Source organism: Pedobacter sp. AC212 (genome assembly GCF_979258625.1).
On sequence record NZ_OZ409870.1, the window covers coordinates 4,440,704 to 4,556,046 of the forward strand.

Here is a 115,343-nt window from a genome sequence, read left to right on the forward strand (position 1 = left end):
AACAACGATCTCAAATCGAAGGATGATAGCCTGGCTTATAATAATGTACATATCACTAAACGCGAAAAAATATCTGATAGTTTACATGCAATTTCGTCGTACTATTTTATAGAGGATAAACAAAAACTGACTACTGTAATTTGCTTCACCTATTTTAATACCCCCAACCAGCAATTTGAGCGGGAACTTATTAACCTCATTGTAGAAGACAAATTACCTCCCAGTATTTTTGAAGACAATCAAATTGACAGCATTGATTTTGCTGGTAGAAAAATTCAGTTGAGCAACAGCTGCTATTGGACCAATGTAAACACCGTTCAGTGTCCTTATTTAGGAGAAATGAATTGGTCGTTACACCAAACATTGCAAAGTGCAACAAAGGCGATTCAAAATCAACAGACTGTAACTGGATTAAGAAAAGGATTAAAAATTATTTCCAAGACAGAGGTAAAAGTCATTTTTGAAAACACACCTACAACGGCACTAAAAGTTGTTTATGGCTTTACTGGGCTCACCAATTTAGCGGTAAAAACCTCTGGAGGCAAAACGTTAATCGCGTATTATGTTGCCGATAAGGTGAGAGATCATTATGTGAGCTGTGTGATGAGTTTTTGGGATAATGATAAAATATTGGAGAATGGATTACCGCCATTGCTCGATAAAGTGATGCAATTGGGCAAATAGTCAACTTTTCAACATTCACATTTTTCAATAAAACTCCATCTAAATTTTTCCTATTTTCGTGCCGATGGAAAATTTTATTGTTTCTGCCCGTAAATACCGTCCGGCCACGTTTGAAACCGTTGTTGGGCAGCAGCATATTACCGGCACGCTAAAAAATGCCATCAAAAACAATCAGCTGGCCCAAGCTTTTCTTTTTTGCGGTCCACGGGGCGTTGGTAAAACTACCTGCGCCAGGATTTTGGCGAAAACCATTAACTGCACCAATCCTACAGCAGATATGGAAGCTTGCGGAACTTGTGACAACTGCCTGTCTTTCCAAAACGGACACTCTTTTAATGTTCATGAATTGGATGCGGCATCAAACAACTCGGTTGATGATATCCGTAGTTTAATAGAGCAGGTTCGCATACCGCCACAAGCCGGCAAATACAAAATTTACATTATTGATGAGGTTCACATGTTATCTCAAAGTGCATTCAATGCATTTTTAAAAACACTGGAAGAACCACCATCTTATGCTATTTTCATTTTAGCTACTACAGAAAAACACAAAATTCTGCCAACGATTTTATCACGTTGTCAGATTTTTGATTTCAACCGCATTCAGGTTGAAGATATTTCGAGCCATTTGGCTGCAATTGCACAACGCGAAAACATCGCTTTTGAAACTGATGGCTTACACATTATCGCTCAAAAAGCAGATGGAGGTTTACGTGATGCTCTATCGATGTTTGATCAGATTGCAAGTTATGCAAACAAAAACATCACTTATAAGGCTGTAATTGATAATTTAAACATATTAGATTACGATTATTTCTTTAAGCTTACCTCCCACCTAACCGCAGCAGAAGTAAGTGAAACATTATTATTGTTTGATGAAATTCTGAATAATGGGTTTGATGGAAACAATTTTATTAATGGTTTAGCTACACACTTCCGTAATTTGCTGGTAGGTAAAGATGCAGCAACGATCAAACTTTTGGAGGTTAGCGAGAACATCAAACAAAAGTATCTGGATCAATGCAGGCAAACCGAGCTTTCATTTTTATTAACAGCATTAAACCTGGCTAATACTTGCGACTTAAATTATAAAAACTCCAAAAATCAGCGTTTACAGGTTGAACTGGCACTAATAAAAATGTGCCATATTCGATCGGTAGTTCATTTAGCACAGCAACCTTTAAATACGAGTAACACAGCAACTGACGGAGATCAGGATAAAAAAAAAACTAATGTCGTAGCCGAAAAGGCTCCTGAAGTTGAAAGTTCAAAGCTGAAAGTGGAGGCTGAAAATCCTTCGTCAATTGTTTCCAATAAACCTCAAGCTGAAATTCCTTCAAGTATTTCATTAAACGAAAAACCGAAAGAATCTCCTAAACCCAGCATACCATCCGCTACTTCCATTAGCATTAATATCCCGAAAAAAAATGTTGGAACATTAATTCCCTCATTAAATGACTTGGAAAGACTTGCTACTGGAGAAGATGATGGAACGCCAAAAACTGTAACCGGCGAAGCCAGGCAACAGTTTAGCTACGATAGACTATTAGAAGTTTGGAACAGCTACATTCAGATACTTAAGAAAGCTGATAAAATTAATTTGTTTACAATTCTCAATAATTTTGCTCCTACTCTTGTCAATCCAACATTGATTGAAATTTCTGTAGAAAGCAAAACACAAGAACAATTAATTGTTCAGGAGTCAGTCGAATTGATGAACTACCTGAGAAATGAACTTCAAAATTTCGCCGTTGATATTACTTTTAAACAAGTGGAGCGAAAAATTGAAAACAGGCTGTATGGCAATCGTGAAAAGTATGATTATTTGGTTAACAAAAATCCAAAACTCGACGAATTGCGCAAAAGATTTAATTTAGATATTAATCCATAATATGATCATCGCTGAAAAAAAGCTACTATAAAAAGCCTAGTTTATGCCTCCATCGGTTTTGCCTTGCTATTTGGCATTTTCATAGCATTTACAAACGGCATTTGGTATGCACTCATTGCTGGCCCCATTACAGGTGCACTTTGGGGTTTGATGATGTACTTGTTTGTTAACGCTAGAAAAGTAAAAGAGCAAACGATACTTGAAGGTGTTGAAGCCAGCGAGGTTATTTATTCTGGCGGTGCAAATCATTTCAAAAATGCAGAAGCCGTTGGCGGCACATTGTATCTTTTGAGCGATCGTTTAGCATTCAAATCACACCAAGTCAATATTCAAAACCACACCCTCGCCATTAAGATCAACAATATTCAGGATATTATTTTCTATAACACTTTAGGCTTGATACCAAATGGTTTGAAGATTATTTTAAAGGAAGGAGCAGAAGAAAAATTCGTAGTGAATCATCGAGATATCTGGAAAAAAAATATCCAGATTTTAATTGATCAACCCCATTCACAAACCGCATAAAAAAAAGCAGGCTTCATAATATGTATCCTGCTTTTCTGATTATGATTGTGAAGTCAATCAACCATTTTTATGTTTAGCTATTTTAGCGGCGTATCGTTAATGGGATAACCTTCTTCATCTAGATCATCACGGTTATCTTCTGGTGTACGGGCTAAAATTTCGTCCTCTGCATTCAGTCTTACGCTTTCTCCATTATCCACATGCATGCCGAGCTCTTCTAAATTGTCTTCTGCAATGTCCTCATTACTAGCATATTCATCACCAATATAAGGGTTCGCCTCGTCATAGGTAGAATCGTCATCCTTCGCTCCTACTGCCACAGTTTCATAGCCCATCGGGTGATCATAATCTTTATCGGTTCCATTCACATCTAATTCGTAGCTGCCTTTAACCTTATCGTAGGCTAAATTCTCTTTGTTGATTTCAGCGTTTTCTGTTGTGCTATGTATCTTATCTTTTGATCCTTTATTTTCGTTATTTTCCATGTTTTTGTCTCCTATTGTTTTATAAATATACAACAAAGATGCAAAGAGATGGTTTGCAAAACAGTTCTTTATAATTTGAAATCTAAATGGTTAAAAGACTTAGGTTTTCCAATAGTGCAATAAAATCTTCAAAGAAAATTAATAGTGATAATTTACCGGTTTTAATCTTATTCGGTAAGTAGCCAAAATATTTCTTAAACGCACTTGTAAAATGAGTGGCATGTTTGTAACCCATTCTTTTAGAGATTTCTGAAACTGTAGTATCTTCTTCAATCAACATATTTCTGGCCTTTTCCATTTTATGCTGATTAAGATAGGCAAAGACAGTTTTTCCAAACAAGGCTTTAAAATCCCTTTTCAAATTAAACTCATTTGTCCCTACTAAGTGAGCAAGGGCTCGTAGCGAAAGCTGATCTCCGGATTGTTGAATAAGAATTTCCCGCACTTCGTGCATCCTCTCCATCTCTATCTTTTTAAGCTTTGCCGGCGCTTCGCTATTCTGTAGCTGTTCAAACTGTGAGATTTGTAGAGCAAAAAGCTCGATCGCTTTAGATTCAAGCAGTAACTGATCTGAAAATGTGGATTGATCTGAATTGCCTAACTTCTGCAAAATCGCACTGATTTCTGGCGTAATAGGCATATTGATGGTTGATAATACCATTTGACTATCTAAATCTTCATTCAACAGCAGCTTATAGGCAGGATGTTCATGAGGTAGAAATCGTTTTAAAAAAGACTTACTTAGGTTGATGAACAGCATATCATCGGAAGTATCAACCAGTATTCTCGTAGATTTAAAAGCCAATCGAAATAGATTATGTTGTTGGCTTGCTATTTCGACAAACTCATGGTTAGATCCAGATTTAGAAACCTTTATATTTCCCTTCAGCACAAATATCATTTGATAGGTTTCCTTTTCCAATTCATCTGGATGGTTCAACCTGATTTCTATTTTATTCCTATCGTAAATTGAAGTGCTGTAACTCACTTCCATATTTTGATTGTATAAGAATACGTTCTCTACCGCTTGTCGAGATTCTCCTTTTGGCGTTACAATTTCTTCTGATTGCGTCATATTCAGATTTTATCTTTGCGCAAAGTTATTCTTATTAAGACCTATTCTAAAGAAGAATTTAAAAAAGTTACATAATCGATGAAAATATCGCTACTATCCCTATTCTTCCTTTGCTTTTCTATAGTTGCTATCGCTCAAACAGCAACTCTTTCCGGGAAAATCACCAATAATAGCGGACAGCCGATGGATGGTGCAACAGTTATTATCAAAGAGCTTAATAGAAGCACGATGACTGATGAGAAAGGGAGGTACGAATTCAAAGACGTTAAATATGGTAGTTACACACTGTTAATCAGCTCAGTAGTTTCTGAAAAGAAGACGCAAAATATAAACATCAATTCACCAAGCATCGTATTCAATACCAAAGTGAAGGAAAATGTTAATCGCGATTTGCAGGAGGTAAGTATAGCTGGCAAAACCGAAAAACGCAAAATGGAAACCAGTGGTTTTGCAATGTCTATAATCGAAACCAAAGAGGCTTCATTGAGAAACCTCACCACAAATGAACTTCTAGACCGGGCAGTTGGCGTCAGAGTTCGTCAGAATGGTGGCGAAGGATCGCCCATTGAATATAATTTGAATGGCATGTCGGGCAGTACCATCGGTTTGTTTTTAGATGGAATTGAGATATCAACTTACGGCTCTTCCTTTAATCTTAATAATATTCCTCCATCGATGATTGAACGCATAGAGGTTTACAAAGGCGTACTTCCATCTCATTTAAGTGGAAATTACATCGGCGGCGCCATCAACGTGATCATGAAAAAAGATGCCTCAGCAAATAACATAACTGCTGCAGCTTCTTATGGATCTTTTAATACCTACAGAGCAGATGTAAGTGCATTATACCGCAATCAGAAAAATGGCTTTACAGCAAGAGCATCGGGCTTTTACAGTTATTCGGACAATAATTATGAAATGTGGGGAAAGTTTTCAAAATACACTTTGCCTGGCGGAAGAATTATTAGAAACTATCGCACCAAGCGGCCTAATGATGAATTTGAAACCATTGGTGGCCGATTTGAAGCGGGTTTCACCAATGTAAAATGGGCAGATCAATTTTTTATCGGCTACAACATTTCAGATTCATATAAACAAATTCCACATGGGATAACGATGACTAAGCCCTACTTCGGAAGATTTAACGAGTATCAAGCTCATGTTTTAAGCTTGAATTATAATAAGAATAACTTTTTGTTGGATGGCTTGGCACTTACTGTTAATGCAGTTCACAGCAGAAGAAGCACCTATCTGGAAGATACGGTAAGTTTAAAATATAACTGGGATGGAACGCTGCTGGTTAAAAACTCCGAAGGCCCGCCAGAGACCTATGGATATAGTCCAGGAATGGGGCAGCAAGGTGCGGCGGTAATGAGTAATATCGAACGTAAAATTTCCAACATCCGCTCGAATTTAGCTTACACCATCGTGTCTGGCCACCGTGTCTCGTTGAATCATAAATTCGAGCAATCTGACCGGAATGACCAGGACCTGCTGATTCCGGAACGCAGTAAGTGGATTACGCTTAACGGATTGACTACCAATATTTTCGCCATGAACTATGAGGCCGAACTTCTTCGTGGGAAATTGAAAACCAACATATTTGGAAAGTATGCCATCTACAAAACTGACCAGCAAAGACCAATAAGCGAATTAAATGGCATACTAAATTATCAAAACAGCAGCACTACCAGAGATAATAAAGGCTTCGGTGGTACGCTTTCTTTTGAAGCAATTCGCAACGGATTTTTGATTCTATCCGCAGAGAAATCATTTATCATGCCTACTGATAGACATATATATGGTGAACCAGAAAACAATTTGCTGGCTAACCCAAATATTTTGCCGGAATTGGCCATCAATTACAATTTGGGTGGACGATACAACTTTAACACATCAAACCAGCATAAATTCTCTTTGTATGGAAATGCTTTCTGGAGAAATGGTTACGATAAAATTATTCAACAAACCCGTGTAGATCCCGTAATTGAAGGACGTGAAAATCAGGTAGAAGATATCCAGGTCACTCAGTTTGTTAATTTATCAAAAACACAATCTATTGGATTTGAGGCCGAGGTTAATTACATCTATGCTAACAAATTAAACGCTATGGTAAATTTCTCAAAATTCAATTCACTATACAAAGTCGAGCTTGATGAACGCGGAAATCCAAACAGCTTATACAACAAACAGGTTCCGAATGAACCTTTCTTTACGGTGAACGGGAATATTCAGTATCGCTTCGATAACCTATTTCAAAAGAAATCTGTAATGAACGTTTACTACAATGCCGGATATGTAGCCGCTTTTAGTACCATTTGGATTGAATCAGAATGGTTTACTACCCCGAACCAATTTACTCATGATTTAGGAGCAAGTTATCGTTTCCCTACTGGAAAACTGGTTGCGAGCCTAGATTGTAAAAACCTGCTAAATGCTGAAGTATACGACAATTTTGGCGTGCAGCGACCAGGAAGGGCATTTTATTTCAAATTGAATTACACTATAAATAACTTTAAATAAGTATAACATGAAAACTAATTTACTAAAAACCGCACTATTCGGATCAGTATTAGCCATCAGTGCCTTAGCTGGTTGTAAAAAAGATGGTGGAGATTCACCAGAAACTGGTGTTTCGGGACCAGATATTTGGGATAGAAAATTTATAACATTGACTGCTGCTTTTCCAGATGCTGAAGGCACCGCTGGAAATGGTGGTACAAGAGCTTTTGCTATTACGCTTGCACAAGCTGTTGACCCTAACTTCGAAGTAAATGTATTTGCCAATGGATACGGTTTAAGGTCTCAGCGTACTGCCCGTGTACAAAGTTCTCCAAACGGAAACTTTTTATATAACATCCAGTATACAGGTACAGATGGTGGTATCTTCAATAAATATAAAGTAGAAGGCGACAAAAACTTTATAGATACTCGTGAAGAGGTAAACACTGAGCCAATTCTTGGTTCGTCTCCTCGTTGGGTAGTGGCTGGCGACGGCATTGGCATAGGTGTATTTGCATCATCTGTGATTACTGGCGCTCCGGCTACTGGCGCAGGAGCTGATTTTGTTGATGTAAAAAGTACAGCTAAAATTGCAGTGCTGAACTTAAATGATCCGCAAATTACCCGTCAAACAGAGTTTATTATACCTTTTACTGCTGAGCAAACCAAAGCAGGTTATCAAATTGGCCGTATCGATGTACCGGTTTTAAATGCTGCAAAAACCAAAATTTTTATTGGCTGTAATGTGTCTAGAACAGATGTAATTAAGAAATCTGGTGTAAATACTGCTGGTACTGCGCAAACCTGGTCTACAGGGGTAAGAGAATTGGGTACAGCAACCTTAGTTGTTGATTACCCATCGTTAACCAACCCAAAATTGATCTTTGTAGATCCTAATATCAGTAAAGTAAACAACCACTCTTATCGCACCATGACGCAATATGTGGGTACCGATGGAAACGTTTATCAGGCTACAGCAACCTCTGGCGCTCAGATTTTGCGTATCAATGCTTCTAGTAATGAATATGACAACACTTATAATTTCAATTTAAAAACTGCTTTAGGTACTGCCAATAATGTTGCTATTAGTGCTTGGAAATATATTAAAGATGGTGTCGGTATCGTACTATTTACTGAAACAGGCGTTCAGGGTGGATACTTGGCGTTGATCGATTTAAATGCTAAAACTGCTACCAGATTAACTACAGAAAAACAAACCGATGGTGGTTACTCAGGTTTAACTGCTGCTCAAAATGGCGGAACCGCATTAACTGGCACATTCGGTCAGTTTCAAAATATTGGCCTTGCAGGCGATAATGTTTATATTCCAATGACGCCAAACGGTGTTGATGGAAATTTATATGTAATCAATTACAAAACCAAAACAGTTACTAAAGGCGCCAAATTAAAGAATCAATCTGGCAGCTTTTATCTAGGTGCTTACTAGAGAAAAAAAACATTTTTATCAGGGCAATCACTATGGTTGCCCTTTTTTGTTATTTAAATCCTCGCACATTTTCAAATTAAAGTGCCTGATTTTATTTATATTCATAGGATGAATTAACACTCCGATGAATGAACAGTACCTGAATAAATACAGAATTCCTTCTGCAAGATTGCAGACTTGGGATTATGCCAATGATGGCGCCTATTTTATTACGATTTGTACAATGGACCGACGTCATTTCTTTGGCAAGGTGAAGAATGGCGAAATGATACTAACAAATGCGGGTGTAATTGCCGATATTTTGCGGTATGAAATAAAACATCACAACATCAATATCGAACTGGGCGAATTTATCGTAATGCCTAATCATATTCATGGGATTTTGATTTTGGATGGGAATAATGCCGGGGATGATGTACAGACAAGGCATGCCTTGTCTCTAGTGCCACCACACAATCCCCATCCCACCGCCGATATCCCGAAATCTCCTGGACAATCACGCTTTCAAAACCAGGGCAAAAATTCCATATCTTCTATCGTTGGAGGTTATAAATCTGCTGTAACCAAACATTGCAACAGATTGGGCATTGAATTTGGATGGCAAACCCGCTTTTACGACAATATCATCCGGGATAACCGGGCTTTCGAAGCCATTTCTAATTACATTCTAAACAATGCAACTAAATGGGAAATCGATAAATTCCACAGCAAAAAATCATAAAAAAAATCCCCAGCTGAAAAAGATGCAGCTGGGGATTATACTTAAAAGCTTATTTTATAACGATGCTAATGCAGTATTTAATGTCGCACTTGGACGCATTGCTTTACTAGCCAAATCATCATTTGGATGATAATAGCCACCAATTTCCTGCGCTTTACCTTGAGAGCCGATTAACTCTTCTGTAATTTTCGTTTCGTTCTCAGTTAATGCTTTTGCCAAAGGCGCAAATCTTGCCTGCAACTCGGCATCCTTCGTTTGTGCAGCTAATGCCTCTGCCCAATACAAGGCCAAATAAAAGTGAGAGCCACGGTTATCAATTGTTCCCAATTTTCTGCCTGGAGATTTATCTGTAGCTAAGAACTTCGCATTTGCTTCATCCAGAGCATCAGCTAAAACCTGTGCTTTGCTATTATTTTGTGTTTGCGATAAATGCTCTAATGAAGCTTGTAAGGCCAAAAACTCACCTAAAGAATCCCAACGGAGGTAACCCTCGTGGATAAACTGCTCGATATGTTTCGGAGCAGAACCACCCGCACCAGTTTCAAACAAACCACCACCATTCATTAAAGGAACGATAGATAACATTTTTGCAGAAGTTCCTAATTCCAAAATTGGGAATAGATCTGTTAAATAATCTCTTAAAACATTACCAGTAACCGAGATAGTATCTTCGCCTTTACGAATACGCTGTAAAGTAAACTTCGTAGCCTCAATTGGCGCAAGGATGCGAATATCCAAACCTTCGGTATCGTGATCTTTTAAATATTTATTCACTTTAGCAATGATTTCTCTATCATGCGCCCTGTTTTCGTCTAACCAGAAAACAGCAGGGGTTTCAGATAAACGAGCTCTGTTAACCGCTAATTTCACCCAATCCTGAATGGGTGCATCTTTAGTTTGGCACATGCGGAAAATATCTCCGGTTGAAACTTTTTGATCAAAGAAAACTTTTCCATCAGCATCAGTAACGCGAATTGTTCCATTAGCAGTAGCCTGGAAAGTTTTATCGTGAGATCCATATTCCTCTGCCTTTTGGGCCATTAAACCCACATTTGGTACCGAACCCATTGTGGTAACATCAAAAGCACCGTTTGCTTTACAATCATCAATTGTTGCAGTATAAACACCAGCGTACGAGCGATCTGGAATTAGCGCAATCGTATCTTCCGGTTTACCTTCTTTATTCCACATTTGTCCAGAAGTACGAATCATTGCAGGCATAGAAGCATCAACAATCACATCACTTGGCACATGTAAGTTTGTAATTCCTTTATCAGAATTTACCATGGCCAAAGCCGGTCCATTTTCAATTGCCGCAGCTAAAGCAGCCTCAACTTCCGCTTGTTGCGGATTGCCTGCAATTTTTGCATAAACATCGCCCAAACCATTGCGGGTATCAACATTCAATGCTTTAAAAAGATCAGCATATTTAGTGAATACATCAGCAAAATAAACTTCAACAATGGCACCGAAAATAATCGGATCAGAAACCTTCATCATTGTAGCTTTTAAGTGTGCAGATAATAACACACCCGCATCTTTTGCTTCTTTAATTTCTTTGGTAACAAAAGCTTTTAGGGATGATAAACTCAAAGCTGATGAGTCGATCACCTCCCCTGCTTTTAATGGAGATAGCCCTTTTAATTCAGTTACCGCACCGTCTTCGGCCACGAATTCAATTTTAAACTGAGCAGCTTCTGCAACTGTGGTCGATTTTTCCGATCCGTAGAAATCGCCTTCAGTCATACTTACTACTTTAGTTTTCGAATCTGCAGACCACTTACCCATTGAATGAGGATTTTGTTTTGCATAATTCTTAACTGCCTTTGGTGCCCTGCGATCAGAATTTCCTTCACGTAAAACGGGATTAACCGCAGAACCTAAAACCTTTGAATATTTCGCTTTGATGGCTTTTTCTTCTTCAGTTTGTGCGTTATCGGGATAGTTCGGCAGAGCATAACCTTGTGATTGCAGTTCAGTAATGGCATCTACCAATTGCGGAATTGATGCAGATATATTAGGTAATTTGATGATGTTCGCCTCCGGGGTTGTTGCCAATCCACCAAGTTCAGCTAATGCATCTCCAATTTTTTGATCGTCGTTTAAATACTCAGGAAAGTTCGCCAAAATTCTTCCTGCTAAAGAAATATCTCTGGTTTCTACATCAATACCTGCTGATGCGGTAAAAGCTTGTACAATAGGTAAAAGTGAATAAGTAGCCAACATTGGCGCCTCGTCGGTTTTGGTGTAGATAATTTTTGATGTATTTGACATGTTTAAATTGATTTTGCTTTAATAAGTTAAATATTATCTCGATTAAGATTGTAAACCGAGTTTTTTTAAATCGCCTAAAGATAAAATAATCGAATGAATTAAGGAACATTGTAATGTTATTTATAGCATCGATAAGAATGTGGAAACTATTTTTTCTAAAATGATCTAGTTAATGATTTTAGTTTTTTAACTTTCAATTTATCTACTGCAAAATGTTGCTTATTAACAACGGTTAAACCTCCTTGAACTTAATCTAAAATTGATGAAAACGAGATCTAAAACTTCCTTATTTTATCTTTTACTCCTGGTAATTTCATGCAAAGCAGAACTGGACAAAGGAAAATTGCTGCCTAACAAAGATGCTAAAAGTGTTTACGAAACGCTCTATGCCAAAAACAACTATGACGGACAAAGGATAGCTATAGAAGGATTTATAAGCATTCAAAACTGGAGACAAAGAGGCGACGAAATTTACTGTGAATTGGTTGATGAAAAGGGCGAGCATCTTCTTTTCATCAATGTAAAAAATGATAAGAAAAATTCAATCAACCTTGGCAAAACAGGTGATTCAGAAAAGAAAAATAATCTGCACTATGAAGATTATGATGAAAAAAAATCGTTCTCTATCGGTAATGATGGAAAGCATATTCCTTTAGCAAACAAAATCATACTATCCTTCGATATTGTTTATTCTAAATACAAAGAGACTGGTAAATATGTTGTAGTAGAGGTGCCTGAAAAAACCAATGGCTTACCTTTTGAAAAATACATTAAAAAAGGAGACAAACAATTTCTATTTCAAACAGAGAACATCAGAATTGATGAGTCAAAATAAAATTTCTACATTTACTTCAGTACTTCCCTCCAAAAAATCAGCCCTAAATATTTTTATTATTTTACCCTAAATAACTGGTGTTAAATGAATATTCGTTGGTTGATAATGAACATCTCCAACTCATTTACGTTATTATTTAGAAAACATGTATTCAAAAACTTGGCTATTATAACTAATATGAGTGAGCAGACTTTAGAACAACTTTTTAATTCAGCAAATTTCACAGATGCATATGCTAAACTTTTAGCTGGTGAAAAACTTCCGAAAACGCTACAACCCCATCAGAAATCGCAAATATTTGATAATCTCTTCCGCGGCGAGCAATACGACATAATTTTGCATTTAATTAAGGATAAAACTATCGAAACAGATGTTTATGAGTTCGAAAATTTTGATGGAAGCATTTTTCAAACAGTAATCAGGTATTTAAAAGTAGACGGAAAAGGCTTGGAGTTTTTCAAGAATTTCATTTCAAAGTTCGACAACCTGAATGATGAAGTTTCAGCACAAACGTTATTGGGTTTTTTCTTTGAAAAATTGGTGCCTGTTGAGCTAATTCAAATTTTAATTGATGCTGGTTGCGACGTGAATTTCAAAACCAATGCAGAAGAAAGCTACATCCACCAGGTGGTAAAAAACAACCAAAAAAGATTTGATTTAAACGAAGAGCAATTACATGACCTCCAAATAAGTTATATCAATTTATTAATAAAGGAAGGCTTAGAAGTCGATGCACAAAATATAGTGGAAAAAACCCCTTTAATAAATGCGGTTGAATCTAACAAAATACAATTTCTCTCATTCCTATTGGACAATGGAGCCAATCCAAACCATTTAGATAAAACAGGAAATTCGGCTTTCTTTTATGCAGTAACACATTTGCAAAGTATAAAGATGTACGATATCATGCGAGAATTTACACTACCGAATTTTGAGGTGGTAAATAAAAATCAAGTTACCTTATTGTTTGAGTATGTGAGAATGATGTACAATTCGGATACTGAATGTACATTTTTGATTAAATTGTTGGAAGATGGTGCAGATCTTTACCAGCCCTCCGTTTATTACAGTACTGAAACCACACCACTGGATTTAATTGCTGAAAAGCCTGCGGCAATTTTAGAAGCCGTTTTAGAAACCGGCAAAGTGGATGTGAATAGAAATGATAATAAAGGGAACAGTTTACTGCATAAAGTTTGTGCGCAAAACGTTAATTATGAACCTGAAAAAGCCAAAGAAATTTATCGAAAAGTAAAGCTATTAATTGAAAACGATGCTGCTATCACGGCAACAAATGACGAGGATAAAACTGCGTTGATGTTGGCTTCTGATGATAATTTAAAAATAAAAACAGTAGAATTGTTAATGAAAAACGCTCAATAATGTTAGAAGAATCGATACGAAACAGAGATTTTGCCAACACAATTACAGCACTTGCGAACGGTGAAAAATTGCCAGCTGATCTAAATATTCAGGTGAAAGCAATGCTGATTGAAATCTTGATTCAAAACAAGCAATTCGAAATCTTGGAATTGTTTGTACAACAAAAAATTATCGAAACCGATATTTATGAATACGACAGTTTCCAATATAGCTTCTTCGATGTTTTGTTCAATTACAGGGATATCGATGATGAAATAAATGTATTTTTTGACACGTTTATTAGTCATTTCACGAATATAAACGATGAGATAAAAGGTGAAACTTTACTAAGCTTCGCATTTCTTCGCGGTGCTACTTTAAGCTGTATCCAAAGCTTAGTTAATTATGGTTGCGACATTAATTTCATGAATCACGAGGATGAAAACATCATTCATCAATTGGTGAAAGCGAATGTACCACATGGGCTTGGCGGCGATGAATATATTCAACGAATGCATCACTATATCAATCCATTGGCTCAAATGGGATTAAATGTAGATGCGCCAAACATTAAAAACGAAACTGCATTAATTTCTGCGCTCAGGTTTCGAAAGCCATTTTTTATCGATGTACTTTTAGCCAATGGCGCCGATCCAAACCATGTTGATGATGATGGAAACAATGCATTTTACTATGCCATTGTCTGGAATCATGACCTTAATGCTTACTTGAAACTTAGCGAATATGCATCGCCCAATTTAAATGAGATAAACGGTGTGGGCCAAACCGCTTTGTTCAATTACATCACAGAAATTAATTTCGATAGTTTGGAAACCAACCAGGCCATCATTAAGCAGTTGATCAATGATGGTGCAGATTTACAAAAAGCATGTAATCGTTATGGAGAGCAAAAAACAGCTTTAGATATGGCTGCAGGGAAATCTGCAGAAATTATTCAAGCGATTTTAGACACAGGCATTGTTGATATCAATGCGCAAGATGAAAAAGGCAATACTTTATTGCATAAAGTTTGCGCATATAACGTAAATGACGATCATGATAAAGCTAAAGATACTTATCGTAAGGTGAAACTTTTGCTTGAAAATGGTGCCGATGCCAATATTACCAACGATGAAGATCAAACGCCAATGATGCTTGCATCAAATGATAATTACAAAATAAAAACAGTAGAACTTTTAATGAAACAAGCTTAATAGAAAAGAATTATGTCGATGTCATTTATAATTGCCTGCGAAAGCGGTAAACGAAAAATTGCCGAGCTTTTATTGGCCAACAAAGAAGTTGAAGTAGGTTATACCGATGAAAAGGGCAGAACTGCGCTGCACTATGCTGCTCACCGCGGCTATTTGGATTTAGTGCAGATCTTGATCAATGAGGGAGCTGATTTGGACTACGCAGATCACGCAGGTGAAACACCATTTTACTTCGCTTGCTTACAAAAGCAGAAACAAACGGCGCTGTATCTTTTAGATCAAGGCGCAAAAATCGACATTAACGATTATAAAGGAAACAGTCTGCTACACATTACCGCTCAAAACGGACAAATAGAGGTTTTGGAAAAACTATTGGAAAAAGGTTTGGAGGTTGATAAAGAAAACAACGAAGCGCAAACTGCCTTACTTATTGCTGCCAGTTGGCGAAATAAAGAAGTGGTACAAATGCTTTTAAACCATGGTGCCAATATCAACACCACAGATAAAGAAGGAGACTCACCTTTACTTTTTGCAGTAAAATCGAAAAATACGCCAATGGTAGAATTGATTTTGGAGAATGGTGGCAACATCAATCAAGTAAATCATCAGGGCGAATCTGCTTTATTAATTGCCTGTTACGATTCGAACAGAATGCTAACTAAAATTTTGGTCGATAAAGGTGCTGATGTTTTTGTGTCTTCAAAAAATGGCCTCTCTCCTATTTGGTACGCCTGTGCCAATAATCAGAAGGAAATTGTTGAGCTCTTTTTAAATAATGGTGTAAATGTAAATTATGCAAAGCCATTAACCAACAATGATGATTCGATGTATTCTTACCTCGAATGGGTAGAAACCGCTAACAATATTTCCATCTCGGCGAGTTTTTCTTTCAATAGTTCTTATGAATATGGTGGCGAAAGTATGTTACATGTTGCCGCTAAAAGTGGCCATTTAAATATGTTGAAATTGCTTTTAGAGAAGGGTGCCGATGTAAATATTCAAGATGAAAGCGGCAACACTGCTTTGCACTATGCATCTGCAAATGGAAAGAAAGATGTGGTAAAGTTTCTTCTGGAAAAAGCTGCCGATCCTACTATTGTAAATGTTAAGGAGCAAAAAGCGATTGATTATTCAAACATTAAAGGCTTTAATGAGATTACCGAATTATTATTAAAATTTGGACCATCAAACATTTCTCCGCAAGCCACTAAAACACCTGTACAAGAAACCGCTGAACCTGCCAAAAATGATATGGCAAGTAAAAAGCAAGCCTTGCTTGATTTGAAGGAATTGTTGGATGCTGGAATTTTATCGCAAGAAGAATTTGATGGTGAAAAGGCAAAGATTTTAAAGGGATAGTGATATTTGCTTTAGAGTTTGCAATAGTTAAAATCTTCAATAAAACATACAGTACAGTTGCCTCGATAAGTAAATAGCTTATCGAGGCAATACACTAAACCAGCACCGCCAAAACATCTGCTTTAATTTTCTGTTATATTTTTCGTGAAACACATCCCTTTCTCAAAAATACAGATTATGAAAAAACAGATTCTCTACACTACTTTATTTTCAGCCACAGTATTATTCGGCTGCCAATCTAACAAAACATCAGAAAAGCAGGGCGACTCCACCACGGTAAGCACAGAAAATCAACAGGTGAATTTACCAGCTCCAGATACAACAGCGGCTAAAAATAAATTTAGCAAAGTGATAGGTTGGCCAGAGAATAAAATGCCGACAGCACCCGAAGGATTTGTGGTAAGCAAATTCGCATCAAATATTAAAAGTCCGCGGAACACTTACATTGCTCCTAATGGTGATGTATTAATTGTGTTGAGCAACTCCGAACGCAGCACAAAAGAAAAAGTGGCAAATGCGGTTACTGGAAAAGCAAAATCTGAAGTCACTGGCGAAAGTGCCAATACCATTCTATTGTATCGCGATGCGGATAAAGACGGTGTTGCAGAATTGAAAACCACCTTCTTAACAGGTCTCAATCAACCTTACGGTGTAACCATCATTGGAAATTCATTCTATGTAGCCAATACCGATGGTCTTTTGCAATATCCATACAAAACTGGTGACACCAAAATTACGGGCACCGGTAAGAAAATTTTGAGCCTTCCAGCTGGCGGATATAATAACCACTGGACCAGAAATTTAATTGCCAATGCAGATAAAAGCAAAATCTATATTACTGTAGGTTCTGGTAGCAACGTTGGCGAAAACGGAATGGAAAATGAGGTAAAAAGAGCAAATATTTTAGAAATAAATCCTGATGGTACAGGGGAAAAAATTTACGCAAGTGGTTTACGTAACCCTGTTGGTGTAGATTGGGCACCTGGCACCAACATGTTATGGACTGCAGTTAATGAGCGTGATGGTTTGGGCGACGATTTGGTTCCTGATTATATTACCAGCGTAAAACCAGGTGGTTTTTACGGATGGCCTTATGCATACTTCGGTCAAAATGAAGACCCAAGGTTGAAAGGGCAAAAGCCAGAATTGGTGAAGAAAACAATCGTGCCAGATGTGGCAGTTGGTTCGCATACGGCTTCATTAGGATTGGCATTTTATAAGAGCACTAAATTTCCTTCTAAATACCAGGGAGGTGCATTTGTAGGTCAGCATGGTTCTTGGAACCGTTCGGCTTTAGCAGGCTACAAGGTAATTTTTGTTCCGTTTAAGGATGGTAAACCTATAGGCAAACCAGAAGATTTTTTAACAGGTTTTATCGCTGATGTAGATAAAGCAGAAGTTTATGGAAGACCAGTTGGCGTAACCCAAACACCAGATGGTGCAATTTTAGTTGCTGATGATGTGAGCGGTGTAGTTTGGAAGGTTGCAGCAAAGTAATTTAAGTATTGATCTTCACTTCGCAGATTAAAGTTCTACATTAGGGCTTTATCTGCGAATTGCTTTTTATTCCAAATCATCACGTATTGAAATCGTTTCTATTTTTAATTTTAGTAGTTTTTATCTTAAAAGTTGGTGCACAAAATATTCCAATTGATACCGCTAAAAAACTTGAAGAAGTTGTTGTAAAAGGCTACTACAATAAGCAGCCCTTGTTAAGATCAGTTTCAGCGGTAAATTTACTCGATAGCAACCAACTGAAAAACCAGCAACATTCTTCGCTGGTAAGTGCATTCAATTCCGTTACCGGTGTACGGATGGAAGAAAGATCGCCTGGCAGTTATCGCTTATCGCTACGCGGAAGTTTATTGCGATCACCTTTTGGGATCAGGAACATCAAAATTTATCTAGACGAAATTCCACTCACAGATGCAGGAGGAAATACCTATTTAAATTCAATTGATCCTTTGGCTTTGCAATCAGTTGAAATTTACAAAGGGCCTGAAGCTAATATCTTTGGCGCCAATACAGGCGGAGCAGTATTAATTTCTTCAACTGATGAAAATACAAATAAGGTTAACGCAACAGTTACTGCCGGGTCTTATGGATTATTTCATCAAACTGCTCAAGTTCAGCATCAATTTAAAAAATACAGTTTCAGTATTTTCCAGGGTTATCAACGGAGCGATGGATATCGAGAAAATAGCGACATGAGCCGGAAATACTTTCAAACGGCACATCAATTAGATTACAATAAGGGAAGCTTAAAACTTTTTGCATTTTACAGCGACTTAAATTACAATACTCCTGGCGGACTTACCTTTCAGCAGCTGGAGCAAAACCCCAGATCGGCAAGACCCGCAACAGCCACATTACCCGGAGCGATTGCCCAAAAAGCAGGTATATTCAATAAATCAACGCTAGCCGGCCTTACCAATAGCTATCAAATTGCACCAAAATTTAAACATGTCATTTCCCTTTTCACCTCATACACCGATTTCAAAAACCCATTTATAACCAACTATGAAAAACGTTATGAAAGTACATTAGGATTGAGAACTTTCGTTGAATATGCCGAATCGGAAAAAGATGTTAAATGGAATGCACAGCTTGGTGCTGAAACTGCTAAAACTAAAACACAAATTAAAAATTTTGACAATAGCGCAGGCGAGCCTTCCAATCTGCAAGCATTCGACCGGTTAAAAGCGAACCAGGATTTTGCCTTTGCCAGGATAAATTTTGACATTAAGAGAAAACTTTTGTTGGAGCTGGCTACAAGTATTAATTTCTTCAATTATAAATACGAAAGCGTTTTCCCAATTCCTATTGAAGTACAAAAACGCAAATTCCGTAACCAGGTAATGCCAAAAATTGCAGCCTCCTATTTATTAAGTAAGTCAGTTTCGTTAAGAGCATCCGTTAGCAAAGGTTATTCGCCACCTACTATTGCCGAAGTTCGGGCCTCAGACAACAACATAAATAATAACCTCCAAGCCGAGCTAGGCTGGAATTATGAAGCTGGTTTGCGCTTTAACAGTAAAAACAACCGCTTTTATGCGAATGCAAATATTTTTCAGTTCGAGTTACAAGATGCCATTGTAAGAAGATTGAATGCAAATGATACGGAATACTTTATTAACGCTGGAGGAACCAAACAGCAAGGCGTTGAATTGGAAACATCACTTTGGGTTTGGAAAAGCGATATTTCACTGGTTAGCGGCATTCAATTTAGAAGCAATTATACTTACAACCATTTCAGATTTAGGGATTTTCAGAATGGAAATTTAAATTTTTCTGGCAACAGATTGACCGGAGTGCCTGCGAATGTACTGGTGAGCAGTTTGCTGATGGAGTTCAAAAAGAGAATTTATCTTTTTGCTCAGCATAACTATACTTCCGCCATACCGCTTAACGATAGCAATGCTGCTTTTGCAGAGAAATATAACCTCGTAGAAATAAAAACTGGCATCAATAAATTAAAAATTGGAAAACTCGATTCAGATCTTTTTGTAGGAATTAATAACCTGTTTAACCAAAAATATAGTTTAGGAAATGATTTAAACGCAGTAGGTAACCGATTTTACAACCCAGCCGCTGGGATAAATTTCTATATCGGCACCGCTTTAAAACTCTAGTTGCAAATTAAAATTGAAATGCCGATTTGCTAAGCTCAGCATTTCAGTTTTCTTTATGCTAATTGGCTATTTCTATTTCTTGTACCACTAACTCACTTACTACTATATCGGTGGTAAATCTTTTTGAACCATCTTTTGCTTCATAACTTCCTGTTTGCAACCTACCTTCAACGGTAATCTTAGTTCCCTTTTTAATTTGGGCTAAAGCCAATTCTGCTTTAGCATTCCAGAAGGTAAGATTGAACCATTGCGTTTTTTTCACTTCCTCGCCTGAGGAATTTTTGAAATACTCATTAACAGCTAAGTTAACTTTTGCTAGTTTTTGATTTCCTGATAAATTTTTGAAGTCTGCATCTGCTCCTGCAAATCCGCTTAATACTACTTTGTTAATTGCACTTTCCATGATAATAAAATTTAAGTATTGATGTTTAACGAACAATAGTCACCACGACTACCGACAGAACAAAGGTGAGAAGGTGCTCAAAAGTTATTCGGTTTTTAAATAATTATAGTCGGTTATAAACGCTTAAAAACGGATAAATGTCAATAGAAATCAATCGAAATGGATTATTTATTTAGGTAAAATGTAATTAATTAGTATTTTTAAAACATCATCCCGTAATAAACTTAACAAATTATTATGGACCGCTCCTGTTTAGATTGTGGCAAACCTCTTGTAGGTAGGGCCGATAAAAAATTTTGCGACGATGCTTGCAGAAATAATTATAATAATCACACCAAAAGTGATGATACGATTGTAATTAAGAAGATTAACCTGATTTTAAAAAAAAATCGAACCATTTTAGCCTCACTCAATCCAAACGGCAAAGTAAAAACCATGAAAAAGAAACTGGCATCGGCTGGTTTTAATTTCGAATACCATACCCATACTTACCAAACCCAAACTGGCAATACTTATCATTTTTGTTATGAGTATGGCTTTTTATTTTTGAGCGAAGAGGAACTTCTGTTAGTAAAACGCGAAGAAAAGTTGTGGTTATCTTAAGCTCTTAATTTAATAATCCAATCAAATATTCAGATATGGCAACAGTAAATGTTTACCTCACTTTTGATGGCAATTGCGAAGATGCGTTCAATTTCTACCGCTCCGTTTTTGGGGGCGATTTTACATACATTGGCAAATTTAACGAGATGCCCCAACAAGAAGGACAACCCGCTAGGAACGAAGCGGATGGCAACAAAGTGATGCATGTTATGCTTCCAATAAGTAAAGAAACTTGTTTAATGGGTAGCGATACGGGTGGCGAATGGGCAGCGAGCTTTAAACAGGGCAACAATTATTCTATATCTATAAATGCAGAAAGCAAAGCGGAAGCCGATAAACTTTTTGAAGGACTATCTGCGGATGGACAAATAACCATGCTAATGAATCATACTTTTTGGGGTGCTTATTTTGGGATGTTTACTGATCAATTTGGCATTAATTGGATGGTGAATTTTGATGAGAACCCAATGTAACAAATAAGAAGGCTTTAATAACAACTGATAAATTCAAGTAGGTAACTCAAATAACCTATACTATGCATAAAAAATTAATCAAATTTTCTATTTTAATGGTTACCATATTAATCGCTAATATCAATATAATCTTAGCTCAGAATGGTACTACTAAACAAAATCCTCGAACATCAGATGCATTCTATAACCGAGGCAATAAATATTATGAGGATCAGAAATATGATCTGGCCATTGCCGATTACACCAAAGCAATAGCGCTTAATCCTAAATTTTTAGATGCTTATTTAAGCCGTGGTGTTTGTTACAAGAAAAAAGAGCAGTATACTGAGGCATTTGCAGACTATGCAAAAGTTATCCAATTGAACCCAAAAGAACCTGCCGTTTATAAAAATCAGGGTATCATTTACGAAATTCAAAAGAATTATGAATTGGCCGTTATAAATTATACAAAAGCTATTGAATTGGGCGGTAAACAATACCCAGAGTTATACGTTTTTCGGGGTAATATTTATTTTGATTTGGAAAAGCCTGACTTAGCACTTGCCGATTATCAAATGTCCATTAAGTTATTGCCCAAAGATGCCACTGGATATAATAATGTTGGTTATGTATACAGCACTAAGGAGAACTTTAGCCAGGCTATTACATACTATACAAAAGCAATAGAAATTGACCCAAAATATCTTTTGGCTTATACTGGTCGTGCCTATTGTTATGACGCCATCGGCAACACCAAATTAGCAGATCTAGATCGGAAAAAATATAGCGATTTGGGTGGCAAAATTTCGGCCACATCCGCAAACACAAAACGTTCTATTTATCCACAGGGAACTTTTGATGCAGCGCTTGCTCAATCAGCATTAAGCCGCGGTTTATCTAGAATTGAAGGTAGAGCTTGTTCAAAAATTGATAATCGAATATTTACAGCTGCAGGTACTAAAGTCATACTATTCCCTGTTACGCCGTATCTGCAAGAATGGTATGCACTAAGGGAAAAGAAAGAAGGTAAAAAAGCATCGGTTTATATGTCAAAAGAAGCGAATAAATACGCTATTGAGGCATTTACTGATGGGGATGGAAGATTTGCCTTCGAAGGATTAAAACCGGGAAAATATTTTATCCAGATGATCCATAATTTTAATCAACTAAAAACCAACCGAGTTTACACTGGGTCGAATAACAATGGCCAGGTAATAACAAATTATTATCAAGATCAGGATTATGTAGTTGAGCGAAGTGAGCGTGTAGAAAGATTTGTTGAGATTAAAAAAGATGGTGAAATTAAAAAAATAGGATTATCAAAAGGTTTAATTAAAGGATGTGATTGGTAATTACCGCCCCAATCTAATTTTTTGTATGCTCTTTCCAGTGATCTGTAGTAAAAGAATAATATTCGCCCTGCATAAGAATAAACAAGCTAATGAGCGTAATTAATTTATATATTTTTAATTCAGCTAAATCGGTATTGTAATCAGACCTTTTGAAAACACAAATGTAACTAACAAGTTAAGTACAAATGAATCTTAAATGTTTTGCATTTGGTTTAGTGGAAGAAAAACCAAACAGATCGAATTAAAAACTACCAACAATAAGGGTTTTGCTTCTGGCGGGTTCATTACTAAATTCAATGGCAATGCTTCGATTGAACTTTTGTGCAAAGTTGAAGATTTTTGCTTCCCAGCAGTCAGGCAGGGATTGCCCACCATCGCAAAGTCCTGAAAAGTTAGCGGTAATTGCGAACAAGCAAATACACGAAGCTCAGCTTGTATTTTTGCTTCGGGGCCAGGGATGATCGCCAATACCAATGTCTGCATGTTAGCCATCACTTTATAATCATCAATAAAAACGTAAAAAACCGAACAATAATGATAACAACCATAACCAAACTATTCTGCACTTTATCTTTAATATTCTTTGGCTTGAATGTATCTGGTCAAGACAAAGAGGATGTTAAAATCAGTAAAAATATGAAGGAAGCATTGGCAGAACGCTATAAGAACGACAGCCATTACGCTTATATTCAAAGAGAATATTACAAAAAAGAAGAGTGGAAAAAATCTTGGGTGGGCGTAAAATATTCAGAGTTAATTAAAAAATGGGGTGCTCCGTCTCGGTCTTTCCCCGATGGCGATGGTGGAACGGTTTCCGTTTATGAAAACATAAGCAGTTATATCGCTGGTATTTACGAACCTGGGTATATCAAGACAGCTACTAATGGATATGGACAAACGGTAGTGACAGGCAGTAAAAATACGATAGATAGTCGCCATCTTGTTACCAATACAGAAACCACAACCGTTTACGTTGGGAAAAACAATATCATCACAAAAATAGACTGGAGTTATAAAAGCAATTAACCTATTAAATAACGTAAAAATGCTTATAAAAATCTTATCAGTTATTGGCTTTGTAATAGTTGCTACCGCTGCACAATCACAAGAAAAATACTTTGAAATTGTTTTAACCAAAGACGCCTATGGTTTGATGATAAAACCACTTAACAACAAAAAGGAAGTGGTATTACCGTATACAGGGAAATCACAAAAACAACTAATGCTCGCCATCCATCAGTATTTAAAAGAAAGGCCTAGGTTAAAAATAGAAAGTGAAAATAGCGACTATTTATATTATCGAGACTTTGCAACAATTTGTACGATGGAAAAGTGTATGGCAGATTTGGTTGCCCTTACTTACGTTAATATTGTGCCTCAAAATGGGGAGGTAAAGGTAAATCTAGGCATCACATCAAAAATATACTCTAGTATTTTCAATGCCAAACTGAACATCAATCCAGATGATATTGTGGTATCTGAAAATGATGTTCCTTTTAACGAATATGTTTTTGTGCAGGCTTCGAACCAAAAAAAATCTTCTATATACCAAACTGTTAGAGAGCTAAAACTGGCTTATCCAGAAAGCATTTTTGATGCACAAGGGAAAATAGTAAATCCGATGAATAAAGCGACTATCGAAAATTTTTACAGTGGCTATGTGATAGATTTGAAAAATTACCTGGATAAAAATTTGAAGTAATGTTACAAAACTTAGCTAACTAAGAAATAACAGCGAACGGAAAGCTTGCATCAGACGGCATGAATTGAAAAATCAGAGACTTTTAAATTAAACCTTAAGCTGCAACTTTAAACACCAAACAAAAATGAAATATACAACTCTCTCTAAAACCCTCACAACACTAATGTTTACACTGCTAATATCTTTGGCAGGTTTTGGACAACAAAGTAAACCAATAAATTATTTGGGTACCAAAAACACAATAATGTTTGATAATGTGGCTTATCATTTGGCTTGGAGCGCTCACCCATCAGGCAACTATTATAAGCAAGAATATTTAAAACAAGATGACAAAATAGAGAAGTTTAAAAGATTAATTATAGTTGAGGCCTTAACAGGGATGACAAAAATTAATGATGTTGTTGCTGCAAAAGTTGCTGACCTAAAAAAAATGAAAGAAACCAATCCTATTGTGAATTATGAAATATTTGAAAAAAATGGTGAAGTGATTCTCGATTTTTTGGTCAGTACAAATACACCAGACGGGAAATATTTAAGCATAGTAGAAAGAAATGTTTATCGGTATAAATCAATTACAGAAAAGAATGGGCAAAACTGTGTTTTGCTTTTTGCTGTGAGTGATAGGGCTTATGGAAAAGACGCTAACAACTTTATTCTAAAACTTAAAGCACATAGAGTTGAATTAATAAATTTAGCAGGGAAATTTCAACTACCTGAAATAACAATAAATAAATAGATATGGATAAAATTGAAATACCCCTGAATAAAACAAAACTGATATTCAGTGTAGCATTTACATTTTTAGTTGTGTTAACGGGAATTTGGCTTTTTATTGAGGCCGAAGAAACAGCTAAAACTACCGTTTTCCTTTTGTTCCAAAACCCAATGTTAAATCGACTTGTTAGTGTATTAGTGGTTCTAGTGTTTGCCTGGCTTACCTTTTACGGAGCAAAAAAAATCTTTAACAATAAAATCGGCCTTATCATTGATGACAATGGAGTTACGGACAATTCTGGAATTTTAAGCATTGGGTTTATTAATTGGAATGAGATAACAGAAATAAAGACGGCAACCTACGAAAATTCAAAATTTCTGCTTGTTTTTGTTAAAGATCCAGCTATTGCTTTAAACAATGCAAAAGGAATAAAGAAAAAAATGATGGAAGGGAATATGAATAATTACGGAACACCGCTTTCGATAAGTCCGAATACTTTGAAATGCAATTTTGATGAGTTAGAAAAGTTATTACAAGAACGCTTGAAAGAAAAAACAAACTAAAAAAAATTGGCCACAAAATTCAATCATTGAATCTAACTTGATAACAATGGAAACGATCAAACCTGAAACTATTCATACGGCATTTACACAAACATTTTTTCATGGAACCAAGGCCGATTTAAAACTTGGCGACTTCATAAAAGTTGGCTTGAATTCCAATTACGGCAAGCAAACAGAAGCCAGATACATTTATTTATCCGCTACGTTAGATGCAGCGGTTTGGGGAGCCGAACTTGCTTTAGGTGATGGAAAAGAAAGGATTTATTTGGTAGAACCAACCGGTTCTATTGAAGATGATCCAAATTTAACTGATAAAAAATTCAAGGGAAATCCAACTAAATCTTATCGTTCTAAACATCCCTTTAAAGTGGTTGGAGAGGTTACCACTTGGCAAAGCCATCCAAAAGAGCAGGTTGCGGCAATGAAAACAGCGTTGGCTGCTTTAAAGGAAAAGGGAATAGATGCTATTGAAGATTAGTTTGCACATTGTTCCTTAACTAATTATTTCCCTTTCGGGATTTAATAACATCATTACACAAAACGATAATAATATCTGTCAGTCATTTTTGTCAAATGGCAATTCTTGTGAACCTTGATTTATCTATCTTGCACACATGAAACAACTTTTTGATTTTATCTTGAGATTTGGCAACCTGAACCAACAACAAATTGATTTCATTGCGTCAAAATTGTTGGTAGTCGAAATCAAAAAGGATGATTATTTCTCCGAAGCTGGCAAAATTTCCCGACAGGTAGGTTTTATTACAGAGGGTATTTTAAGAGTTTGCTATTACAATAATAAGGGCGAAGAAGTAACCAAATACTTCATTGAAGAAAACAATCTGGTGGTAGATTTAGAAAGTTTTGATAATCAAATTTGTTCCAGCGCTTACGTACAGGCAGTAACCGATTGTAAAATGATGGTTTTTGAGAGAAAAGACTGGTTAGAACTCCTACAAACCATTGTGGGTTGGGATACCATCGTACATAAAATTATTGCAAGAGCGCTGATGTTAAAAGTAGAGCGACGAAGTCCATTGGTATCAGAAGACGGTACAACCCGTTATTTAAAATTTATGGAAATTTACCCAACATTAGTTAACCGCGTACCGCTTTCCTATATTGCCTCCTACCTTGGCATAACCCAATCATCACTAAGTAGGATAAGAAAAAATATACGATAGCTACTTTTTGCCAAATGGCAAATGATTTCATCAATAAAACCTGCAGTTTTACATCATCAAATTAAAAAAGATAAAAATGAAATCAGCATTAATTACAGGAGCAAACAGAAGCATAGGATTGGAAACTGTTAAACAGTTATCTCAACAAGGAATATTTGTTTATTTAGGAAGTCGCTCCCTTCAAAAAGGAGAAGCAATAGCAAATGAACTTGCTGAAAAGGGCTTTCAAAACATTAAGGCCATCGAAATAGATGTTTTAGATACAGATTCTATTATTGCGGCTAAAAATCTCATCGAAAATGAACAGGGCAAATTGGATATTTTGATCAATAATGCCGGCATTCTTGGTGTAAGCCCACAAACAGCCACAGAAACTTCAATTTCGGAAATCAAAGATGTTTTCGATACCAATTTTTTTGGTGTGATTCAGGTTACACAAGCATTTTTACCACTCCTTAAAAAATCGGATAGTCCGAGGATTAGCAACATTACATCTGGTCTTGGATCATTAACCCTTCATAGCGACCCAACTTGGAAATACTATCCGGTAAAAACTGCAGCATACGGTACCTCCAAAGCTGCTTTAAATGCCTACACAATTGTATTGGCTTACGAGTTGAAAGACTTGCCTTTCAAAGTAAATGTAATTGATCCAGGTTATACTGCTACCGACTTTAACCATCATAATGGGCCAGGTACAGTAGAAAGCGCAGCAAGTTTTATTGTTAAACATACCCTTACCGATGAAGATGAACCAACTGGTCAGTTTTACAGTAATGATATTGAAGATGAAACAGGCATAAGCCCCTGGTAAACATCATTTAGTGATGGTTTTGCGTCCAATAGTAGGTGTAACTATTGGACTTTTTATTTTCTTAAGTTCTCTGCATTTTTCTTAACCATCACAATTTTCCATTTTGCACTAAAGATAATTTGACTAATTTTATTTGCAATCTAATCACTATTGCAACCAAATAAAAATGAGCACCACGACTAAAAAGCTATCCGAAGAACAGCGTAACGAACTATTAAATATTTTAAAACAACGCTTCGAAAAGAACATGAATAGACATGAAGGTTTATCATGGGCAGATGTTATATCGAAGCTTGATGCACAACCTGAAAAATTATGGTCGCTTAATGAAATGGAAGTTACTAGCGGTGAGCCAGATATTATTGGTTATGATGAAGAAACTGGCGAGTTTCTTTATGTTGATTGTGCTGCTGAAAGCCCTAAAGCAAGAAGAAGTTTGTGTTACGATTTAAAAGCCTGGGAATCGAGAAAAGAAAACAAGCCACAAAACAATGCGATGGATGTAGCCAGCGAAATGGGAATAGAATTACTAACCGAAGAGCAATATCGCCGATTACAAGAATTGGGCAATTTCGATTTAAAAACCTCCAGTTGGATTAAAACGCCAGAAGAGATCAGAAAACTTGGTGGCGCCCTATTTTGCGATAGGCGATACAACAAAGTTTTTACCTACCACAACGGAGCAGAATCATACTATGCTGCCAGAGGATTTCGTGGCTTGTTGAGGGTTTAAAAGTATAATTTGTCGCAACCACCAATAAAATTTGCCATTTTTACACTATCTATTTATTTACGATTGGTTGTAATTTCAGCTATCAAATTAAGCAAAGAATGAGCAACGTTAACCCAGAAATAGACCAATACATCGCTAACTTTCCGACAGAAACCCAGGAAAAACTACAGCTAGTTAGAGAAACCATAAAGGAAGCCGCCCAAGAAGCCAAAGAAAAAATTAGTTACGCCATTCCTACCTTCGATTTGTATGGAAACCTGGTGCATTATGCAGGTTATAAAAACCATATAGGCTTTTATCCGGGAAACGGCGGCATTGAAGCTTTTAAGGAGGAAATCTCAAACTACAAAAGCGCAAAAGGGTCAGTTCAATTTCCTCTAGATAAACCCTTACCTTTGGATTTAATTAGCAGAATAACCAAGTTTAGCGTTATCCAAAATTTGGCAAAAGCAAAGCTAAAATCTAAAAAATAAACTGAGTGGCACTTAATGGATTTATTTAATACCAATAGAGATCCCGATCAAAATTTATTGCCTCATAGTGGTACCGTAAATTATTTCGGCAAGTTATTTACGCCTGAAATTGCCAACGAATATTTTAACGAGTTAATGCACACCATCGAGTGGAAAAATGACGAAGCTTTTATTATGGGCAAACACATTATTACCAAACGAAAGGTAGCTTGGTATGGCGATGAGGGTTACGCTTACACCTATTCAAATGCCACTAAACATGCGCTTCCATGGACTAATTCTTTATTGGAGCTTAAAGCCATTGCAGAACAAAAAACAGGCACCAAATTTAATTCGTGCCTGTTAAACTTGTACCATAATGGCGATGAAGGAATGGCCTACCACAGCGATGATGAAAAAACTTTGGGAAAAAATACCGCCATCGCCTCTATGAGTTTTGGTGCCGAGAGAAGATTTTTATTTAAGCATAAGCAGACCAAAGAAACGATCACCACTTTTTTGGAACACGGCAGTTTATTGGTGATGAAAGACGAAACCCAAACCTTTTGGTTACACCGCTTACCGCCGAGCAAAAAAGTAACTAAACCCCGAATCAATTTGACCTTTAGAACGATGGTTGTTTAATGAATCATCTGATAAAAACTTTCTAGTTGTTTATTTCATCAGATGAAACCATTAAAGACTTAGTGTTTAAATTCTCTGATGTCTACAATGCGGTCATCATCGGGGTTTGCTTTCAAAAACGAAGTGCCGCGACTGTTTTTCTCCCAGCTATAATTTTGTTGAATCTCTCTCACCATAGTTTCAGAGTTTAACACCTTTGCAGGAACTGGTAAAGTCATAGTTTCACCCGTTAAATAATTTACCTGGTATAACCCTTTATCAACTGCGAAAACAAGTGTCGATTTATCAGCAGAATATAAAATGAAGTTACCCTGAATCAGTTCTGATGGATTTTGTCTTTTAATAGGATAAACCTTTCCACGCACAGTAGCCACCACAAAATCGTTATTTACCACTACCGTTGTCCGGGTGATTTCTTCCAAACCTTTGGCAAAATCTTTATCCTTAGCCCCTTTTGAAGGCATTGATAATGCTACCGCCATTGGTAACCCATCTTTAAGTGTGATGATATAGAATGGCGATATTTTTCCGGCACCATCTGCTATTTGTACCAACACTGCAGTTTTTTGTGAGTTGATAAATCGGGCGTCCTGATATTTCTTGGCCAGAGGTTTCGATCCATCTTGAATGTATAACGCAGTATCTTTTAATTTAACCGTAAAACCACCAGAGCTATCCGGATTCTTATCGTAAACATCTTTAATGGCCAGAATCTTATCCTTGAATTTGGGAAATTCATTAAAATCATCTTGATCAGCAAATGCTTTTGATGTTAGGGTTTTTTCGAGCCCTCCGCCCGTACAACCAAATAAAATAACCGATAGAAAAAGAGCAAATAGTGTGTTTTTCATAAAAAGGAATAGCTTTAATTTTTTGGCTAATTTATCATCTTTTGTTGCTTTAAAATTAAAAGCCCATGAATTAAATTTCTGATTAACAAAAAAAATACATGATTGCATTCTATTGAAAACTAACTAAATTTAGAAAAATGAGTGTTACGATAGAAACAGAAAGGCTAATTCTTCGCGAATTGGAAGAAACTGATGCACAAGGAATGTTTGACTTAGACAGCGACCCTGCTGTACATCAGTTTTTAGGCAACAAACCAGTGTTAACACTCGAACAAAGTTTTGCCGATATTGCATACATTCAGCAGCAGTATATTGAAAACGGCATTGGCCGTTGGGCAGTGATTGAAAAAGATTCCAATCAATTTGTGGGCTGGAGCGGTTTAAAATTAATTAAAGAAACTTATAATAACCATTGTAATTATTATGATCTCGGTTATCGTTTCATCAAGAAATTTTGGGGTAAAGGCTATGCTACTGAATCTGCTCAAGCATCGATGAAATACGGCTTTGAAATCTTAAAACTAAACGAAATTATTGGTATTGCCGATACGGAAAATTTAGCTTCAATAAAAGTCTTAGAAAAATTAGGTTTGCAAAAAATCAACATTTTCGATTACCATGGGAGAGCACATCACTGGTTGAAAGTGGAAAAATCTGAACAGAACTGAAGTTTTTTAAGTAAGCGGAAGGTAACTTGACCTCTCGTCTAAAAAAATCTTCCTCGAGCGATCAATTCCTTACCATTTCCAATTTAAATCTTCCTGATATTGTACATTCACTTTTTTGGCAAGCTCAATTAAATCATTCCTCAATTCGCTAACATTATTTAGTTCACTTTTTGGAATGATTAATCCTTCAAATTTTAATTTAATAAAGAAATAATTCTGAGTTTCATCGATAGAACTAATTTGAGCTAAGAACACATTAGATTGCCCAGCAACGCTTTCGTTATGTAAGTGAGTATCCGTAACTTTCAACTTTACTTCCTTAAAAAATCTACTCTCATACACCTTTACTTTCTTTTTATAATAGTGAAAATAATGTCTTCTCATCCTACCCGAATGAAAAAATGTAATGATTGCCAAAATACAAACAAGCACTAAAGCCATCAGCATTTCTTCTTTCCAAACGAGAAATCCAATGATAATGGAAATAATAAACAAATAGGCTAGCCAAGTTCTGAGGATGATTTGTTTTAGTTTTCCTTCCTTTTTGAAGAAGTACAGATTGGCCTGTAAAAAATCCTCTTCTTTTAAAATATATTTAATGTCAATCACTGTTTTTTATTTATGATAAGCGCTTTTAAGGGTATAATTAAAAATTGTTCAAACCAACCCGTATCAGCTCAAAATTAATTAATCTCTCTATAGTTTAAAATTATAAGGCAGTGAATTTTAGATATTCAGCTGGAACATACACAAATTCTTGACAGCTATTCGGATTAGCAGGGCTTATCATTTTTCAGCCGTTTGTTGGGCAACCCTAAAGCAACGACATCAACTGTAATCTTTGCGCAGTATGGTTTTACAAATTCTTGCCTCAAAGGTAGAATCCAGCTTTCTTAAACCAAACAATATCAATTGCGCAACTATGATCTTGGTTTAGTTTTTGATGTCAATTTTGAAAAATAAAAATCCATGAAAAATTTACTTATTTGTTGCCTGGTAGTGTGCCTATTTAGTGCTTGTTTAGAAAAATTTGACCAAAATAAATTGACTCAAACCAAATGGGAACTCACTGAACTACCGGGTTTAACTTTACCAACCACCGCAAAGGCAACTTTAAACTTCGGCGACAGTTTAAAAGTAACTGGCAAATCTTTTTGCAATAACTATGGAGGCAAGGCAGAGGTGGTTGATAATAAAATTATGCTTAAAAATTTATTTAGCACCAAAATGTTTTGTCAGGAAACCGATGCTGCTGAGCGTGCTTATTTACAAGCAATTAATCAGGTTAATGCCGCAAAAATTGAAAATAACCAACTTACCTTATCAAACGGCACACAAAAGCTGTTGGTTTTTAGTAAAATAGATTAGCAATATTTTAAATATTCAAAAGCCCGAAATGAACCTTTTTTAGTATTTTCGGGCTTTTAGTTTTTATATTGAAACAATGCCATTAAAAATCAACCTGGATTTTAAGTTCTTTTTTGCTACTGCTAGAAATGCTTTTTCTTTGTTTCAAAAAAACGACCCATTACGTTTAGCAGGGGCAACCGCATTTTTCACCAACTTTGCGCTCCCTCCTATTTTGATTATTTTAATCAGGTTGTTTGGGATGTTTACCGATAGACGAATGTTGGCAACTAACCTGTTTGAGCGTTTGGCAAACATTCTTGATGATGACAGTATCCAACAAATTAGATCAACCTTAAGAAACATTCGGGGGGTAGATCAAGCCTGGTACATCACCCTTTTCAGTTTTATTTTTTTTCTTTTCGTAGCTACTACCCTTTTCAACGTGATCAAAAATTCGCTGGAACAAATTTGGAACATCGGGCAAAAAGACAAAAAAGGAGTTTTAAGTACCTTAAAGTCTCGGGCAATTTCTATGATTATTATCCTATTGGCAGGCATTCTTTTTTTTATCGGTCTACTTGCCGATAGTGTTCAAGCCATTATAGGTGCTTATTTAAAAACCAATTCACCTTCATTCGGATTGATTTTAACTTCAATTTTAAATCAGATTGTATTTGTAATTATCGTTACAACTTGGTTTACCATGCTGTTTCGGTATTTAACTAATGGAAGGCCAACATGGAAAGCGGCATTGTCTGGTGGCTTACTTACAGGCTGCTTGTTTACTGCAGGAAAATACATTTTACGCATTTTGTTGCCGCTAAGCAATATCAGTAACATATATGGCTCTGCAGGGTCACTCATTGTAATTATGCTGTTCGTGTTTTATTCTTCCTTAATATTTTACTTCGGAGCATCTTACATAAAGGCTTTAAGCATTGGTCGAGAAACACCGATTATTCCAAAAAATGGCTCTTACGCTTACGAGTTAACAGAAGTGGATACAGAAAAACCGGAATAAAAAAAAGCAAATCTTTCGATTTGCTTTCTTACATGGGATGCTTTTTACTAGAATAATCTGTAACCAAGGCCTACAGTAAACAAATTTAACTTCGTTCCTGGATAACCTGATTTGTTAATTTTTGACAAACCAAGTTCGTACCTTGCTTCCAAACTAAGCTTCTTTATATCTACTCCAGCTCCAAATTGCCAAGCCAAAGCCTGATTTTTAAAATCGGCTCTAAATACGCTTCCCGCAGCTTGACCGAAACTCTGGTTTTCATCAATAATTAAAGAGAACATTGGCCCTGTGTTTAATCTAACGCCAATACCAGCAGCGCCGAACTTTGTACCTATTAACAAAGGCACATCTAAGCTTGTGAAGCGAACTTTGTTTACCTCTCCCGTTGCATCGCTAATTAAATCAGCTTTCTTGCCTGATAAATACAGTTCTGGTTGAAAATGGATTCCCGCTGCACCAATCCTGGCCCAAACTCCGCCATAAAATCCGGCACGGTTATCACTGCTAAAAGTATTCTCCGAATCAAACTTGGAGAAGTTAGCTCCTGCTTTTAAACCAAACTGAAATGAGGGTAAAATTTGCGCACTTGCAAAAAAGCATACCAATAAGAATGCTGCTGTTAAAGATAAAAATTTCATAATAGGGATGATTTAGAGTTCTTAGCTTGTTGCGTTGTTAATAGCTTCTTGTTCTTTCAAAGCATCAACATTGTTTTTATTGCCAAAATTTTCTGTTTTGTTAGCGAAGTAGTCTAAAATAGATACAATCGTATCCAAATTGTCTGCCAGTCTCTGATGCATATCGCCAGCATCTTTTTCTAACCTTGTATCGCCAAGTTCAATATTATCAACTTCAATTTTACCAATCTTTTGAATAAGTGCCTGTTGCGAATTTTGTAAATCCTCAAGTTCACGCACAATCTTTTCCATTAATTCAAACTTCTTTAAAGTATTCATAGCTTTTGATTTTATACTGTTTCCTAATAAACCCCTACCTGTCCATTTTGTTTTTATTCAATTTATTTGGAATTACAAAAAACAACTAATAAATTAGTTTAAAACTTTTCAAGTATGAAAAAAATTATTTTCGTTGCTGTCGGATTGATGTTTAATATCATTGTTTTCGGTCAACAACTGGCGTTAGATAAAGACAAACTATTTGATTTCTATCAAAATCAACGTTATGCGGAAGCTGCGGAATACCTTAAACAGAATTACGGTGAAAATACCGACGACTTGAAAGCCTTAACTCAAATGGGTTATTGTTTTTTGATGGCAGGTAATAATGTGGAGGCAGAAAAATATTATTTAAAGGCCAATTCACTGCAATCTAAAAGTTTGCCTATCCTTTTTAATCTGGCCAGCATTAATAACCGAAGAGGCAATACCGATAAAGCAAAACAGTATTATGGCGAAATTGTGGAAATTGATAGCAATAATTTTATCGTTTACAAGCTTTTGGCTAACCTGTACAACTCTAATAAAGACTCGTTAAAGCGTGTTTATTTATTAAAGGCAAATAAACTCATGCCTACTGATGGCGATGTTGCCGTAGATCTGGCAGAAGTTCATGCCTTATATCAAGATTACGGAAAAGCTTACGAGGTTTTAAATGTTGCGATTAAAGCCGATAATGAAAATTTTGTTTTACAGAGAACGAAACTGCCAATAGCTAATTATCTGAAAAAATATGATGAGGTAATTGTTGCGGGCGAAGCACTATTAAAGATTGGACCAGACGCTGCAGTGATAAAAGATGTGGCAAAAGCTTATTACTTCACCAAAAAATATGATAAAGCAGTTGCGTTGTTTACCCAATTGGAGAAAATGCAGATGCAAAATGAAAACACTTTATACTTTACAACGCTATGTTATCGCTATTTAAAAAACTTTAAAATGGCAGCAATTTATGCTAGGAAAACAATTGAGGAGGGCATTTCGCCCAATATCCCTAACTATTACGCACTATTAGGTTTGGCTTACGAAGAGAACCAGCAATACTCATTGGCAAATGCTGCTTATAAAAAAGGGCTTTTTTTTGATACCAACCCTACTTTGTATTATCGCCTTGCGATACTGTATGATACAAAATTAAAACAGGTTAAAACAGCCAAAAATTATTATAAACTTTATTTAAAAAGCAAACCCGATGTTAAGATAGACGGGCAGGAAATTAAATTTGCACAGGCAAGGATTGAGCAAATGGATTTAACTAAATAAGATCTTCGAAGACCGGCTTTACATGATCCCAAAATTCATCTAAAGCAATAATACGAGGTTTAAAGAAGGAAATAAGATCTGGCCAATGCTGTTGGTTGAAAACACTTACAGCGGTTAATGAAGTATAAATTTGACTTACCGTTTTGCCATAATCGTCGGTAAAATCCTTTGCCCAATCCCATTCCTCATTCATGGTATTAGTAAACATCAGTTTAAATTCTTCAAACTGTTCGAAAATCAAATGCCTGATGTCGGGATCGGAATGGGTAAGCTGAATGGCAATAATCGCTTGGTTGTTGGTCACATCCATTTTAAAGAAGATGTTTTTTACACCAGTTTTGTAATTCACCCAATGTACAGTAGATCCGCTTGCCGATGGAACAGGTTTCATATACTGCCCAAAGCTGATCCAAAATTGTTGCCTTAACCTCGCTGCCTCTTCTTTGCTATACATATTAAATTTATACTGCTGCTACAATCGAAATTATCGTTTATGAAGCAACAGCCTGCAATATTAAAGCATTAATATCTGTATTCAAAATGATAATTTCCTGATCCAATTTTTTCCTTTTTATCGGTTTTCGGCAATATTACAGTAGCCGTTGAGTTAGCCGGAATAGTTACGTCTAATTTAAAAATACCATTTTCTAATGTCCACGATGATTTTACCAAACCATAAACCGTTTCCAGTTCTGCAGCTGCGCTCGATAATTTACCACCAGGTTTTGGAGCAATTAATACCTCCTTATAACCAGGATTTTCTGCAACAGGATTTATGCCTGTTATATTTTTGTACATCCAATCGCCAATGGCACCATATGCATAATGATTGAAAGAATTCATATCTGGTGTTTGAAAAGATCCATCTTGTTTAATACCGTCCCATCTTTCCCAAATGGTAGTAGCACCCATTTTTACTGGATATAACCATGAAGGATAACCTTCTTGCATCAATAAATCGTAAGCTACGTTATCATAACCAAAACGACTTAATACATGGCATAAATACGGTGTTCCTAAAAAACCTGTGGTTAAATGGTTACCATAATCTTTAATATTCTGCACCAATCTTTCTGCCGCTTGTTTCCGGTTTTCTTCTGGTAACATATCGAATTGCAAAGCCAAAACATAGGCCGTTTGCGTATTCGAAGCCAACTTGCCATTTGCAGTCATGTTTTCATTTACATAAGCTTGCTTAATTCTTTTCAGTAGCGCTTCATATTGATTTACATCATCGGTTTTTCCCAAAACTTTTGCTGCGTTGATAAGCAGTTGCGTAGAGTGTGCGTAAAATGTTTGTGCAATCATATACTTATCCGTTACGGCTGCACGGCCATCATTATCATCATTTGGCCGATAAAACAACCAATCGCCGAAGTGCGAACCCGAGTTCCATAAATCATTTTTAGCTACCGATGAAATATAATTTACCCACTTTTTCATACTGGTATATTGAGCGGTTAAAATTCCTTTATCGCCATAGGCAACATACATATCCCAGGGAATTATCGTTGCTACATCAGCCCAGCCTGCCGACCCCGCATCGCGTTTATTAAGCACATTTGGTACTACATACGGCACACTTCCATTTTCCAATTGATCTGCCGAAACATCTTTCATCCACTTGGTAAAAAATCCGGCAACATCCATGTTGTAAGCTGCTGTGGTTGCAAAAGCTTGTGCATCGCCAGTCCAACCCAAACGTTCATCTCTTTGTGGACAATCGGTAGGAACATCAACAAAATTTCCTTTTTGTCCCCATTGGATATTATGCTGCAACTGATTTAACATTGTATTCGAACTGGTAAAATTGCCCGTTTGTTTCATGTCTGAATATATGGCTACTGCTGTGAGTGCATCCGTAGTTAATTCTCCAGGATAGCCATCAATTTTTACATACCGAAACCCTTGGAAAGTAAAATGTGGCTCAAAACTTTGTGCTAAATTATCTTTAAGAATATATTCGTTCGATTGCTTCGCTGAACGCAAGTTGGTGGTATAGAAATTGCCTGCTTTATCCAATACCTCGGCATGGTTTAGCGTTATTTTTGTGCCTGCTGTTCCTTTGGCTTTTAATATTACCCAACCCACCATGTTCTGTCCGAAATCTACCACGGTCTCTCCCAGTGGCGTTTTGAAAATTTTAATCGGTTTAAAGATTTCATGTTTCCTCACGGGAGGACCACTCATCCCCACCAATTTTACTTTATCTTTAGGAAGAATTTTTGTCGCTTTCCATAGTGCGTTCTCTTTGAAACCTACATGATCCCATCCAGCTTGCTCTTTTCGAGCATCGTAAGTTTCTCCATTATAAATATCTGATGATAAAATCGGTCCATTGGAAGTTTTCCAAGTATCATCCGTGATAAAAATTTCTTTGGTTCCATCCGCATAAACAACTTCTAATTGAAAAAGTAAGGCCCTGGTATCACCGTAAAACTTACTTTGCCCTGCGAAACCTATTCTACCTTTATACCAACCATCGCCTAAAGTAACACCAAAAGCATTTAAACCTGTTTTTACAAACTTGGTTAAATCATAAACCTGATATTGTAAATGATCCTGATAACTCGTCCACCCTGGTGCAAAATAGTGGTCGCTTATTCGCTGGCCATTTAATCGAGCTTCATATAAACCTTTGGCTGTAATATAAGCGGTAGCTGTTTTTACTTTCTTGCGAATATTAAATTCCTTTCTAAGCATTGGGCTCGCTAACGAAGTATCTTTACCATCAACAGTTATCCAATTAGCAACCCAATCTCTTTCCGTTAAACCCATTTGAAACCATTGCACTTGCGACCATTTCGATGCATTCCCATGATTGTCTTTCACCCTCACCTGCCAAAAATATTTTGTTTTCGATTCCAGATCAGGACCAGCGTAAGTTACTAGTACAGATTGATCACTCTTTTTAGTTGAAGTCCAAACTCTACTCTTGTCAATCGCTTCGCTTTTCCCTACCCTTATTTCGTAGCTGGTTTGCAATGTATTTTTAATAGCTGATTGCATCTTCCAACTAAACCTTGGTTTGGAATTATCTAAGCTAAAAGGATTTACTAAATGCTCAACAGTTAAATTTTGTACGACGATTTTTTGAGAAAACCCTTCGGCAACAGAAAAAACAAGAACTGTAAAAACAATAAAAAGGCGAGAAAACAGTATGGATAGGCTCATATTGAAATTATTTAAATTTGGCTTTGGTAATACTATAATCCGCATTAAATCAAGGCTAACTGTCCTGTACAGTTATGCATAAAAGAAAAGACTTGGTTTAAATAACCAAGGCCAAGCTTACTAACTAAAATATTACTTTTAATCCTCTATGTTTCTACTTGTTTGCCATTAAACGAGCAACATATTTACCAATAATATCGAACTCCAAATTTACGGTATCGCCAACTTCAACCTGATGTAAATTAGTATGTTCAAAAGTGTAGGGGATGATGAAAACAGAAAATTCATCGGCTTGAGAGTTAACAACTGTTAAACTAATTCCATTTACGCAGGCAGAACCTTTTTCAACAGTTACATTTCCGGCAGAGGCATCATATTTAAACCGATACTCCCAACTGCCATCCAACTCTTCGCGTTTCACGCAAACGGCAGTCTGATCTACATGGCCTTGAACGATATGCCCATCCAAACGGGCATTCATTTGCATACAACGCTCCAGGTTAATTTTGCTCCCTACCTTTAAATAACTGAGGTTGGTTTTACTCAAAGTTTCATCAATTGCAGTAACAGTATGTGTATCTTCAGTTAAGCCTACAACGGTAAGACAAACCCCATTGTGTGCAACACTTTGGTCGATTTTGAGCTCGTGGCTAATAGACGAAGAAATAGTGAAATGAATATTAGTGTGATCGGTTTTGATGGCTTTTACTTCGCCCAGGTTTTCTATAATTCCAGTAAACATTACTTAAAGTTTAATTCTATTTTTTCTCCAATTGGAGGATTCTGCAACTGTGCTATCCAACTTTTTAGCCTCTTTCTTATTGTCAAAAAGCCTGACTGCAACCAGGGCTGCTATCAAGGCTTCTGTCTCGTCGGCGCTTTTAAGGCTTTCGGCATTAAAGTATTTGCCAACAAAGTGAGTATCAAAATCTCCAGTTCTAAACGCTTCATGCTGCATTACAAATTTACCAAAACCCAAAGTAGTTTCGATCCCAGTAATATCATATTCGTCAATTGCCCTGATCATTCTTTGGATAGCTTCTTCCCTATCTTTTCCAAAAGTAATTAGTTTTGCAATCATCGGGTCGTAATAAATCGGTATCTCCATGCCTTGTTCAAAGCCATCATCTACCCTTACACCATTGCCTTTTGGGGTTTTGTACGTTTGCAGCGTACCAATATCTGGTAAAAAATTATTGTTAGGATCTTCGGCATACACACGCAATTCAACTGCATGCCCGTTTATTTTTAAATCTTCCTGATTAAAACTAAGGGCTTCGCCCGATGCGATTTTTATCTGTTCTTTTACTAAATCTATTCCAGTGATCAATTCTGTAACCGGATGCTCTACTTGCAAACGGGTGTTCATTTCCAAGAAGAAAAAATCGAGGTTTTCATCCAAAATAAACTCAACCGTTCCTGCACCGGTATAATTTACAGATCGAGCAACATCAACCGCACACTTGCCCATCTTTTCTCTAATTTCTGGGGTTAGCACGGATGACGGCGCTTCTTCTACCACCTTCTGATGTCTCCTTTGAACTGAGCACTCACGTTCGAAAAGATGAACAATATTACCATGCTCATCGCCCAATACTTGAATTTCGATATGCCTTGGTGAGGTAACATATCTTTCTATAAAAACTGCTCCATCTCCAAAAGCTGAGGTAGCTTCACTTACGGCCAACTGCATTTGTTCTTCAAAAGCATCTACAGATTCTACAATTCGCATGCCTTTACCCCCTCCGCCCGCAGCAGCCTTAATTAAAATCGGAAAACCAACCTCAACAGCTCTTGCTTTAGCTTCCGAAACATCTTTTATGGCCTCTTCTGTACCAGGAACCATTGGGATATTATACTTAAGTGCTGCCGCCTTTGCTGATAATTTATTTCCCATAATTTCCATTGCCTTCGCAGAAGGGCCAACCAATATTAACCCCGCATCGGCCACCTGTTGTGCAAAACCTGCATTTTCGGAAAGAAATCCGTAACCAGGATGAATGGCATCAGCTCCTGTTTCTTTACAAGCCTGGATAATTTTTTCACCTACCAAATAGCTCTGGTTAGAAGGTGCAGGTCCGATAAAAATTGCTTCATCTGCATAGCGAACATGCAATGCATTGCGATCAGCTTCTGAAAAAACAGCCACCGTTTTTATTCCCATTTCCTTTGCCGAACGCATAATTCGCAAAGCGATTTCTCCACGATTGGCGATAAGGAGTTTGGATATTTTAAGCTGTTCTTTATCTGGTATCGACATCTGGCTAGAGTTTATTAAGTTATTTTTTCAGTATCCTTAAAGAAGAATCAATCTGTTATTACAAATGTAAAATTATTTCGATAGCCTCATCAATCATCGATTGATTAAGGTCCAAATGTGTTACCAACCTGATGGTGCTTGCACTTGTGGTATTGCAGTGAAGGCCTTTTTCTTGCAACTGATCAACGATTTTTTGAGCCGATCCTTTCGCTACCTCGAAAATCAAAATATTGGTTTCTACAGGCATAATCGATTTAACATAACTCGTTCTTGCTAAGGCGCCCGCCAATGCTTTCGCATGATCATGATCTTCTTTCAATCTTTCGACATGATGATCAAGCGCATAAATACCTGCAGCAGCTAGAAACCCCGCCTGGCGCATACCTCCACCAAAGGCTTTTCTGATTTTCCGGGCCTTATTAATCATATCTTTCGATCCCAATAATACTGACCCTACAGGTGCACCCAAACCTTTTGATAAACAAATTGATATACCATCAAAATATTTTCCATAGGCACTTGCTTTGTCGCCAGTGGCTACAAGTGCATTGAAAACCCGAGCACCGTCTAAATGCAGCTTTAGTCCTTTTATGTTACATAAGTGATGGATCGGCGCAATTTGATCCAAAGTATAGCATTTCCCGCCTCCCTTATTGACTGTATTTTCCAGAACCACCAGGCTCGAATTTGGGTAGTGAATATTATCTTCGTTTATTTCAGGCTCAATCAATTCAGGCGTAAGAATACCCCGATCGCCATAAAGTAACCTCACCGATGCGCCCGAATGATAGGCAATGCCACCTATCTCATATCGATAAACGTGAGCGGTTTGATCACAAATTACCTCATCCATCGGTTGCGTAAAACATTTAATAGCAATTTGGTTCGTCATTGTTCCCGATGGACAAAATAAGCCTGACTCCATATTAAACATCAATGCCAATTTCTGCTCGAGTGCGGCTACGGTTTCATCTTCCCCGAAAACATCGTCGCCAACTTTGGCACTCATCATCGCCTCTAGCATCCCGGCGGTTGGCTTTGTTACGGTATCACTTCTAAAATCTAAAAATCTGCTCTTCATTTTTGTATGAAATGTAAATATTTTTTTACGGTTAAGAAAAAAGACCAATGCCTTTTCTGGTATAATTTTAAGGTTTTTAGGCCATTAAGCACTGTATATAGTGTATTTTTTACACACTTAATTTTAAACAACAACAAATTGTTAAAAAATTATTAAAAAAAAAGATACAAAATATAAGAGTTTTTATACTTTTATCGTGCTAAAACCAAAAATAAATAAAATGATAGTAATTGCAGACGGTGGATCAACCAAAACAAATTGGTGCTTGATTAACGAGGCCGGCAGAAAAATTTACTTTAACACCGAGGGTTACAATCCATATTTTTCCAAAGGAGAATACATTGTAAAGTCTTTGAATGAAACTCTTCCAGACCACTTGGAAAGAGAAAAATTAACAGGAGTTTACTATTATGGTGCTGGATGTTCTACCCCGGGTAATGTAAAAATTGTGGCTGATGCCATGAAACAGGTTTTTACTAATGCCGAGATTTTTGTTGGTCATGATTTACTTGCCTCTTGCAGAGCACTTCTAGGAAACGAGCCAGGATTTGCTGCTATTTTAGGTACGGGAACCAATTCATGTCTATACGATGGAACAGATATCACATTGAACATCGACTCATTAGGTTACTTTTTAGGCGATGAAGGAAGTGGTTCTTTTATCGGTAAACGCATTTTGGGTGATTACATGAAAGGTTACATGCCAAAAGGATTACGTGAAGCATTTTACGATAACTATGCTTTAACAAATGAGGATATTTTCGACAATATCTACAACAAGCCTTTGCCAAATCGTTTCTGTGCCAGCTTCAGTAAATTCTTATACGATTTTAAAGATAATTATGAAGATTATGCATTTAGCACAATCGATTATGCATTTACCTCATTTTTTGAGGCATTGGTTATTCACTATCCAAACTATAAAGATCACAAATTGAACTGCGTAGGTTCCGTAGGTTACAGCTTCCGCGATATTTTAAGTATTGTAGCTGATAGATACGAAATGGGCGTTGGAAAAATCATCCGCTCTCCTATAGATGATTTAGTGCATTATCACTTAGAACTAGCTCCAAAAAAATAGTTTGGAGTTGGGAGTCTTAAGTCATTCTTTATAAACCAAATAAGCCAGATTTGAAATCTCAAATCTGGCTTATTTGTTAAAAGCGCTCTATTCACACTTTGTCTTTCAACTTTTAACTTTTAACTTTTAACTTAAAAAGATATCTCTTTCCCAAAAAGTTTAGCGTACTTTCTTTTATCAAAACGATACAAAGTGGCAGCTCGGTAAGAAACTCCTTTTTGTTTTTCATCCAATTCCTTCAACACACCAAAACTTACAATTTTCTTCCTGAAATTTCTTTTATCAAGCTTTTTACCCAATACCAACTCATAAACATGCTGCAATTGCGTTAAGGTAAACTTCTCTGGCAAAAGCTCGAAAGCAATTGGCTGATGTTTAATTCTTCGCTTTATTTTTTCTAAACCTTTATCATAAATCTTTTGGTGATCGAAAGCTAGTTTCGGCAAATCGGTAATGGGTAACCAGTTTGCCCTTTTGGCATAAGTACTGATCGGGCGAAGTTCTTTATCGCCACCCAAACGGATCAAAGCATAATAAGCCAAAGTAATTACCCTACCCTGCGGGTGCCTATTAGGATCGCCAAAAGCATAATATTGCTCCATGTAAATGCCACGGAGACCTGTAAGTTCGTATAAAATTCTAGAGGCTGATTGATCTAAACTTTCATCGGCACCAACAATGTTACCGGGCAGTGCCCACCAATCTTTAAATGGTTCTTCATTCCTTTCAATGAGAAGGATTTTTAATTCCTTTCCATCAAATCCAAACAAAACGCAATCTATCGAGAATACTGAATCTAAATGAGGTAAAATTTGTTCCAAGGTAAAATTTAGTTATTTTAAGCAGATAAAGGTATGACTTTCAATATTAAGTAAAAAAAATAAAAAAAATTACTTAGTGTAAAAATTACACACTATATTCGTATCATAGATGGAGCCAAATATTAAAAATATAGCTGTACTTACTTCTGGTGGCGATGCCCCAGGAATGAATGCTGCAATCAGAGCTGTTGTTCGTACCGGAATATATCATGGCATTAACATGTTTGGTGTTATGCAAGGATATCAAGGACTAATAACCGACAATATAAAACCAATGGATGCCCGATCTGTAAGCAATATTTTACACTTGGGCGGAACGATTTTAAAGACCGCACGTTGCCTTGAATTTAAAACTGATGAAGGACAACAAATAGCCTATAATAATTTAAAGAAAAATAATATCGATGGATTAGTGGTTATTGGGGGCGATGGAACTTTTACAGGCGCCAAGAGGTTTTCGGAAACTTTCGGTGTTAAAGTAATCGGTATTCCTGGTACTATTGATAACGACTTAGTGGGTTCGGATTTTACCCTGGGATATGACACTGCCATTAACACCGTTATTGAAGCAATCGATAAAATTCGGGATACTGCAGATGCACACGACCGATTATTTTTTATCGAAGTAATGGGAAGAGATTCTGGCTGTATTGCTTTAAGAAGCTCGATAGCCAGTGGTGCAGAAGCGGTTTTATTACCAGAGAGAGAAACCAGCGTTACCGAATTGATCGATAAACTTGCTTTAGGCGCTGCAACAAAAAAATCATCGAGTATTGTTATTGTTGCCGAAGGACACAAGCAAGGTGGTGCTTATGATATTGCCAAAAAAGTGAAGGAAACGTTTGATCATTACGATACCAAAGTAACCATCCTCGGCCATTTGCAACGTGGCGGAAGTCCAAGTAGTTTTGATAGGATTTTGGGTAGCAGACTGGGATTTGCAGCAGTTAATGCTTTAATTGCTGGAGAAACCGAACAAATGGTTGGCTTAAAAGGCAATGAAATAAAATTAACCAGCATTGCAGAAGCTTTAACGGCACACAGCTTCAAACTGGAACCGGATTTAATGGAAATGACTGAAGTTTTATCTATATAATCATGATAGCAGTAGTTTACAGTGGATCGAGAACAGCATTTTGGAAATTAACCCAAAATGGGCAGGTTGTAGGACATTGCAATACGGCTGGTATTAATCCAACTTTTGTAGATTCAAAAATGCTATTGCAGATTTTGAATAAAAAGGTAGTTTTAGTTAACAACGCTGAAAACATAAAGAAAATTTATTTCTTTGCCGCTGGCGCTTCATCGCCCGGTCGTAAAGAAGAACTTTCAAAAACTTTATCTTCATTTTTTAGGTATAGTAAAGTTTTTGTTGAGGATGACTTATTTGGTGCTGCAAAAGCTGCTTGCTATGATAAGCCAGGAATTGTTGGCATGTTGGGCAGCGGCTCACATTGTGCTTATTTTGATGGCAAAAAACCAATAATGAATAATTTTGGATTAGGCTACATCCTTGGAGACGAAGGGTCATCAAACTATTTTGGAAAAATGCTTCTGAAAGATTTCTTGAGTCAGAAATTGCCAGGTGATTTGGAAGCAAAATTTATTGGAAACTACAATCTAGATCGCCCTCAGATATTAGAAAGAATATACAATAAGCCACATGCGAATATTTTTCTAACTTCATTTTTTGATTTTTTCACTCACAATATTGAACATGAATATATTATCAAGCTAATTGATAATGGATTTGAAAAATATTTCCAAACCTACATCTTACCTACGGTAGAAAAATATGGAAAAGAAGATATCCATTTTGTAGGTAAAGTTGCTGCAGAATTAGAAGACAGACTGCTACTTACCGCAGCAAAACATCAGATTAAAATAAAAACGATTATTAAAGAACCAATACTAAATTTATTAAAACATTACACTAATTAACAAAACAATGAGCAAAATTGGAATAAACGGCTTTGGCCGTATCGGCAGACTGGTTTTCAGAGCTGCCCTTAAAAGAGGATTAGATATTGTAGCAATTAACGATTTAATTGAGCCAGATTACATGGCTTATATGTTAAAATATGATTCAACTCATGGCAAGTTTGACGGAACAATTGAGGTTGTTGATGGAAATTTAGTTGTTAATGGAAAAACAATCCGTGTAACAGCAGAAAGAAATCCGGCTGATTTGAAATGGGATGCTGTAGGTGTTGAAGTAGTAATTGAATCTACTGGCCTATTTTTAACACGTGCAGATGCTGAAAAACACATTGCTGCAGGTGCTAAAAAAGTTGTTTTCTCTGCACCAGCTAAAGATGCTGATATCCCAACTTATGTAATGGGCGTTAACCACCATAAATTAACTGCAGATCAAACTATCGTTTCAAACGCATCATGTACTACAAACTGTTTAGCGCCAATTGCTAAAGTTTTAAATGATAATTTCGGTATTGTAGAAGGTTTAATGAGCACGATCCATGCAGTTACTGCAACGCAAAAAACTGTTGACGGTCCTTCTGCTAAAGACTGGAGAGGTGGCCGTGGTGGTTTCTCAAACATCATCCCTTCATCAACCGGTGCTGCAAAAGCAGTAGGTATGGTACTTCCAGAATTAAAAGGAAAACTTACCGGTATGTCATTCCGTGTTCCTGTTGCCGATGTTTCTGTTGTTGACTTAACAGCACGTTTAGAAAAACCAGCAACTTACGAGCAAATTAAAGCAGCTATGAAAGCAGCTTCTGAAGGTGAATTAAAAGGTGTATTGGCCTATACTGAAGACGAAGTGGTATCATCAGATTTTATTGGCGATGATCATGCTTCTATTTTCGATGCAAAAGCTGGTATTTCATTGAATGATAACTTTGTTAAAGTTGTTTCTTGGTACGATAACGAATGGGGATATTCATCAGCCCTGGCTAAATTTGTGGAATACTACGGTAGCTTGAAATAAATTTAAATAAATATTAAAATTAGGAAAGCGGCAATGTTTCAAACATTAGCCGCTTTTTCTATATAAAAAAATATTTCACTAATAAAATTAAAATTTTTTTACCGAATTTTAGCTCATAAAATTTTTTTTAGCCTATTATTCCGTTTAAAAATAAAAAATACACTATAAAAAGGTCAAAAAATTCTCTCATCCTTAATTTTTAACCTTTAATTAACAATTTGATAGCTTAAACAGATTGAAAAAATCACGATTTAACAATTACTTAACATAATTTCAGCTTATATTTGCATGCAAGTCGTTTTTAAAGCCTCAATCTTTCAAAAAATCAATTGTAAATAAAAAATGACAAAAAAAATACTTAAAAATTTCTTAGTGTATTTTTTACACTATGAATTTTTTTACTATATTTGTAGAGTAATAAACGGAACGATGTTTGTTTACAATTAAAAAGATAAAAACATCCTTACTGAAACTTAGGTTTCGAATAGGATTTAAGACAAAGCCTGGCTCATAACAGGTTTATATTTGGTTAGAAAAAAAGGAGACGCTTGGATGAGGTCTCCTTTTTCTTTTACAGCAAATTCCAAATAGCTGATTGATTTTTTTTACAGACAATATTCCTAATAATCGTTTAGGATTATAAACAAGAACAGCTTGATAAGCTTTAACTAAGAGTTAGCTTTTGAAAGATTGATATGTTTTGCTGCAATTTGATTTATCCAAGTAAACAGCTTGATCTTGTTTTTATCATAAGCCGGAATTGAATACCAAACTTCAATAAATACATTTTCCAAAACCACCGCTGCCTTGTCTTGATCGACACAAGCTCTGAGTATAGTGCCGTAAATAGCAGAAGCATATTTATGATAGAGCATTTTAAATGCACCATCTTCTTTTGCTCTTAACCGATCTGAGAATGCCACTTCATCGGATAACCAAACTTTGAAGGTTTGATCTGATTCGTAATCCTGAATTTCGGTAGTTGACAACTGCATTTTGTAGGGCTAATAAACTGATAACACAGTGATGCCTATATTGTTCTTTGCTGCTCAGAGAATCAAACAACTGGTTGGAATACAACCTAAACGACTAAACTTCGCCGTTGAATGGAGCGCATTATTTGTTGCTAAATTTAAAAGCAATCAAAATCCAGAAGTATTTAGAGATGATTTGTACCTTTGCCCAGAATGAAGATCTTAATCTATTTATTGAGCTTTATAATCCTCAGTTTATCCTGCATCAATTGTGAGGATGTTATGGCTATGGTTAGTCATTCTGAAATATCGAGCGCCAGTATAGAAAAATCTAAAGGCATAACTGAGCAAGATAATTGCTCTCCTTTATGTACCTGCAACTGTTGTGGTCAGCTTTTGATAGCCAACGTTCCGGTTTCTATTCCAAAAACACTTAAAAGATCAATTCCGAAAAAAGAGTCAAGCTCCTACAATAGTAATTTCATTTCCAGCTACGTACAAAATATCTGGCAACCGCCAAAATTGAATAATCACTTTAACGGGTAACCGTTGAATTCAGGACTACATCCATTTATTCAATTTTAGAAATACATCAATGCGAAAAATAATTTTATTGTTCTGCACAGTTTTGTGCATTACAACTGCCTATGCACAGAATTCATTTAAAATAATAGTTAAGAATAAGGACACCAAAGGCGCTTTGAGTGATGCAACGATCTTATTAAAAAACACCACTTTTGTTGTTAAAACTTCAGCCGATGGCATAGCAGTACTCAACAATATCCCAAATGGGAAGCAAACACTGATTATCAGAAATGTCGGTTTTCGGGAACAACAATTAGCACTTCTATTCCCTAATAATCAAGATCAACCATTGGAAATTTTAATGGAAGAAGCTGATGAGGAACTTGAAGAGGTGATTGTATCTTCTACCAGAACAAGCAGAACTATCCAAAATACGCCTACCAGAGTAGAAACCATCGAACTGGAAGAAATAGATGAGAAAAGCAATATGCGCCCGGCAAATGTGTCCATGATTTTGCATGAAAGTACCGGTATTGCAGTACAACAAACCTCGGCAACAAGTGCAAATGCCAGCATTAGGATCCAGGGTTTGGATGGGAGGTACACCCAACTTTTGAAAGACGGTTACGCCAGTTTTGGAAATTTTGCCAGCGGATTGAGCATCTTAGAAATTCCGCCGCTGGATCTAGCCCAGGTTGAAATTATCAAAGGTCCATCTTCTACCCTTTTTGGTGCTGGTGCAATTGCAGGTGTAGTCAATTTTATATCAAGGTCTCCGAGAGAAAAGGCCGATCTCAATTTCATCCTTAACCAATCTAATGTTGGGCAAACCAATATTGGTGCTTTTAGCATGCAGCGAAACAAAAAAATTGGCTACAGCCTACTTGCACTTAGTAATTTTCAAAAGGCATACGATGTAGATAAAGACGATTTTACTGAGCTGCCAAAAACCAGTGATTTCACCATTCACCCTAAGCTGTTTATTTATCCAAGCGATAAAACCACCATCGTTATTGGCAATGCGTTTACAAAGAGTGAAAGAACTGGAGGAGACATTTTTGTAGTCAACGATGGCGTTGATGCGAATCACCGTTATTTTGAGGCTAATAATACCACCCGAAATACCACGACACTAGATTTCAGCTATCAAACTGCAGAAAAAGATTTGCTAAAAGTAAAAACTAGTTTCAATTATTTTAAACGTGGAATAGCCATTCCCGATTATAAGTTTAATGGGGTGAACTATAACTCGTACACTGATATTAGTTATTTAAGAACTTTGAAAAATCAAAGTTTAATTTTTGGTGCTAATGTGGTTTACGATAAATTTAATGAGCAAGATCAAACGCTTTTTAAAAAGGATTTCACAACCAGAACAGCTGGTGTTTATGTACAACACACCTGGGATGTTTCGGATAAGTTTAAGTTGGAAAGTGGTTTGCGGGCCGATTTCGTTAACTACTTTAACGCCAATTATAGTGAAGATGAGGTCTTCGTTTTACCCCGCGTATCTGCACTATATAAATTTGATGATCATTGGAGCTCGAGAATTGGCGGTGGATTAGGCTATAAAACGCCTACCCTCTTTACCGAACAAACAGAAACTTTCCAATATCAAAACCTTCAAGCTTTAAACAATGTAAAAGCAGAAAGAAGTTATGGTGGAACCGCCGATGTGAACTATAAAACAAGCATAGGTGAAGACTGGCTACTTAGCTTCAACCAGATGTTTTTTTATACCCGAATTAATAATTCTACTATTCTGTTGCAAGAGACTAATGGTAACTTCTATTTTGATAATACCAAAGCACCCGTTAGAAGTTTAGGATTTGAAACCAATGCGAAAATAATTTTCCATGAATATTTTAAACTTTTTGCGGGTTATACTTTTACTGATGCAAAGGCCGATTATCTACCCGTAATTCAGAATATTAGATTGCTACCAAAAAATAAACTTAACCTGGCTTTACTTTATGAAAAGGAAGGAAACTTTAAAATGGGTTTAGAAGGTTATTTTACCGATAAACAATATTTATACAACAACCAACAAACTAACGCTTTTTGGGAGTTTGGTTTTATGGCCGAAAAGATTTTTGGAAAGTTTTCAATTTTTATAAACGCCGAAAATTTTACCGACACCAGGCAAAGCAGATATAAAAGTGTAGTTAACGGATCGCACCTGAACCCTACGTTCGACGATATCTGGACCCATACAGAAGGTAGAACATTCAATGGCGGCATCAAGTTTAAACTATAATATTTTATTTACAGGAATAAACTTGTAACTATCAACTCTTATCGTATCTTTGCACCCTCCTTGGAAGCTTCCACTCCAAGGATTAAGAAAGCCTTTCAGCAATGAAAGGCTTTTCTTATTTAGGCGTTTTCTTCATCTAAAGCTTTATATGCTCCTATTTACTTTTAAAAATGGTAACAGCCAGCGGTGGTAGCGTAATATCAATCGAATACTCTTGATGATTATAGCCAACAACGTTAGGCACAATATCTCCCCTATTATTGATGCCACTCCCGTAATAGATGATATCATCAGAGTTAAATATTTCCTGCCATTTGGTTTTAAAAGGCACACCGATACGATAGTTTTCCCGTACTACAGGGGTAAAATTCAAGGCAATTATTAAAGTATCTTTCGCCTTTGGTCCCTTCCTCATAAATGCAAAAACCGATTCGTTTGCATTATCGGCATCCAACCATTGAAAACCTTCATAACTAAAATTAAAATGATATAAGGCGGGCTCTTTCCGATACAGGAAATTTAATGCTTTTACCGTTTCTTGCATCCCTTTATGTGGTGCATATTGAAGCAAATGCCAATCTAATGATTTAGTAAAGTTCCATTCATTGGTATCTGCAAACTCATTGCCCATAAAAAGCAACTTTGCTCCTGGATGGGTAAACATGTAGCCGTAAAGTGCCCTTAAATTGGCGAATTTCTGCCAATCATCTCCAGGCATTTTATACAGCATAGGCGATTTACCATGAACCACTTCATCATGCGAAAAAGGAAGCATGAAGTTTTCGGTAAAAGCATAAGTCATGCTAAAACTCAATTGATTATGGTGGTGCTTTCTACCCAGTGTATCAACCTTGAAATATTTTAAGGTGTCATTCATCCAACCCATCATCCATTTCATACCGAAACCTAAACCACCCGCATGAACCGGATGGGTAACTCCAGGATATGTGCTGCTTTCTTCGGCGATAGTTTGAACCCCTTCGAAATCACCATATACAGCCACATTAAGATCTTGAAGAAATTTAATTGCGCCAAAATTTTCAGGGCCGCCTTGATCATTTGTTGCGGCATCACCATCCTCACGAGAGAAGTTGAAATACAGCATCGATGCCACCGCGTCAACACGCAATCCGTCGGCATGGTACTGATCCAGCCAAAATATCGCATTGCTAATTAAAAATGAGCGCACTTCAGGCCTGTCGTAATTAAAAATATAAGATTTCCAATCGGGATGAAAACCCTTACGCATATCAGCATGCTCATATAAGTGTGTTCCGTCGAATTCATAAAGGCCATGTCGATCTCCAGGAAAGTGCGATGGAACCCAATCTAAAATCACCGCAATATTCGCTTTGTGAAGCGCATCAATCAGATACATCAAATCTTCAGGTGTCCCGTAACGGGAGCTTGCACCGAAGTAGCCCGTTATTTGGTATCCCCAACTTGGAAAGAAAGGAAACTCCATAACCGGCATTAACTCTACATGGGTAAAACCCATTTCCTTAATATATGGAACCAATCGGCCCGCAACCTCTCTGGCTGTTAACACCCTTTCAGGATTGCCCGGATCGCGTTCCCAAGAGCCTAAATGCAGTTCATAAACCGAGATAGGCTGATCGAGTGCATTAAGCTTTGGCCTTTTCGCCAACCACGATTTATCTTTCCAGGTATAATCGGTATCCCACACAATAGATGCCGTTTGGGGCGGATGTTCCCATTTACGGGCATAAGGATCGCCTTTTAAATGTTCAGATTCATCAAATCCTTTAACAAAGTATTTATATACATCGCCTTTTGCCAAGCCAGGAAGAAAACCTTCCCAAATGCCCGATTTATCCCAGCGTTTATTTAATGGATGAGCCGTATTATTCCAATCATTAAAATCTCCAACAACACTTACTCTTGTAGCATTAGGCGCCCAAACGGCAAAATAAGTTCCAGCGGTTTTCTCTAAAACAACAAGATGAGAACCCATTTTTTCATACAACCTAAAATGCTTACCGACCAAGAAAAGATCAATATCATAATCGGTAAACAGACTGTGTACCCAAACTGATTTACTGGTGTCGATTTTTGTTAAAGCTGCTTTTTTATCTGAAACTTTCTTTGTTTTTGACATAATCTTTTTGGCTAGACGTATTTAGATGTGAGATCGGAGTTAAAACCCCCAAATAATCATTAGCCCCAAAAACTAAACAGCATTTGGGGCTAAAAGATTTAAAGACTTAGAATCTGTATTTCGGCAAATGTTTTAAGGCACTTAAAGTGGAGAACATTTTTATCATCAGTATAAAAATCAGTTACCTCTTTATTATCCACTATAATTTTTTTCACCTTAAATTTAACACCCATTACATTACAAGCATAAAACTCATAATTAGGTGTATACAAGCCTTCTATCCGTTGATTAACTTTCAAAAGTTGGTTATCTGCTTTAACAGTAAACTTTTTCTCCAAATAAATATCTTGCTCAAAGGCAAAAGTATCGCCGTGGTCTTCATACATGTATGAGTTCACTTCGTAATCGCTTTGGTAAATATTTAAAGTTACTTCTGTGATTGATTTCTCGTCGACATACTGCATCACCGGATATTCTGGAATAACCGAACCTGCTCTTACAAACATTGGCATACTATCAATTTTCGCTTCCACCGTGTATTCGTTGCCACCATCTAACACTTCATTTGTCCAGAAATTATACCAGGTTCCTTTTGGAAGATATACTTTCCTTGAAATTGCGCCTTGCTCCAAAACAGGGCAAATCAACAATTTATCTCCATAACAAAATTCATCCTGACGGAAACTGTTACTGATATTTTCTTGCTCAAGCATCACTAGTGGACGCAATATTGGAAATCCATAACGGTGATGTTCCCAGAAAACGGAGTACAGGTAAGGCATTAAACGATACCTCAACTCAATAAATTTTCTATTGATATCTTCAAAGAATTCGCCAAAGCTCCAAGGTTCACGTTCTGCGGTATCGCCTGCAGAGTGTGCTCTCATAAAAGGAGAAAAAGTACCCAACTGAATCCAGCGGGTGAATAATTCGCCATCAGGTTCCCCACTAAAACCGCCAATATCGGTTCCGCAAAAAGGAACGCCAGAAACCGATAAACGCTGGCATTGAATATTACCAATTTTTAAATGTTCCCAGGTGGCAATATTATCACCAGTCCACACGCTGGCGTAGCGCTGCATACCAGAATAACCAGCACGGGTGATGGTAAAAGGACGTTTATTGCGCATCAGCTTTTTCAAACCTTCGTAGGTTGAACGCACCATTTGCATACCGTAAACATTATGTGCCTTGCGGTGCGAGCCACGGTAACCGTCGTAATTGTGGCGAACATCGTTAGGGAAAGTGCCCGAACCAAAAACTGCAGGTTCGTTCATATCATTCCAGAAACCCGCAACGCCCATATCAACTAATTCTTCATATAATTTGCCCCACCATTTCCGCACTTTAGGATTGGTAAAATCAGGAAACTGGCAACGGCCCGGCCAAACATGGCCTTCCATAAAATAATCATCGCTTCGGCGGCAGAAATATTTATTGTCCTTACCTTCTTTGAAAACCCAATAATCATCATCCACCTTAATTCCCGGATCGATCATCACTACAGTCTTAAAACCATCATCAGAAAGTTCTTTGATCATTCTGCGTGGATCGGGGAAATATTTTTTATTCCAGGTGAAACAACGATAACCATCCATATAATCGATATCCAAATAAATGGCATCACATGGGATTTTACGGTCTCTAAACTGTTTCGCTATTTCTTTTACTTTAGTCTCAGGGTAATAACTCCAGCGGCACTGTTGGTAACCTAAAGTCCATTTTGGCGGCATAGGATGCGTACCCGTTAAACTTGCATAACGTTTAACCACATCCATGATATGTGGACCATGGATATAATAGTATTGCAATTCTCCCCCATCTGCCCAAAAACTCGTTTTAGAAACATCTTCGCCACCAAAATCGAAATACGATTTGAAGGTGTTATCAAAGAAGATTCCGTACGCAGCCTGATTATGAAGTCCGATGTAAAAAGGTATTGTTCTGTAAAGTGGATCCTGGTTCCAGCCGAAAGAATAAGCATCGGTGTTCCAGTTTTCGAAACGGCGGCCACGTAAATTGAAATTACCCGATTTATCACCTAAGCCAAAGAAGTTTTCTTCGGGATGGCATTTTTTCGTGGCATAAATATAGTAGCCTCCAAAATCGGTGTTTTCTTCCCAGTGCATAGAATTTGCCTCATCAACCATCACCAAGTTGGTAATGTTATCATAAAATGAAACATGAAAATTGGCTTTTTCTATTTTACAAGTAACCGAATGGGTTGATACGGTGTAATGATCTTCGTGCTCCTGCATTTTAAATACAGAAACTTTTTGATCTACTTCAGGCACTGCGTAAGAAAAATCGTCTAAAAATACACCATGTGGCGCCAGGCGAACGCGAATAATTTCGTCACTCACTACCCGAATTTCTACTTTAGCATCACCATCTGAAAAATAAAAACGGTTACCTTCTTTCTTAACTTTCTTTACTGTGCCAAGATATTGTTTAACAATAGGCTTAACAGATATATCAACTGGGTTATTTAGATGCTGTATTTCTTGTTCCTTATCGATCAGATCACTTACCTCGTTTATTTTGTCGTTATTCTCTTCCATCCTTATTTATTCAAAAATTTAATTTAATAGCTCTTAAACTGGGATGTGCTTAAGAAAGTACTATAATACAAATATTTTATAAAAAGGGGGTATTAAATAATAAATAAAAAGCCCCCGAATATTAATATCCGGGGGCTTCATGAAAGCGAACATTTTTAATCCCTATGGATTGAAAGAGAATGCCAAATAATATATAGCACCCGCTGCTGGGTTACCATAAGATGTAATGTAATATTTGTTCATCACGTTAGAGCCTCCCAATTTGATAGACGATTTTACCGATGGGATTTTATAACTCACCTGCGCATCTAAAGAGCTGTAAGCTGGTACATCGCCTGAGGCAAATGAAGAGTTCCAATAAAATTTATCTTGCCAACGGTAAGACAAGTTAAAACCTACGTTTTTAATAATTTCTTTATTTCCAAAACCCAGGTTGAAGCGAACTTTTGGTGTATTAAAATCGTTAATATAATTTACCGGAAGATCGCCAATTTGATTGTATGAAACGTTTCCACTAAAATTGTAGTTACCCACTAAATAATCTAACCCTAACGCCGCACCATAAGAAGTAACTTCCCCTTCAGCATTTACCGGAACGCCAAACTTTACAAAAGTTGGACTGGCTAAGGTGCCCACGTTCTGGTAAACATCTACAGCGGTAATAAAATCTTTGTAAATATTATAATAACCATAAGCATCAATCAATAGGTTCGGCAAGATTAATCCTTTGTAACCTAACTCATAAGACTGCACACTTTCCGGACGAACACCTCTTGCATCGAAAGTATATTGCTGCAATAAAGCAGGATTTGGCGTGCCTGTTGCGGCTGATGCCAAGAACGCACGGTAACTCACATCGGTAAAGGCTTTGTTGGTATTCAAATTGTATTTACCGAACATCACTTCTGGCAAACCACCAATTAAACGTTGAGAACCGCCTCCAACTGATAAATCAATGTATTGATTTTGAGTGGTTGGATTGCGATAACCAGTTTGGTAAGAAGCCCTGATGTTATTGTTTTTAGCTACAGTGAAAACCCCGGTAATACGTGGGGTAAAACGGCCTTCGAAATTCATGCTTTTATCATAACGACCGGCAAAAGTAAATTTCACTTTATCGTTAAATAGTTTTTTACCTATTTGAGCGAAAGCGCCATATTCATTAATGTCGATAGAACTGGTTAAATCGTTAAAGATTGTTCCTGCCGAATTTAAATCGTACAAACGATATGAAGCACCCACTTGAAACTCTACCACATTGTTAAAGGCATTGGTAAAATTGTACATTCCTTCGTAGTGGTATAAATTAGACTTATCATCAAACTTAGCACCGTAAACACCGCTACCAAAATTAGTTGCGCTGATGTTGGTGTTCATAATATTTTGTTTAGCCGTTTCAAATTGCGGGCTACCTGGCTCAAATCTACCTTGGTTAGCTACACCTCTTGCAGTTACATGGGCAGCAGCATCACTTTGTCCGGCGGCTCTTGCACCTACGTAATTACCAATATATTGTGGGAACCAAGTGGTTGATGCTTTAGAAACCTCATTAATATAACTTCCTAAAATTGATGAAATGTATGAATCGCCTGAACGTTCTTGCGTGGTGTACCCTTTAATAGAGAAATCTTGCCCTTTAACCTCTAATTTGTACTGACCAATATTGAAGTTTCGCAATGAGTAACGATCGGAACCTGTATAAACCGAAGTTCCCGTTCCCCAGTTTGCCTGTGCAACTGCTTGAATGGTATTGGTGATGTTGTAATACATCGCACCAGAAGCTTTCAACGATTTGGTATCATAATCTACCAAATCACGCTCATTGTAACCTGTCCTCGAGACATTTTGATCTGGAATTAAGTTTGCTTTTAAGCCAACATAAAATGGAAGATAATTTTGTACCGCAGGACGTAAGCCAGCTGGCAAACCAGCCAGAAAACCTGCCTGTTGTGCCGCATTAGGAATAGCTGCCCCAAAAGCACCATCCATCAAAGCTTTAATATTTGGTATAGCACCACCAGAACCAGCATTGATTCCTGATATAGTTGCATTTTGAACGCTTAAAGCTACATTACGCATATTCTGACTCACCTCATCGCCATAAACATTTATTCCATCATAGTTGGTATCACTATTTCTATCACCTGATTTGGCTGTTCTTGCATTGCGATCAAAGTTCGAATAGTTGGTTCCCATCCAATCCTTTGCTTGTAAAAACGAGAAAGCCGCTTTAACACCAAACTTATTGTTCCATGATTTTGCTAAACGAACATCCAATTGGTTAAAAGGCTGTACGCTGCTGTTATCGTCATTTACGTGGTTAATGCCTGTTTTGTATTGAAAACTAGCACCCTGATATTTGAATGGATCTTTAGAAGTCATTAATAAAGTACCATTAATACCGCCAGCACCATATAAAGCGGATGAAGCTCCTGGTAAAAGTTCCACATTATCTACATCAAGTTCCGTAATACCCACAATATTACCAACCGAAAAGTTCAAACCTGGCGCCTGGTTATCCATTCCATCGATGTATTGATTGAAACGGGTATTACCATTTGAGTTGAAACCACGTGTATTAATGGATTTAAAGGTTAAGCTTTGCATGCTACTTTCTACACCTTTCATGTTGTTCAAGGCATCGTAAAAAGATGGTGCTGCAATTTCTCTAATCGAAGCAGCGCTCATTCGCTCAATGGAAACTGGCGATTCTAATATACGTTCCGGAGTTCTCGATGCAGAAACCACCACATCACCTCCTAAAACTACAGCGGCTTCCAATTCAATGTTAATTCCGGCAGTGTTGCCAGTTACCTGACGCTCTACTGTGCCATAGCCTACATAAGATGCCACTAAAGTAAATGGCACTTTGGCAGATGTACTGAAAGAAAAACTTCCATCACCAGATGATGCAGTACCACCAGTTTGACCTTTTATGGTTACACTTACTCCAACGAGGCCTTGTTTTGATTCCTTATCTTTAACGGTTCCACTAACCGTGATGTTCTGTGCCTTTGCCGCAATATTTATTGCAAATACAAAGAATAACACATACAAGATTTGTGTAAAGTTCCTACTCATAAATGATTAAAATTTGGTTAGTTGTATTATTAGTTAGGATAAACTTAAATGCTTTTTTTGAATTAAACAAATTATGTTTGCATAATAATTTCGATTCATTTTTTAATTTGGATTGATAATCAGTTTGTTGTATTTTCATTCAATTAAAATCACCATTTTACTTTATCTTAGTCACCTGATAGTTTTCAGCTAACCATTATTTATGAATAAAATTAAAGCTCTATTCTGTGTAATAATCCCCATAACACTTGCCTTTTTATTTAATACGAAAATTGGCCAAAACCCACCGCTGCTGAAATTTCTGAACCCTTTTATGGGGTTTTGGCAAAATGCTGAAAACAATCATTTTATTTTCAATCATAAAGCAAAAATTAAAGGCGCAATTGATAAAATTGAAATCGTTTTTGATGACAGAATGATCCCTCATATTTTCGCCCAAAATGATCACGATCTTTATTTGGCACAAGGTTACGTAACGGCCATGCATCGCCTTTGGCAAATGGATTTTCAAACGCGTTTTGCCGCAGGAAGAATTAGTGAAGTGGTTGGAGAAAAAGCAATTGAAGTTGATCGTTACCAACGTAGAATGGGCATGGTTTATGGCGCTGAACATTCGCTAAAAGGAATGATGGCTGACCCAAAAGCAAAAGAAATGATTTTAGCTTATACCGAAGGCATCAATGCTTATATCAAAACGCTTTCTCATTCTAATTATCCTTTGGAATATAAGTTACTGGATTTTAAACCTGAAAACTGGACGCCTATTAAGTGCGCCCTGTTATTAAAACAAATGTCGGCCGTTTTGGCAATGGGTTCCGACGAGTTTTACATGACTAACATCCTGAAAAAATTTGGCCCAGAAGTCACTAAAGATCTTTTTCCTGATTATCCTTTTAAAGAAGACCCGATTATTCCCGTGGGTACCAAGTGGGATTTCACCCCTTTACCAACCCCAAAAACGCCTCAAAGTTTTACCGATGCTACCACAGGCGATGTAAAAACAAAAGAAAAAATTGAAGGTATCGGAAGTAATAATTGGGCACTTTCTGGCTCGAAAACGGCTTCTGGATATCCAATTCTAGCCAATGATCCGCACTTGGATTTAACGCTTCCATCTATCTGGTACCAGATTCAGCTACATGCACCTGGGGTAAATACCTATGGCGTTTCTTTACCTGGTGCACCAGGAGTAATTATAGGTTTCAACCAAAAAATTGCCTGGGGCGTAACCAATGTTGCTGCCGATGTGCTGGATTTCTATCAGATTAAATTCAAGGATTCATCCCACAATGAATATTGGTACAATAACAAATGGAACAAAACAACCAGGCGTTTAGAAAACATCAAAATCCGTGGAAGCAAAGATGAAATCGATACGGTTTATTATACGCACCATGGTCCCGTAGTTTACTTTCAAAAACCTAAATATGGCAGAGCCGATAACGTGCCCGTTGGAGATGCCTTGAGATGGATTGCACACGATCGGTCAAACGAATTGATGACTTTTTATTATCTGAATCGAGGAAGTAACTATAACGATTACCGCAAGGCACTCACTTTTTATACCGCACCAGCTCAAAATTTTGTGTTCGCCAGTATAGATAACGATATCGCCATTACACCAAATGGAAAATTTCCACTAAAATGGAAAGAACAAGGTAAGTTTATTTTAGATGGAACCGATCCGGCTTATGATTGGCAGGGATGGATTCCAGCGGCTCAAAACCCAACAGTCAAAAATCCACCACGTGGTTTCGTAAGTTCGGCAAATCAATCCTCAACCGACCCAACTTACCCTTATTATATCAACTGGGAATTTGCGCCTTACGAAAGAGGAAAGAGAATTAATGATCGCTTAGGCGCCATGAGCAAAGCAACGATGGATAGCATTAGGTTAATGCAAACCGATAACTACAGTATTTTGGCTCAAAACGTTCTGCCTGCAGTCGTACCGTTGTTAAACCCAGAAAGTTTAAATGCGACACAAAAAGAAGCCTTGAGCTATATAAACAAATGGAGCAAACGTTATGATGCGGATGAAATTGCAGCCAGCGTTTTTGAAATATTCACCAAGCGTTTAGCTTACAATATCTGGAATGATGAATTTGTAGTGAAAGGCATTCCGATGCGTTATCCTTCGAGAGACCGTACCGTGGAAATGATTCTAAAAGAACCAAATGCCAAGTGGTATGACAACATCAACACCAAGCAAAAAGAAACACTTCCTGATTTGGTAAACGACGCCTTCAAATACAGCTGTGATAGCTTAGAACGCCGTTTTGGCCCGATAAATAAAGATTGGCGATGGAGCAATGTAAAGCAAACGAATGTACCACACCTGGCGAAAATTCCAGGTTTCGGTTCGAAAATTCTCCAAATTGGAGGAGCAAAAAGCACCATTAATGCCATCAGTGAAACCAACGGACCATCATGGAGGATGGTGATTGAACTAGGTAAAACGCCAAAAGGTCATGGTGTTTACCCAGGCGGTCAATCTGGAAATCCGGGTAGTAAATTTTATGATAATATGGTGGATACCTGGGCAAGTGGTCAGCTGTATGACTTGTTTTACATGCAAACTCCTGACGATCAATCTGGAAAAATAATCTCTCGTTTAAAAATTTCAAAATAGTTTAAAATGGTATTTATCGTTATCGTCATAATTTGTTTTTTACTTCAAATGATTGCGCCTTGGTGGGTAATTATTGTAGTTGCGTTTGCCACCTGTGGCATCATCGGTAAAACAGCCAAAATTGCTTTCTGGCAATCTTTCTTTGCCATTTTTTTGCTGTGGATTGGCTATGCTTTATTTAAAAGTTTACCTAACGACAACGTTTTGGCGGGTCGCGTTGCAGTAATGACAGGAATTAAAATTTGGTGGGCGCTACTATTAGTTACCGGAATATTAAGCGGATTGGTTGCCGGCATCAGCGGTTTTTGTGGCTATCATTTTAGAATGGCCATGCTTGCTAAAAAAACTGACGAGAAGTTAGCATAATGCTTCGTACTTTTGTAGTGTGATGCTGCTTACTGAAGATATCTTTTCAATACACAATGATGATGAGTTTAGTGCTCATGCTTTGTCCGTTTTTAACCACCAGGTTACGCATTGTGAAATTTACAGGCAATACGTTCATCATTTAAAAGTTGATGTGGCGGAAGTAAAGCGCCTGGAAGAAATTCCCTTTCTTCCCATCAGCTTTTTTAAAACGCACAGTATTTTAAGCAGTCAACTTCCTGTTGAAATCACTTTTAGCAGCTCGGGAACCACTGGAATGATTCAAAGCAGTCATCACGTAACCAATGTTAAACTATATGAGCAAAGCTATCTACAAGCTTTTGATCAATTTTACGGAAACATTCGCAATTATTGCTTTTTAGCCTTGCTTCCCTCCTACCAACAGCGGTCGGGCTCTTCGTTAATTTATATGGTTAATGATTTAATCGAAAAAAGCAACCATCCTGAAAGCGGTTATTTTCTTTATAACCATGATGATTTGTACCAAACTTTGCTTGCCCTTAAAACGAAGAACCAACCAACTGTTTTAATTGGCGTAACCTATGCCCTACTTGATTTTATTGAAAATTACGATATCGATTTCCCTGATTTAATTGTAATGGAAACCGGTGGAATGAAAGGAAAACGCAAAGAAATGGTTCGGGAAGAGTTGCATGCACAATTGACTCAAGGTTTTGGCGTACCCACTATCCATAGCGAATACGGAATGACGGAATTGCTGTCTCAGGCTTATTCTTTAGGAGACGGTATTTTCAACTGCCCCAAGTGGATGAAAGTTTTGATTCGTGATACAAATGATCCATTATCTTTAGTGCAAATCGGAAAAACCGGCGGCATTAATGTAATCGATTTAGCAAATATCAATTCTTGCTCTTTTATTGCTACGCAGGATTTAGGCAGAGTAAACAGCGACGGCAGTTTTGAAGTTTTAGGTAGGTTTGATAATGCCGATATTAGAGGTTGTAATTTGTTGGTGCAGTAACTAAGTTTTAAATCTTTTATCAAAAACGAAGTCTCTTCTGTTTACAAGCTTAATTTTTTTACTATCTGGATGGTTAGGATTGATAATAAAATTAAATTCTTCCTCCAATATAATGGATGGAACCTTCATCAACAGATAAATTCCATCGCGAACAAACATATCGCCTATTTTTTTTAGTTCATCCGCTTTCTGAGGATCTCTCCAATCCTCAGGCAAATCAAAAATGCTGATGTCATATATTTTATCATCTGGTACATCAAATGTAGCAAGAACAAAAGGGCGGTCTACTTGCTCTGGACTTAAATGCACTAGCACTTCCATTACTGCCATGGCTCTGCTTTCCGCCAAATACACAACAGCTGTTCCTTTATTATTCCACCTGCCGCCATATTGTTTAGCACCAGCGCCACTTAAATCTTCAATATATTTTGAAGATGAAATTCTATAGATTAACATTAACTAAATATCCCGTGCTCGATTCGGCCTAAAATATCTGATACGATGGTGAAACCAATATGTGTATCTAAAAGATCAAAAGGAATTTCGCCACCTAAGGCATAATTTGGGGATTTTACCCAACTGTTAAATGCTTTGGCACTACCTAAAACCTCAATGCCCCTTTCGTATAACCTTGCAAGTTCAATGGCCCGATCGGCATACTCCGTTTTAACCAAGGTATCTGGCGTATATCGCTGTAAAGTTCTATCTGAAATGTGCAATACTGCAGCAATTTCTTCTATCGTTAAAGAAATCTGTTTTGCCAGAGCAGTTATTGATTTTTTGGTAATCCCTTTACGGGCGAGTTTAAGCAAATCGTATTCAGAATAATTGGCGAAGGAACTACCCATCATGGCCACCATAGGTGTATGCATAACGTTTCCGTAAGCTACCACACGCTCTTCAACAACTTTTGACTCTTCAACTTTCCTTTTCATAACCGACAATCATACTCAAATATATACATTTTGTCTGGTAATAAAAAATTCTTAAAAAAAAAGTCCTAGAATGATCTAAGACTTTCTGAAACAAAATATTTTACTGAATCTTATTCCGCGATCAGCAGGAAATAGTTTTTCTTACCTTTCTGAACAACGATGAATTGATCATTAATCAAATGATCGGCATTAAAGATCTGTGTTGCTTCAGCAACCTTTTCTTTATTTACCGAAACACCACCACCTTGAATCAACTTTTTGGTTTCTCCTTTTGAAGGAAATACGGAAGCTTTCTCAGCCAGTAATGTAGCAGCATCTATTCCATGAGCCAGTTCTGCTTTCGAAATTTTGAATTGAGGAATTCCCTCAAACATCTCTAATACTTGTCTTTCCGAAAGGGTTTTCAAAAATTCAAGAGATCCGTTTCCGAATAAAAATTCGGAAGTTTTGATTGCTGTTTCTAAAGCTTCTACCGAGTGCGTTTTAACGGTGATGTCTTCAGCCAACGCTTTTTGCAAAATTCGCAAGTGCGGTGCTGTATCATGTTCAGCCTCTAAAGCTTCGATTTCGGTTTTGGTTTTTAGCGTAAATATTCTGATCCATTTCTTAACATCATCATCTGATGCATTTAACCAAAACTGATAAAATTTATATGGAGAAGTTTTTTCGGGATCTAACCAAACCGCACCGCTTTCAGTTTTACCGAATTTTGTTCCGTCAGCTTTTTTAATTAATTGCGTAGTAATCGCATAGGCTGTTCCAGCATCTTTTCTTCTAATCAGTTCTGTTCCGGTAACAATATTTCCCCACTGATCTGATCCACCCATTTGAACCAAACAGTTTTCATTTTTCCATAAATGATAAAAATCGTATCCCTGAATCAACTGGTAGCAAAATTCGGTAAATGATAATCCAGAATCACCTTCTAAACGTCTTTTTACGCTATCCTTTGCCATCATATAATTGACAGTGATATGTTTACCAACATCTCTGATGAAGGTAAAAAGATTCATATCCTTAAACCAATCGGCGTTGTTTACCATCACTGCACCATTGCCACCATCCTCAAAAGTTAAGAATTTAGCCAATTGCTTCTTCATCCCTTTCAGGTTGTGTTCAATCATCTCTGGTGTTTGCAAATTACGCTCATCAGACTTTCCTGAAGGATCGCCCACCATTCCTGTGGCACCACCCACTAAAGCATAAGGCTTATGACCAGCTTTTTGGAAATGAATTAAAGTCATGATCTGCGTGAGATGGCCAACATGTAAAGAATCTGCAGTTGGGTCAAACCCGATATAACCAGAAGTCATACCTTCGTTTAACTTTTCTTCAGTATTCGGCATAATATCATGCAGCATGCCACGCCACCTTAACTCTTCAACAAAATTCGTCATTGTACAAACACTTTTATAATTGTGCGTGCAAAGATAAAATTTTAGCTTAGTTTAAAGCAAATTAGTTGGTAAGTGTAAACCAGCTTTTAAAATCAGTCTTGGCGGCGTTAAAATCAGCATGGCCAATTAAACAATTTAGCTTACTGTCGCTGCGAATAGCCTGATTTGGAACGCCTGAATTTCCCAACCAATTCTCGCACAATTTAATAATTAAAGATACTTCCTTATCTTCAACAGCATCCATATCCATGGCATTTAGCGCCACATATTCGTCTTTGTTTACACCTGCGGGCAAATCCCAATGTTTACCAGCTGTATCATTAACCATCATTGGGCGCAATACTGGGTTCATTCTTATAAAATCTATAGGTTTTGCAGGCATCGATGAGTTCAAAATCATGTAAGCAATAAAAGCTGCTGTATCAGGCGGGTCATTCAAAATACTGGTTCCCATTTTTTGAATATCCTTAATCAAGCCTGGCGCCTCATGTTTCGCTTTCAATTCATCGTAACGCACAGGAATTTCTTCATCGTATTGCAGTTGCGAAACAGATCCTGTACCTATTGAGAGAACTTGAATGTGCTCAATTTGATACTGTTCACGGTTGCAAATGGCCTCAGTAACAGCTGCTAAAACCGGATTATTATTACCCGTTACGCCGCCATCCCAATAAAATTTGAGCTTATTATTTACTTTGAACGCCGCAGGTTCGTTAAAGTAATTAACGGGTGCCGTACTCGAAGCGTGAATGGCCTCAACCAAACTCACTAAACAATCTGAAGGTGTTTTAGCAGTAGCGGACAAATTTTTAAGTTTCCGCTCTATCACCGATGTAGATGCCAAGCTATCGCAATCTGTTCGAAACATTTCCGCCCGGTTACGATAGTAATCGTATCCGATAATTAAAAATTGAGTTTTGATATCTCCGTTAACCGCAACATGTTGTGGAATGTGCATCAGATCAATTTGCGATATTTTTGGAAGAATATCTTTTAAGGCTTGATATTTTCGTTTTGTTGCATATTTTGCACCTATTTTAAAAATTCGAGCTACGCTGGAAAGCAAACTTTTTTCAAAAAAACTTAATCTGGAAAATACCTTACTCCTCAATTGTTCATCGCCAAAAATCTTTTCAATTTCTGATAAACGAAGGTTCTCGGCCATAGCGGCGGCAACGAGGCTCCCGCCACTATTGGCAGCCACCAAATCGAATTTTGACAATACCTCATGCCCTGTTGGATCAGGATTATTAAAAGTTTCTGCAAAGAGCTTTCTTAAACATTTTACTTGAATAAGCGCCCAGGATCCGCCTCCATCTAAAGAAAGAATCCTGTAAGTTTTGGGATGAGGCATGATGATCAATTATGGTATTTAAATTTATAAATAATTAACTTACAAAACAATACAGGTTCGAAGCCGAACATTTACCCAATTCAGTTTTTCGGCAATAAAGAAAACATTAACTTGTGAGCATGAATTTCTTGTCTCACTACTACTTCGATAAATCAAATGATGATGCCAATGTGGTTTTGGGAACAGTATTGCCTGACTTAATAAAAAACGCTTCCAAAGAGGCCAATTTATACCCTCAAAAAAACGAATTCCTTTTCTTAGGAAATCCTGATGAAGAATCGCTATTAAGAGGCTGGAAAAGACATCTCTCAGTTGATTTGCTTTTCCACTCTTCCAATTATTTCTTGGAAAAAACTACTGAATTGAAGTTCCTTATAAAACCAATTGTCGAAAATACGCCGGTTCGACCCTCGTTTTTAGCGCACATCGGGTTAGAACTTCTACTTGATCACCTACTAATAGAACACAATCTCATTCAGGTAAATCATTTTTACGACAAATTATCGGCGGTGAAAAAGGAATCACTAGGCGATTTCCTCACGCATTGTGGCTTGAAAGATCAATCGGTTTTTTTTAAATTTATGGAAGGTTTCATTAGTAGCAAATACCTCTTGAGTTATCAAAAGCTAGAAAACATCAGCTATGCGCTAAATAGAATTTGCATGCGTTTGTGGCCAGAAACTTTAAACGAAAAGCAATTGGCAGCGCTAACATTTCAATTGGAAATATTTAAGGAAACGCTGGAGAAAGATTTTATGGAAATTTTCGAGGAGATATCGGATCAATTATCCGGCAGTTAATTATTTTTCCAAACGAATCCTAAAGCAACTCATCCTTTTTTTATATTTGCTCTTATGTCGCTATTTGCAATTAAAGAAGAAATGGATGCGCTGGTTGCCGAGTTAAACCAGCATAATTACAATTATTATGTACTGGCTATGCCAACCATTGGCGATTATGAGTTTGATAAAAAGCTTAAGCATCTTGCTGAATTAGAAAAGGCAAATCCTGATTTTGCTGACCCAAACTCTCCTACTCAACGAGTAGGTGGCGACATTACCAAAAACTTTATTACCGTAAATCATAAATACCCAATGTTATCGCTGGGTAATACTTATAATGAACAGGATCTTCGCGATTTTGACGAACGGATTCGAAAAGCAATCGGCGATAACTTTGAATACGTTTGCGAATTAAAGTTTGACGGATTATCAATCAGCCTCACTTATGAAAACGGAAAATTGCTAAGAGCAGTAACCCGTGGCGATGGAAGCAAAGGTGATGACGTGACCAATAATGTTAAAACCATCCACACTATCCCGCACCAAATCAAAACTGAAAAAGCACCAGAGCATTTCGAAATTCGGGGAGAGATTTTTATGCATAAGGCCGCGTTTCTGCGTTTAAATGCTGCACGTGAAGAATTAGGAGAAATTCCTTACGCTAATCCACGCAACTTTGCTTCCGGAACGATAAAAATGCAAGACAGCAAGGAAGTTGCGAAGAGACCTTTAGATGGTTTCATTTATTTTTTATACACCGACAAAAACGAGTTTAAAAATCATTGGGATAGCCTACAAGCGGTTAAAGATTGGGGCTTTCATGTGTGCGAACACAATCGCTTAGTTAAAAATATTGATGATGTTTTGGCATTCATTCACCATTGGGAAACTGAGCGTTTTAAACTGAGTTACGATATTGATGGAATCGTGATTAAGGTGAACAGTTATGCCCAGCAACAGGAACTTGGTTTTACAGCTAAATCTCCACGCTGGGCCATCTCCTATAAATATAAAGCTGCCGAAGTGGAAACCGTTTTAGAGAAGGTAACCTATCAGGTTGGTCGAACTGGAGCAGTAACGCCCGTAGCTAATTTAAAGCCTGTTTTATTGGCAGGAACAACTGTTAAAAGAGCTACTTTGCATAATGCAAACGAAATCGAAAGATTGGATTTACATGAAGGCGATACTGTTTTTGTAGAGAAAGGCGGGGAAATCATTCCGAAAATAATAAAAGTGAATTTAGATAAAAGAGTTGAAGGCTCCAACCGTGTTCATTATCTACACAACTGCCCGGAATGCGGAACTGAACTGATTAGAAAAGAAGGAGAAGCGGTGCACTATTGTCCGAACGATGAAGGTTGCCCGCCACAAATCGTCGGAAAAATTCAACATTTTATTTCACGCAAAGCGATGAACATTGATGGGCTGGGTGATGAAACTATTGAAACTTTTTATAAACATGGCTTAGTCAATCACATTAGCGATCTCTATACTTTACATTTAAAATCAGATCAGTTAAAAAGCTTAGATCGGTTTGGCGAACGCTCCATTGAAAACATGCTTGCTGGAATCGAAAAATCAAAAGAAATGCCATTTGAGAAAGTGCTTTTCGGATTAGGCATTCGTTACGTGGGAGAAACAGTTGCAAAAAAACTAGCCGCTGGCGTAAAAAATATCGACAACTTATCTCGTGCCACAATTGACGAATTAATTGCCATAGATGAAATTGGGCAACGCATTGCCGAAAGCATTGTTGAGTATTTCGCAAAAAAAGAGCATTTAGAGCAGGTTCATCTATTAAAATTAGCGGGTTTGCAGTTCGAAATTGAAGAAAAGGTAATTGAACTGGCGAGTGATAAACTTATTGGAAAAACATTCGTAATTTCGGGCGTTTTTGAAAATTACGGCCGCGAAGAATTGAAAGATATTATTGAGGCAAATGGTGGAAAAATTTTGAGTGGAATATCAGGTAAATTAAATTATTTGGTAGCCGGTGATAATATGGGACCATCCAAGTTAGAGAAAGCAAACAAACTAAATATTCCCATCATCAGTGATGCAGAACTTTTAGAAATGATAAAATAAAATGAGAGCGTGATTGAATGAGTGATTAAATGAATGCTTAACACCTTCATTCAATCTGTTATTCAAAATTCAATAATTATAAATTAAAATGAATAAATTTCAGGGTACTGGTGTGGCATTGGTTACACCTTTCAACACAGATGGATCTGTTGATTATAATGGTTTAAAAAACCTGATTAATCACTTGATCGACGGAGGGATAGATTACCTCGTTTCTTTAGGCACAACCGGCGAAACCGCTACAATGACCAAGGATGAGAAGAAGAAGGTGTGGGCTTATACTGCTGAAATAAACAATAATAGATTACCCTTAGTTGCCGGCATTGGTGGCAACAATACCTTGGCTGTTGCAGAAGATATCAAATCTTTTGATGCAAACGGCTATAGTGCCATTTTATCTGTAAGTCCTTACTACAACAAGCCAACTCAAGAAGGAATTTACCAACACTATAAATATTTAGCCGAGGTTTCACCTTTGGATTTAATCGTTTATAATGTTCCTGGACGTACGATGAGTAATATGACTCCTGAAACCACCTGTAGATTGGCGCATGATTTCGATAATATCATTGCCACGAAAGAAGCTTCAGGAAGTTTTGACCAATTCAATCAGATTATGAGGGATAAACCAGAAGATTTCCTATTAATTTCTGGTGATGACCCTATTACTCTGCCAATGATTGCTTTAGGTGCATCTGGAATTATTTCTGTAATTGCGAATGCTTTACCACGACAGTTTTCTGATATGGTGAGACAATGTTTAGCCAGGGATTTCAAAGGCGCCACTCCTGCACACTTAAGCTTGGTAGAATTTACGCGTTTAGCATTTGCAGAAGGAAACCCAGCGGGAATAAAAGCTGCACTTAAACATCTGGGTGTTTGTGATGATACAGTAAGGTTACCATTGATTAAAGCGTCTTCAACATTAGAACAATCGATTATCAAAGAGATCGAAAAACTAGGTCAATTAGCTTAAAAAACAAAAGAAGTCAAGTTTTTGAACTTGACTTCTTTAAATATCTTTATTGCTTAAGCTTTATTTTTAGTGTCCTGAACCTCCAAACGAATCGCCTGAGCTAAGTTTTTCAAATCCTGCATGCCTTTACGAACTCTTGTTCCTGCGGCACTGTTTCCTTTGTTATAAAATTTGTCTGCATCAGCTTCTAAAGCTGCAACCAGACTTTTTACTTCTTCAAATTTTTTCATTTTTTAGTACTCCTACAATTTTAAAGGTTTGATTTTTAATTATCTAACTCTAATTTAATAGGTTTGTTGTAGAAACAAAAATTTTTAACTGAATAAAAATCGCCGTTGATGCCGTTTTTTTCCACACTGAAACGTTTTATGAACATCAGTAATTATAAAAACAACAAGCAACGATCTGACTTGCAGTATATTAAAAAAATTAACTCATAAAAAAAGCCCTTTAAACTAGTTTAAAGGGCTTTTAAAATATAATTATCAATTAAGCTATTGCAAACTGATTCTCTTTATAATAACCATTTTCAAGCTTTTCTGCAACTTCGCTAAAAGCATCTAACGTACGTTGAACATCTTCTAATGTGTGTACAGCTGTTGGAATTAAGCGCAACTCAATCATTCCTTTTGGAATTACCGGATAAACAACAATCGAACAGAAAATGCTGTAGTTCTGGCGTAAATCGAAAGTGATTGCTGTCGCATCAGTAAGCTCTCCTTTTAAGAAAACTGGCGTTACCACAGAATCAGTTACACCCAAATCGAAGCCTCTTTCACGCAATCCTTTTTGCAAAGTCATCGCAATTTCCCATAACTTATCTTTAAGTTCTGGTTTGCTCTTCAACAATTCCAAACGTTTTAATAATCCTTTAACCATTGGCATTGGCAACGCCTTAGCAAAAGTTTGTGAACGCATGTTATATCTTAAAAAGTTGGTAATCTCTTCAGTAGAAGCTACAAAAGCGCCAATACCGGCCATAGATTTTGCAAAGGTTCCGAAGTAAACATCAATTCCTTCGATACAATCTTGAGCTTCGTGCGTACCTGCACCAGTTTTACCCATTGTACCAAAACCGTGAGCATCATCAACCAAAATACGGAAATCAAATTCTTTCTTTAAATCAACAATCTCTTTCAGTTTACCTTGAGCACCACTCATACCAAAAACACCTTCGGTAATTAATAAAATACCTCCGCCAGATTCTTTGGTTAATTTCGTAGCACGCTCTAATTGTTTTTTCGCACTTGCAATATCGTTGTGTTGGTACACAAAACGTTTACCCATGTGTAAACGAAGACCATCGATAATACAGGCATGAGATTCGCCATCATACACAATCACATCATTTCTATCCACCAAAGTATCGATGATAGAAACCATCCCCTGATAACCATAATTCAATAAAAACGCATCAGGTTTACCCACAAATGCTGCAAGTTCCTGCTCCAGTTGTTCGTGGTATTTGGAGTTTCCACTCATCATACGGGCACCCATCGGGTAAGCCATACCAAATTCTGCAGCTGCATCAGCGTCTGCTTTTCTAACTTCTGGGTGGTTGGCTAAACCTAAATAATTGTTTAAGCTCCAAACCAAATGCTCTTTTCCTTTGAATTGCATGTGAGGTGCAATTTCTCCCTCTAATTTTGGAAACGAGAAATACCCATGAGACCATTTTTGGTGTTGACCAAGTGGGCCCATGTGCTTTGCTATCTTTTCAAATATATCCAATGTATTATGTGTTTTTTGATAATAAAAATTTTGCGAATTTACGGTTTATTTGGCTTAAAATCAACCAGATTAATCTTCCGCTTGTCAATTAAGATTTTTAACAATCTAAATTTATGCCAAAAAAGCCCCGATAGTAAATCGAGGCTTTAAAATTATATTTGGTTTGATTTAATCAACGTTATCGTGTAAGAAAGAATTGTTTGGTCTAATCTCTGTACCACCATCTTGATCGTTACTTAAAGTGAAACGACTCACTTGCGATTCAGAAGAATGTTGAACTTGCTGTAGCTGCATTTGTTTGCGTTTGTAAGCAGGTTCATTTTCTAATTCTTGCAAGCCGTTGGTAGTGCGCAATTTCATGCTTAAATCTTTCAGACGTAAGATACGTTCTTTAGATTTTTTCAACTGCTCTTCCATCGATTCATCATTTTTGTCGTCATCCAAACCAGTAACAGGCATTTCCACTTCCGGCTCTGGAGCAGGTTGTACCGCTGGTGTTTCGAACACAAAATTGGTTTCTGCCAACTTTACCTCAAACTCAAAACCTGTTTCCTGTGGTTCTTCTACCTGAGGCTCTTCTTCAATTAAAGTATGACGAACAACATTATTTTCAGGCTCTTGAACTTTTTGAGGTTCAGCTTTTGCAAACATTCCACCGAAAAGATCAGCTTGTGAAACTTCCTCTTTAGCTTTCAAAACCGGCTCGTAACTTGGAGCAGCCTTTGGCTGAATAAAAGAATTTACCGGCTCAACCGGGCGAACCAACGGAGCTTCTTCAGGAGTTAATAATGAGATCTTCTTTTTGTTTTTCTCTTCATGAACACGCTCTTCAGATGTTTGGAAGCCAGTAGCAATAATAGTTACCGATAATTTCTCTCCTAATGATTCATCTGTACAGTTACCCCAAATTAAATCAGCAGATAAACCTGCTTTTTCCTGAATGTAATCAGTAATGATGGAAACTTCATCCATTGTTACTTCCTGAACACCAGAACTGATGTTCAATAAAATATAGCGGGCACCTTCAATTTCGTTATCTTTTAATAGTGGAGATGCTAAAGCACCCTCAACTGCTTGTAAAGCACGATCTTCACCATCAGCTGCGTGACTACCCATAATGGCGACACCGCTCTCCTTCATTACAGTACGCACATCCTTAAAGTCCACGTTTATATAACCTGGAACTGTAATAATCTCTGCAATGCCTTTTGCTGCTGTTGTTAAAATATCATCGGCCTGACCAAATGCAGAACCTAGGGTTAAATTCCCGAAGATCTCACGCAATCTATCGTTAGAGATCACCAAATAAGAATCTACATATTTTTTCAATTCTTCCATGCCCTCATCAGCCTGAAGCTTACGTCTCTTTCCTTCAAAAGAGAATGGCGTGGTAATAATGGCAACTGTTAAAATATCAAGTTCTTTGGCAGCTTTGGCAATAATTGGAGATGCACCAGTTCCGGTACCACCACCCATTCCAGCAGTAATAAACAACATTTTTGTTGTACTACCCAACATGGCTTTAATATCATCGATATTTTCTATCGCTGAGTTTTTGCCAACCTCTGGAATAGAACCAGCACCCATACCTTCAGTTAAACTAGCCCCTAATTGTACCTTGTTAGGTATCGGACTAGATTCCAAAGCTTGGGCATCTGTATTACAAATAATAAAGTCTACACCAGTAATACCCGACAGGTACATATGGTTTACTGCGTTGCCGCCACCGCCCCCAACACCAATTACTTTGATGATTGATGACTTATCTTTTAACATTTCGAACTGCATATCTTTATGAATCAGTTGTTTAAAAAGTTTTAAATTCTGTTCATTACTCAACGTAATATTAACACTTTTTCAACAGACGTTTTCCACAAGTGTTAAGAATGTGGAAAACTCACATGTTGTTGAAAAAAACTTAGCTTTTCAGATAATCTTCATCGCTAACATTCATATCATCTTGAATGAATGTTTTTGTTTTAGCCAGGAGTTTGTCAAATAAACCCGGACCGCGTTTTTCTTTTTCTTTCTGTGCTTTTGGCTTTTCTACAAAAACACCCGGCTGTTTCATTTCCTCAATTAATTCTTCAGCTTTCTGAATACCTTTGATTAATAAACCAACACTGGTAGCATACATCGGGCTTTTCAAATCATCGTAAATCGCCTTTGGCATATCTTCATATTTAGATAAATGCTCATTTGGATAACCAATACGGCAATCTAAGCCTGTAACATATTCTACCGCCTGCGATAAGTGTTTCAATAAAGCACCACCACCCGTGATTACAATTCCGCCGATTAGTTTTTTCTCATAACCAGAAGATTTGATCTCGTAGTAAACATGCTCGATGATTTCTTCCATACGGGCCTGGATAACATAAGCCAGGTTTTTAACCGAAATTTCTTTCGGCTCACGACCGCGAAGACCAGGAACGCAAATGATCTCGTTTTCTTTATTTTCTTCAGCCAAAGCAGAACCAAAACGTGTTTTCAATAACTCAGCTTGATTGCGCATTACTGAACAACCTTCCCTGATGTCTTCAGTGACGCTATTCCCCCCGAACGGAATCACAGCTGTATGACGAATAATACCCTCATGGAAGATGGCAATATCAGTAGTTCCACCACCTATATCAACCAATGCAATACCAGCCTCTTTTTCTTCATCGCTCAACACCGATTCAGAAGATGCCAATGGCTCAAGTATCAGATCTTGAGTTTGCAATCCTGCATTATTTACACATTTGATGATATTTTTAACCGCTGTAACCTGCCCGGAGATGATATGGAAATTAGCCTCCAAACGTACACCGGCCATCCCGATAGGATCCTTAATTCCCGGTTCGTTATCAATGGTGAACTCTTGTGGTAATACATGGATAATTTCCTCACCTGGAGGCATCACCAATTTAAACATATCATCAATTAACTTATCGATATCTTTTTTACCGATTTCGTTATTTAATTCTCTTCTTGTTAAAATTCCTCGGTGCTGCAAGCTTTTAATGTGTTGACCGGCAATACCAACATTTACCACTTGTATTTCTACATTTGATTGTCCACTCGCCACCTCAACCGCCTGAGCAATGCCCTGCACTGTTTTTTGAATGTTAGAAACTACTCCTCGTGTCACCCCCGCCGATTCTGCCTTTCCTATTCCTAAAATTTCTATCTTACCATGTTGGGTTCTACGGCCAACGATAACACATATTTTTGTAGTACCGATATCTAATCCTACTACAATGGGAGACTGACTGGTAAATTTTGCCTTGTCCATATTCGTTAATTTTGTTGAGTTTTATATTGTTTTTCTAGGGCTCTGATTTCTTTTTCTCTCTCCAGCTTCAGTTGGGCTGCAGATTTTGTATTTGTTTTTTTCTTTTCGGTTGTTTGCGAAGTCGCCGGCTTTTTTTCTGCGGGCTTTTGTTCCTTTGGCTTAACTGCTGCAGCTACCACTGGTTTTTTGGTTTCAGTCTTTGCTGAAGCAACTGCTTTTACTTGTGGCTTTTTTGGCTCAACAGTTTTCGTTTCCGTCTTTTTCGGAACAACAGCAGCAGTTTGTTCTACAATAGCATCGTTGATCACGTTTTTGATTAGCGAATCGGCTACCTTTTGTTGTATTCTCAAACTATCGGAAGATGAAATTGTTTTTCGCTTTCTGGCAATTGCTGTCGAATCTCTTTTTTCGCAAACGATTTGATTGGTATATTTAATATTAATTGTTCTGTAGGCATCCCAACCTACTTGAGGCATTGCTTTTTTGTAAAACAGCAAAAGGTTAGTCATCTTCTTTTCTAAAGAATCGGCGTTACCTAAAATGATGCGCTGATCGCCTACTCGGGGAATCAATTCAATATCATTTTTTTGATCAACAACCAATTGCTCAATCTGCGAATCCCACAAAGTATCTCTCTTGATAAACAAAGCTGTTTTATAAATATCATGAGCCAATTTGGTATGCAGGGTATCAACTCTACTTCCAAAAACCTCGGTAATATTGCCAGTTGCCACCAAAACATTTGCGGTAAAGTTTGAGGAGATTGGCATTTTCAAACCGTCGTTGTCAATATAAAAATCCTGACCGCTACTGTTTAATATCCTCACCACCGGCTGGCGCTGTTTCACTTCTATGTGCAACACACCATCCATTTCTACGTACACCTTCGCAAAGGCGATGTATGGATTAGATTGCAGCTTCTTTTCTATTTTATGAATATTGATATTTTCGATATTTCGTCCCAGCAATACGCCCTGATCTTCTCTTAAAATTTGATCAATTTCTTCTCTTTCGATGAAGTTATCTGCACCAGGAATTAAAATTTTTACATCCGTACATTTAACTGTTTGCTTTTTAATGTTGATGAAACTTAAAAGCACTACCACACCTGCCAAGCTAATCAGCCAGGCAAAGCCAGTAAATATTGCGCTCCAGTTTATTCTTTTAAGCATGGTTTAATGTATTTTTCAGAGGTTCAATAATTGTATCAATATCACCCGCACCAACCGTTAAAATTAACTCAGGCTTTGTGTCCTTAACATACTGAACCACAAAATCTTTTCCACATATTTGTTTATTCTTCAGGTTGATTTTATCCAATAAAAACTTCGAATCAATACCTTCCAAAGGCAATTCTCTCGCCGGATATATTTCCAGCAGTAACAAATCATCAGCTGTGCTTAAAACTTTTGCAAAGTCATCAGCAAAATCCCGCGTACGCGTAAACAAGTGTGGCTGAAAAATAACCGTAAGCTTCTTATCCGGATATAGCTGACGAACAGCTTCGAAACAAGCTCTTAATTCTTCTGGATGATGGGCATAATCATCAATGTAAATCTGATTATCGTTATTTACGATGTATTCGAACCTGCGTTTTACGCCTTTAAAGTTTGCTACTGCTTGCTTAATTTTATCTTCATCAATTCCCAGTTTTAAAGCAATGGCAATGGCAACCGTTGTATTTTCTACATTGTGCTTGCCAGGCAACATTAAGCTGATGTCTTTAATCTGAGTATCATTATCAGTATAATCAAATACAAACTTCGACCCTTCTACCCGAAGGTTTTCGGCCTTGACGGTTGCAGTTATGCTTGCTGCATAGCTAATGCTATTGTTCAACGGCAAACCCTCATAGGCGTAAAGTGTACCATTTGTTTTGAGTTGACCAGCATACAACTGGAAAGATTCATCTAAATGACTTTTGTCTCCATAAATATCTAAATGATCGGCATCCATTGAAGTAACCACTGCAATATCAGGATGTAACGTTAAAAATGAACGGTCATATTCGTCTGCCTCAACGACTACCACATTATTTTTCCCAAACAATACGTTGCTGTTGTAGTTACTGGTAATTCCACCCAAAAAAGCAGTACAATCGTAACCTGTGTCCTTTAAAAGATGAGCAACAATTGATGAGGTAGTGGTTTTGCCATGTGTACCTGCAATGCCAATACAAAACATGCCTTTGCTGATGATGCCTAAAACTTCAGAGCGTTTTTTAAGACTGAAGCCTTTATCGATGAAGTGATTTAAAATTTTGGAATCTTTCGGAATGGCAGGTGTATAAACAATTAACGTATCATCATGATGATCTAAAAATGCGCAAGGCAGAGATGCTGCCTCATCCAAATAAGTGATCAAAATGCCTTCCTGTTCCAAAGTCTCGGTCAATTTCGTTCTGGTTTTATCGTAACCACAAACCACCTGACCGCGTTTAGTAAAATAACGAGCAAGCGCACTCATGCCGATACCACCGATACCTACAAAAAACACTCTATTTATTTTACTTAGTTCCATTTTTATTTAAGCTAAAAGCAGAAAGACTAAAGTGAAAAGCTTTTCTTTCTACCGTTTATATATTTTTTCGCTTTGAGATTGCTTCGTACCTCACAATGACGAATTGTCAATTATGCTTTGGTCTTTCAGCTTTAGTCTTACGCTTTTATCAATTTCAATACTTCTCCAGCAATAACTTCATCTGCTTCTGGCAAAGCCATTTTACCAATATTTTCAGCCAGTTTTTCACTTTGTTCTTTATCATCCAAAAGCGACAATGCTTGCTTCACCAATGTGTCTTCAGCGAAGCGATCGTTAATAAGCAGTGCGGCACCATTTTTAACCAGAGCCATTGCGTTTTTGGTTTGATGATCTTCCGCTACGTTAGGAGAAGGCACTAAAATCACAGGTTTTTTGATTAGACAAAGTTCCGCGATCGTTCCCGCTCCTGCTCTGCTGATAATCACATCTGCAGCCGCATAAGCCAAATCCATTTTATTCAAAAACTCCAGAATACGCACATTTGGATGATATTCCAACCCCAAACGCTCGATAATTCCCTTGTAATAATATTTACCCGTTTGCCAAACCACTTGTACATCCTGTGCGATGATTTCTGGCAAATGTTTTTCAATCGCTTTGTTCAGTGTACCAGCTCCTAAACTTCCGCCTGTAACCATTATGGTTTTCTTCAATGGATCGAGTTTCAACAGTTCAGCACCTGCGTGGTGTTTTCCCTTGATATCAACTACGTCTTTGCGAACCGGATTCCCAGTTTTCAAAATCCGATCAGCAGGGAAGAATTGTTCCATTTCATCGAAGGCAACACAAATTTTCGAAGCCTTTCTACCCAGCCACTTATTGGTTACACCAGCATAAGAATTCTGCTCTTGAATGAGGTATGGAATTCCTTTTAACGATGCTGCATACAATAACGGACCAGAGGCATAACCCCCGACACCCACTACGGCATCTGGTTTAAAATCATTAATAATCTGCATCGCTCTGCGTACACTGCCGATAACTTTAAACGGCAAGGCAAGATTTTTTACAATCGAACCCCGCTGCATCCCACTGATATTTAAGCCTATTATTTTATATCCGGCAGCTGGAACTTTTTCCATTTCCATGCGGCCATTTGCACCCACAAACAGAATTTCACAAGCCGGAACCAAGCGCTTAAGCGCATTGGCTATGGCTACGGCGGGAAAAATATGCCCGCCGGTGCCACCACCTGATATGATAATTTTTGGGGAATTATTCATTTTGTATGTAATTATTGACATTCTTTATGCTCGTCTTTGCGAGGCACGAAGCAATCTCATTTGCTATATTTATTTAATAGATTGCTTCGTCATGCTTCCTCGCAATGACGATAAATAGCTACCCAAACGCCGGTATCTCTCCTACAATCACTTTATTCTTTACTTTCTCTTTATCTTCTTTTGCTATCGCACCTGCATTTTCTTCTACGTCTCTGCTTACACTTAATATAATCCCGAAGGCTACGCTAGTAAAAATCATCGAAGTTCCACCCATGCTCACCAATGGCAAAGGTACTCCCGTTACCGGACCTAAGCCCACTGCAACTGCCATGTTTGCGAAAGCCTGAATGGTTAAACTAAAACTCAATCCAGCTGCCAATAACGCCCCGAATGCCTTGGGGGCCTTGGTCACTATTTTTATACATCGGTATAAAAGCACCAGGTACAGTACCATGATTATAATTCCTCCCAGTGTTCCCCATTCTTCAATAATAATGGCGAAAATAAAATCGGAATACGGGTGTGGTAGGAAATTCCGTTGTGTACTATTACCTGGCCCTTTACCAAAAACCCCTCCAGTAGCCAAAGCAATTTTTGCCTGATCTGCCTGAAAAGTTTTATCTGAATGTTGCATCTCGGGATGCAAATAGGTATTAATACGCGACATGTAGGTCTTTCTTCTTGGCCCGAGGAAAAAGACAAATAATAACAATACAAATCCACCAGCGCAAACAATTGCAATCTGTTTAATACTAATACGCCCGATGATTAAGAGCAAAATACTTACGCCAAATAACATTAAAGCTGTAGACAAATTGGCCAAAGCAATTAAAACGAAAACCACACAAACAGAGCCCATAATTGGTACAAACGACTCTTTAACGTTTTTGATGTTTTCTTGTTTTTTGGTTAACATTCTGGCCAAAAACGTAATTAACGCTAGTTTTGCTAAATCGGAGGTTTGGAACGTAAGTCCAATTACCGGAATTTTAACCCAACGCGAAGCATCATTCAAATTTGTTCCGAATATTAAGGTATAAACCAAAAGCGGAATGGTTACAATCATCAAAATTTTCGAGATACCGGCATAATACCGATAATCAAGTAAGTGGGCAATGTATATCATCCCAATTCCCATTAAAACGAAAATTAAGTGCTTGGTTAAAAGCAATTTTTCTACCGCTTCGCCTTTTTTGTAGGCTAAAGTCCCTGTTGCACTGTAAACAGCCATTACAGAAATAAGCGAAAGCAGGATGATGATTAACCAGATCCATCTATCGCCTTTAGTTTTGTTAAGTAGTGCTTGAAACATATAATTAAGCCTCCTTTTATAATTCTCTTACTGCCGCTTTAAATTGATTACCGCGGTCTTCATAATTTTTGAACAAATCGAAACTGGCACAAGCTGGCGATAACAAGACCGCATCACCACGTTTAGCCAAATGGAAAGCAATCTGTGCTGCTTCATCAGCCGAAAAAGTATTTACAATTACCTCAACATCATCCTCGAAAGCATCGTGAATACGCTTGTTGTCCTTACCTAAACATACAATTGCCTTCACTTTGCTTTTCACCAGATCTTTAAGCATGTTGTAATCGTTACCTTTATCCACACCACCCATAATCAACACTACATCGGTTGTCATGCTTTCCAAAGCATACCAGGTAGAGTTTACATTTGTGGCTTTACTGTCGTTGATGAAATCAATTCCCGAAATTTTTGCTACATGCTCTAGCCTATGCTCAATATTTTTGAAATTGCCCATACTTTCACGAATGGTCTCATTTCTTAACTCTAAAACCTTCGCTACAATGCCCGAAGCCATAGAGTTATAAATGTTGTGCTTGCCTTGTAAGGCTAAATCTGAAATAGACATGGTGAATTGGTTATTTGGTTCAGTGAGGATATGTATGATTTGCTCGTGTAAGTAAGCGCCTTTTTCCAATGTGTTGATAATTGAAAAAGGATATGTTTTAGCCAGTGGCTGGTTGTTTGCTAATGCTTTTTTGCTTTCTTCGTCATCTTCACAGTAAATGAAGACATCGTTAGCAGTTTGATTTTGGATAATACGCATTTTCGACGCAGCGTAATTCTCCAATTTATAGTCGTATCTGTCTAAGTGATCGGGAGTGATGTTTAAAAGCACAGCGATATCGGCTTTGAAATGAAACATATCATCAAGCATAAAGCTGGAGATCTCCAAAACGTAATAGTCGAAATTTTCTGTGGCTACCTGAGCGGCAAAACTATGACCGATATTGCCTGCCAAACCCACATTTAAACCTGCATTCTTTAGGATATGGTAAGTAAGCAGACTGGTTGTCGATTTACCGTTAGAACCTGTTATGCAGATCATTTTTGCATCCGTATAGCGGCCAGCAAATTCAATTTCCGAAATCACTGAAATATTTTTAGCAACCAATTTTTTAATAATTGGCGCCGTAGCCGGAATACCAGGACTTTTAATTACTTCGGTAGCATTCAGAATCAGTTCTTCAGTATGCTTTTCAGATTCGAAGGGAATGTTCAGCTTTTCTAATGCCGATTTATATTTATCAGTGATTACGCCAAAATCAGATACAAAAACATCGAAGCCTTTTAATTGAGCAAGCTTAGCAGCACCTACACCACTTTCTCCAGCACCCAAAATAACCACGCGGGCCTGCCCTGCCATTGCTGACTGAGGATTGCTTGTTGTGTTATTTTGATTTGTGCTCATTATTTAATTAGTAGTTGGTATTTAGTATATAGTATTTAGATTGAGGTGCTAAAGACTAATACAGTTATTATTTTTTATTTATTTACTCAGTTTGCGTTTTGCTTAACTTTTAACTTTCGACTTTTAACCTTCAACTTTTAACTTTCAACCTTTAACTTCCACCTTATCTCAATTTCAATGTTACGATGGTGATGATGGCCAGCATAATTCCGATAATCCAGAATCTGGTTACAATTTTCGCTTCGTGATAACCTTTCTTTTGATAGTGGTGGTGTAACGGGGACATCAGGAAAATTCTTCGCCCTTCTCCGAATCGTTTTTTAGTGTATTTGAAATAAGATACCTGCATAATTACCGAAACCAGCTCCACTAAAAATATTCCGCAAAGGATTGGAATAATCAACTCTTTACGAATCATTAAAGCGAAAGATGCGATGATACCACCGATGGCCAAACTTCCGGTATCGCCCATAAAAATCTGAGCGGGATAAGAATTGTACCAAAGGAAACCCACACATGAACCCACAAAGGCGCCCGCGAAAATCAGCAGTTCTCCAGAGTTCGGGATATACATAATATTCAGATAATCGGCCATTACGGTATTACCTGATACATAAGCTAAAATACCCAAAGTAATCCCGATTACTGCAGATGTACCGGTAGCCAAACCGTCGATACCATCCGTGATGTTAGCGCCGTTACTTACCGCAGTGATAATGAAAACAGTAAAAATGATGAATACCAGGAAAGCATATTTCTGATAATCGCCTCCTAAAAACTTAAATACCTTCGCGTAATCGAACTCATTATTCTTGTAAAAAGGCATGTTCGTTTTGGTCGATTTTACATCTTGCGTATAGTAGAAAGTTTCGCCCTTCTGGCGAAGGACCATTGGCACAGTAGAAGTTGGTTTAACATCATCCTGAACGGTTTCTCTCACTACGATATTGGGATGGAAATACATGGTACAACCCACAATTAAACCTAAACCTACTTGTCCAACTACCTTAAAACGACCAGCTAGACCTTCTTTATTCTTTTTGAAAACTTTGATATAGTCGTCCAGGAAACCTACAGCGCCCATCCAAACTGTGGTGATAATCATTAAAATCACATATACATTTGTGATGTTGGCGAATAACAAGGTTGGAATTAAAATACCCAGCAAAATGATAATACCACCCATTGTAGGCGTACCTTGTTTTTGCATTTGCCCTTCTAAACCTAAATTTCTAACTGTTTCACCTACTTGTTTCTTATGTAAAAAATCAATCAACCTACGACCATACACGGTGGTAATGATCAACGATAAAATGATAGAAATGGAGGCACGGAACGTGATATATTGAAACAACCTTAATCCAGGAATGTCGTAATGCTTATGCAGGTATTCGAATAATAAATATAACATTAGCTGTTCGGGTTAAGTTGTTCAAGTAAAATCTCTTTATCATCAAAATGGTTCCTTACACCATTAATTTCCTGGTATTTTTCATGGCCTTTACCGGCTACTAGAATAATATCTCCGATCTGCGCTAGGTGGCAAGCAGTTTTTATCGCTTCTTTTCTATCTAAAATGGATAACGTTTTACGCTTGTTAGTTGGTGAAACACCCGCTTCCATATCGTTGATGATTGCTTGCGCATCTTCTGTTCTTGGATTGTCGGACGTTAGAATCACCTTATCACTCCAATCGCAAGCCACTTGGGCCATAATCGGGCGCTTGGTTTTATCCCGGTCGCCACCGCAGCCAATTACAGTAATAACCTGCTCCGTCCCTTTACGAATATTAGCAATGGTGCTTAACACATTTTGAACAGCATCTGGTGTATGTGCATAATCTACAATGCCGATGATTTTATTTGGGGAAGTAATGTAATCAAAACGGCCTTCAGCACCTGTTAAGCGACTTAGCAAAGTCAAAACTTTCAATTTATCTTGCTCCAAAAGAATGGCTGTTCCATAAACCGCAAGTAGATTATAAGCATTGAAAGTACCAACTAACTTAAAAAACACCTCCTCATTATCGATATCTAAATGAAGTCCGCTGAATTGATTTTCGATGATTTTTGCTTTGAAATCAGCAAGTTGCTTCAGCGCATATGTTTTTTTGTGTGCCTTTGTGTTTTGCAACATTACCATTCCATTTTTATCATCAATGTTGGTTAACGCAAAAGCCGATTTCGGTAAAACATCAAAAAATGCCTTCTTGGCTTTTAAATAACTGTCGAAGGTTTTATGAAAATCTAAGTGATCGTGAGTAATATTTGAAAAAACACCACCTGAAAACGTTAATCCCTCAATACGATGTTGCGATACCGCATGCGAGCTTACTTCCATAAAGCAATAATCGCAACCAGCATTTACCATATCACGTAACAACTGATTTAAAGCAATTGGATTTGGCGTGGTATGCGTCGCGGCAACAACGGTATCGTTAATATAATTTTCAACTGTTGATAAAAGGCCGGTTTTATATCCTAAATCTTTAAAAAGCTTAAATAAAATAGTGGCAATGGTGGTTTTACCATTGGTACCCGTAATGCCAATTAATTTTAAATCGGCCGATGGATTTCCAAAATAATTACCTGCCATTATACCTAAGGCAACAGCAGTATTTTCTACCTTGATATAGGTGACTGTAAAGTCATGCACTTCTGGCAAACTTTCGCAAATAATAACAGCAGCACCTTGAGCAATGGTTTGTTCAATAAACTGGTGACCATCAGCAAGTGTTCCAACTACAGCAAAGAAAACATCATCTTTTCCAACTTTACGAGAATCAAAATTTAGGCTGTTGATTTCCTTATCGGTTTTGCCAACCAATTCTTTAATCGTAATGCCGTAAAGTAAATCCTGTAATTGCATACTTTTTAATTTTGAGTGAGTGAATTTTGAATGAGTGAATGTTAACAGCGATCGCAACATTCTAGCCTTCAATCATACTCTCAATCATTTATTTTATTTAATGAGAGATTTTTGAATGAGTGAATGTTAGCATCGATCGCAACATTCCGTCATTCACTCACCCCTCATTCATTCATTGTTTTTAATTCAATTCTATTTGTACGCCCAAACCTTTTCCAACCTTTGTACCCGCGGCGATGGATTGAGCGATTACTTTTCCAGATCCAATTACTTTCGTTTTTAAACCTGCATTTCCTAAAAGATAAAGCGCATCTTTCAAGCCCATGCCCGAAACATTCGGCATTACGCCTTTTCGTTCCGTATTCTCTTGAAAAACTTCTCCTGCGCTGGTATCAACGATGTTATAGTATTCAGATTTTGATGCAAAAAGTGGTTTAAAACCAAATGCTTTGAATACTTTTTGCGTGGCTTTGCTTTGTCCGGCTTTTGTTGGTGGATTGCCTGTATTTCCAACTAAGCGAGTTGGTACATCGTTGTACATTTGCATGTCGCTAGCGTAAATACGATCGGCAACCTCTCTAAAAACTGGTCCTGAAACCAATGCACCGTAATAAGCGCCTTTCGGATCGTTGATTACCACGATCATAGAATATTTAGGTTTATCGGCAGGGAAATAACCTACGAAAGAAGCTTGATATTGCTTATTTGCTTTATAACCTTTGTTGGCATCTGCAACTTGCGCTGTACCAGTTTTACCTGCAATAGGATACAAAGGATTATAAACAATTTGTTTACCGCTACCCTCTAACACAACCCCTTCAAGCATTTTTCGTATTTTACTTAAGGTTACATCAGAACAAATTTTGTTGTTGATCACCCTAGCTTTAAATTGTTCGATAGGGTTACCCAATCTTCTGATTTCTTTTACAAAAATTGGCGCCACATATTTTCCGTTATTGGCTACCGCATTGTAAAATGAAAGCATCTTTAATGGGGTTAACTGCATCTCATAGCCATAAGCCATTTGCGGCAAAGTCATTTTTCCCCAGCTTTTATTAGATGGATTTTTTACAACTGGTCTAGCTTCTCCAGGAATCTGCAACTCCAGTTTTTCATTCAGATGCCAATCGTACAAATGATCGGTGAATTTTTTAGGGTTTGCACCATACTTACTGTTAATTAAATAAGCAATTGCTGCATTAGATGATTGTTCAAAAGCTTTTTTTACGGTTACTACACCGATACTTCCGTGAGAATCTTTGATCATGTGACCTGGAATTTTGTAATTACCAGTACCCACCATGGTATTCGTATCTACCAATTCATCTTCCAAAAGCGCCATGTATGATGCCAACTTAAAAGTTGAACCAGGATCCTGATTACCGGCGATAGCATAGTTAAATTTCTCCTTGTAAACGCCCTCTTCAACTTTTGAAAAATTGGCAACAGCCCTAATTTCACCGGTTGCAACCTCCATTACAATCACTGCCCCATGATCAGCTTTGCTTGCAATCAACTGTTTCTCTAAAGCACTTTGAGCCAAATCTTGCATATTCACATCGATGGTAGAAATGATATCTGCTCCATCTTTGGGCGCAACCTCCGCCTCCTCGTTTACCGGAATGTAAACTCCGCCGGCAATACGCTGCATTAATCTTTTACCAGTTTCCCCGTTGATATATTCTTTGTAAGCACCTTCTAATCCCACCCCATTAGCAACATTCTCATTTTTATAACCAATGGTACGGGCAGCCAAAGCCTGAAAAGGCAGAATTCTTTTATTTTGCTGAACCGCAATTAAACCTCCGCTAAATTTCCCGATATTGTACAAGGGAAAAGTTCTGATGGTTTTTAAATCTGAATAACCTACTTTGCGGTGAATCAGCAGATAACGAGCACTATCCTGGCGACCTTTTCGCAAATAACGGGCGTAATCTTTTGCAGATTTGTCCTGAAAAATTTGCGCCAGTTTCATCCCCAATGAATCAACTTTCTCATTAAAAACTTTATCGTCAGCAATTCCACCTGCGAACATATCCATACGCAGTTCATATTCGGGTACAGACGTTGCCAACAAACTACCATCGTTTGAATAAATATTGCCACGAGTAGCCTCCACGTTTACATAACGGGTAGAAAGACTATCGGCCATGGCCTTCCATTTTTTACCTTGCACAAACTGCACCTGACCCAGACGCAGAAATACTGCAAAAGCAAAAAGCACAATTAAGCCAAATGCCAGATATACACGAAGCAAGATGTTTGCTCTAATATTCATCGCTTTTAACAATTATTTTTTTTGGTGGTTCAATTAGTTCTTTTATACCAAGGGTATCTACCTTCTTCGCTACTTCTGTTAGTTTGCTTTTAAACATCAGCTCTGCTTTCAAAGATTTATACTCCCATCTTAATTCTTTTACTTCTTTATTTAATTTATCAATGCTACGCACATTGTTTACCGCAAAATGGCTGTTAGCAATGTATATCATTCCTAAAAATGCCAGAAAACACAAATAAGGCAAAGCATCAGTGGCCGCCTCTTTTGATACCAGTCCATCATTAAAAAGCTTACTGATAAATGAATTACTATCCATTTTCTCTTCTGCGGTTTTCGGTCTTTTAGGCGCCGCTTTTAACTCTGGCTCAGGCCCGATTTCCTCTTCCTCTATCTCCTCTCTGAACCTGTTCATATTTTTTCAGCTATTCTAAGTTTTGCACTTCGAGCCCTGTTATTTTGCGCAATCTCTTCTTCAGTTGCCACAATTGCCTTACGGGTAATTACATTGAATGGCTTTTGTTGATTACCAAAAAAATCTTTTTCTACCTCGCCTTGAAATTTCCCTTTAGCCATGAAGTTTTTCACAGGCCTATCTTCCAAAGAATGATAAGACATCACAACCAGGTGACCTCCCGGCTTCAACACCTCAGAAGCTTGCAGAAGAAAATCTTCCAAAACCTGTATTTCAGCATTTACTTCTATCCGTAAAGCCTGAAAAACCTGTGCTAAATATTTATTTTCTTTTCCTTTCGGGATATATTCTGAAATGGCTGATTTTAAACTGTCGTTATCGGTAAAAGGCTTTTCAAGACGGGCTGTAACAATAGCTCGAGCCAATGATTTGGCATTTTTTACCTCCCCGTAGATCCCAAATATTTTATGAAGCTTATCTTCAGAATAAGTGTTTAACACCTGAACAGCCGTAAGATCGCGGTGTTGATCCATACGCATATCCAAATCGGCGTTCGAACGGATGGAAAACCCACGTTCCGGAACATCAAACTGATGCGAAGAAACTCCAAGATCAGCAAGAATACCATCTACCTGACGGAAACCCTTTAAACGAAGATTATTTCTGAGGAAACCGAAGTTCTGGTCAATGAAAATGAAGCGATCATCAGCCGGGATGTTTGCCTGCGCATCCGGATCCTGATCAAAAGCGATTAAAATACCTTTCGGACCAAGATGTTTTAAAATTTCCTTCGAATGGCCGCCGCCACCGAAAGTAACATCCACGTAAACACCATCTGGCTTAATATTTAATCCATCGATGCAAGGCTGAAGCATTACAGGAACATGGTAATTATTCGCCATCAGCCCCTCCTTTCTTATCGCCCATTACTTTTTGAGCTAAACTTGCAAAGTTGGCCGGCACGTCGTCAAAAATATCTTCGTAAGATTTTTTATCCCAAACTTCAATTCGATCCAATTGACATGCTAAAACTAAATCGCTACCAATACCAGCATATTCCACCAAAGATTTCGGCAACAAAACACGTCCGGCAGCATCAAGCGAAAGCTCTGTTGCGCCACGGGTAAAGGCCCTTACAAATCTCCTGTTCTCTTCGTCGTAAATATTTAGCTTGGCAAGATCAGCGACAACAGCATCCCAAACAGCTTTTGGATAGATAACGAGATTTTTTTCAAAACCACGGTTGATGATTAGACCCTCACTCTCCGAATTAGGCAATTGTTTCTTAAGCGCAGCAGGTACCATAAGGCGTCCCTTTGCGTCAAGTTTACAATCAAATTCTCCTAAAAGTTGGGTCATAGTGGTATCTACACTTTTTATCTAGTGTAAAAGTAAAGAGTTCTACCACTTTTTACCACTTTTTACCACAAAAAAGTTTTCCACATCCTTTTTGTTACATTTAACCCGATAAATGAGACTAAATCAAACTTCAGTCTATTAAATAAAAAACCTTAAACACTGATAACTAAGCAATTCCAAGCTACCACCGCTAAAGTGGGAGAAATTTCCAAATTATGATTTCAGTGGGAAGAATAACTCATCAAACATCTTTGTGCGGGGTTAAAGCTACAAAAAAAGCACAGAAGCATTAAACAAATGGGGCCTGTAATCCCCTTACGATTTTCTAATGACTAAACCAGCTTGACTAAACATTGGCTAATCATTTTTATCCCTCACAAAATAAAAAGCCCTGACTACGGATGTAATCAGGGCGAAAATGAGAGCGAACCTTTTTTTGTTATCTAGTTGCCGATACCGTAAAATTTGGCTACGGCCTGATAGTTTTTCATATCAAGTTTATTTTCTTTGGCAACTGCTGTTGCGGTACCGCCAGGAATAATAACATAACGATATTGAAGCGTTGAAGAAAGAGGTATTGATCTGCTATTATCTGTAGTAAAACGGCTAAAGGTAAACCTACCCAATCTTGGCATATAATTGATAGTACTGAGTTTTGAGCCTGCATAAGATGTATATGGTAAGGGATAAACACCTCCACCGAAATCGAAATAAACCTGTATTGAACCAGTGTTCAAAATTGATGTGGTTAATGCCGGCGCCATAAGATCGCCTATTCGAAGCAATGAAGCATCAATTGTAGTATCTCTAAAGTTTTTGGCATAGTTCCAGCCTGAGTAAATTACATTAGCGGTTCCTTTTAGTGAAAGCGCAACACCCCAGCCTGTTTCTGTTTTCGGCCCGTATAAATTATAACTTGCCTTATCCAGGTAATAGTCGCCCACCGCACCCAAATCGGCAGCTGGCGTAACTGTTCCATTTAAGATTTTACTTCCTGGCGCACCGTTGGCTCCATTGGTGCCGTTCGTACCGTTAGTACCGTTTGCGCCAGTGGCTCCTGTTGCTCCAGTTGCCCCAGTTAGCCCCGCTGCCCCTTTCATCGAAAACGGGGTTCCCCATCCCTCAGCTTTTTTTGGCCCATAAAAGTTACCTGCGGCCAGATCTAGATAAAAATCGCCTAGTTTACCTAATGTGGCATCTGGACCACCATTTCCACTTAATACCGTACTGCCTGCAGGCCCTGCTATGCCAGGCTCACCTTTTAATCCTTGTTGGGCAATTTCTTTTTTGCAACCTAGAAATGTGCAAAATGCCACTACCATCAGTAGGGCTAATAGTTTAAAATTTAATTTCGTTTTCATGTCAAACAGTTTAGTTTATTGAATTTGTGTTTCGATTACATTAATTTCAAGAACTAAACTATGCACACCTGGCGATATAAATATTGATACTGAGTAGAGCTGGCGGTTGGATTAGCAAAAACAGCTTTCCAATGAGCGAATACAAAAAAGGCTCCTTCGAGAGAATCGAGGGAGCCTTTCACAAAAGGTAATATTTACTATCTATTCATTTATCGCCTTAACACCTGGCAACTCTTTACCTTCCATATACTCTAACAATGCACCACCACCAGTTGACACATAACTCACTTCGTCTTCCAAACCGAATTTAGCAATTGCCGCAGCAGAATCGCCACCACCAATTAATGAGAAAGCACCGTTGTTTTTTGTTGCCGCCACAACCGCATCAGCAACCGCTTTTGTACCTACCTGGAAGTTTTCCATTTCGAAAACACCCATTGGGCCATTCCATAATAATGTTTTAGAGTTTTTGATCACATCCTGAAACAAGGCGACAGATTTTGGACCAATATCTAATCCCATCCAATCAGCTGGAATTTGGCCAGAATCTACATCTTTCTTATCAGCATCGTTGGCAAATTTATCAGCGATTACGGTATCAACAGGAAGAATTAAATTAACCCCTTTCGCTTTAGCTTTTTCTACAAGCTCCAAAGAAAGTTCTTGCTTATCAGCTTCTAACAATGATGTACCTATCTCGCCACCTTGCGCTTTAGCAAAAGTGTAAGCCATCCCACCACCAATAATGATGTTATCAACTTTATCCAATAACTTTTCAATCAATAAAATTTTATCTGAAACCTTTGCACCACCCATAATTGCAGTGAACGGACGTTCAGCATGATTTAAAATTTTCTCAGCATTTTCTACTTCAGAGGCCATTAAATAACCAAAGTATTTTGCATCAGGAAAAAATTGTGCAATGATTGACGTAGACGCATGTGCTCTGTGCGCAGTCCCGAATGCATCATTTACATATACGTTACCCAATTTCGAAAGCTTTTCTGCGAAAGCGACATCACCTTTTTCTTCTTCTTTGTAGAAACGTAAATTTTCTAACAATAAAACCTCGCCTGGGAAAAGATTTTTCGCTTGATCAACGGCACTTTCTCCAATGCAGTCATCAGCGAATTTAACCTCAAGGTCGAGCATGCGAGACAAATCGCCAAGAATATGTTTTAAAGAATATTTATCAGTTGGACCATCTTTTGGCCTGCCTAAGTGCGACATTAAAACCACCGATCCGCCATCGTTTAATATTTTAGTAATGGTAGGCAAAGCAGCACGCATCCTTTTATCATCGGTAATTTTAAAATCATCATCTAAGGGAACATTAAAATCTACTCTGATGAGTGCTTTTTTATCTTTGAAGTCTAATTGGTCAATCGTTTTCATGTTTATATTTTATTTTAGTTTTAGTCTCATTTCATAATGGAAGCCAATTCCGGGTATATCAAATTCTGGCGACTCGTTTATAAAACCCAATTTCTTATAAAATGTTGCAGCACTGCTTCGGGCATTGCACCATAAATAATCGGTTTGATATTCTTTCAGGTATTCTACAGAAAAATTAATTAATGCAGCGCCATAGCCTCTCCCGCCAAAATCGGGGTGAGTAGCCATTCCCCTGAGCTGATAACCCTCTCCTTCTTCAGGGAAGTAATCGTTTCGCATTAGGCTGGCAATCGATCTGATTTCATCATTTTCTACATAACCGAGATGAAAGGTATCGTAGTTTCTGTCGCCCTCGAATTCACATTCAGCTAAGGGTTTTCCATTTCTTAGAACCAAACTTCTCAAGGGCAGCACCTCTTCCGGAAGAATAAATTTAACCATAGCTTATGAGTAGCAAGCAGCAGATTCCGAGTGTAAAATGATATTTAATCGGCTTCGCAAACGTTTGCAAAGTTAATAAAGCATTTGAAAGCACATTAAAAATTAACGTAAAAATTAAGACACCTGCGACAACTCAGACCAATAAATCTTGGCATTAAAACCTGAAATTCAATCTTTCGAAAAAATATTTTGATTCTTGTTGCTTATAGAGATTATTAGGATTTATTTCAAAATTCATTTGCCGTTTAATTGGTTAGCCTAAACCTCGATTTGGTTTCATGTAAAAAACCAGCAGGTTGATGTAAAAAAAACTTTTTATTGCTCCAACTGTTACATCTTTGTACCTGGTTCTTATGAGCGAAGATTCATGTTCAAAAATATCTGAAATCATATATCAAACGTTGAATTCCCTAAAAAACAATTCCTCAACTGATATATGATTTTTTAGTTTTTAAACCTTTTTATCTCCACCTTTCTTTCCTTCACTTTTAAAGTTATAGTTTCTACTTTGGTGGTTTGCCCACTAGAAACCGTGATCGATTTAGGCGGCAAAACATAAGCAGTATTTAGCGGGAGGTTTTTGCTTTCGGGATAAACTTTGTAATTACCTAGTGGAAGGTTTATCGAATAATCGCCCTTTTCTCCAGTTTTAACCGAACGAATAATTCCTTTATCATTAACAAAAGAAACATTTATTTCAGCAAGAGAAATTACGGTTTCTACACTTTTGTTCTCTTCATATAAAACGTTTACCATTCCGGCAACATTTCCATTTCGCTGAAGCGGTATGGCAAGTATAGTTTTTTTCTGATAGACAGTAACCGTCTGCGGGTCGATCTGATAACCGTTTTGCAAAGGCATATTAATGACATAGCTACCATAGGGTACTTTATTGTATTTTATTTTCCCATCTACAGGAACGACAAATAAAGTTCTATTGATGAGTACGTTTACATTTTTTGCAGGAATTTCCCCGGCATCAAAAATTTCATTTTGATTCTCATCAATGAAAAATAATACTTCCATATCGCCTTTTTTACCCGTGATGTGTTGCTTTGGCGTTGGAAGTTTTTGCGTTATGCCCGCCTGTAAACTTCTGAAAGTAGACCTGGTGAGCATGTTGCTGTATTGATACTGATAGCTACCAATATAAAACGAGCTTTTCTGACTAATTTGAAATTCACTTCTTGCGGTATAGGTGGTGTTATTTCCAAAAAAACCATCCCTGTAGAATATTATACCAGCCTCTAGCTTGAGCTTGCCTTTTAAAAAGGTATGGCGGAAAGAAGGACTAACACTGAAGCGTGAAATATCTTCGGCGGGATCTCCCTGAAATGTTTCTGCAATTAAAAAACTTCCACGTTGATAGAACACGTTAAGATTGAACCACGGATGGGACCAATTGGCATTCATCCTGAGCTGAAAATTGTTTTTGGAAGAATAATTGGCAAAGCCGTTTTCTAAAGACAAAAATATGTTTTGCTTGAAATTTCTGCTGTGCCAGTTTATCGATTCATTTAAGCGGATAGCATTGAGACTTCCTTTTGCATAGCCTAAAAAATTGTACGAGGCTTTTTCCTGATCATTGGAAAGCGTTAGCGTGAAATTTGCTAGCTGCCCAATCGGTCGGGCCCATCCCAATTCTAGTCGCTGCAAAGCATAATCCCTTTGGAAGAAGCTAAAACCACGTTGATATTGAGGATCAAAACTATAATAATTGAAACCCACCCAAAGATATTGCTTCCCGAAATACCTGGCTATCCGTTCATTAAACTGCATTACCCCCCGCCGAATTCCGGGATAGTAAGCGCTTGAATAAAAGTTATTACTGGTAAAACTAAACTTCCCTATCGCACCATTCATATTTGCACCCATTGATAATGATGGCTTAATGTCGCTTACATCATTAAGATTTTGCGACAAACCACCGCCAGCCGTTGCGTTTAAAGAAAATTTCTGACGATTGAACAAAGTAACCGTATTGGAAGTTAATACCGATCGTGTTTCATCCAGTGGTGAATAATCGAAAATCATGCTGCTTGCTACCGAACCAGCACCACCATTTCCAGCATTTACCTTGGCGTAAGCCGCATAACCGTAGTCAAAATTTGATCCCAACAAATTAAATGATTTCTCTACCGCACCAAATTCCAAACCCTCTTTACTTTCTTCTTTTTTGGTATACACTTTTATTCCCCTGCCATTAATAAAACTTTCTAAATTTTCAGTAATATTTCCAACAGTTGCACCATAATTCTTAGTTTCATAATTCAACCAGGTGTTGGTAATTAAGGGCTGATTAGATAGATTTTGCCATTGATAAGCATCAATATTGAAAGCGAGCAGCCCGTTTCCAACCTGAGTGGCACCGCCTCCGGTAAGCTGCCAGGATTGAGAATCGGAAAATAAGTTTTGCCCGATTAGTGAAATTTGGTTTGTACCACCAAGCAGGTTGAGTGTGCGATCCTGACCGCTGGAAACAAACTGCCTCTCGCCGGCCGCATTTTGCACAAATGCAACACCATTACCGAAAAGATTTCCGTTTTTGTAGAGGCCCGCTACATTAATATAAAAGCTACTGAGTTGATAAATTTGTTTGGTAATGACTTTCGAAAACTGAATTTCCTTTTCGCTCCCAGGAATAAGCAACAGATTCTGCTCGATAATTTGTTTGCTTTCCCCCTCGCCGCCAGGAAAAGCCGCTACCAGTTTAAGATCTTCCACCTGATTACCTGCATTGCGCACCATTACCTTTAATATAATAGAATCGCCTACGCTTTTTAATAAAATACTTGGGGTACTTACCACCAAAGCCGTAGCCCTAACAAGTGGAAGATTAACCGTTGCCGATGAAGAAGAGAGCAATCTGGCTTCAAGATCAGTTAAATTGAAAACGATTTTCGCATCGCCAGCATTGGCCGAATTCAGAACCAGAAATTTAACCGGAAAATAGCTATGCCCACCAGCTGGAATTTTAACTTTAAGCAACGGCTCGCCAACTTTTTTATAGCCTTGCGGCAAAACTGGCGAAATAAATCCCTCAAAAGTTGAAGCAGAAGAATTGGATACTTTTACACTCAGTGATAACAGTTTTTCATTTCCCAGTTCTACAAGAGTATCCGCAGAAATACTGACCAATGCTTTTTGCTGCGCATGTGAGGCGGTCGACAAAAATATCGTCAAAATAAAAAATACCAGAAAAGATTTAGTAACTGATCGAAGCATGAGGTGTTTACTGTGGAATAATCTCGTAAATCACTAAGCCGCTGTAAGAATCAGGTACAGCATTATTCAGTCTGGCATCATCAGCCTTGGTAAAATAACGAACATTATAGCGATACAGCTGTGATGAAGACGTCATTGCACCTCCATTTAAAATGGTTTGAGCAGTTTCCGAAAGGGTGATGCTGCCTCCAGCCCCGCCCGCTGCAGGAATTAAGTTCAAGTTAGCAACAGAAACAGGAAGCGAATTTTTGCCTGAACTAAAATTCGCACTGCCCATCCTTACCTGAATGGCATAAGGCGTGGCTGCTGTTACGCTTAATCCATTGGCATAGCTTACTGATGCACCATTGGCATAATCATTCATGGTTTTAAGTTCGAGCAAAGCTGATCTTGCATTGTCTTGCACCTGAATTCCATAGCTTGCCGGAGATTGGTAACTGCCATCCGGGCGGATTTGCATTCCGTTTACCGCACTGGAACGCCCAAGCTCATTTCCATTTCTATCTAAGAGTACAAATGCGATATTGAGTGAATAAGCCTGCCATGATTTTAGCGCATCCATATAAGTTCCACCTTCTAAAACCAAATCAACCGTAAAAACGATGCTTTTATAAAACTCATACCACTCGGTACTTAAAGCATATTTAGACGAATTGATGAGTAATGATTGTGTGCCTGGAGTAGATAAGGGAATTGGTGTAGTTCCGCTGCCTATTTGCTGAAAAGTTGTACCGTTGACTGCACTTAACTTGAGCTTAAGCTTATTAAACGGAAACGTTTTACCCTCACTGTTTGTAATAGGTTGCAAGAGAATCATTCCCAAACTCCAGTTCGGGTAGTTTCTTAAAATTCCTAGTACATCAAGCTGAACCTGATAGGCATTACCAAAGGTTTGATCTTTAGAAGTGGCTACTGAAATATAATTTTGATTGCTGGCGCCGATTCTGGCCTGTGCAAAACTATCAACCCTGCACATGGAGAAAAGCACTGTAAAAAACAGGCAGCAAAAGAAGAAACGTTTATTCATGATTAAACTCCAGTTCTGCTAGTTTTACGGTCGAATCTTCTCCATAGTTGAGGATGGAAGATGCTACATATTCTCCTTTTGTCAAATCGGCGGGAAGCTCGAAAAATATTTCCCGGTTATTACCAGGAACAGAGTAGAATATAACATCTTTTAGCATGGTTTTCTTACCCGATTTACGTTCGAGCAGTTCGCATGTTGCTGTGCCATCAGCCCAAACGTTTCCTATGTTAACGAATTTTAAAGTGAGCAATCTCTTGTTGATGGCGAAACCCACAATATCCAAATCGGGGCGCCTGGTAGTTGGAAACCGTTGATACAATTTGATGCCTGTTCTAATGGCGACCTTAATATTTGCGCCCTTCTCGCTCACATCATCAAAAGGGTTGAGTTGCGTAACATAAAGCATTGCAGTATGCACGGGGAGTGTATCCGTAAGATTTGCCGGAGGACTTACCTGCAATTCGATATCTTTCTGCTCGCCAGGCCCCAATGAGAAAAAAGACGATGGCAGTACCGATACCCAGTTCGCACAAGACCCAGCTGTAGAGCCTGCTTCGAAAATATTGTTGTTACCTTTTATATCGTATGCCCAATCGCTTAAAGAAACGCTTAAATCCAGTGAACTGGTTTTGCTCACGTTACTCACCGTCACAATTTGCTTTTGAGATTGCCCCTTATCAACAGTAAAGTAAACCCTAGGAGGAGTTACTGAAAGACCTGTTTGTGCTAATGCTTTAATAGTAAAAAGCAATAACGTAAAGGTAAGTAGAGTAAATTGTCTTTTCATGAAGGCAGGGACTGGATTGCAAATATACAAAAAAGGCAACAATGGATTGTTCCACCGTTGCCTTCCTTGAATGATATTTTTTTAGTTTGCCTCAATTGTGTAAGTAACTACTGTGCTGTAAACTGTAGGGTTTTCAGTTTTGAAATATTTATCTACAAATTTCTCAGCACCTGCAGCTTTGTAAGTGATGTTGAAATTTTTGTTTACACTTCCGGTAGTACTGGTGATGATCGGCTGATCGTTATTGCTTAAGCTACGAGCATTGTAAACTGCGTTTGTAAGCTGATTAGTAGTACCTGCTATTGGCGTAATGGTTACATCACTTGCATCAATCGATGCTTTACTTCCTTGCAATGTTGCAGCTGCTGATTTTACTTTTACTACGAATGCACCTGTTGAATATACGGTAAGGTGATCGTTTTGTGTTGAACTTACACCATTAGTGTAATCAGCAGTTGTTTTATAATCCAGGTTAACAAGTTTTTGCGCAGGGTTTACCGTGATGGTTTGTATTGGATACAAACGAATGTTTAATGTTGCATTGTCAGCTTGAGCCGATGCGTTTTGTTGGAAAGTGAATACTAGGATGGTTGCGATGGTTGCGATGATTAATTTCATGTCTTTTATGTTGCTTTTTTTGTTTTTTATTTTATTTTTGTGTTCCCCTCAACTCAAAAATCACCTGATTTTCTTTGTAAATTTTTAGTTACTTTCTGTTCTGAACGGAGTGCAAAGGTATTTTGAATTTTATTCCAAAAAAATATTAAAAAAGACAAATAAAGTATTAAAAAACAGACAGGATATAAGACAGCTAAAGTTTTGTATCAACACACTGTTTATCAATATAATAGACAATAAAAGTTATTATTGACAATTATCAACAAAATGAATATTGTAGTTATAGACAGTCAAAATAGATTCATTTTTGTAAAAATCAATAAGACAAGCGGCTAGCACCAAAATCATATTTGTGGCTTAGCCTGCTATTAAATTTGCATGATTTAAGTGACGCTGGTGCGGTGAGCAGTTACTAAACTGCCAGGCTATTTTGAAGATTACGATACTTTTTCGGACTGTAGCCGGCATGTTTCGTAAAAAAAGCACTGAAATTATTTTCTTCGGTGAAACCCAGACGGTAGCTAATTTCTTTAATGGTAAGTGCACTATGACCAAGTAAGCTTTTTGCTTCTTCAAAAATCTTTTCTGTGGTAAGCTGCTTTGCCGACCTTCCGTGAACAGTGATAATCGCCTGGTTCAATCTTCGCGGACTAATCCCTAACTCATCTGCATAGAAATCGAGTTTTTTGGCTTGATGAAAGTTGAGATGAAGAATTTCGCGAAAACGGGTTGCGATTTTTTTATCTTCCTGATTGCTTTGTTGGATACCAGAAGTGATTAAACCCTGGTGATAAAATGTGGAACGAAGCAACATCGCTTGAACCGCGTTGTGAAGAATATCAATTACCATAGGGTTGTTCAACTGGCCAAGCAGCGCTTGCATATACAGAAGCTGCAACCGCACATATTCTACAATATCTATGGATGGGCTACTGAGATAAATCTTACTTTGATCGAAAAATAAAGGTGTATTTTGGATGAAATAAGCGTCTGCAGGTGTTCTGGCATAGAAACCGTAATCGAAAACTACAATCCATAGATCTTCATTCTCTCTTTCCATAAAAGCATGATAACGATCAGGGCCAATAAATAGGAAATGACTTCTTGGGATGGCAATTTTTTCATTTTCAACACAATGAGAAATATCTTCGCCAACAGCGAACAAGATGGCAAAAAAAGGCCAACGTTGGGCTTTGTAAGGATTTTCAAGTTTTAAGCAAGCCTCTGAAGCTTTACAAATATGAATATGATCCTTAATAAGGGAGTCAAGATCTGTGGGAGCAGCCATTTCACTAAAAAGTTTTCTTTTCCGGGATTAGAAAGACAACGATTTCGAAGATATAATTTTATCAACGGAATGGCAACCATTTTTCAAAACCTGTGGTTGTAAAATGGAATTTCAAAATCATCTGGCCTTATTCCTGTGCAAATTCCCCAATCTTTTAATCCATTCAAATATTGATGGCTTTTTCTGATCATAATTCCTTGATGTTGGTAGAATAAGCATTTAAAAGGAATAATAAAAAATGCTGGAGTTTGACTAAGAGTTTGAAAACTTATGCTGAATCTTGTAAAGATTTAATCTTCTTCACCACATCAATCAACCTGCTGCTGTAGCCGTACTCATTATCGTACCAGCCTACCACCTTCACCATGTCGCCCACTATCGAAGTGAGCAAAGAATCAAAAGTACAGGAGTTTGGATTATCAATAATATCTACCGAAACAATCGGATCTTCCGTATACTCCAAAATTCCTTTAAGTTCGTTTTCAGAAGCCCGTTTAAAAGCCGCGTTGATTTCTTCAATGGTTGTTTTATTTTTTAAGAGACAAGTAAAATCAGTAAGTGAACCATTTAAAACAGGCACTCTGATCCCTGCACCTCCTAAACGCCCTTCCAATTCAGGGAAAATATGGGTAATCGCCTTTGCTGCCCCGGTTGTAGTTGGAATGATGGAAGATGAAGCCGCTCTCGCCCTTCGTAAATCTTTATGGTTGGAATCATGCAGATTTTGATCACCCGTCATCGAATGGATGGTAGTGATATATCCTTCCTCTACACCCCAATTATCGTTTAAAATCTTAATCATTGGCGCAATGTTGTTGGTGGTACAACTTGCATTAGAAAGAATCGGACTTTTTAAATCTATTTGATCGTCGTTAACGCCTAAAACCAACATCGGTATTTCATCGGCAGCGGGAGCAGAAATAAGCACCTGATTCGCTCCGGCATTAAGGTGTTTTTCAGCAGCCTCAACACTTAGGTTTTTTCCTGTACAATCCACCACTAAATCTACCCTCAAGGCCGACCACGGCAATTCGTCCGCATCTTTTATTGCGAAAACAGGGATCATTTTTTTATCGATAACAATTGCATCTGGTTTGGCAAAAACTTCACTTGCATGAACCCCATGCACACTATCGTATTTAAATAAATGTGCCATTGTTTTAGCATCAGCCAAATCATTAATTGCCACCACATCGAAACCCTCGGCCAATGCCAAACGCAAAAATGTTCTCCCTATTCTACCGAAACCATTAATCGCCAGCCTCATTACATTAATATTTTAGGCGCAAAAATACGCTTTATTTTGATATTAAAATTGAATGTGAAACCAGTAACTGAAAATTACGCCTTTCCAGGTATTGCCTTTGATAACCGCCAAGTGATCGCCCCATTATAAATAGCACAGATAGTGATTAAAAGCACAATCAACAAGAAATTACCTAAATGTTGAAGTAGAATGGTACACGCAATAATGGAAATATTTAACACTGTCGTGATCCAGACAATTTGATTTGGTTTTAAACCCAATCTTTGCAAGCGGTGATGGATATGATCACGATCGCCAGTGAATGGTGATTTTCTTTTTAATATCCTAATGGTAAATACCCTCAAAGAATCGAAAATGGGCACAATTAATATGGCAACAGCAATGGCAGGTGCAGAATAAAACGTGGGTTCATTATCGCCGGTAAATTTATTGATTTCTATAAACTTTATGGCCAGCGCAGCAGTAGTTAAACCGATAATCAGCGCCCCTGTATCTCCCATAAAAATCTTCGCCGGATACCAGTTGAACTTCAAAAACCCAGCTATTGCCCCGGTAAGAGCGAAGGAGATAAATGCATAAGGTATTTGATTGGCAGTAGCGAAGGCAATCCCAAAAGACAGGCCTGCCAGTATCCCGATTGAACCCGCCAAACCATCAATTCCATCTATGAGATTAAAAGCATTGTTCAGGAATATAATCAAAACAATGGAAAACAGGCCTCCCCACATCATATTCATATTGAAAATATTCAATACGCCATATAAACTACTTAACCGAAAATTACCAAAAAACACCAAAATGCCAGCTACCAACAACTGTAGGATAAATTTCGTACTGGTGTTAGTGCCATAAACATCATCTTTTAAACCCAGGGCCGATAAAATAATACAAGAAACTATTAAGTAGTTTGCTTCCTTAAAATTTATTATGGCCGAAAATAGTAAGGTGCTAATCGTAAAACTGGCCACAATTGCCAAACCGCCTAAACGGGATATACTTAAATTATGGTTTTTTCGGTGTAAATCATTTGTATCGAACAGTTTGTACTTCAACGAAGTGAAAATGATGGATGGAGTACTTAATAATACCATCGCAAATGCCAATAAGGCAATGGCGCCGTAAAAGACGATAGGATGTGCAACAATTAAATCTGTAAACAAAACGGGAACGGTTTGAACAAATATAGGGAATGATGTTGATTTTGCATTGGTGATTAGCCAATTAACTTGACATAAGTCAAAACTGGTGGGCTAAGATTACCGCTCTCAGCAATTTGCGAAGTGGAGAAGATCGGCCGAAGCATTCTATCTTTTTTTTTCAAAAATGACGTCATTGCTAAGCCGATTTTTCATCGGCTGTGGCAATCTACTCTCCTCATTGTTAAGATGAATAGCCCTATCAGCAGTCGTCATTCTCGCGAAGGCGGGAATCTTAATGCCACTACAATCAAATAGCATTACAAAAAAATTGAGAATGATAATTATTAAAACTGCTTCAACTTACTAAGCTTTTTCCTTAGCAAAACCCAAACTGGATTTGGAATTTTATTTCGCAGTAAAGCTTTATAATCATTTTTTAATGCATGTAGCAAACTTGAAGCATTTCTATTGCTTACGCCACCTGTGCGCATATTTACCATCAATAGTGGAAGATAAACAGCTTTCAACTTGTCTGTATGGAAAAACCTTAAAATCAAATCATAATCTGCAGCCGTTCCCATATCGAGGGCATAATTTCCATACGGCTTAAATAGTTCTCGTTTGAGATACAATGTGGGATGAGCGGGCATCCAGCCTTTTTCGATATCCTTAGAATCGGCCTGGTGAGAACGCCACTGCCTCACAATTTTTCTTTTATCTGCTGTGATATAATTTAAATCTCCGTAAACTGCCTGAGTAACTGGCTGGGCGGCAAAAGCCTTTGCAATCGCTGCGACCACATGACTTCCGACCAACATATCATCAGCATTGAGCAGTCCAATCACCTCTCCTGAAGCCAGTTTTATTCCCTTATTAATGGCATCATAAAGTCCTTGGTCTTTTTCGGAAACCAGATGGGTAACATTCTGCTTGTACTTTTCGATGATGTTTAGGGTTTGATCCGTAGAGCCACCATCAATAATGATATACTCAATAGGTTTATAAGATTGATTGATTACGGATTCGATACAATCTTTAATGTATGGTTCTGCATTATAAACTACGGTAATGATGGAGATTTTCATCTTTTAAAGAAGCTTGCCTTTTTCTGATCTGAAAGAAAGCAATGCCAGCCGTAAAGATAAATAATAGCGGGATATAATCATCGATTGGGCACTGCTGATAATATGTACCTTTAATACCACCCCTACCATGACCAACACAACCTAATGATGGCTGAGAAGCATCTAATAACCATTGACAGTTTGCATCTGGTTGTATGTTTGGAACATTAGAAAAAGCACCTCCAGGTGGGGCAGTTTGATAAATAAGAAGCTCCGGATACCCCGGTACGAGACATCCATATTCAGCAAATATTTTGTTTGGGATGGAGATAGTTATTAAGAGCGGGATGATTAAACCTAACTTCTTCATAAGCAGTGGTGTTAATCATTGCAGGAAGATAGGAAATATATAGGAAAATAAAGAAACTGAAATTAGATAGAAAACTATATTTTTCTTTTCCTAATCACGAAGATACCTAACGCGGCTGCAGATGCACCGAAAGCCCAGGAGTAATCATCAAGGGGGCAATTAACAACCGTTCGATTTGCTATTTTTCCATTATAAGTAGCAGTTGAACATCCTGTTATAATTCCTAAAACATTGGTACTGTATCCAAAAGGACACACTGTGCAGTTCTGCGATGTCGCAATCCATTTAATTTGAGAATTTGCTATGCAGGCTGTTGTACCAGGCTCATTTGGATTGGCCTGATAGACAGGATTACCTCCAAAAACAAGAGCTAAAACCGCATTTATAATACCTCGGTCGTCCTGCACGGTATAGGTGGTATTATTTGATGAAACCAGACAACCAGTTTGGGCTTTGGACAAATTTGCTATAAATAAGAATATTATGAAATAAAGACATGTCTTGATAAACATATTGCTAGCGCTGATGTACACGAAATTACATCAATCCCATCCGTGAACATACGTTCATTTCATTCAATATGCTTCTAGATATCCATCATTATGTGAGATAACTCAATGTAATTTGCCGACGGATAAATAAAAACCCCAAGCCTGCAAAAATCGCCAAGAGTAATGGAATGTAATCGTCAATTGGCAAATTTGAAGCTACGCAATTCGTTCTTACATCAAATTCAACCCATGAGCCATAACTCACATTACTATCATTATCGTCCGGATTTTTAATATCGTTTACCCAACATGAAGTAGCAAATCCTACCTCGCTATGCAACCTTAGCTCACCCGGTGAATATTCAAGGCAATTTACTGGTGGATTATAGACTTTAAATTTTTTTTGTCCATTTCTATTGTAAACCCTATAATTACCATTACTATAAAATTTTGTTGATCCGGAAAATACATCTAAATATATAACACCGGGTCCACCGTCAATTAAGCATCCGACTTTCGTTTCTGCTAGACCTGCAACTGTAAAAAAATAGAAAAATAAAAAGGGTAATAGGAATGGAGCTTTCATAAACGGAACAAAATATAAGGTTATTTAGTAGCATAAAAACTACAAAACGCCGCGAATATGAAAATTTAAATCAGAAATAAAAATTGCATAAACCTAAATTCGTAGCCTTTCTAGGAATACAAGTTTGGAATAATTACAAGGTAATAAGTGTACTTTTAACAAAAACCTCCTCTGATATTGAAAAAAGGTGAGTTGTGATTTAAAAAGCTAACTAGGAGATTATTAGCAAACGAAAAATTAAGAGAAAAAGCTGACATGATCATTTGACAAATGTCATGAACAAAATGAACAAGAGAAATTGTGGATTAACATGACACTGATAAATCATGTGCGAGATCCTTGGTTAGAAAAGGCAGAAGTTACAAATCTTGCCATGTTAATTGGCTTGGAGAATTGCAAGTTGATTTCAAGCTGGTGCAAGCTTATCGCTTGGGACTAAATGCGTAAATTTGGGGCGGATTACATAAACTAATAGTATGACAAATGGGATACCTACATTACAATAGCTATAAATAACTAGTGATGAGTCTTAGCGTGACGCTACGACTAGATGGGTAAAGTAACTGGGATGCCTACATTACAATAAAGGGTACAAAGATAAGTCTTAGCGAGACGCTACGACTAAGTTGCATCTTGGTGTGAATGGTATTAGTAGTATTAAACATAATCTTGTAAATATCTCCTACGATAATAAATAAATGAAAATACGCAAAACGGAAAAATGAGCCAATAAATATGGCTATCCAACGGACAGTTCAACCTATCGTAAGTTACGATAGTTCCTGGAAACTGATAGACACCGTTCGTTCCTGCGCAAGCTCTGCAGACTGTGCCAGGCAGAGGATTGGTAATATTTGCATAACTGTTAGAACCTGATAATCCTGCTTGACACTGGGCCAACGTTCCATAATAACTACAATTATAATTAGTTCCACTGACTAATGTGTAATATACGCCAGGGGTAGGGCCAGATAACACCCTACAACCAGTCGCCGAATAAGAAAACTCAAACGCAAAAACAAAAAATATTATTAAAATTAAATTTGATAAGTATTTCATAAGCAGAATTGGAAACGAGCAAATTCCACCTCAAAAATAACTGCGTATTTTTAAAAACGCGAATAAATCTATTTAATCATACAAAAAAAGAGTTTTTGGTAGTTAAATATGAGTATATAGTTAATTAAACGTTTGAATGGATTGCCGCTGGGGAAAGACTATAAAGTCAATGCTTCTTCAAATTTAATTGTTGTGTGCTTACGCAGATAAAAGATACCCAAAATACCTATTGGCAATATTAAAAACAATACATAATCATCAAGTGGGCAACCAATTGTGCTAGCAGTAAACGTTCCACTAAATCCTGTTTGGGGACTTGCATAGACATAACAAAAGCAGCCAAAAACATCAAATGATCTACTAGCTGAAACGTAACATGTTGGACCTGTAACAGGGGTCCAGCTACATCTATTAGTAGGAAGAGTATTTATTGATGATGTTTTAAAATAGTTTGTGAACGTGTAATCATCAGTATAAATGATGTTATTCGGAAGAAGACAACCCGTAGCAGTACTTGATTGAGCCTTTACAAGAAAATGCGAACAAAAGAAAACGACAAACATTAAAAACAACCTCTTCATAATAATAATTTTATTACTTCCAAGGGGTGTGCTTCAACAATAGGGGTACACAAAGATACGGCTAACCAATAAAATAAACGCTTGGTTACCACTTTAATAATTGACATATGTCAAAATTTTATTTTTCTAAGTCTTAGTGATTAAACGTTTAATTTCCATATGCCTTCCCCCCCATTTTATAAATTTTCGATTTCATATATTAAAAAGTATTTTTGTTTCTTAATAAACCAAACCTTGTCTCCGCCTTTTATGATTTTCATTCACATCAAGAAATACTTCCTTTTTATTGCTATAATTTCTATTCTTGCCGTTTTGAGTTCGTGTGGTGTGCGTAAAGAACGCACCTTATTTAATGCGCCGAGCGATATCGTTACAGATACCATCAAACAGGTTTATGTAGTGAACGATCAGGGCATTAGTGATGCCTATTATAAAATAAAAGTGAACGACCAACTGGCTATCCGCAACGTACAAAACTTCGAATTCGGTGCAACAGGCAATACAACAGGTTCGGCAGCAAGTAGCAATAGCCGACAAAGCAGCGCCTCCGGCGGAATCAATAACGTACTTTCCTATCCTGTAGATTTAGATGGAATGGTTAATTTACCGGCCATTGGTAAGGTAGAAGTAATCGGTTTAACCAGAAGAGAAGCGGCTATTAAAATTCAGGACCTCTATAAAAACAAATTGTTGAAAGACCCCATCATTGAATTGTCTGTGGTGAATTTAAAGGTGACACTATTGGGCGAATTTAGTAAACAAGGCAACTTTTTACTAGAACGGGATAATACCACGCTCATCGATATTATCGGCGAAGCGGGAGGAATTACCAAAACTGCCGATCCGAAAACATTAAAAATTATTCGTGGCGACCGGGCAAACCCTGAACTTATTTATGTTAACCTAAATGACATCAACAGTTTGGCAAGCAAAAAACTGGTATTGCAAAATCATGATATTATCGTGCTTCAACCTACCAAAAGTTCGGCCACTAGTGATAAACTTCAGAGCCTGAACAATATTTTACAGCCGCTTTTAGTGGTAGTGAATTTGGCTGTGTTGATCTTTACAGTAACGAGGTAGTTTTGAGTTGGGAGTTGAGAGTTTCTAGTCCGGAGTCGGTAGTCAAAAGCTAGGTTGTCTAGCTGGGAGTTGAGCGTTGGGAGTTGGGAGCAAATGGTTGGGAGGTATTTCTTCTTTGTTACTCTTGTCTCTATTCTTTAATCCTTGTTCCTTATTCTTTGTTCCTGGTTCTTTAATCATTTGTTCTATTATCCATAATATATGCATAAATTTTTTCACCTTTTATTACTCCTTTCCCTATTTGCCCAAATAACCAATGCTTCTGACATCAAAAGCATTGGGGTGCCATATATCGAAAATTACCCAAAATCGGTTTACGCATCAGGCAATCAAAATTGGAGCATTGCGAAGGATAAAAATGGCATCATGTACTTCGGGAATGCCGAAGGTCTCTTAACCTTCGATGGCAAATATTGGCAAAAGTACCAAATGCCCAACCGACAAATTGTTCGTTCAGTAGCGACTGACAATAATGGAAAAATATATACTGGAGCTTTTGGTGAATTTGGGTACTGGGCTTATACCAACAACAAATTAACATATCAATCACTCACCCCGCTCCTACCAAAAGGCAATAAAGTAAGTGATGAAATCTGGAAAATATATGTGGATAAAGATCGTGTGATTTTTCAATCCTTCTCCAGGATATTTATTTATAAAAATGGAAAAATTGAGATCATTAAAGCACCATCTTCCTTTCTCTTTTTACATCAGGTAAACAACAAATACATTGTCGAGGTGCTCGACAAAGGTTTATTTGAATTAGCAGGAAACCAATTGAAGTTTATTCCGAATAGTGAAAAGCTGGGTAAACAAGGTGTGCTCTCTATCTTACCCTATAAAAATGGTGGTTTCATTATTGGCACCAGTAAAAACGGCCTGTTTACTTTCGATGGAAAAGATTTTGCACCTCTTGCTACCCCAGCCAACGACTATCTCAAAACTTACCAACTAAATAATGGTGTAAAGCTCTTAAATAAATATTATGCTTATGGCACCATTCTAAATGGATTAATCATCATTGATGAAAGTGGCCGGGTAGTGCAACGCATCAACAAATCGAGTGGTTTACAAAATAATACGGTATTAAGTATTTTTGCCGATAACGAGCAAAATCTGTGGACGGGTTTGGATAATGGAATCGACCGCATTGAGTTAAACTCCCCACTTTATTTCTATTTCGATAAAACCGGACAGTTCGGAACCGTTTACTCCAGCATCATTTTTAAAGATAAAATTTACCTGGGGACTAACCAGGGCTTGTTTTACAGCAATTGGTCTAAAAACGATGAATTAACTCCTTTCAATTTTCGCCTTATTCCAAGTTCGCAAGGGCAGGTTTGGGATCTCGCCATCGTGAATAACGAATTAATTTGTGGTCACAATAGTGGTACTTTTAAAGTTTTAGGCGATCAAATCAGTTGGATCTCGTCGGTAAGTGGCGGTTGGACCATTAAACAACTTCATTCTAACCCCAACTATTTTATCCAGGGAACTTATGTCGGGTTATCACTCTATCAAAATACCGCGTCGGGATTAAAATTTGATGGTAAAGTTTTAGGCTTTACAGAACCATCCAGATTCATTGAGCAAGATAACAAAGGCGATATTTGGGTAGCCCACGCCTATAAGGGCTTATACAAACTCACCCTGAACAGCACTTTTAGCAAAGTAACCAGTGTAAAATATTTCGATGAACAGAATGGCTTACCTGGAAACTATAACGTAAATATTTTCAATCTGGAGAATAGAATTGTGTTCTCCTCCGATAAAGGATTTTACACTTACGATGAATTGAGCAATAAATTTACTTTGTATGATGTGCTCAACAAAAGCCTCGGCTCATTCTCTACTTCTAACAAAATTATTAGTGCGGTCAATAAAAAGTATTGGTTTATCGATCATGGCAAAACCTCATTGGTAAACTTTTCCGAACCTGGGAAAATAGAAATCGACTCCAATCAGTTTAGCCTTTTAGATGGCAGAATGGTTCAATACTATGAAAACATTAGTCAAATTGGAAATTCTATTTATTTGATCAGTGTTGATGATGGTTTCGTAATTTACAATAATCTGCTTAGCCAATCGCCTGGCAAAAGGAAACTTCCAACAGTTTTAATCCGGAGGATTGAAGACATCACAGATAAGTATTTCACAATCAGCGAAACAGGCAATCACAATGAAGAAACGGAGATACCAAACAGCAGGAACAACATTAGGATCTCATTTGCCCTGCCGTATTACCGACAGGCAAAGCTCAAATTTCAATACTATTTAGAAGGATATTCTAAAGATTGGTCGGATTGGAGTGTGGCTACCCAAAAAGATTTTACCAACCTGAGCAGCGGCACTTATAAATTCAAGGTGCGGGCAAAAATCAATGATTCTTCGATTAGCGAGATCACCACTTTCGAGTTCACCATCCTCCGGCCATGGTATCTAAGCAACATTGCTATTGTTTTATACTCAATTTTAGTTGTGGTCGTATTACTCGTGGGCAAAAAGCTGTACGAAGCAAAGCTGAAACGCGATAGTCATAAGATTAGTGAGCGGTTGAAAGCAGAGCAGGATGAAATTCTAAAACAGGAGGCCGAAGTAAACGAAAAGCAAATTATAAAGCTGCAAACCGAAAAGCTTCAGGCAGAGCTGGCCTCCAAAAATAGAGAACTTGCCAACTCGGCCATGACCTTGGTTTATAAAAATGAGCTGCTTCAAAAACTGAGTGATGAAATTACCAAGCTGAAAGATGAGAATGGCAAGAAGCTTTCAGACGATCAGACTAAAAAAATTCAAAAGGTAATTAACGATGGAATGAATGATGAGCGGGATTGGCATTTATTCGAAAACAGCTTTAATGAGGCCCATGAAAGTTTCTTCAAAAAGCTTAAAGCACAACATCCGGATTTGGTACCGAACGACCTGAAGCTTTGTGCCTATCTGCGGATGAACATGAGCAGTAAAGAGATGTCGTCATTGCTAAATATTAGCCTAAGAGGTGTGGAAATTCGCCGCTATCGCTTGCGTAAAAAACTGGAAGTACCACACGATAAAAACCTAACTGAATTCTTAATGGAATTGTAACTTCAAAGAAGAAAACTAAGCCGAAACATCGTCGGGAACGTTTGCATAAAAACGATATTCTTTAGAATTTCAAACATCGGATGGTTAAAAACACTACATCATTACCTCTCATAACTATTTTTTTACCCCTACAAAAGCCTTAGTGTAACTTACACACTTAACTCGGGTAATTAATTAGTTACAAAGCTTAAAAATTGCCTTTTTGGCCCAAAATGCTAATTGGTTTTCCTCTGAAAAAACTTCTCTTATAAAAATGATGTATTAATGTTGAGGTAAAAGCACTTGCACAACCAAAAAAACAACCCCACATTTATCCTATCAATTAAACTAAATTTTTAATAAGCATGAAAAGAATTTTTACAAGAATTTCTGTTCTGGCCGTATTTCTTTTACTCGCAATTAACGTAGCGTTTGCGCAAAACATCACTGTAAAAGGTGTGGTAACAGATGGAGGTGATAAAACTCCGTTACCTGGCGTAACTATCTTAATTAAAGGAGCACAAGGAGGCACTCAAACAGATGCAAATGGTAACTACTCCATCAGTGTACCATCTACAGCAACATTAGTCTTTAATTTTGTAGGCTATACTGCCCAAGAGCAAGCAGTTGGCAACCGAACAACTATTAATGTAGCATTAGCTTCAAGTACACAACAGTTAGATCAAGTTGTGGTTGTGGGTTACGGTACACAAAGGAAAATCGATGTTACCGGATCGGTAGCCACAGTTAAAGGCGAAGATATATCAAAGCAAGCTTCGGTAAATCCCGTAAGTGCTTTGCAAGGTAAAGTTGCTGGTGTTTCTATAACCAACAACGGTGCTCCGGGTTCGTCTCCACAAATTACGATTCGTGGTACTGGAACAGTTTATGGCAATACTGGTGTTCTATACGTTGTCGATGGTGTATGGTATGATGAGATTAGCTTCTTAAACCCGGCCGACATCGAGAATATTAGCATTTTGAAAGATGCGTCTTCTCAATCTATCTACGGTATCAGAGCAGCAAATGGTGTTGTTTTGGTAACCACAAAGAGAGGTAAAACTGGCGAACCTAGCATAGCTTATAATGGCTCTATCGGTTATAAGGCTGTAACTAACCAAGTTGAAATGGCTAATGCAACAGAATATGCAACCATTATTAACGAACTATCTGCATCTAACGGCGCCAATCCGTTGTTTGCTAACCCGTCTTCATTTGGTACTGGTACAAACTGGTACAATCAAGCATTTAGAAATGCTTTACAAACGAATCATCAAATCTCAGTAAATGGTGGAACGGAGAAAACAACTTACAATTTCTCTTTAGGTTACACCAATGAGGATGGAATAGTGAAAACTCAGAACTATAAGCGTTATACAGCTAAATTATCTAATGATTTTCAAGTTTTAAAACCTTTAAAAATCGGGTATACCGTTTCGGGTACAGCTATTAACACAAACGACATAAACGATGGTATATTTCGTCAGCTCTACACAGCAGGACCAGTAGTTCCTGTTTATTATGCTGATGGAACTTATGGTGATGCGAATGATTTTAGCTTAGGTGGTGGAAACAATTTCAATCCACAGGTTACTTTAGATTATTTTAATCAGAAATCTAAAAACTATAGAATGAATGGAAATGTTTATGCCGAATTGACGTTTGCCAAAAACTTTACCTTTAAAACTAGCGCTGGCGGAGATTTTGGCCAGAATGAGGTAAGAGCATACACACCAGTATATGCAGCAACACAAGGGCAGAGAACAACACAAAGCACATTAGAAATAAAAAGAAATGAAACAAGAAACTGGATTTTAGAAAACACCTTAACGTACAAAAATACGTTTGGCAATCACAACATCACAGCTTTAATCGGAACAACAGCGCAACGAAGAAAATCTTACTTCATTAATTCGAAAGCTTTTGATGTTCCCTATTCAAGTGATGGTGACTTATATCTAGCTCTAGGAACTGCGGCCACACGTACTGTATTAGACGGTGGAAGTTTATCAACTTCAGCTTCTTACTTTGGTCGCGTTAATTATTCTTATAAAGATAAATATCTGTTAAATGCGACAATTCGTAGAGACGGAGCATCTCAATTTTTTGGGGGAGGCGATTTATGGGGTAATTTCCCAGCAGTTGGAGCAGGTTGGGTAATCAGCAATGAAGATTTCATGAAAGATCAAAAAGTTGTTAATTACCTAAAATTAAAAGGATCTTGGGGTAAAGTAGGCAACGCAGGTGTTCCAATTAACCCAACTACGCTCACCGTATCTCAAGGTGGTGATTTAGTAGCCTTTTTTAACGGAGTTGGATATACTGGCGCAAACATCAACTCATTGGTTCCTTCTTTTCTAAATTGGGAGCGGACAACGGGCACAGATGTTGGTATTGAAGCAAGATTTTTGGATAATCGTTTAAGCATTGAAACAGGTATCTATAATAAAAAAACTGAACAAGCCATTTTTGAAATTCCAGTTTTAAGTTCTATCGGAACGGCATCGGGATCATTAATTGGTAACCAGGCAGATTTTCAAAATAGAGGATTTGAATTTTTAGCAACATTTACTGATAAATCAAAAGGCGGTTTTGGATATTCAATTAGTGGGAATATCGGAATTAACAACAATAAAGTTATATCTGTGGTAACTGGTTTAAATCCAATTTATGCAGGTGGTGCTGGAATAGCTAATGGTGCGTTAGCAACACGTACAATTCAAGGTGGTGCAATTGGAGAATTCTTCGGTTACGATGTAGCTGGAATATTTCAAAATAACGCTGAAGTTGCTGCATCAGCACAAAAAACAGCCAAGCCAGGTGATTTTAGATATGTAGATCAAAACGGTGATGGAATTATTGATGGTAAAGACCGTATTGTTTTAGGTAACCCTAATCCTAAATTCAGTTATGGTTTAAATACGTCGTTCAACTATAAGAACTTCGATATGTCATTAGACATACAAGGAGTGGCTGGCGTGGACGTATTTAATGCAAATGTTGCGTATCGTTTTGGTAACGAAAACTTTAGCAAAGACTTTTACGATAACAGATGGCAAGGACCTGGCACTTCAACCACCTATCCTTCTGCTGCTGTAGGTTCAACTGCAAATGCTGCCCCTAATTCATTTTATGTTGAAGACGGTTCATACATTCGTTTAAGAAATATTCAATTGGGATATGCTTTGCCATCAATGTTAATGAGCAAATGGAAAATGCAAAGAATAAGAGTTTTTGTTGATGCGCAAAATGCTGTGAATCTTTTTGGATATAAAGGCTTCACTCCTGAAATTGGAGGAACGCCAACAAATGCAGGAATTGATGCAAGCGTTTATCCTTTATCAGCTACTTATAGATTAGGTCTTCAAGTTACTTTCTAATAAAAATAGCCATGAAATTAAATAATAAAAATAATTATATACAAAAGATTGGACTTGTTGCGCTATGCACAAGTCTATTCGCACTGCCTGCATGTAAGAAAAGTTTTTTAGATGTAGATCCACAAGCACAGCAACCTGCTATTACATTTTGGAAAACTCAAGATGATGCAACTAAAGCTGTTAATTCAATCTATGGTATACTGCGAGCCAATGATAATACAGGATTTCCAGCAATAGCCATAGAAAGCGTTGGTGGTGATGACGCAGAAAAAGGCAGTGATCCAAATGATGCGAGTTACTACAACAGTTACGACGATTTTAGTGTTTCTTCCACTGAAGGTCAGTTACAGGGATTTTGGAATGGTCAGTACAAAAACATTAATTTATGTAACCAAGTCTTAGATAACATCCCTGCAATTAGTATGGATGCAGGCCTGAAAGCTAGATATCTTGCAGAAGCAAAATTTGTTCGTGCTTACTCTTACTTTCGGTTAGTAAGAGCCTATGGTGACGTACCTTTGCGTTTAAATGTTCCTAAAGATGCCTCAGAATTTAATATTCCTAGGACACCAAAAGCACAAGTTTATGCTGCCATTGAGAAAGATTTGGATGATGCCGCCGCTGTGTTACCTCAAACTTATCCAGCAGCTGATTTAGGAAGAGCTACCAAAGGCGCAGCTCTTGCATTACATGCTAAAGTGGCGATGTACCAACAAAAATGGGCTGATGTTCTTAGCCTAACAAATACTGTGATGACTATGGGTTACAGCTTATTTCCTAATTACGAGCAAAGCTTTCGCCTAAATAATGAGAATAATGTGGAATCAATATTTGAAATCCAATGTGAAATTATTCCAACTATTGATGGCTCAGCTACATCTCAATATAGCCAAATACAAGGCGTTAGAGGCACATTAGGTGGTTATGGCTTGAATGTTCCTACAGCAACTTTAGCTGCTGCATATGAGCCTGGCGATGTAAGAAGAGATGCAACTATCATCTTTAGAGGAGAAACGACGCCTCAAGGTGATGCCATTCCTGTTACAGTTCCAAATCCGATGTATAGCCAAAAACCATATGTACCTTTCAATTTAATTAATTCAAGCTACAACCAAGGTGCTCAACAAAATGTACGGGTGATCCGCTTTGCAGAGGTTTTGTTAATGAATGCTGAGGCAGCAAACGAACAAGGAAATCCAACTTTAGCTAAAACATCACTAAATCGTGTACGAGCCCGTGCAAGAGGAGGTGTTGCTGGAGTGCTTCCTGATGTTACATCAACAGACAAAGAAGCAATTCGTCAAGCTATTTGGAAAGAAAGATTTGTCGAATTAGCAATGGAGTATGATCGCTACTTTGATGTTATTCGCCAAGGTCGTGGAACTGCAGTATTTGGCCCTAAAGGATGGAAAGCTGGCAAAAATGAAGTTTGGCCAATTCCTTCAAACGAAATCGATAAAAGCGCAGGAACTTTAACTCAAAACCCAGGTTATTAATCGCTTAATTTTAAGACAAATGAAAACAAAATATTTTTTATTAATAGCAATCACAACTTTAGGCTTGTCATCATGCCAAAAAGAATTTGATCCGACTAGCTATGCTCCACCTTTAAACATTGGAGGATACACCAACTCGAAACAAATCGCCACAAGTAATTTAGTTGCCTACTGGGCATTCGATGGTAGCTTAATTGATAGCATATCGAATACTGCTGGTGTAAACACAGGAACTAGTTTCACTATGGGAATTAAAGGACAGTCTCTACAAGGTGGCATTGACAAGTATGCTTTAAGTGCTCCATCTACCAAGATTACAAGTTTAAAAAGTTTTACGTTAACAGAATGGGTAAATACAGCTGCCCCAACTACTGGAATTATTGGGCTTTTCAGTCTATCTAATAAATCGCAGTTCTGGGGTAACTTAGAAGTATTTATTGAAAATGGAAGCACTAACGATAATGCAACAATAAAAGTAGTATTTACAAATAATGGAACTGGCGATAAAACTTACACTGTTAGTAATGTAGCTAACTTTTTTGGTAAATGGAATGCATTTTCTGTTTCTTATGATGAAACTACCTCTATGGTAAAAGTATATGTAAATGGTTCTAGGCTCAGCGCTGGAAAACTAGATGGAATAACCGGGCCGCTAAATTTTGTGAATTCCGGAAATTTAGTTTTTGGTACAGTTCAATTTATGACAACACCTAGCCAAACAACAAGCCATTCAAAAGAGCCTTGGGCAAACTTTCTAACTGGTCAATTAGATGAGGTCAAAATTTACAACAAAGCCTTAACCGATGATGAGGTTGGCTATCTAGCTAAACTAGAAGGTAGAGGAAAATAACATTCTTAATCCTAACTAGGCACATATAAAAGGGCTGCCGTTTGGCAGCCTTTTTTTTAACTATCCTCAAATGAAAAAAATTTACTTATATATTTTAGCACTTTCTATTTTTTTCTTCTCCTGTAAAAAAGGTGGATCATCAGATCCCATTATTGATCCTGTTACTCCCCCATCAACTTTTTCTTTTTCCGATTTGAAAGTAAATGGCACTTTCAATGG

At 37.5% G+C, this 115,343-nt stretch carries 100 protein-coding genes (2 of these 100 running past the window's edge); 47 read left to right on the forward strand and 53 right to left on the reverse strand.

Annotation, left to right across the window (positions count from 1 at the left end; all coding sequences use genetic code 11):
* The 3 genes from ACZZZC_RS19060 to ACZZZC_RS19070 form a co-directional block, all read left to right on the forward strand.
* Positions 1–684, forward strand: the 3' portion of a protein-coding gene (locus ACZZZC_RS19060) for a hypothetical protein (protein WP_463487908.1). Its footprint begins 210 nt before the window's first position; only the last 684 of its 894 coding nucleotides appear in the window; its start codon lies off the left edge, out of view; it ends in the stop codon at positions 682–684.
* Positions 685–748: 64 nt separating this feature from the next.
* The gene (locus ACZZZC_RS19065; RefSeq protein WP_463487909.1) at positions 749–2,575 is read left to right on the forward strand and encodes a DNA polymerase III subunit gamma/tau; all 1,827 of its coding nucleotides are present in this window, start codon (positions 749–751) and stop codon (positions 2,573–2,575) included.
* Positions 2,576–2,638: 63 nt separating this feature from the next.
* Positions 2,639–3,100, forward strand: coding sequence for a hypothetical protein (locus ACZZZC_RS19070; RefSeq protein ID WP_463487910.1), 462 nt, complete (start codon positions 2,639–2,641; stop codon positions 3,098–3,100).
* A 77-nt stretch (positions 3,101–3,177) separates the two neighbouring features.
* Here ACZZZC_RS19070 and ACZZZC_RS19075 read toward each other — a convergent pair whose 3' ends face one another.
* Positions 3,178–3,585: a hypothetical protein gene (locus tag ACZZZC_RS19075; RefSeq protein ID WP_463483589.1), complete on the reverse strand. Its 408-nt coding sequence runs from the start codon at positions 3,583–3,585 to the stop codon at positions 3,178–3,180.
* An 82-nt stretch (positions 3,586–3,667) separates the two neighbouring features.
* Positions 3,668–4,660, reverse strand: coding sequence for a helix-turn-helix transcriptional regulator (locus ACZZZC_RS19080; RefSeq protein ID WP_463483590.1), 993 nt, complete (start codon positions 4,658–4,660; stop codon positions 3,668–3,670).
* Positions 4,661–4,738: 78 nt separating this feature from the next.
* Here ACZZZC_RS19080 and ACZZZC_RS19085 point away from each other — a divergent pair, with 78 nt between their 5' ends.
* The 3 genes from ACZZZC_RS19085 (at position 4,739) to ACZZZC_RS19095 (ending at position 9,330) form a co-directional block, all read left to right on the forward strand.
* The gene (locus ACZZZC_RS19085) at positions 4,739–7,183 is read left to right on the forward strand and encodes a TonB-dependent receptor (protein ID WP_463487911.1); all 2,445 of its coding nucleotides are present in this window, start codon (positions 4,739–4,741) and stop codon (positions 7,181–7,183) included.
* A gap of 7 nt (positions 7,184–7,190) precedes the next feature.
* Positions 7,191–8,609 (forward strand): hypothetical protein, encoded by a 1,419-nt coding sequence (locus tag ACZZZC_RS19090; RefSeq protein ID WP_463487912.1) that lies wholly within the window; start codon positions 7,191–7,193, stop codon positions 8,607–8,609.
* 124 nt (positions 8,610–8,733) lie between these two features.
* Positions 8,734–9,330, forward strand: coding sequence for a transposase (locus ACZZZC_RS19095; protein ID WP_463487913.1), 597 nt, complete (start codon positions 8,734–8,736; stop codon positions 9,328–9,330).
* Positions 9,331–9,384: 54 nt separating this feature from the next.
* Here ACZZZC_RS19095 and ACZZZC_RS19100 read toward each other — a convergent pair whose 3' ends face one another.
* Positions 9,385–11,604: an NADP-dependent isocitrate dehydrogenase gene (locus tag ACZZZC_RS19100; protein WP_463487914.1), complete on the reverse strand. Its 2,220-nt coding sequence runs from the start codon at positions 11,602–11,604 to the stop codon at positions 9,385–9,387.
* Between the two features lie 262 nt (positions 11,605–11,866).
* Here ACZZZC_RS19100 and ACZZZC_RS19105 point away from each other — a divergent pair, with 262 nt between their 5' ends.
* The 6 genes from ACZZZC_RS19105 (at position 11,867) to ACZZZC_RS19130 (ending at position 20,006) form a co-directional block, all read left to right on the forward strand.
* On the forward strand, positions 11,867–12,439 hold the full coding sequence (locus tag ACZZZC_RS19105; protein WP_463487915.1) for a hypothetical protein: 573 nt from the start codon (positions 11,867–11,869) through the stop codon (positions 12,437–12,439).
* A 177-nt stretch (positions 12,440–12,616) separates the two neighbouring features.
* Positions 12,617–13,822 (forward strand): ankyrin repeat domain-containing protein, encoded by a 1,206-nt coding sequence (locus ACZZZC_RS19110; RefSeq protein ID WP_463487916.1) that lies wholly within the window; start codon positions 12,617–12,619, stop codon positions 13,820–13,822.
* On the forward strand, positions 13,822–15,015 hold the full coding sequence (locus tag ACZZZC_RS19115) for an ankyrin repeat domain-containing protein (protein WP_463483597.1): 1,194 nt from the start codon (positions 13,822–13,824) through the stop codon (positions 15,013–15,015). The genes ACZZZC_RS19110 and ACZZZC_RS19115 overlap by 1 nt, the downstream gene beginning before the upstream one ends.
* A gap of 18 nt (positions 15,016–15,033) precedes the next feature.
* Positions 15,034–16,374 carry an ankyrin repeat domain-containing protein gene (locus tag ACZZZC_RS19120; protein ID WP_463483598.1) on the forward strand — a complete coding sequence of 447 codons (1,341 nt, stop codon included), beginning with the start codon at positions 15,034–15,036 and terminating at the stop codon, positions 16,372–16,374.
* Positions 16,375–16,551: 177 nt separating this feature from the next.
* The gene (locus tag ACZZZC_RS19125) at positions 16,552–17,871 is read left to right on the forward strand and encodes a PQQ-dependent sugar dehydrogenase (protein ID WP_463483599.1); all 1,320 of its coding nucleotides are present in this window, start codon (positions 16,552–16,554) and stop codon (positions 17,869–17,871) included.
* A gap of 86 nt (positions 17,872–17,957) precedes the next feature.
* Positions 17,958–20,006: a TonB-dependent receptor gene (locus ACZZZC_RS19130; RefSeq protein ID WP_463483600.1), complete on the forward strand. Its 2,049-nt coding sequence runs from the start codon at positions 17,958–17,960 to the stop codon at positions 20,004–20,006.
* 58 nt (positions 20,007–20,064) lie between these two features.
* On the opposite strand, the gene ACZZZC_RS19135 is transcribed toward ACZZZC_RS19130, so the two are convergent.
* Positions 20,065–20,409, reverse strand: a complete 345-nt coding sequence (locus tag ACZZZC_RS19135) for a single-stranded DNA-binding protein (RefSeq protein WP_463483601.1) — start codon at positions 20,407–20,409, stop codon at positions 20,065–20,067.
* 237 nt (positions 20,410–20,646) lie between these two features.
* Between ACZZZC_RS19135 and ACZZZC_RS19140 the strand changes: the two genes are divergently transcribed.
* The 3 genes from ACZZZC_RS19140 to ACZZZC_RS19150 all read left to right on the forward strand — a co-directional run bounded on the left by ACZZZC_RS19140 (position 20,647) and on the right by ACZZZC_RS19150 (position 22,816).
* Positions 20,647–21,012: a hypothetical protein gene (locus tag ACZZZC_RS19140; protein WP_463483602.1), complete on the forward strand. Its 366-nt coding sequence runs from the start codon at positions 20,647–20,649 to the stop codon at positions 21,010–21,012.
* A gap of 35 nt (positions 21,013–21,047) precedes the next feature.
* Positions 21,048–21,485, forward strand: coding sequence for a VOC family protein (locus ACZZZC_RS19145; RefSeq protein WP_463483603.1), 438 nt, complete (start codon positions 21,048–21,050; stop codon positions 21,483–21,485).
* Between the two features lie 62 nt (positions 21,486–21,547).
* Positions 21,548–22,816, forward strand: coding sequence for a tetratricopeptide repeat protein (locus tag ACZZZC_RS19150; protein ID WP_463483604.1), 1,269 nt, complete (start codon positions 21,548–21,550; stop codon positions 22,814–22,816).
* Between the two features lie 192 nt (positions 22,817–23,008).
* Here ACZZZC_RS19150 and ACZZZC_RS19155 read toward each other — a convergent pair whose 3' ends face one another.
* The gene (locus ACZZZC_RS19155; protein ID WP_463483605.1) at positions 23,009–23,308 is read right to left on the reverse strand and encodes a hypothetical protein; all 300 of its coding nucleotides are present in this window, start codon (positions 23,306–23,308) and stop codon (positions 23,009–23,011) included.
* Positions 23,309–23,350: 42 nt separating this feature from the next.
* On the opposite strand from ACZZZC_RS19155, the gene ACZZZC_RS19160 reads away from it, so the two are divergent.
* The 10 genes from ACZZZC_RS19160 (at position 23,351) to ACZZZC_RS19205 (ending at position 29,624) form a co-directional block, all read left to right on the forward strand.
* Positions 23,351–23,842 (forward strand): hypothetical protein, encoded by a 492-nt coding sequence (locus ACZZZC_RS19160; RefSeq protein ID WP_463483606.1) that lies wholly within the window; start codon positions 23,351–23,353, stop codon positions 23,840–23,842.
* Positions 23,843–23,861: 19 nt separating this feature from the next.
* Positions 23,862–24,518, forward strand: coding sequence for a hypothetical protein (locus tag ACZZZC_RS19165; protein WP_463483607.1), 657 nt, complete (start codon positions 23,862–23,864; stop codon positions 24,516–24,518).
* Between the two features lie 124 nt (positions 24,519–24,642).
* Positions 24,643–25,254: a hypothetical protein gene (locus ACZZZC_RS19170; RefSeq protein WP_463483608.1), complete on the forward strand. Its 612-nt coding sequence runs from the start codon at positions 24,643–24,645 to the stop codon at positions 25,252–25,254.
* A gap of 2 nt (positions 25,255–25,256) precedes the next feature.
* Positions 25,257–25,796, forward strand: a complete 540-nt coding sequence (locus tag ACZZZC_RS19175; RefSeq protein WP_463483609.1) for an STM3941 family protein — start codon at positions 25,257–25,259, stop codon at positions 25,794–25,796.
* Between the two features lie 46 nt (positions 25,797–25,842).
* A complete protein-coding gene (arr, locus tag ACZZZC_RS19180; RefSeq protein WP_463483610.1) occupies positions 25,843–26,274 on the forward strand; it encodes an NAD(+)--rifampin ADP-ribosyltransferase in 432 nt (143 codons plus the stop codon).
* A gap of 136 nt (positions 26,275–26,410) precedes the next feature.
* Positions 26,411–26,980 (forward strand): Crp/Fnr family transcriptional regulator, encoded by a 570-nt coding sequence (locus tag ACZZZC_RS19185; RefSeq protein ID WP_463483611.1) that lies wholly within the window; start codon positions 26,411–26,413, stop codon positions 26,978–26,980.
* Positions 26,981–27,056: 76 nt separating this feature from the next.
* Positions 27,057–27,794, forward strand: a complete 738-nt coding sequence (locus ACZZZC_RS19190; protein ID WP_463483612.1) for an SDR family oxidoreductase — start codon at positions 27,057–27,059, stop codon at positions 27,792–27,794.
* A gap of 166 nt (positions 27,795–27,960) precedes the next feature.
* Complete coding sequence (locus ACZZZC_RS19195) at positions 27,961–28,527, forward strand: DUF4256 domain-containing protein (RefSeq protein ID WP_463483613.1); 567 nt, start codon at positions 27,961–27,963, stop codon at positions 28,525–28,527.
* Between the two features lie 98 nt (positions 28,528–28,625).
* Positions 28,626–29,000: an iron chaperone gene (locus ACZZZC_RS19200; RefSeq protein WP_463487917.1), complete on the forward strand. Its 375-nt coding sequence runs from the start codon at positions 28,626–28,628 to the stop codon at positions 28,998–29,000.
* A gap of 15 nt (positions 29,001–29,015) precedes the next feature.
* Positions 29,016–29,624: an alpha-ketoglutarate-dependent dioxygenase AlkB family protein gene (locus ACZZZC_RS19205; protein ID WP_463483615.1), complete on the forward strand. Its 609-nt coding sequence runs from the start codon at positions 29,016–29,018 to the stop codon at positions 29,622–29,624.
* Positions 29,625–29,683: 59 nt separating this feature from the next.
* Here the strand turns inward: ACZZZC_RS19205 and ACZZZC_RS19210 are convergent, their stop codons facing one another.
* Positions 29,684–30,475 (reverse strand): hypothetical protein, encoded by a 792-nt coding sequence (locus ACZZZC_RS19210; RefSeq protein WP_463487918.1) that lies wholly within the window; start codon positions 30,473–30,475, stop codon positions 29,684–29,686.
* Positions 30,476–30,612: 137 nt separating this feature from the next.
* Between ACZZZC_RS19210 and ACZZZC_RS19215 the strand changes: the two genes are divergently transcribed.
* A complete protein-coding gene (locus tag ACZZZC_RS19215; RefSeq protein WP_463487919.1) occupies positions 30,613–31,143 on the forward strand; it encodes a GNAT family N-acetyltransferase in 531 nt (176 codons plus the stop codon).
* A 69-nt stretch (positions 31,144–31,212) separates the two neighbouring features.
* Here ACZZZC_RS19215 and ACZZZC_RS19220 read toward each other — a convergent pair whose 3' ends face one another.
* Positions 31,213–31,752: a hypothetical protein gene (locus tag ACZZZC_RS19220; RefSeq protein WP_463487920.1), complete on the reverse strand. Its 540-nt coding sequence runs from the start codon at positions 31,750–31,752 to the stop codon at positions 31,213–31,215.
* A 360-nt stretch (positions 31,753–32,112) separates the two neighbouring features.
* Here ACZZZC_RS19220 and ACZZZC_RS19225 point away from each other — a divergent pair, with 360 nt between their 5' ends.
* A complete protein-coding gene (locus ACZZZC_RS19225) occupies positions 32,113–32,511 on the forward strand; it encodes an META domain-containing protein (protein WP_463487921.1) in 399 nt (132 codons plus the stop codon).
* A 76-nt stretch (positions 32,512–32,587) separates the two neighbouring features.
* Positions 32,588–33,514 (forward strand): YihY/virulence factor BrkB family protein, encoded by a 927-nt coding sequence (locus ACZZZC_RS19230; protein ID WP_463487922.1) that lies wholly within the window; start codon positions 32,588–32,590, stop codon positions 33,512–33,514.
* Between the two features lie 47 nt (positions 33,515–33,561).
* Here the strand turns inward: ACZZZC_RS19230 and ACZZZC_RS19235 are convergent, their stop codons facing one another.
* Positions 33,562–34,152 (reverse strand): porin family protein, encoded by a 591-nt coding sequence (locus ACZZZC_RS19235; protein ID WP_463487923.1) that lies wholly within the window; start codon positions 34,150–34,152, stop codon positions 33,562–33,564.
* Positions 34,153–34,173: 21 nt separating this feature from the next.
* Positions 34,174–34,470 (reverse strand): hypothetical protein, encoded by a 297-nt coding sequence (locus ACZZZC_RS19240; RefSeq protein ID WP_056851817.1) that lies wholly within the window; start codon positions 34,468–34,470, stop codon positions 34,174–34,176.
* 114 nt (positions 34,471–34,584) lie between these two features.
* Between ACZZZC_RS19240 and ACZZZC_RS19245 the strand changes: the two genes are divergently transcribed.
* Positions 34,585–35,733, forward strand: coding sequence for a tetratricopeptide repeat protein (locus ACZZZC_RS19245; RefSeq protein WP_463487924.1), 1,149 nt, complete (start codon positions 34,585–34,587; stop codon positions 35,731–35,733).
* Here ACZZZC_RS19245 and ACZZZC_RS19250 read toward each other — a convergent pair.
* From ACZZZC_RS19250 to ACZZZC_RS19270, 5 genes are all read right to left on the reverse strand, one after another.
* Positions 35,726–36,187 carry a DUF4268 domain-containing protein gene (locus ACZZZC_RS19250; protein WP_463483621.1) on the reverse strand — a complete coding sequence of 154 codons (462 nt, stop codon included), beginning with the start codon at positions 36,185–36,187 and terminating at the stop codon, positions 35,726–35,728. The genes ACZZZC_RS19245 and ACZZZC_RS19250 overlap by 8 nt on opposite strands.
* A 68-nt stretch (positions 36,188–36,255) precedes the next feature.
* The gene (locus ACZZZC_RS19255; RefSeq protein ID WP_463483622.1) at positions 36,256–38,907 is read right to left on the reverse strand and encodes a family 78 glycoside hydrolase catalytic domain; all 2,652 of its coding nucleotides are present in this window, start codon (positions 38,905–38,907) and stop codon (positions 36,256–36,258) included.
* 154 nt (positions 38,908–39,061) lie between these two features.
* The gene (locus ACZZZC_RS19260; RefSeq protein ID WP_463483623.1) at positions 39,062–39,649 is read right to left on the reverse strand and encodes a riboflavin synthase; all 588 of its coding nucleotides are present in this window, start codon (positions 39,647–39,649) and stop codon (positions 39,062–39,064) included.
* Between the two features lie 3 nt (positions 39,650–39,652).
* Positions 39,653–41,167 carry an acetyl-CoA carboxylase biotin carboxylase subunit gene (gene accC, locus ACZZZC_RS19265; protein WP_463487925.1) on the reverse strand — a complete coding sequence of 505 codons (1,515 nt, stop codon included), beginning with the start codon at positions 41,165–41,167 and terminating at the stop codon, positions 39,653–39,655.
* A gap of 58 nt (positions 41,168–41,225) precedes the next feature.
* Positions 41,226–42,248: a threonine aldolase family protein gene (locus ACZZZC_RS19270; RefSeq protein WP_463487926.1), complete on the reverse strand. Its 1,023-nt coding sequence runs from the start codon at positions 42,246–42,248 to the stop codon at positions 41,226–41,228.
* Positions 42,249–42,468: 220 nt separating this feature from the next.
* Here ACZZZC_RS19270 and ACZZZC_RS19275 point away from each other — a divergent pair, with 220 nt between their 5' ends.
* Positions 42,469–43,329 (forward strand): N-acetylglucosamine kinase, encoded by an 861-nt coding sequence (locus ACZZZC_RS19275; protein WP_463483626.1) that lies wholly within the window; start codon positions 42,469–42,471, stop codon positions 43,327–43,329.
* Positions 43,330–43,460: 131 nt separating this feature from the next.
* Here ACZZZC_RS19275 and ACZZZC_RS19280 read toward each other — a convergent pair whose 3' ends face one another.
* Positions 43,461–44,150, reverse strand: coding sequence for an NUDIX hydrolase (locus ACZZZC_RS19280; protein WP_056851726.1), 690 nt, complete (start codon positions 44,148–44,150; stop codon positions 43,461–43,463).
* 109 nt (positions 44,151–44,259) lie between these two features.
* Between ACZZZC_RS19280 and pfkA the strand changes: the two genes are divergently transcribed.
* Genes pfkA through gap (ACZZZC_RS19295) form a run of 3 tightly spaced genes read left to right on the forward strand, consistent with a single transcriptional unit; the run spans position 44,260 to position 47,100 of the window.
* Positions 44,260–45,246 (forward strand): 6-phosphofructokinase, encoded by a 987-nt coding sequence (pfkA, locus tag ACZZZC_RS19285; RefSeq protein WP_056851725.1) that lies wholly within the window; start codon positions 44,260–44,262, stop codon positions 45,244–45,246.
* A gap of 2 nt (positions 45,247–45,248) precedes the next feature.
* Positions 45,249–46,091, forward strand: coding sequence for a hypothetical protein (locus tag ACZZZC_RS19290; protein ID WP_463487927.1), 843 nt, complete (start codon positions 45,249–45,251; stop codon positions 46,089–46,091).
* A 7-nt stretch (positions 46,092–46,098) separates the two neighbouring features.
* On the forward strand, positions 46,099–47,100 hold the full coding sequence (gene gap / locus ACZZZC_RS19295; RefSeq protein WP_056851723.1) for a type I glyceraldehyde-3-phosphate dehydrogenase: 1,002 nt from the start codon (positions 46,099–46,101) through the stop codon (positions 47,098–47,100).
* A gap of 668 nt (positions 47,101–47,768) precedes the next feature.
* Here gap (ACZZZC_RS19295) and ACZZZC_RS19300 read toward each other — a convergent pair.
* On the reverse strand, positions 47,769–48,089 hold the full coding sequence (locus ACZZZC_RS19300; protein ID WP_463487928.1) for a hypothetical protein: 321 nt from the start codon (positions 48,087–48,089) through the stop codon (positions 47,769–47,771).
* 198 nt (positions 48,090–48,287) lie between these two features.
* Here ACZZZC_RS19300 and ACZZZC_RS19305 point away from each other — a divergent pair, with 198 nt between their 5' ends.
* Positions 48,288–48,620 (forward strand): DUF6660 family protein, encoded by a 333-nt coding sequence (locus ACZZZC_RS19305; protein ID WP_463487929.1) that lies wholly within the window; start codon positions 48,288–48,290, stop codon positions 48,618–48,620.
* A gap of 49 nt (positions 48,621–48,669) precedes the next feature.
* Positions 48,670–50,856 (forward strand): TonB-dependent receptor, encoded by a 2,187-nt coding sequence (locus tag ACZZZC_RS19310; protein ID WP_463487930.1) that lies wholly within the window; start codon positions 48,670–48,672, stop codon positions 50,854–50,856.
* A gap of 154 nt (positions 50,857–51,010) precedes the next feature.
* On the opposite strand, the gene glgB is transcribed toward ACZZZC_RS19310, so the two are convergent.
* From glgB to ACZZZC_RS19325, 3 genes are all read right to left on the reverse strand, one after another.
* The gene (gene glgB / locus ACZZZC_RS19315) at positions 51,011–52,975 is read right to left on the reverse strand and encodes a 1,4-alpha-glucan branching protein GlgB (protein WP_463487931.1); all 1,965 of its coding nucleotides are present in this window, start codon (positions 52,973–52,975) and stop codon (positions 51,011–51,013) included.
* Between the two features lie 98 nt (positions 52,976–53,073).
* Complete coding sequence (locus ACZZZC_RS19320) at positions 53,074–55,536, reverse strand: glycoside hydrolase family 31 protein (RefSeq protein ID WP_463483633.1); 2,463 nt, start codon at positions 55,534–55,536, stop codon at positions 53,074–53,076.
* A 162-nt stretch (positions 55,537–55,698) separates the two neighbouring features.
* Positions 55,699–58,617: a TonB-dependent receptor domain-containing protein gene (locus ACZZZC_RS19325; RefSeq protein WP_463487932.1), complete on the reverse strand. Its 2,919-nt coding sequence runs from the start codon at positions 58,615–58,617 to the stop codon at positions 55,699–55,701.
* 202 nt (positions 58,618–58,819) lie between these two features.
* Between ACZZZC_RS19325 and ACZZZC_RS19330 the strand changes: the two genes are divergently transcribed.
* Genes ACZZZC_RS19330 through ACZZZC_RS19340 form a run of 3 tightly spaced genes read left to right on the forward strand, consistent with a single transcriptional unit; the run spans position 58,820 to position 62,618 of the window.
* Complete coding sequence (locus ACZZZC_RS19330) at positions 58,820–61,249, forward strand: penicillin acylase family protein (RefSeq protein WP_463487933.1); 2,430 nt, start codon at positions 58,820–58,822, stop codon at positions 61,247–61,249.
* Between the two features lie 6 nt (positions 61,250–61,255).
* Positions 61,256–61,615 carry a hypothetical protein gene (locus ACZZZC_RS19335; protein ID WP_265798231.1) on the forward strand — a complete coding sequence of 120 codons (360 nt, stop codon included), beginning with the start codon at positions 61,256–61,258 and terminating at the stop codon, positions 61,613–61,615.
* Between the two features lie 22 nt (positions 61,616–61,637).
* Positions 61,638–62,618 carry a LuxE/PaaK family acyltransferase gene (locus ACZZZC_RS19340; protein WP_463487934.1) on the forward strand — a complete coding sequence of 327 codons (981 nt, stop codon included), beginning with the start codon at positions 61,638–61,640 and terminating at the stop codon, positions 62,616–62,618.
* On the opposite strand, the gene ACZZZC_RS19345 is transcribed toward ACZZZC_RS19340, so the two are convergent.
* The 4 genes from ACZZZC_RS19345 to ACZZZC_RS19360 form a co-directional block, all read right to left on the reverse strand.
* Positions 62,619–63,074, reverse strand: a complete 456-nt coding sequence (locus ACZZZC_RS19345; protein ID WP_463487935.1) for an RES family NAD+ phosphorylase — start codon at positions 63,072–63,074, stop codon at positions 62,619–62,621.
* Positions 63,074–63,553, reverse strand: a complete 480-nt coding sequence (gene parS / locus ACZZZC_RS19350; RefSeq protein ID WP_463487936.1) for a type II RES/Xre toxin-antitoxin system antitoxin — start codon at positions 63,551–63,553, stop codon at positions 63,074–63,076. The genes ACZZZC_RS19345 and parS overlap by 1 nt, the downstream gene beginning before the upstream one ends.
* A 110-nt stretch (positions 63,554–63,663) precedes the next feature.
* Positions 63,664–64,950, reverse strand: coding sequence for a tyrosine--tRNA ligase (gene tyrS, locus ACZZZC_RS19355; RefSeq protein ID WP_463487937.1), 1,287 nt, complete (start codon positions 64,948–64,950; stop codon positions 63,664–63,666).
* 61 nt (positions 64,951–65,011) lie between these two features.
* A complete protein-coding gene (locus ACZZZC_RS19360) occupies positions 65,012–66,304 on the reverse strand; it encodes a patatin-like phospholipase family protein (RefSeq protein ID WP_463487938.1) in 1,293 nt (430 codons plus the stop codon).
* A gap of 119 nt (positions 66,305–66,423) precedes the next feature.
* Between ACZZZC_RS19360 and ACZZZC_RS19365 the strand changes: the two genes are divergently transcribed.
* From ACZZZC_RS19365 to dapA, 3 genes are all read left to right on the forward strand, one after another.
* Positions 66,424–67,104: an ACP phosphodiesterase gene (locus ACZZZC_RS19365; protein WP_463487939.1), complete on the forward strand. Its 681-nt coding sequence runs from the start codon at positions 66,424–66,426 to the stop codon at positions 67,102–67,104.
* Between the two features lie 54 nt (positions 67,105–67,158).
* Complete coding sequence (ligA, locus tag ACZZZC_RS19370; protein ID WP_463487940.1) at positions 67,159–69,171, forward strand: NAD-dependent DNA ligase LigA; 2,013 nt, start codon at positions 67,159–67,161, stop codon at positions 69,169–69,171.
* Between the two features lie 88 nt (positions 69,172–69,259).
* Entirely contained in the window at positions 69,260–70,147 is an 888-nt protein-coding gene (gene dapA / locus ACZZZC_RS19375) for a 4-hydroxy-tetrahydrodipicolinate synthase (RefSeq protein WP_463487941.1), read from the forward strand.
* 53 nt (positions 70,148–70,200) lie between these two features.
* On the opposite strand, the gene ACZZZC_RS19380 is transcribed toward dapA, so the two are convergent.
* The 30 genes from ACZZZC_RS19380 to ACZZZC_RS19525 all read right to left on the reverse strand — a co-directional run bounded on the left by ACZZZC_RS19380 (position 70,201) and on the right by ACZZZC_RS19525 (position 105,255).
* Positions 70,201–70,377 (reverse strand): hypothetical protein, encoded by a 177-nt coding sequence (locus ACZZZC_RS19380; RefSeq protein ID WP_010602932.1) that lies wholly within the window; start codon positions 70,375–70,377, stop codon positions 70,201–70,203.
* A gap of 259 nt (positions 70,378–70,636) precedes the next feature.
* Positions 70,637–71,878 (reverse strand): aminotransferase class I/II-fold pyridoxal phosphate-dependent enzyme, encoded by a 1,242-nt coding sequence (locus ACZZZC_RS19385; protein ID WP_056851707.1) that lies wholly within the window; start codon positions 71,876–71,878, stop codon positions 70,637–70,639.
* A 168-nt stretch (positions 71,879–72,046) separates the two neighbouring features.
* Positions 72,047–73,666, reverse strand: coding sequence for a cell division protein FtsZ (gene ftsZ, locus ACZZZC_RS19390; protein WP_463487942.1), 1,620 nt, complete (start codon positions 73,664–73,666; stop codon positions 72,047–72,049).
* 130 nt (positions 73,667–73,796) lie between these two features.
* A complete protein-coding gene (gene ftsA, locus ACZZZC_RS19395) occupies positions 73,797–75,155 on the reverse strand; it encodes a cell division protein FtsA (protein ID WP_056851706.1) in 1,359 nt (452 codons plus the stop codon).
* A gap of 5 nt (positions 75,156–75,160) precedes the next feature.
* On the reverse strand, positions 75,161–76,327 hold the full coding sequence (locus ACZZZC_RS19400) for a cell division protein FtsQ/DivIB (RefSeq protein ID WP_463487943.1): 1,167 nt from the start codon (positions 76,325–76,327) through the stop codon (positions 75,161–75,163).
* Positions 76,320–77,675, reverse strand: a complete 1,356-nt coding sequence (gene murC / locus ACZZZC_RS19405) for a UDP-N-acetylmuramate--L-alanine ligase (RefSeq protein ID WP_463487944.1) — start codon at positions 77,673–77,675, stop codon at positions 76,320–76,322. The genes ACZZZC_RS19400 and murC overlap by 8 nt, the downstream gene beginning before the upstream one ends.
* Positions 77,676–77,812: 137 nt before the next feature.
* Positions 77,813–78,919 (reverse strand): undecaprenyldiphospho-muramoylpentapeptide beta-N-acetylglucosaminyltransferase, encoded by a 1,107-nt coding sequence (murG, locus tag ACZZZC_RS19410; protein ID WP_463487945.1) that lies wholly within the window; start codon positions 78,917–78,919, stop codon positions 77,813–77,815.
* Positions 78,920–79,037: 118 nt separating this feature from the next.
* Positions 79,038–80,231 carry an FtsW/RodA/SpoVE family cell cycle protein gene (locus tag ACZZZC_RS19415; protein ID WP_463483649.1) on the reverse strand — a complete coding sequence of 398 codons (1,194 nt, stop codon included), beginning with the start codon at positions 80,229–80,231 and terminating at the stop codon, positions 79,038–79,040.
* Between the two features lie 16 nt (positions 80,232–80,247).
* Positions 80,248–81,639 (reverse strand): UDP-N-acetylmuramoyl-L-alanine--D-glutamate ligase, encoded by a 1,392-nt coding sequence (gene murD / locus ACZZZC_RS19420; RefSeq protein WP_463483650.1) that lies wholly within the window; start codon positions 81,637–81,639, stop codon positions 80,248–80,250.
* A 163-nt stretch (positions 81,640–81,802) separates the two neighbouring features.
* Complete coding sequence (gene mraY / locus ACZZZC_RS19425; protein ID WP_056851702.1) at positions 81,803–83,050, reverse strand: phospho-N-acetylmuramoyl-pentapeptide-transferase; 1,248 nt, start codon at positions 83,048–83,050, stop codon at positions 81,803–81,805.
* Positions 83,050–84,507, reverse strand: a complete 1,458-nt coding sequence (locus ACZZZC_RS19430; protein ID WP_463483651.1) for a UDP-N-acetylmuramoyl-L-alanyl-D-glutamate--2,6-diaminopimelate ligase — start codon at positions 84,505–84,507, stop codon at positions 83,050–83,052. Before ACZZZC_RS19430 ends, mraY begins: the two co-directional genes overlap by 1 nt.
* Before the next feature lie 181 nt (positions 84,508–84,688).
* Positions 84,689–86,785: a penicillin-binding protein gene (locus ACZZZC_RS19435; protein ID WP_463483652.1), complete on the reverse strand. Its 2,097-nt coding sequence runs from the start codon at positions 86,783–86,785 to the stop codon at positions 84,689–84,691.
* Positions 86,775–87,197, reverse strand: a complete 423-nt coding sequence (locus ACZZZC_RS19440; protein ID WP_463483653.1) for an FtsL-like putative cell division protein — start codon at positions 87,195–87,197, stop codon at positions 86,775–86,777. Before ACZZZC_RS19440 ends, ACZZZC_RS19435 begins: the two co-directional genes overlap by 11 nt.
* Positions 87,194–88,099: a 16S rRNA (cytosine(1402)-N(4))-methyltransferase RsmH gene (gene rsmH, locus ACZZZC_RS19445; protein WP_463483654.1), complete on the reverse strand. Its 906-nt coding sequence runs from the start codon at positions 88,097–88,099 to the stop codon at positions 87,194–87,196. The genes ACZZZC_RS19440 and rsmH overlap by 4 nt, the downstream gene beginning before the upstream one ends.
* The gene (gene mraZ, locus ACZZZC_RS19450; protein WP_463483655.1) at positions 88,089–88,556 is read right to left on the reverse strand and encodes a division/cell wall cluster transcriptional repressor MraZ; all 468 of its coding nucleotides are present in this window, start codon (positions 88,554–88,556) and stop codon (positions 88,089–88,091) included. The genes rsmH and mraZ overlap by 11 nt, the downstream gene beginning before the upstream one ends.
* Positions 88,557–88,999: 443 nt before the next feature.
* Positions 89,000–89,917 (reverse strand): hypothetical protein, encoded by a 918-nt coding sequence (locus tag ACZZZC_RS19455; RefSeq protein ID WP_463487946.1) that lies wholly within the window; start codon positions 89,915–89,917, stop codon positions 89,000–89,002.
* A gap of 201 nt (positions 89,918–90,118) precedes the next feature.
* Positions 90,119–91,312 (reverse strand): phosphoglycerate kinase, encoded by a 1,194-nt coding sequence (locus tag ACZZZC_RS19460; RefSeq protein ID WP_463487947.1) that lies wholly within the window; start codon positions 91,310–91,312, stop codon positions 90,119–90,121.
* A gap of 9 nt (positions 91,313–91,321) precedes the next feature.
* Positions 91,322–91,753: a GNAT family N-acetyltransferase gene (locus ACZZZC_RS19465; protein ID WP_463487948.1), complete on the reverse strand. Its 432-nt coding sequence runs from the start codon at positions 91,751–91,753 to the stop codon at positions 91,322–91,324.
* A gap of 444 nt (positions 91,754–92,197) precedes the next feature.
* On the reverse strand, positions 92,198–94,978 hold the full coding sequence (locus tag ACZZZC_RS19470) for a hypothetical protein (RefSeq protein WP_463487949.1): 2,781 nt from the start codon (positions 94,976–94,978) through the stop codon (positions 92,198–92,200).
* Between the two features lie 7 nt (positions 94,979–94,985).
* Entirely contained in the window at positions 94,986–96,005 is a 1,020-nt protein-coding gene (locus ACZZZC_RS19475) for a hypothetical protein (protein ID WP_463487950.1), read from the reverse strand.
* On the reverse strand, positions 95,998–96,792 hold the full coding sequence (locus ACZZZC_RS19480; RefSeq protein WP_463487951.1) for a fimbrial biogenesis chaperone: 795 nt from the start codon (positions 96,790–96,792) through the stop codon (positions 95,998–96,000). Before ACZZZC_RS19480 ends, ACZZZC_RS19475 begins: the two co-directional genes overlap by 8 nt.
* 81 nt (positions 96,793–96,873) lie before the next feature.
* The gene (locus ACZZZC_RS19485) at positions 96,874–97,410 is read right to left on the reverse strand and encodes a hypothetical protein (RefSeq protein WP_463483662.1); all 537 of its coding nucleotides are present in this window, start codon (positions 97,408–97,410) and stop codon (positions 96,874–96,876) included.
* Between the two features lie 412 nt (positions 97,411–97,822).
* Entirely contained in the window at positions 97,823–98,698 is an 876-nt protein-coding gene (locus ACZZZC_RS19490) for a helix-turn-helix domain-containing protein (RefSeq protein ID WP_463487952.1), read from the reverse strand.
* 268 nt (positions 98,699–98,966) lie between these two features.
* Complete coding sequence (gap, locus tag ACZZZC_RS19495; RefSeq protein WP_463487953.1) at positions 98,967–99,965, reverse strand: type I glyceraldehyde-3-phosphate dehydrogenase; 999 nt, start codon at positions 99,963–99,965, stop codon at positions 98,967–98,969.
* 74 nt (positions 99,966–100,039) lie between these two features.
* Positions 100,040–101,125, reverse strand: a complete 1,086-nt coding sequence (locus ACZZZC_RS19500) for an MraY family glycosyltransferase (RefSeq protein WP_463483665.1) — start codon at positions 101,123–101,125, stop codon at positions 100,040–100,042.
* A gap of 323 nt (positions 101,126–101,448) precedes the next feature.
* Positions 101,449–102,189 (reverse strand): glycosyltransferase family 2 protein, encoded by a 741-nt coding sequence (locus ACZZZC_RS19505; protein WP_463483666.1) that lies wholly within the window; start codon positions 102,187–102,189, stop codon positions 101,449–101,451.
* A complete protein-coding gene (locus ACZZZC_RS19510; protein WP_463483667.1) occupies positions 102,158–102,538 on the reverse strand; it encodes a hypothetical protein in 381 nt (126 codons plus the stop codon). The genes ACZZZC_RS19505 and ACZZZC_RS19510 overlap by 32 nt, the downstream gene beginning before the upstream one ends.
* A gap of 74 nt (positions 102,539–102,612) precedes the next feature.
* Positions 102,613–102,999 carry a hypothetical protein gene (locus ACZZZC_RS19515; protein ID WP_463483668.1) on the reverse strand — a complete coding sequence of 129 codons (387 nt, stop codon included), beginning with the start codon at positions 102,997–102,999 and terminating at the stop codon, positions 102,613–102,615.
* A 139-nt stretch (positions 103,000–103,138) separates the two neighbouring features.
* Positions 103,139–103,615: a hypothetical protein gene (locus ACZZZC_RS19520; RefSeq protein WP_463487954.1), complete on the reverse strand. Its 477-nt coding sequence runs from the start codon at positions 103,613–103,615 to the stop codon at positions 103,139–103,141.
* 1,217 nt (positions 103,616–104,832) lie between these two features.
* The gene (locus tag ACZZZC_RS19525; RefSeq protein ID WP_463483670.1) at positions 104,833–105,255 is read right to left on the reverse strand and encodes a hypothetical protein; all 423 of its coding nucleotides are present in this window, start codon (positions 105,253–105,255) and stop codon (positions 104,833–104,835) included.
* A 249-nt stretch (positions 105,256–105,504) separates the two neighbouring features.
* On the opposite strand from ACZZZC_RS19525, the gene ACZZZC_RS19530 reads away from it, so the two are divergent.
* The 6 genes from ACZZZC_RS19530 to ACZZZC_RS19555 form a co-directional block, all read left to right on the forward strand.
* Positions 105,505–106,338, forward strand: a complete 834-nt coding sequence (locus ACZZZC_RS19530; protein WP_463483671.1) for a polysaccharide biosynthesis/export family protein — start codon at positions 105,505–105,507, stop codon at positions 106,336–106,338.
* A gap of 201 nt (positions 106,339–106,539) precedes the next feature.
* Positions 106,540–109,419 carry a triple tyrosine motif-containing protein gene (locus ACZZZC_RS19535; RefSeq protein WP_463483672.1) on the forward strand — a complete coding sequence of 960 codons (2,880 nt, stop codon included), beginning with the start codon at positions 106,540–106,542 and terminating at the stop codon, positions 109,417–109,419.
* Positions 109,420–109,763: 344 nt separating this feature from the next.
* Positions 109,764–112,778, forward strand: coding sequence for a SusC/RagA family TonB-linked outer membrane protein (locus tag ACZZZC_RS19540; protein WP_463483673.1), 3,015 nt, complete (start codon positions 109,764–109,766; stop codon positions 112,776–112,778).
* An 11-nt stretch (positions 112,779–112,789) separates the two neighbouring features.
* Entirely contained in the window at positions 112,790–114,274 is a 1,485-nt protein-coding gene (locus tag ACZZZC_RS19545) for a RagB/SusD family nutrient uptake outer membrane protein (protein WP_463483674.1), read from the forward strand.
* Between the two features lie 19 nt (positions 114,275–114,293).
* Positions 114,294–115,124 (forward strand): LamG-like jellyroll fold domain-containing protein, encoded by an 831-nt coding sequence (locus ACZZZC_RS19550; RefSeq protein WP_463483675.1) that lies wholly within the window; start codon positions 114,294–114,296, stop codon positions 115,122–115,124.
* Between the two features lie 70 nt (positions 115,125–115,194).
* Positions 115,195–115,343 carry the 5' end (the start) of a glucoamylase family protein gene (locus ACZZZC_RS19555; protein ID WP_463483676.1) on the forward strand. It continues 1,519 nt past the right edge of the window, so the window shows 149 of its 1,668 coding nt (coding positions 1–149); the start codon lies at positions 115,195–115,197; its stop codon lies off the right edge, out of view.

Excerpts from the sequence above, each read along its gene's own strand:
- ACZZZC_RS19065 (WP_463487909.1), top strand. The coding sequence starts at position 749 with ATGGAAAATTTTATTGTTTCTGCCCGTAAATACCGTCCGGCCACGTTT.
- ACZZZC_RS19075 (WP_463483589.1), bottom strand. The coding sequence starts at position 3,585 with ATGGAAAATAACGAAAATAAAGGATCAAAAGATAAGATACATAGCACA.
- ACZZZC_RS19080 (WP_463483590.1), bottom strand. The coding sequence starts at position 4,660 with ATGACGCAATCAGAAGAAATTGTAACGCCAAAAGGAGAATCTCGACAA.
- ACZZZC_RS19085 (WP_463487911.1), top strand. The coding sequence starts at position 4,739 with ATGAAAATATCGCTACTATCCCTATTCTTCCTTTGCTTTTCTATAGTT.
- ACZZZC_RS19090 (WP_463487912.1), top strand. The coding sequence starts at position 7,191 with ATGAAAACTAATTTACTAAAAACCGCACTATTCGGATCAGTATTAGCC.
- ACZZZC_RS19095 (WP_463487913.1), top strand. The coding sequence starts at position 8,734 with ATGAATGAACAGTACCTGAATAAATACAGAATTCCTTCTGCAAGATTG.
- ACZZZC_RS19100 (WP_463487914.1), bottom strand. The coding sequence starts at position 11,604 with ATGTCAAATACATCAAAAATTATCTACACCAAAACCGACGAGGCGCCA.
- ACZZZC_RS19105 (WP_463487915.1), top strand. The coding sequence starts at position 11,867 with ATGAAAACGAGATCTAAAACTTCCTTATTTTATCTTTTACTCCTGGTA.
- ACZZZC_RS19110 (WP_463487916.1), top strand. The coding sequence starts at position 12,617 with ATGAGTGAGCAGACTTTAGAACAACTTTTTAATTCAGCAAATTTCACA.
- ACZZZC_RS19115 (WP_463483597.1), top strand. The coding sequence starts at position 13,822 with ATGTTAGAAGAATCGATACGAAACAGAGATTTTGCCAACACAATTACA.
- ACZZZC_RS19120 (WP_463483598.1), top strand. The coding sequence starts at position 15,034 with ATGTCATTTATAATTGCCTGCGAAAGCGGTAAACGAAAAATTGCCGAG.
- ACZZZC_RS19125 (WP_463483599.1), top strand. The coding sequence starts at position 16,552 with ATGAAAAAACAGATTCTCTACACTACTTTATTTTCAGCCACAGTATTA.
- ACZZZC_RS19135 (WP_463483601.1), bottom strand. The coding sequence starts at position 20,409 with ATGGAAAGTGCAATTAACAAAGTAGTATTAAGCGGATTTGCAGGAGCA.
- ACZZZC_RS19140 (WP_463483602.1), top strand. The coding sequence starts at position 20,647 with ATGGACCGCTCCTGTTTAGATTGTGGCAAACCTCTTGTAGGTAGGGCC.
- ACZZZC_RS19145 (WP_463483603.1), top strand. The coding sequence starts at position 21,048 with ATGGCAACAGTAAATGTTTACCTCACTTTTGATGGCAATTGCGAAGAT.
- ACZZZC_RS19150 (WP_463483604.1), top strand. The coding sequence starts at position 21,548 with ATGCATAAAAAATTAATCAAATTTTCTATTTTAATGGTTACCATATTA.
- ACZZZC_RS19155 (WP_463483605.1), bottom strand. The coding sequence starts at position 23,308 with ATGGCTAACATGCAGACATTGGTATTGGCGATCATCCCTGGCCCCGAA.
- ACZZZC_RS19160 (WP_463483606.1), top strand. The coding sequence starts at position 23,351 with ATGATAACAACCATAACCAAACTATTCTGCACTTTATCTTTAATATTC.
- ACZZZC_RS19165 (WP_463483607.1), top strand. The coding sequence starts at position 23,862 with ATGCTTATAAAAATCTTATCAGTTATTGGCTTTGTAATAGTTGCTACC.
- ACZZZC_RS19170 (WP_463483608.1), top strand. The coding sequence starts at position 24,643 with ATGAAATATACAACTCTCTCTAAAACCCTCACAACACTAATGTTTACA.
- ACZZZC_RS19175 (WP_463483609.1), top strand. The coding sequence starts at position 25,257 with ATGGATAAAATTGAAATACCCCTGAATAAAACAAAACTGATATTCAGT.
- arr (WP_463483610.1), top strand. The coding sequence starts at position 25,843 with ATGGAAACGATCAAACCTGAAACTATTCATACGGCATTTACACAAACA.
- ACZZZC_RS19185 (WP_463483611.1), top strand. The coding sequence starts at position 26,411 with ATGAAACAACTTTTTGATTTTATCTTGAGATTTGGCAACCTGAACCAA.
- ACZZZC_RS19190 (WP_463483612.1), top strand. The coding sequence starts at position 27,057 with ATGAAATCAGCATTAATTACAGGAGCAAACAGAAGCATAGGATTGGAA.
- ACZZZC_RS19195 (WP_463483613.1), top strand. The coding sequence starts at position 27,961 with ATGAGCACCACGACTAAAAAGCTATCCGAAGAACAGCGTAACGAACTA.
- ACZZZC_RS19200 (WP_463487917.1), top strand. The coding sequence starts at position 28,626 with ATGAGCAACGTTAACCCAGAAATAGACCAATACATCGCTAACTTTCCG.
- ACZZZC_RS19205 (WP_463483615.1), top strand. The coding sequence starts at position 29,016 with ATGGATTTATTTAATACCAATAGAGATCCCGATCAAAATTTATTGCCT.
- ACZZZC_RS19210 (WP_463487918.1), bottom strand. The coding sequence starts at position 30,475 with ATGAAAAACACACTATTTGCTCTTTTTCTATCGGTTATTTTATTTGGT.
- ACZZZC_RS19215 (WP_463487919.1), top strand. The coding sequence starts at position 30,613 with ATGAGTGTTACGATAGAAACAGAAAGGCTAATTCTTCGCGAATTGGAA.
- ACZZZC_RS19225 (WP_463487921.1), top strand. The coding sequence starts at position 32,113 with ATGAAAAATTTACTTATTTGTTGCCTGGTAGTGTGCCTATTTAGTGCT.
- ACZZZC_RS19230 (WP_463487922.1), top strand. The coding sequence starts at position 32,588 with ATGCCATTAAAAATCAACCTGGATTTTAAGTTCTTTTTTGCTACTGCT.
- ACZZZC_RS19235 (WP_463487923.1), bottom strand. The coding sequence starts at position 34,152 with ATGAAATTTTTATCTTTAACAGCAGCATTCTTATTGGTATGCTTTTTT.
- ACZZZC_RS19240 (WP_056851817.1), bottom strand. The coding sequence starts at position 34,470 with ATGAATACTTTAAAGAAGTTTGAATTAATGGAAAAGATTGTGCGTGAA.
- ACZZZC_RS19245 (WP_463487924.1), top strand. The coding sequence starts at position 34,585 with ATGAAAAAAATTATTTTCGTTGCTGTCGGATTGATGTTTAATATCATT.
- ACZZZC_RS19250 (WP_463483621.1), bottom strand. The coding sequence starts at position 36,187 with ATGTATAGCAAAGAAGAGGCAGCGAGGTTAAGGCAACAATTTTGGATC.
- ACZZZC_RS19255 (WP_463483622.1), bottom strand. The coding sequence starts at position 38,907 with ATGAGCCTATCCATACTGTTTTCTCGCCTTTTTATTGTTTTTACAGTT.
- ACZZZC_RS19260 (WP_463483623.1), bottom strand. The coding sequence starts at position 39,649 with ATGTTTACTGGAATTATAGAAAACCTGGGCGAAGTAAAAGCCATCAAA.
- accC (WP_463487925.1), bottom strand. The coding sequence starts at position 41,167 with ATGTCGATACCAGATAAAGAACAGCTTAAAATATCCAAACTCCTTATC.
- ACZZZC_RS19270 (WP_463487926.1), bottom strand. The coding sequence starts at position 42,248 with ATGAAGAGCAGATTTTTAGATTTTAGAAGTGATACCGTAACAAAGCCA.
- ACZZZC_RS19275 (WP_463483626.1), top strand. The coding sequence starts at position 42,469 with ATGATAGTAATTGCAGACGGTGGATCAACCAAAACAAATTGGTGCTTG.
- pfkA (WP_056851725.1), top strand. The coding sequence starts at position 44,260 with ATGGAGCCAAATATTAAAAATATAGCTGTACTTACTTCTGGTGGCGAT.
- ACZZZC_RS19290 (WP_463487927.1), top strand. The coding sequence starts at position 45,249 with ATGATAGCAGTAGTTTACAGTGGATCGAGAACAGCATTTTGGAAATTA.
- gap (WP_056851723.1), top strand. The coding sequence starts at position 46,099 with ATGAGCAAAATTGGAATAAACGGCTTTGGCCGTATCGGCAGACTGGTT.
- ACZZZC_RS19305 (WP_463487929.1), top strand. The coding sequence starts at position 48,288 with ATGAAGATCTTAATCTATTTATTGAGCTTTATAATCCTCAGTTTATCC.
- ACZZZC_RS19310 (WP_463487930.1), top strand. The coding sequence starts at position 48,670 with ATGCGAAAAATAATTTTATTGTTCTGCACAGTTTTGTGCATTACAACT.
- glgB (WP_463487931.1), bottom strand. The coding sequence starts at position 52,975 with ATGTCAAAAACAAAGAAAGTTTCAGATAAAAAAGCAGCTTTAACAAAA.
- ACZZZC_RS19320 (WP_463483633.1), bottom strand. The coding sequence starts at position 55,536 with ATGGAAGAGAATAACGACAAAATAAACGAGGTAAGTGATCTGATCGAT.
- ACZZZC_RS19325 (WP_463487932.1), bottom strand. The coding sequence starts at position 58,617 with ATGAGTAGGAACTTTACACAAATCTTGTATGTGTTATTCTTTGTATTT.
- ACZZZC_RS19330 (WP_463487933.1), top strand. The coding sequence starts at position 58,820 with ATGAATAAAATTAAAGCTCTATTCTGTGTAATAATCCCCATAACACTT.
- ACZZZC_RS19335 (WP_265798231.1), top strand. The coding sequence starts at position 61,256 with ATGGTATTTATCGTTATCGTCATAATTTGTTTTTTACTTCAAATGATT.
- ACZZZC_RS19340 (WP_463487934.1), top strand. The coding sequence starts at position 61,638 with ATGCTGCTTACTGAAGATATCTTTTCAATACACAATGATGATGAGTTT.
- ACZZZC_RS19345 (WP_463487935.1), bottom strand. The coding sequence starts at position 63,074 with ATGTTAATCTATAGAATTTCATCTTCAAAATATATTGAAGATTTAAGT.
- parS (WP_463487936.1), bottom strand. The coding sequence starts at position 63,553 with ATGAAAAGGAAAGTTGAAGAGTCAAAAGTTGTTGAAGAGCGTGTGGTA.
- tyrS (WP_463487937.1), bottom strand. The coding sequence starts at position 64,950 with ATGACGAATTTTGTTGAAGAGTTAAGGTGGCGTGGCATGCTGCATGAT.
- ACZZZC_RS19360 (WP_463487938.1), bottom strand. The coding sequence starts at position 66,304 with ATGCCTCATCCCAAAACTTACAGGATTCTTTCTTTAGATGGAGGCGGA.
- ACZZZC_RS19365 (WP_463487939.1), top strand. The coding sequence starts at position 66,424 with ATGAATTTCTTGTCTCACTACTACTTCGATAAATCAAATGATGATGCC.
- ligA (WP_463487940.1), top strand. The coding sequence starts at position 67,159 with ATGTCGCTATTTGCAATTAAAGAAGAAATGGATGCGCTGGTTGCCGAG.
- dapA (WP_463487941.1), top strand. The coding sequence starts at position 69,260 with ATGAATAAATTTCAGGGTACTGGTGTGGCATTGGTTACACCTTTCAAC.
- ACZZZC_RS19380 (WP_010602932.1), bottom strand. The coding sequence starts at position 70,377 with ATGAAAAAATTTGAAGAAGTAAAAAGTCTGGTTGCAGCTTTAGAAGCT.
- ftsZ (WP_463487942.1), bottom strand. The coding sequence starts at position 73,666 with ATGCAGTTCGAAATGTTAAAAGATAAGTCATCAATCATCAAAGTAATT.
- ftsA (WP_056851706.1), bottom strand. The coding sequence starts at position 75,155 with ATGGACAAGGCAAAATTTACCAGTCAGTCTCCCATTGTAGTAGGATTA.
- ACZZZC_RS19400 (WP_463487943.1), bottom strand. The coding sequence starts at position 76,327 with ATGCTTAAAAGAATAAACTGGAGCGCAATATTTACTGGCTTTGCCTGG.
- murC (WP_463487944.1), bottom strand. The coding sequence starts at position 77,675 with ATGGAACTAAGTAAAATAAATAGAGTGTTTTTTGTAGGTATCGGTGGT.
- murG (WP_463487945.1), bottom strand. The coding sequence starts at position 78,919 with ATGAATAATTCCCCAAAAATTATCATATCAGGTGGTGGCACCGGCGGG.
- ACZZZC_RS19415 (WP_463483649.1), bottom strand. The coding sequence starts at position 80,231 with ATGTTTCAAGCACTACTTAACAAAACTAAAGGCGATAGATGGATCTGG.
- murD (WP_463483650.1), bottom strand. The coding sequence starts at position 81,639 with ATGAGCACAAATCAAAATAACACAACAAGCAATCCTCAGTCAGCAATG.
- mraY (WP_056851702.1), bottom strand. The coding sequence starts at position 83,050 with ATGTTATATTTATTATTCGAATACCTGCATAAGCATTACGACATTCCT.
- ACZZZC_RS19430 (WP_463483651.1), bottom strand. The coding sequence starts at position 84,507 with ATGCAATTACAGGATTTACTTTACGGCATTACGATTAAAGAATTGGTT.
- ACZZZC_RS19435 (WP_463483652.1), bottom strand. The coding sequence starts at position 86,785 with ATGAATATTAGAGCAAACATCTTGCTTCGTGTATATCTGGCATTTGGC.
- ACZZZC_RS19440 (WP_463483653.1), bottom strand. The coding sequence starts at position 87,197 with ATGAACAGGTTCAGAGAGGAGATAGAGGAAGAGGAAATCGGGCCTGAG.
- rsmH (WP_463483654.1), bottom strand. The coding sequence starts at position 88,099 with ATGGCGAATAATTACCATGTTCCTGTAATGCTTCAGCCTTGCATCGAT.
- mraZ (WP_463483655.1), bottom strand. The coding sequence starts at position 88,556 with ATGACCCAACTTTTAGGAGAATTTGATTGTAAACTTGACGCAAAGGGA.
- ACZZZC_RS19455 (WP_463487946.1), bottom strand. The coding sequence starts at position 89,917 with ATGAAAACGAAATTAAATTTTAAACTATTAGCCCTACTGATGGTAGTG.
- ACZZZC_RS19460 (WP_463487947.1), bottom strand. The coding sequence starts at position 91,312 with ATGAAAACGATTGACCAATTAGACTTCAAAGATAAAAAAGCACTCATC.
- ACZZZC_RS19465 (WP_463487948.1), bottom strand. The coding sequence starts at position 91,753 with ATGGTTAAATTTATTCTTCCGGAAGAGGTGCTGCCCTTGAGAAGTTTG.
- ACZZZC_RS19470 (WP_463487949.1), bottom strand. The coding sequence starts at position 94,978 with ATGCTTCGATCAGTTACTAAATCTTTTCTGGTATTTTTTATTTTGACG.
- ACZZZC_RS19475 (WP_463487950.1), bottom strand. The coding sequence starts at position 96,005 with ATGAATAAACGTTTCTTCTTTTGCTGCCTGTTTTTTACAGTGCTTTTC.
- ACZZZC_RS19480 (WP_463487951.1), bottom strand. The coding sequence starts at position 96,792 with ATGAAAAGACAATTTACTCTACTTACCTTTACGTTATTGCTTTTTACT.
- ACZZZC_RS19485 (WP_463483662.1), bottom strand. The coding sequence starts at position 97,410 with ATGAAATTAATCATCGCAACCATCGCAACCATCCTAGTATTCACTTTC.
- ACZZZC_RS19490 (WP_463487952.1), bottom strand. The coding sequence starts at position 98,698 with ATGGCTGCTCCCACAGATCTTGACTCCCTTATTAAGGATCATATTCAT.
- gap (WP_463487953.1), bottom strand. The coding sequence starts at position 99,965 with ATGAGGCTGGCGATTAATGGTTTCGGTAGAATAGGGAGAACATTTTTG.
- ACZZZC_RS19505 (WP_463483666.1), bottom strand. The coding sequence starts at position 102,189 with ATGAAAATCTCCATCATTACCGTAGTTTATAATGCAGAACCATACATT.
- ACZZZC_RS19510 (WP_463483667.1), bottom strand. The coding sequence starts at position 102,538 with ATGAAGAAGTTAGGTTTAATCATCCCGCTCTTAATAACTATCTCCATC.
- ACZZZC_RS19520 (WP_463487954.1), bottom strand. The coding sequence starts at position 103,615 with ATGAAAGCTCCATTCCTATTACCCTTTTTATTTTTCTATTTTTTTACA.
- ACZZZC_RS19525 (WP_463483670.1), bottom strand. The coding sequence starts at position 105,255 with ATGAAGAGGTTGTTTTTAATGTTTGTCGTTTTCTTTTGTTCGCATTTT.
- ACZZZC_RS19530 (WP_463483671.1), top strand. The coding sequence starts at position 105,505 with ATGATTTTCATTCACATCAAGAAATACTTCCTTTTTATTGCTATAATT.
- ACZZZC_RS19535 (WP_463483672.1), top strand. The coding sequence starts at position 106,540 with ATGCATAAATTTTTTCACCTTTTATTACTCCTTTCCCTATTTGCCCAA.
- ACZZZC_RS19540 (WP_463483673.1), top strand. The coding sequence starts at position 109,764 with ATGAAAAGAATTTTTACAAGAATTTCTGTTCTGGCCGTATTTCTTTTA.
- ACZZZC_RS19545 (WP_463483674.1), top strand. The coding sequence starts at position 112,790 with ATGAAATTAAATAATAAAAATAATTATATACAAAAGATTGGACTTGTT.
- ACZZZC_RS19550 (WP_463483675.1), top strand. The coding sequence starts at position 114,294 with ATGAAAACAAAATATTTTTTATTAATAGCAATCACAACTTTAGGCTTG.